86 protein-coding genes, 1 tRNA gene and 2 pseudogenes (1 of these 89 cut by a window edge) are annotated in these 115,343 nt (G+C 68.8%); 61 read left to right on the forward strand and 28 right to left on the reverse strand.

The genetic code is table 11. The features are described 5' to 3' along the window. Positions 1 to 69 precede the first annotated feature (69 nt). Positions 70 to 2,346, reverse strand: a complete 2,277-nt coding sequence (locus F3T56_RS32890) for a transglycosylase domain-containing protein (protein WP_172639250.1) — start codon at positions 2,344 to 2,346, stop codon at positions 70 to 72. A gap of 523 nt (positions 2,347 to 2,869) precedes the next feature. On the opposite strand from F3T56_RS32890, the gene wblA reads away from it, so the two are divergent. Next, positions 2,870 to 3,208 carry a transcriptional regulator WblA gene (gene wblA, locus F3T56_RS32900; RefSeq protein ID WP_033524587.1) on the forward strand — a complete coding sequence of 113 codons (339 nt, stop codon included), beginning with the start codon at positions 2,870 to 2,872 and terminating at the stop codon, positions 3,206 to 3,208. A 126-nt stretch (positions 3,209 to 3,334) separates the two neighbouring features. Here the strand turns inward: wblA and bagB are convergent, their stop codons facing one another. After that, positions 3,335 to 4,723 carry an ATPase BagB gene (gene bagB, locus F3T56_RS32905; RefSeq protein ID WP_149829004.1) on the reverse strand — a complete coding sequence of 463 codons (1,389 nt, stop codon included), beginning with the start codon at positions 4,721 to 4,723 and terminating at the stop codon, positions 3,335 to 3,337. Further along, on the reverse strand, positions 4,720 to 5,697 hold the full coding sequence (gene bagA / locus F3T56_RS32910) for an ATPase BagA (protein WP_149829005.1): 978 nt from the start codon (positions 5,695 to 5,697) through the stop codon (positions 4,720 to 4,722). Before bagA ends, bagB begins: the two co-directional genes overlap by 4 nt. Before the next feature lie 162 nt (positions 5,698 to 5,859). Between bagA and sp36 the strand changes: the two genes are divergently transcribed. The 4 genes from sp36 (at position 5,860) to F3T56_RS32930 (ending at position 8,322) form a co-directional block, all read left to right on the forward strand. Continuing rightward, positions 5,860 to 6,021 carry a Sp36 family protein gene (gene sp36 / locus F3T56_RS32915; protein WP_075033571.1) on the forward strand — a complete coding sequence of 54 codons (162 nt, stop codon included), beginning with the start codon at positions 5,860 to 5,862 and terminating at the stop codon, positions 6,019 to 6,021. Next, entirely contained in the window at positions 6,018 to 6,485 is a 468-nt protein-coding gene (locus F3T56_RS32920) for a RidA family protein (RefSeq protein WP_149829006.1), read from the forward strand. The genes sp36 and F3T56_RS32920 overlap by 4 nt, the downstream gene beginning before the upstream one ends. Before the next feature lie 128 nt (positions 6,486 to 6,613). After that, positions 6,614 to 7,495, forward strand: coding sequence for an NUDIX hydrolase (locus tag F3T56_RS32925; RefSeq protein WP_149829007.1), 882 nt, complete (start codon positions 6,614 to 6,616; stop codon positions 7,493 to 7,495). After that, entirely contained in the window at positions 7,492 to 8,322 is an 831-nt protein-coding gene (locus F3T56_RS32930) for an MBL fold metallo-hydrolase (protein WP_149829008.1), read from the forward strand. Before F3T56_RS32925 ends, F3T56_RS32930 begins: the two co-directional genes overlap by 4 nt. Positions 8,323 to 8,334: 12 nt before the next feature. Here the strand turns inward: F3T56_RS32930 and F3T56_RS32935 are convergent, their stop codons facing one another. Both F3T56_RS32935 and F3T56_RS32940 read right to left on the reverse strand, forming a co-directional pair. Next, complete coding sequence (locus F3T56_RS32935) at positions 8,335 to 9,168, reverse strand: nucleotidyltransferase domain-containing protein (protein WP_172639251.1); 834 nt, start codon at positions 9,166 to 9,168, stop codon at positions 8,335 to 8,337. Between the two features lie 218 nt (positions 9,169 to 9,386). After that, on the reverse strand, positions 9,387 to 10,061 hold the full coding sequence (locus F3T56_RS32940; RefSeq protein ID WP_005476003.1) for a Crp/Fnr family transcriptional regulator: 675 nt from the start codon (positions 10,059 to 10,061) through the stop codon (positions 9,387 to 9,389). 383 nt (positions 10,062 to 10,444) lie between these two features. Here F3T56_RS32940 and nth point away from each other — a divergent pair, with 383 nt between their 5' ends. From nth to F3T56_RS32955, 3 genes are all read left to right on the forward strand, one after another. Further along, positions 10,445 to 11,356 (forward strand): endonuclease III, encoded by a 912-nt coding sequence (gene nth, locus F3T56_RS32945; protein ID WP_425473688.1) that lies wholly within the window; start codon positions 10,445 to 10,447, stop codon positions 11,354 to 11,356. Between the two features lie 133 nt (positions 11,357 to 11,489). Then, positions 11,490 to 12,272, forward strand: coding sequence for an NUDIX hydrolase (locus tag F3T56_RS32950; RefSeq protein ID WP_246204120.1), 783 nt, complete (start codon positions 11,490 to 11,492; stop codon positions 12,270 to 12,272). Positions 12,273 to 12,391: 119 nt separating this feature from the next. Then, the gene (locus F3T56_RS32955; protein ID WP_149829009.1) at positions 12,392 to 13,591 is read left to right on the forward strand and encodes a MarP family serine protease; all 1,200 of its coding nucleotides are present in this window, start codon (positions 12,392 to 12,394) and stop codon (positions 13,589 to 13,591) included. A gap of 11 nt (positions 13,592 to 13,602) precedes the next feature. On the opposite strand, the gene F3T56_RS48455 is transcribed toward F3T56_RS32955, so the two are convergent. The 6 genes from F3T56_RS48455 to F3T56_RS32985 all read right to left on the reverse strand — a co-directional run bounded on the left by F3T56_RS48455 (position 13,603) and on the right by F3T56_RS32985 (position 21,540). After that, positions 13,603 to 13,788: a hypothetical protein gene (locus tag F3T56_RS48455; protein ID WP_149829010.1), complete on the reverse strand. Its 186-nt coding sequence runs from the start codon at positions 13,786 to 13,788 to the stop codon at positions 13,603 to 13,605. Positions 13,789 to 13,928: 140 nt separating this feature from the next. Further along, on the reverse strand, positions 13,929 to 14,897 hold the full coding sequence (locus F3T56_RS32965) for an alpha/beta fold hydrolase (RefSeq protein WP_149829011.1): 969 nt from the start codon (positions 14,895 to 14,897) through the stop codon (positions 13,929 to 13,931). Continuing rightward, positions 14,894 to 15,373, reverse strand: coding sequence for a phage holin family protein (locus F3T56_RS32970; RefSeq protein WP_149829012.1), 480 nt, complete (start codon positions 15,371 to 15,373; stop codon positions 14,894 to 14,896). The genes F3T56_RS32965 and F3T56_RS32970 overlap by 4 nt, the downstream gene beginning before the upstream one ends. Before the next feature lie 121 nt (positions 15,374 to 15,494). Next, a complete protein-coding gene (nhaA, locus tag F3T56_RS32975) occupies positions 15,495 to 16,898 on the reverse strand; it encodes a Na+/H+ antiporter NhaA (RefSeq protein WP_149829013.1) in 1,404 nt (467 codons plus the stop codon). A gap of 152 nt (positions 16,899 to 17,050) precedes the next feature. Further along, the gene (gene acs / locus F3T56_RS32980; protein ID WP_149829014.1) at positions 17,051 to 19,006 is read right to left on the reverse strand and encodes an acetate--CoA ligase; all 1,956 of its coding nucleotides are present in this window, start codon (positions 19,004 to 19,006) and stop codon (positions 17,051 to 17,053) included. A gap of 161 nt (positions 19,007 to 19,167) precedes the next feature. Further along, positions 19,168 to 21,540 carry a SulP family inorganic anion transporter gene (locus F3T56_RS32985; protein WP_149829015.1) on the reverse strand — a complete coding sequence of 791 codons (2,373 nt, stop codon included), beginning with the start codon at positions 21,538 to 21,540 and terminating at the stop codon, positions 19,168 to 19,170. Positions 21,541 to 21,803: 263 nt separating this feature from the next. Here F3T56_RS32985 and F3T56_RS32990 point away from each other — a divergent pair, with 263 nt between their 5' ends. Further along, the gene (locus tag F3T56_RS32990) at positions 21,804 to 23,102 is read left to right on the forward strand and encodes a polysaccharide deacetylase family protein (RefSeq protein WP_149829016.1); all 1,299 of its coding nucleotides are present in this window, start codon (positions 21,804 to 21,806) and stop codon (positions 23,100 to 23,102) included. Between the two features lie 23 nt (positions 23,103 to 23,125). On the opposite strand, the gene F3T56_RS32995 is transcribed toward F3T56_RS32990, so the two are convergent. Then, the gene (locus F3T56_RS32995) at positions 23,126 to 24,106 is read right to left on the reverse strand and encodes an ATP-binding protein (protein ID WP_149829017.1); all 981 of its coding nucleotides are present in this window, start codon (positions 24,104 to 24,106) and stop codon (positions 23,126 to 23,128) included. A gap of 99 nt (positions 24,107 to 24,205) precedes the next feature. On the opposite strand from F3T56_RS32995, the gene F3T56_RS33000 reads away from it, so the two are divergent. Next, positions 24,206 to 25,036, forward strand: a complete 831-nt coding sequence (locus F3T56_RS33000) for a Fic family protein (RefSeq protein ID WP_149829018.1) — start codon at positions 24,206 to 24,208, stop codon at positions 25,034 to 25,036. A gap of 366 nt (positions 25,037 to 25,402) precedes the next feature. Here the strand turns inward: F3T56_RS33000 and F3T56_RS33005 are convergent, their stop codons facing one another. Continuing rightward, positions 25,403 to 26,227: an HAD family hydrolase gene (locus tag F3T56_RS33005; protein WP_149829019.1), complete on the reverse strand. Its 825-nt coding sequence runs from the start codon at positions 26,225 to 26,227 to the stop codon at positions 25,403 to 25,405. A gap of 634 nt (positions 26,228 to 26,861) precedes the next feature. Here F3T56_RS33005 and ssd point away from each other — a divergent pair. The 7 genes and pseudogenes from ssd to F3T56_RS33040 all read left to right on the forward strand — a co-directional run. After that, positions 26,862 to 27,956 carry a septum site-determining protein Ssd gene (ssd, locus tag F3T56_RS33010; RefSeq protein ID WP_149829020.1) on the forward strand — a complete coding sequence of 365 codons (1,095 nt, stop codon included), beginning with the start codon at positions 26,862 to 26,864 and terminating at the stop codon, positions 27,954 to 27,956. 38 nt (positions 27,957 to 27,994) lie between these two features. After that, positions 27,995 to 29,188, forward strand: a complete 1,194-nt coding sequence (locus F3T56_RS33015) for a TadA family conjugal transfer-associated ATPase (protein ID WP_149829021.1) — start codon at positions 27,995 to 27,997, stop codon at positions 29,186 to 29,188. 59 nt (positions 29,189 to 29,247) lie between these two features. Continuing rightward, complete coding sequence (locus F3T56_RS33020; protein WP_425473689.1) at positions 29,248 to 30,039, forward strand: type II secretion system F family protein; 792 nt, start codon at positions 29,248 to 29,250, stop codon at positions 30,037 to 30,039. Then, positions 30,036 to 30,827, forward strand: coding sequence for a type II secretion system F family protein (locus F3T56_RS33025; RefSeq protein WP_149829023.1), 792 nt, complete (start codon positions 30,036 to 30,038; stop codon positions 30,825 to 30,827). Before F3T56_RS33020 ends, F3T56_RS33025 begins: the two co-directional genes overlap by 4 nt. A 123-nt stretch (positions 30,828 to 30,950) precedes the next feature. Then, positions 30,951 to 31,175, forward strand: coding sequence for a DUF4244 domain-containing protein (locus tag F3T56_RS33030; protein ID WP_149829024.1), 225 nt, complete (start codon positions 30,951 to 30,953; stop codon positions 31,173 to 31,175). A 43-nt stretch (positions 31,176 to 31,218) separates the two neighbouring features. Next, positions 31,219 to 31,551, forward strand: coding sequence for a TadE family type IV pilus minor pilin (locus F3T56_RS33035; protein WP_425473679.1), 333 nt, complete (start codon positions 31,219 to 31,221; stop codon positions 31,549 to 31,551). Then, a pseudogene (locus F3T56_RS33040) lies at positions 31,548 to 31,862 on the forward strand (Rv3654c family TadE-like protein); the annotation flags it as partial. The gene F3T56_RS33035 and the pseudogene F3T56_RS33040, both read left to right, overlap by 4 nt. Positions 31,863 to 31,996: 134 nt before the next feature. Here the strand turns inward: F3T56_RS33040 and F3T56_RS33045 are convergent. Beyond that, positions 31,997 to 34,456, reverse strand: coding sequence for a DEAD/DEAH box helicase (locus F3T56_RS33045; protein WP_172639253.1), 2,460 nt, complete (start codon positions 34,454 to 34,456; stop codon positions 31,997 to 31,999). A gap of 82 nt (positions 34,457 to 34,538) precedes the next feature. Here F3T56_RS33045 and bldG point away from each other — a divergent pair, with 82 nt between their 5' ends. From bldG to F3T56_RS33135, 18 genes and pseudogenes are all read left to right on the forward strand, one after another. Then, complete coding sequence (gene bldG, locus F3T56_RS33050) at positions 34,539 to 34,880, forward strand: anti-sigma factor antagonist BldG (protein WP_005475923.1); 342 nt, start codon at positions 34,539 to 34,541, stop codon at positions 34,878 to 34,880. Between the two features lie 106 nt (positions 34,881 to 34,986). Continuing rightward, a complete protein-coding gene (locus F3T56_RS33055; RefSeq protein WP_149829027.1) occupies positions 34,987 to 35,421 on the forward strand; it encodes an ATP-binding protein in 435 nt (144 codons plus the stop codon). A gap of 315 nt (positions 35,422 to 35,736) precedes the next feature. Further along, positions 35,737 to 38,142 (forward strand): sodium-translocating pyrophosphatase, encoded by a 2,406-nt coding sequence (locus F3T56_RS33060; protein ID WP_149829028.1) that lies wholly within the window; start codon positions 35,737 to 35,739, stop codon positions 38,140 to 38,142. Positions 38,143 to 38,365: 223 nt separating this feature from the next. Then, a complete protein-coding gene (locus F3T56_RS33065; protein WP_172639254.1) occupies positions 38,366 to 38,956 on the forward strand; it encodes a small secreted protein in 591 nt (196 codons plus the stop codon). Between the two features lie 205 nt (positions 38,957 to 39,161). Further along, on the forward strand, positions 39,162 to 40,688 hold the full coding sequence (locus F3T56_RS33070; protein ID WP_149829030.1) for a DUF7059 domain-containing protein: 1,527 nt from the start codon (positions 39,162 to 39,164) through the stop codon (positions 40,686 to 40,688). A gap of 201 nt (positions 40,689 to 40,889) precedes the next feature. Continuing rightward, positions 40,890 to 43,246: pseudogene (locus tag F3T56_RS33075) on the forward strand (serine/threonine-protein kinase). 109 nt (positions 43,247 to 43,355) lie between these two features. After that, a complete protein-coding gene (locus tag F3T56_RS33080) occupies positions 43,356 to 43,553 on the forward strand; it encodes a hypothetical protein (RefSeq protein WP_149829031.1) in 198 nt (65 codons plus the stop codon). A gap of 329 nt (positions 43,554 to 43,882) precedes the next feature. Further along, positions 43,883 to 46,708 (forward strand): type I DNA topoisomerase, encoded by a 2,826-nt coding sequence (topA, locus tag F3T56_RS33085; protein WP_149829032.1) that lies wholly within the window; start codon positions 43,883 to 43,885, stop codon positions 46,706 to 46,708. A gap of 190 nt (positions 46,709 to 46,898) precedes the next feature. Continuing rightward, the gene (gene tmk / locus F3T56_RS33090; RefSeq protein WP_149829033.1) at positions 46,899 to 50,189 is read left to right on the forward strand and encodes a dTMP kinase; all 3,291 of its coding nucleotides are present in this window, start codon (positions 46,899 to 46,901) and stop codon (positions 50,187 to 50,189) included. Between the two features lie 246 nt (positions 50,190 to 50,435). Then, positions 50,436 to 51,641 carry a DNA polymerase III subunit delta' gene (locus tag F3T56_RS33095; protein WP_149829034.1) on the forward strand — a complete coding sequence of 402 codons (1,206 nt, stop codon included), beginning with the start codon at positions 50,436 to 50,438 and terminating at the stop codon, positions 51,639 to 51,641. A gap of 133 nt (positions 51,642 to 51,774) precedes the next feature. Next, positions 51,775 to 53,370, forward strand: coding sequence for an alpha/beta hydrolase (locus tag F3T56_RS33100; RefSeq protein ID WP_149829035.1), 1,596 nt, complete (start codon positions 51,775 to 51,777; stop codon positions 53,368 to 53,370). A gap of 123 nt (positions 53,371 to 53,493) precedes the next feature. Further along, positions 53,494 to 53,570, forward strand: a tRNA-Thr gene (locus F3T56_RS33105). 262 nt (positions 53,571 to 53,832) lie between these two features. After that, positions 53,833 to 54,471 (forward strand): hypothetical protein, encoded by a 639-nt coding sequence (locus F3T56_RS33110; RefSeq protein ID WP_149829036.1) that lies wholly within the window; start codon positions 53,833 to 53,835, stop codon positions 54,469 to 54,471. A 379-nt stretch (positions 54,472 to 54,850) separates the two neighbouring features. Next, the gene (locus F3T56_RS33115; protein ID WP_425473691.1) at positions 54,851 to 55,600 is read left to right on the forward strand and encodes a pentapeptide repeat-containing protein; all 750 of its coding nucleotides are present in this window, start codon (positions 54,851 to 54,853) and stop codon (positions 55,598 to 55,600) included. Between the two features lie 117 nt (positions 55,601 to 55,717). Continuing rightward, positions 55,718 to 56,164 carry a hypothetical protein gene (locus tag F3T56_RS33120; protein WP_149829038.1) on the forward strand — a complete coding sequence of 149 codons (447 nt, stop codon included), beginning with the start codon at positions 55,718 to 55,720 and terminating at the stop codon, positions 56,162 to 56,164. Positions 56,165 to 56,228: 64 nt separating this feature from the next. Further along, positions 56,229 to 57,068: a transposase family protein gene (locus F3T56_RS33125; protein ID WP_149829039.1), complete on the forward strand. Its 840-nt coding sequence runs from the start codon at positions 56,229 to 56,231 to the stop codon at positions 57,066 to 57,068. Between the two features lie 418 nt (positions 57,069 to 57,486). Next, positions 57,487 to 58,080, forward strand: coding sequence for a hypothetical protein (locus tag F3T56_RS33130; protein ID WP_342787015.1), 594 nt, complete (start codon positions 57,487 to 57,489; stop codon positions 58,078 to 58,080). Between the two features lie 265 nt (positions 58,081 to 58,345). Next, positions 58,346 to 59,161 (forward strand): sulfite exporter TauE/SafE family protein, encoded by an 816-nt coding sequence (locus tag F3T56_RS33135; RefSeq protein ID WP_149829041.1) that lies wholly within the window; start codon positions 58,346 to 58,348, stop codon positions 59,159 to 59,161. Positions 59,162 to 60,413: 1,252 nt separating this feature from the next. Here the strand turns inward: F3T56_RS33135 and F3T56_RS33145 are convergent. From F3T56_RS33145 to F3T56_RS33155, 3 genes are all read right to left on the reverse strand, one after another. After that, positions 60,414 to 61,190, reverse strand: a complete 777-nt coding sequence (locus F3T56_RS33145; protein ID WP_149829043.1) for a hypothetical protein — start codon at positions 61,188 to 61,190, stop codon at positions 60,414 to 60,416. Positions 61,191 to 61,414: 224 nt separating this feature from the next. Further along, on the reverse strand, positions 61,415 to 62,956 hold the full coding sequence (locus F3T56_RS33150; RefSeq protein ID WP_149829044.1) for a tyrosine-type recombinase/integrase: 1,542 nt from the start codon (positions 62,954 to 62,956) through the stop codon (positions 61,415 to 61,417). Continuing rightward, positions 62,953 to 63,603: a helix-turn-helix domain-containing protein gene (locus F3T56_RS33155; protein WP_149829045.1), complete on the reverse strand. Its 651-nt coding sequence runs from the start codon at positions 63,601 to 63,603 to the stop codon at positions 62,953 to 62,955. The genes F3T56_RS33150 and F3T56_RS33155 overlap by 4 nt, the downstream gene beginning before the upstream one ends. A gap of 90 nt (positions 63,604 to 63,693) precedes the next feature. On the opposite strand from F3T56_RS33155, the gene F3T56_RS33160 reads away from it, so the two are divergent. Continuing rightward, a complete protein-coding gene (locus F3T56_RS33160; RefSeq protein ID WP_425473681.1) occupies positions 63,694 to 63,957 on the forward strand; it encodes an integrase in 264 nt (87 codons plus the stop codon). A 73-nt stretch (positions 63,958 to 64,030) separates the two neighbouring features. Here F3T56_RS33160 and F3T56_RS33165 read toward each other — a convergent pair whose 3' ends face one another. Then, the gene (locus tag F3T56_RS33165; protein WP_149829046.1) at positions 64,031 to 64,924 is read right to left on the reverse strand and encodes an IS982 family transposase; all 894 of its coding nucleotides are present in this window, start codon (positions 64,922 to 64,924) and stop codon (positions 64,031 to 64,033) included. Between the two features lie 343 nt (positions 64,925 to 65,267). Here F3T56_RS33165 and F3T56_RS33170 point away from each other — a divergent pair, with 343 nt between their 5' ends. From F3T56_RS33170 to F3T56_RS50245, 11 genes are all read left to right on the forward strand, one after another. Next, positions 65,268 to 66,335, forward strand: coding sequence for a serine/threonine-protein kinase (locus tag F3T56_RS33170; RefSeq protein ID WP_149829047.1), 1,068 nt, complete (start codon positions 65,268 to 65,270; stop codon positions 66,333 to 66,335). A 62-nt stretch (positions 66,336 to 66,397) separates the two neighbouring features. Continuing rightward, positions 66,398 to 69,337 carry a DEAD/DEAH box helicase gene (locus F3T56_RS33175; RefSeq protein ID WP_149829048.1) on the forward strand — a complete coding sequence of 980 codons (2,940 nt, stop codon included), beginning with the start codon at positions 66,398 to 66,400 and terminating at the stop codon, positions 69,335 to 69,337. Then, the gene (locus F3T56_RS33180; protein ID WP_246204128.1) at positions 69,334 to 74,268 is read left to right on the forward strand and encodes an Eco57I restriction-modification methylase domain-containing protein; all 4,935 of its coding nucleotides are present in this window, start codon (positions 69,334 to 69,336) and stop codon (positions 74,266 to 74,268) included. The genes F3T56_RS33175 and F3T56_RS33180 overlap by 4 nt, the downstream gene beginning before the upstream one ends. Before the next feature lie 9 nt (positions 74,269 to 74,277). Beyond that, a complete protein-coding gene (locus tag F3T56_RS33185) occupies positions 74,278 to 80,886 on the forward strand; it encodes a DEAD/DEAH box helicase (protein ID WP_149829049.1) in 6,609 nt (2,202 codons plus the stop codon). Beyond that, positions 80,886 to 83,045, forward strand: coding sequence for a UvrD-helicase domain-containing protein (locus F3T56_RS33190; protein ID WP_149829050.1), 2,160 nt, complete (start codon positions 80,886 to 80,888; stop codon positions 83,043 to 83,045). The genes F3T56_RS33185 and F3T56_RS33190 overlap by 1 nt, the downstream gene beginning before the upstream one ends. A 424-nt stretch (positions 83,046 to 83,469) precedes the next feature. Next, positions 83,470 to 83,844, forward strand: a complete 375-nt coding sequence (locus F3T56_RS33195; RefSeq protein WP_149829051.1) for a DUF6507 family protein — start codon at positions 83,470 to 83,472, stop codon at positions 83,842 to 83,844. Next, on the forward strand, positions 83,844 to 86,315 hold the full coding sequence (locus F3T56_RS33200; RefSeq protein WP_149829052.1) for a hypothetical protein: 2,472 nt from the start codon (positions 83,844 to 83,846) through the stop codon (positions 86,313 to 86,315). Before F3T56_RS33195 ends, F3T56_RS33200 begins: the two co-directional genes overlap by 1 nt. A gap of 12 nt (positions 86,316 to 86,327) precedes the next feature. Beyond that, complete coding sequence (locus F3T56_RS33205; protein WP_149829053.1) at positions 86,328 to 87,188, forward strand: immunity 49 family protein; 861 nt, start codon at positions 86,328 to 86,330, stop codon at positions 87,186 to 87,188. Continuing rightward, entirely contained in the window at positions 87,185 to 88,609 is a 1,425-nt protein-coding gene (locus tag F3T56_RS33210; RefSeq protein WP_149829054.1) for a DUF6177 family protein, read from the forward strand. Before F3T56_RS33205 ends, F3T56_RS33210 begins: the two co-directional genes overlap by 4 nt. A gap of 3 nt (positions 88,610 to 88,612) precedes the next feature. Beyond that, complete coding sequence (locus F3T56_RS33215; RefSeq protein WP_281291933.1) at positions 88,613 to 88,846, forward strand: asparaginase domain-containing protein; 234 nt, start codon at positions 88,613 to 88,615, stop codon at positions 88,844 to 88,846. 203 nt (positions 88,847 to 89,049) lie between these two features. Continuing rightward, positions 89,050 to 89,616 carry an ATP-binding protein gene (locus tag F3T56_RS50245; RefSeq protein WP_149829056.1) on the forward strand — a complete coding sequence of 189 codons (567 nt, stop codon included), beginning with the start codon at positions 89,050 to 89,052 and terminating at the stop codon, positions 89,614 to 89,616. 142 nt (positions 89,617 to 89,758) lie between these two features. Here F3T56_RS50245 and F3T56_RS33225 read toward each other — a convergent pair whose 3' ends face one another. The 9 genes from F3T56_RS33225 to F3T56_RS33260 form a co-directional block, all read right to left on the reverse strand. Next, positions 89,759 to 91,156 (reverse strand): serine hydrolase domain-containing protein, encoded by a 1,398-nt coding sequence (locus F3T56_RS33225; protein ID WP_149829057.1) that lies wholly within the window; start codon positions 91,154 to 91,156, stop codon positions 89,759 to 89,761. Next, positions 91,117 to 92,037: an aKG-HExxH-type peptide beta-hydroxylase gene (locus F3T56_RS33230; protein WP_172639257.1), complete on the reverse strand. Its 921-nt coding sequence runs from the start codon at positions 92,035 to 92,037 to the stop codon at positions 91,117 to 91,119. Before F3T56_RS33230 ends, F3T56_RS33225 begins: the two co-directional genes overlap by 40 nt. Before the next feature lie 104 nt (positions 92,038 to 92,141). After that, a complete protein-coding gene (locus F3T56_RS46520; RefSeq protein WP_172639258.1) occupies positions 92,142 to 92,291 on the reverse strand; it encodes a hypothetical protein in 150 nt (49 codons plus the stop codon). Between the two features lie 112 nt (positions 92,292 to 92,403). Further along, entirely contained in the window at positions 92,404 to 93,300 is an 897-nt protein-coding gene (locus F3T56_RS33235) for a protein kinase domain-containing protein (RefSeq protein WP_149829059.1), read from the reverse strand. Between the two features lie 11 nt (positions 93,301 to 93,311). Beyond that, positions 93,312 to 93,956: a nucleoside/nucleotide kinase family protein gene (locus tag F3T56_RS33240; protein ID WP_149829060.1), complete on the reverse strand. Its 645-nt coding sequence runs from the start codon at positions 93,954 to 93,956 to the stop codon at positions 93,312 to 93,314. Further along, positions 93,953 to 94,681, reverse strand: coding sequence for a hypothetical protein (locus tag F3T56_RS33245; protein ID WP_149829061.1), 729 nt, complete (start codon positions 94,679 to 94,681; stop codon positions 93,953 to 93,955). The genes F3T56_RS33240 and F3T56_RS33245 overlap by 4 nt, the downstream gene beginning before the upstream one ends. Further along, complete coding sequence (locus F3T56_RS33250) at positions 94,678 to 95,319, reverse strand: hypothetical protein (protein ID WP_149829062.1); 642 nt, start codon at positions 95,317 to 95,319, stop codon at positions 94,678 to 94,680. Before F3T56_RS33250 ends, F3T56_RS33245 begins: the two co-directional genes overlap by 4 nt. Next, entirely contained in the window at positions 95,316 to 97,205 is a 1,890-nt protein-coding gene (locus F3T56_RS33255; protein WP_149829063.1) for a radical SAM/SPASM domain-containing protein, read from the reverse strand. The genes F3T56_RS33250 and F3T56_RS33255 overlap by 4 nt, the downstream gene beginning before the upstream one ends. Before the next feature lie 34 nt (positions 97,206 to 97,239). Continuing rightward, the gene (locus F3T56_RS33260) at positions 97,240 to 97,674 is read right to left on the reverse strand and encodes an NUDIX hydrolase (protein WP_141583828.1); all 435 of its coding nucleotides are present in this window, start codon (positions 97,672 to 97,674) and stop codon (positions 97,240 to 97,242) included. A gap of 724 nt (positions 97,675 to 98,398) precedes the next feature. Here F3T56_RS33260 and F3T56_RS33265 point away from each other — a divergent pair. The 14 genes from F3T56_RS33265 to F3T56_RS33335 all read left to right on the forward strand — a co-directional run bounded on the left by F3T56_RS33265 (position 98,399) and on the right by F3T56_RS33335 (position 113,588). Then, the gene (locus F3T56_RS33265; RefSeq protein WP_149829064.1) at positions 98,399 to 99,637 is read left to right on the forward strand and encodes a helix-turn-helix domain-containing protein; all 1,239 of its coding nucleotides are present in this window, start codon (positions 98,399 to 98,401) and stop codon (positions 99,635 to 99,637) included. Between the two features lie 109 nt (positions 99,638 to 99,746). Then, the gene (locus F3T56_RS33270) at positions 99,747 to 100,187 is read left to right on the forward strand and encodes a hypothetical protein (protein WP_149829065.1); all 441 of its coding nucleotides are present in this window, start codon (positions 99,747 to 99,749) and stop codon (positions 100,185 to 100,187) included. Continuing rightward, complete coding sequence (locus F3T56_RS33275; protein WP_149829066.1) at positions 100,187 to 100,381, forward strand: hypothetical protein; 195 nt, start codon at positions 100,187 to 100,189, stop codon at positions 100,379 to 100,381. Before F3T56_RS33270 ends, F3T56_RS33275 begins: the two co-directional genes overlap by 1 nt. 214 nt (positions 100,382 to 100,595) lie before the next feature. Then, positions 100,596 to 101,600 carry a hypothetical protein gene (locus F3T56_RS33280; protein WP_149829067.1) on the forward strand — a complete coding sequence of 335 codons (1,005 nt, stop codon included), beginning with the start codon at positions 100,596 to 100,598 and terminating at the stop codon, positions 101,598 to 101,600. 100 nt (positions 101,601 to 101,700) lie between these two features. Then, complete coding sequence (locus tag F3T56_RS33285) at positions 101,701 to 103,203, forward strand: amino acid permease (RefSeq protein ID WP_149829068.1); 1,503 nt, start codon at positions 101,701 to 101,703, stop codon at positions 103,201 to 103,203. Next, positions 103,203 to 104,627, forward strand: a complete 1,425-nt coding sequence (locus F3T56_RS33290; RefSeq protein ID WP_149829069.1) for a glutamine synthetase family protein — start codon at positions 103,203 to 103,205, stop codon at positions 104,625 to 104,627. Before F3T56_RS33285 ends, F3T56_RS33290 begins: the two co-directional genes overlap by 1 nt. 44 nt (positions 104,628 to 104,671) lie before the next feature. Further along, positions 104,672 to 105,289: a helix-turn-helix domain-containing protein gene (locus tag F3T56_RS33295; protein WP_172639259.1), complete on the forward strand. Its 618-nt coding sequence runs from the start codon at positions 104,672 to 104,674 to the stop codon at positions 105,287 to 105,289. Further along, positions 105,286 to 106,179 carry an aminoglycoside phosphotransferase family protein gene (locus tag F3T56_RS33300; RefSeq protein WP_149829071.1) on the forward strand — a complete coding sequence of 298 codons (894 nt, stop codon included), beginning with the start codon at positions 105,286 to 105,288 and terminating at the stop codon, positions 106,177 to 106,179. Before F3T56_RS33295 ends, F3T56_RS33300 begins: the two co-directional genes overlap by 4 nt. Next, positions 106,176 to 106,985 (forward strand): class I SAM-dependent methyltransferase, encoded by an 810-nt coding sequence (locus tag F3T56_RS33305; protein ID WP_149829072.1) that lies wholly within the window; start codon positions 106,176 to 106,178, stop codon positions 106,983 to 106,985. The genes F3T56_RS33300 and F3T56_RS33305 overlap by 4 nt, the downstream gene beginning before the upstream one ends. Beyond that, the gene (locus F3T56_RS33310) at positions 106,982 to 108,028 is read left to right on the forward strand and encodes a phosphotransferase enzyme family protein (protein ID WP_246204130.1); all 1,047 of its coding nucleotides are present in this window, start codon (positions 106,982 to 106,984) and stop codon (positions 108,026 to 108,028) included. The genes F3T56_RS33305 and F3T56_RS33310 overlap by 4 nt, the downstream gene beginning before the upstream one ends. Before the next feature lie 82 nt (positions 108,029 to 108,110). Continuing rightward, the gene (locus F3T56_RS33315; protein WP_246204132.1) at positions 108,111 to 109,025 is read left to right on the forward strand and encodes an NUDIX domain-containing protein; all 915 of its coding nucleotides are present in this window, start codon (positions 108,111 to 108,113) and stop codon (positions 109,023 to 109,025) included. Positions 109,026 to 109,059: 34 nt separating this feature from the next. Continuing rightward, on the forward strand, positions 109,060 to 110,349 hold the full coding sequence (locus F3T56_RS33320) for a protein-L-isoaspartate O-methyltransferase family protein (RefSeq protein WP_149829075.1): 1,290 nt from the start codon (positions 109,060 to 109,062) through the stop codon (positions 110,347 to 110,349). 46 nt (positions 110,350 to 110,395) lie between these two features. After that, entirely contained in the window at positions 110,396 to 112,702 is a 2,307-nt protein-coding gene (gene fxlM, locus F3T56_RS48465) for a methyltransferase, FxLD system (protein ID WP_246204136.1), read from the forward strand. 46 nt (positions 112,703 to 112,748) lie between these two features. Next, on the forward strand, positions 112,749 to 113,588 hold the full coding sequence (locus F3T56_RS33335; protein ID WP_149829076.1) for an endonuclease/exonuclease/phosphatase family protein: 840 nt from the start codon (positions 112,749 to 112,751) through the stop codon (positions 113,586 to 113,588). An 868-nt stretch (positions 113,589 to 114,456) separates the two neighbouring features. Here the strand turns inward: F3T56_RS33335 and F3T56_RS33340 are convergent. Further along, positions 114,457 to 115,343, reverse strand: partial view of a cytochrome c biogenesis CcdA family protein gene (locus F3T56_RS33340; RefSeq protein WP_149829077.1) — the 3' portion only. Its footprint extends 43 nt past the window's final position; 887 of the gene's 930 nt are visible here — the last part of the coding sequence; its start codon lies beyond the right edge, outside the window; its stop codon occupies positions 114,457 to 114,459.

A 115,343-nucleotide genomic window follows, 5' to 3' on the forward strand; every position in this document is an offset into this window, starting at 1 on the left:
GGGGCGCCCCTCGTAACAGAGGGGCGCCCCACCGCCGTATGCGCTCAGGGAGTCAACGGGTCTCAGCCGTCACCCGAAGCCCCCGTTGCCGTTCCCGTTGTTCCCGCCGTTGCCCTGCCCCTGGATGAAGCCCTCGGGGATCGTGAACTCCGGCGTCGGGAACGTGCCGCCGTCGGTGCCGCCGATCAGGCCGCCCTCGTCGTCACCGTTGCCGTTGTCGTTGCCGCCGTTGTCATTGTCGTTGTCCCCGCGACCGCGGTCCGGCCGCTCTTCGGGGATGTTGACGAGGGTGAAGTCGGGGGCGGGCTCGCCCTCCAGCGCGCCGGACATCATGTCGCGCCAGATCGGGCCGGGGACCTCACCACCGAAGACCTTGGCGTACGTACGGCCGCCGATGGTGATGTTCACCATGCGGCGCTCGTGCGCGGGGTCGCCGACCCAGACGGCGCCGGCCATGTTCGGGGTGTAGCCCACGAACCAGGCCGCGTAGCGGAAGTCCGTCGTACCGGTCTTACCGGCGCTGGGGCGGCTGCCGAGGCCCGCCTGCGTACCCGTACCGTCCTCGACCACGCCCCTGAGCAGGGTGTTGATGGTGTCGGCGGTGTTCTCGGACATCGCGCGCGAGCAGGTCGACTTCGGGACCTCCAGCGACTTCGACTCCCCGCCGACCCGCTGGGTGATCGACTCGATGGCGATCGGGGTGCAGTACATACCGCGCGCGGCGAAGGTCGCGTACGCGTTCGCCATGGTCAGCGGGGACATCTCCTGGGTGCCGAGGGCGATCGACGGGGCCTGGTCCATGTTGCGGCCGTCGGCCCGCTCGACGCCCATCTTCTCGGCCATCTCCGTCACCGGGCAGATGCCGATGTCCGCGATCATCTGCACGAAGTAGGTGTTGACGGACAGCGCGGTCGCCCGCTTCATCGAGTACGGGCCGACCTCGGTCTCGTTCTCGTTGGTGAGCGTGGAGCGGGGGCTGGCGTTGTTCACCCAGTTCTTGCCGCCGCAGACCGAGATCGGGCTCGGGTACTCCATCTTGTACGGCGCGGAGTACGACTTCGTCGCGGGCATGCCGCCCTCCAGGGCGGCCGCGGCGACGATCGGCTTGAACGTCGAACCGGGCTGGTAGCCGGCGCCGCCGCCCATGGACTGGTCGACCGAGAGATTGATCGTCGTCTCGTTCTGCTTGACGTCCATGCCGTATGGCCGGGACTGGCCCATCCCGAGGATCTTGCCGGTGCCGGGCTCCACGATGGTGGCGGCCGTGGCCACCTCGTCCTTCTGGTTGACGTGGTCCTTGATGGAGGCCTGGACCGACTTCTGGGCCTTCGGGTCCATCGTCGTCTGGATCGTCAGGCCGCCCTGGTTCCAGATCTTGGCCCGCTCCTCCGCGGTCTTGCCGAAGACCGGGTCGTTCAGGAACACCTCGCGGACGTAGTCACAGAAGAAGCCCGCGCCCATGACGGCCGTGATGCAGCCGTTCTTGGGCTTGCTGATGTCCAGGCCGAGCGGCTTCTCCTTGGCCTCGTCGGCCTCCGCCTGTGCGATGTCGCCGACGTCCGCCATGCGCTGCAGCACGGTGTTGCGGCGCTTGGTGGCCTCCTGAGGGTCGTTCACCGGGTCGTACCGGCTCGGCGACTGCACGATGCCGGCGAGCAGCGCGGCCTCCTCGACCTTCAGGTCCTTGGCCGACTTGGAGAAGTAGCGGCGGGAGGCGGCCTCGACACCGTAGGCCTGCTGGCCGAAGAACGTGATGTTCAGGTAGTTCTCGAGGATCTTCTTCTTGCCGAGCTCTTCCTCGAGCTGGATCGCCTGCTTCAGCTCCTTGATCTTGCGACCGAGGGTCTGCTGGGTGGCCTGGGCGACCAGCGTCGGGTCGTCACCGGCCTCCTCCACCGCGACGTTCTTCACCAACTGCTGCGTCAGCGTGGAGGCGCCCTGTGTGACACCGCCGCTCTGCGCGTTCCGGTTGAGCGCGCGGAGCACGCCCTTCAGGTCGATCGCGCCGTGCTGGTAGAAGCGGGCGTCCTCGATGGCGATGATCGCCTGCTGCATGTACGGCGAGATCTCCTTGAGATCGACCACCGTACGGTCGCGCGAGTAGACAGTGGCGATCTGGTCGCCCTTGCTGTCCAGGATCGTGGTGCGCTGGCTCAGCGGTGGCTGCTTGAGGTTGGCGGGGAGTTCGTCGAACCCCTCGACCGAACCCTTGGCCGCGAGCCCCAGGGCGCCGACCGCTGGCAGCGCGATGCCCGCCATGACGGCACCGGCGAGGACGCTGACACCTAGGAACTTGGCGGCCTGCTGTGTGGGGGACAGACCACCACCCGAGCGCTTGTTTGGCATGAGGGCAGCCTAATCCGTCGGTATGACCGTTCCGAAGGAGCGGGTGCCTCCGGAGGGGCACAAGTGCCGGATCGTGACATCCGCTGCGGCCCGCGCGGCGGCGTTAAGGGACCTTAACGCCGGCCTACGTTCTCATTTCCCGGACAGGCACACAGGCGTTGGCCTAAGCTGCTCCCAACTGTCACGGCAGTAGGCCCTTGTATCAAGTACGTCCGCCGAGCCCGAATCGTTCTGACGTTCTTCCGATTTTTTTCCGGGGTCATGTCCGAATCTACCTCGTGTGTCATTCGGTGTCCGTTGTGACGCATGTCAACTGTCCCGTTCTGTCGGGATAGTCACGTATGCCCTCGGGTCACTCCCACGGGTGATCTGCCGCTTACGCATAGTCCGTTCGGGCCATTCAAGATTGGGCCCGAAGGGGGTGTTGCGCTGTGCCCACCTTCCGTAACGTCCTCAACTGGCGGCGGTGAATATGCCGCTGCCGCCGTGGGGGAGCCTCGATTCGGGAGAGGACGGCGCCGGTATGGGCTGGGTAACCGACTGGAGTGCGCAGGCTGCCTGCCGCACTACCGATCCGGATGAACTGTTCGTTCAAGGAGCAGCGCAGAACAGGGCCAAGGCGGTGTGCACCGGATGCCCGGTGCGGACGGAGTGCCTGGCGGACGCGTTGGACAACCGCGTCGAGTTCGGCGTGTGGGGAGGAATGACGGAGCGCGAGCGCCGCGCACTGCTGCGCAGGCGTCCGACCGTCACGTCATGGCGCAGGTTGCTGGAGACCGCGCGCACGGAGTACGAGCGTGGCGCGGGCATTCTGCCGCTCGACGATGACGAGATGTACGAGAACTACGCGGCGGTGAGCTGAGGACGAGGCCCCTTCCGGGTCCTTTCCGGGCCACGTCGGTCGAGGGCGCCCTTGAGGTGTCGGCGCGTCGGGCAGGTGTGCCGGCTCTCGGGTGCCCCGAGGCGTGACTCGTTGGTACTCCGTCGGTCAGTCGTCGGAGGTGGGCAACTCCGGCCGTACGGTCGCGAGTCGGCCCCCGATGTCCCGCAGACCCGCCAGGTCGTGGACATCGCCGGGCAGCGCGGCCACCTCGGCCACGGCCACCTCGGGATGAAGCGCGGTGAAGCGGTCACGCGTGCGCTGCTCGCGGGAGAGCAGCCGCATCCGCTCGGCGTGCAGCCTGAGCAGGCCTGCCGTGAGCTGTTCGACGGTCCGGTCCGGGGCGGGGGAGCCGTCCTGGGTACCGGCGGAGTCAGCCTCAGCACCGGGGGGGTCGGCCTGGGCGTCGATGGTGGCGGGAGATTCTGAACTTCCGTACGTTTCGGGAGAGTTACGAACTGCTTTCCCGTTCATCTGATCCACAATGCGGGGCTCGTCAAGATTTTCCGCGGCGGCGAGCGCGCGCTCGGCGGACAGCTGGGCCGCGCCGCTGCCGTGGACGCGGTTGAGCACCAGACCGGCCAGCGGCATGTCCTCGGCCGCCAGCCGCTCCACGAAGTACGCCGCCTCCCGCAGCGCGTCCCGCTCGGGCGCCGCCACCACGAGAAACGCCGTACCGGGCGCCTGGAGCAGCTTGTACGTGGCGTCCGCGCGCGTACGGAAGCCGCCGAACATGGAGTCCATGGCGGCCACGAACGTCTGTACGTCCTTCAGCAGTTGGCCGCCGAGCAGCTTGCCCAGGGCGCCCGTCATCATCGACATGCCGACATTCAGGAACTTCATCCCGGCCCGCCCGCCGACCTTCGCGGGCGCCAGCAGCACACGGATCAGCTTGCCGTCGAGGAACGAGCCCAGCCGCTTCGGGGCGTCCAGGAAATCCAGTGCCGAGCGCGACGGCGGGGTGTCGACGACGATCAGGTCCCACTCGTCCCGGGCCCGCAGCTGGCCCAGTTTCTCCATCGCCATGTACTCCTGCGTGCCCGCGAAGCCCGCCGAAAGCGACTGGTAGAAGGGGTTGTTCAGGATCGCGGACGCCCGGTCGGGGTCCGCGTGCGCCTCGACGATCTCGTCGAACGTGCGCTTCATGTCGAGCATCATGGCGTGCAGTTCGCCGTCGCCCTCGATGCCCTTGACGCGCCGCGGGGTGTTGTCCAGCGAGTCGATGCCCATGGACTGGGCGAGCCGCCGGGCCGGGTCGATGGTGAGCACGACCACCTTGCGACCACGCTCCGCGGCGCGCAGGCCGAGGGCCGCCGCCGTGGTCGTCTTGCCGACGCCGCCCGCGCCGCAGCACACGACGATACGGGTCTCGGGGTCGTCGATCAGCGGGTCGAGCGCGAGAGGCCGGGGCGCGATGATCGCGCGATGTGCGTCATGGGCGTCGTGCGCGTCGTGCGCGTCGTGTGCGTCATGGGTGTGGGCCGGGTCCGGAGTCATGAGATCCCTTGCTGACGCAGTTCCGTGGCGAGTTCGTACAGGCCCGCCAGATCCAATCCCTCGGCGAGCAGCGGCAGTTCGTGCAGCGGCAGGCTCAGCTCGCCCAGTGCGCCGCGCTGTTCGTGCTCCAGGGCGTATCGCTCGGCGTACTCCTCCGCCTGCGTGAGCAGCGGCGCCACCAGGCGCTCGGCGTTGCCGCCGCGCCGGGCACCGCCGAGGCCGGCCGTGGACAGCGAGCGGGCTACGGCCGTACGTGGCACCGCGCGCGCGAACTCCAGCTCGTCGGCGTCCAGCACCTCGGGCCGGACCATGTTGACGATGATCCGCCCCACCGGCAGCCGCGTGGCCCGCAGCTCGGCGATACCGTCCGCCGTCTCCTGGACGGGCATCTCCTCCAGGAGCGTCACCAGATGCACTTCCGTCTCGGGCGACTTCAGCACGCGCATGACCGCCTGGGCCTGATTGTGTATCGGGCCGATCTTGGCGAGCCCCGCCACCTCGTCGTTGACGTTCAGGAAGCGGGTGATGCGCCCGGTGGGCGGCGCGTCCATCACCACGTAGTCGTACGCGAACCGGCCGCTTTTCTCCTTGCGGCGCACCGCCTCGCAGGCCTTGCCGGTCAGGAGGACATCCCTGAGACCGGGTGCGATGGTGGTGGCGAAGTCGATGGCGCCGAGCTTCTTCAGGGCCCGGCCCGCCCCGCCGAGCTTGTAGAACATCTGGAGGTAGTCCAGCAGGGCCAGTTCGGGGTCGATGGCCAGGGCGTACACCTCCCCGCCCCCGGGTGCCACCGCGATCTTCCGCTCTTCGTACGGCAATGCCTCCGTCTCGAAAAGCTGTGCGATGCCCTGTCTGCCCTCGACCTCGACCAGGAGGGTGCGCTTCCCCTCGGTCGCGAGGGCGAGCGCGAGTGCGGCGGCGACCGTGGTCTTTCCGGTCCCGCCCTTGCCGCTGACGACCTGGAGCCTGCTCACGTATTCGAGACTAACCAGTCCGCGCGCGGCGTACGCGGGAGGCTGTGGATAACTTGGCCCTTCCTCGCGGTCCCGGCCTGTCTGTGGTCCGTCCGCGGTCCCGGCCGAAGCCGTGCGGAGCCCGTGCCGGGCGGCGGCCGGACAGCGGATAAAGTCGGCCACATGACCAAGTGGGAATACGCAACCGTGCCGCTGCTCGTCCATGCCACGAAGCAGATTCTGGACACCTGGGGCGAGGACGGCTGGGAGCTCGTCCAGGTCGTGCCCGGGCCGAACAACCCCGAGCAATTGGTGGCCTACCTGAAGCGCGAGAAGTCCGCGTGAGCGCCATCGAGGCCAAGCTCGCCGAACTCGGGCTGACCCTGCCCGAGGTGGTCCCGCCGCTCGCCGCGTACCAGCCGGCCGTCCAGACCGGCGTGTACGTCTACACCGCCGGGCAGCTCCCCATGGTGGACGGCAAGCTGCCCGTCACCGGCAAGGTCGGCGCCGAGGTCACCCCCGAGGAGGCCAAGGAACTCGCCCGCACCTGCGCGCTGAACGCACTCGCCGCCGTCAAGTCGGTGGCCGGTGACCTCGACCGCGTCGCGCGCGTGGTGAAGGTCGTCGGCTTCGTCGCCTCGGCCTCGGACTTCACGGGCCAGCCGGCTGTGCTGAACGGCGCCAGCGAGCTCCTGGGCGCCGTCTTCGGCGACAAGGGTGTGCACGCGCGCAGCGCGGTGGGTGTGGCGGTACTGCCGCTGGACGCGCCGGTGGAGGTCGAGATCCAGGTGGAGCTGACGGGGGCGTGATCGCGGGCGGCACGGGTGGGCGCAGCGGCACCTCGTAGCGCCGAGTTCCGCACCCCGCCCCCACCTCCGGTTGCCAAGATCGCGCAGGCTCACTCGAACATGCGCCACGAACGGGTTAGCCTCCGCCCATGGCAAACGGGCAGTGGTACCCAGCCGAGTGGCCGGACCGTATCCGCGCACTCGCGGCCGGCACGCTGACACCGGTGACCCCCAGGCGGGCCGCCACCGTCATGCTGCTCAAGGACACGGCCGACACCCCTGTTGTTCACATGCTGCGCAGACGCGCCTCCATGGCCTTCGCCGGAGGCGCGTACGCGTATCCGGGCGGCGGCGTGGACCCCCGCGACGACGACCACCAGATCCGCTGGGCGGGCCCCACGCGCGCGTGGTGGGCGTCCAGGCTCGGCGTCGACGAGACCGACGCCCAGGCGATCGTCTGCGCGGCCGTACGCGAGACGTACGAGGAGGCGGGCATCCTCCTCGCCGGCCCCACCCCTGACACGGTGGTCGGCGACACCACCGGCGACGACTGGGAGGCGGACCGCGCGGCGGTGGCCGCCCGGGAGCTGTCCTTCGCGGAGTTCCTGGAGCGCAGGGGCCTGGTCCTGCGGTCCGACCTGCTCGGTGCGTGGGCCCGCTGGATCACCCCCGAGTTCGAGACCCGCCGCTACGACACCTGGTTCTTCGTGGCCGCCCTCCCCGAGGGCCAGCGCACGCGCAACGCCTCCACGGAGGCGGACCGCACCGTGTGGATCCGCCCGGGGGACGCCGCCGCCGGCTACGACAAGGGCGAACTGCTGATGATGCCGCCCACCATCGCCACCCTGCGCCGACTCGCCACGTACGCCACGGCCGCCGAGGCCCTCGCCGCCGCCCCCGCCCGCGATCTGGCCCCCGTCCTCGCCGAGGCACGCCTGGAGGACGACGAGGTGATCCTCACCTGGCCGGGCCACGACGAGTTCACCCAACGCATACAGGCGGGCGGCGGCCCCGGTGGAGGTCCCGCATGACGGAAGCAGCAGCTCTCCCCGGCCAGCCGAGAGGCGGGGTCCTGTCGGGCCCCGCGACCGCGCGCGCGGTCAACGTCCTCGCGCCGAACGCGTCGGTGATGACCCTGGACGGCACCAACACCTGGATCGTCTCCGAGCCGGACTCCGCACTGGCCGTCGTGATCGACCCGGGCCCACTGGACGACGGCCATCTCCGCCACGTCGTCGCTACGGCGGAGCAGGCCGGCAAACGGGTCGCGCTGACCCTGCTCACACACGGCCACCCGGACCACGCGGAGGGCGCCGCGCGCTTCGCCGAGCTGACGGGGACGAAGGTACGGGCCCTCGACCCGGCGTTGCGGCTCGGCGGTGAGGGGCTGGGCGCGGGTGACGTGATCTCGGTCGGCGGCCTGGAACTCCGTGTCGTGCCCACGCCCGGCCACACCGCAGACTCACTGTGCTTCCATCTCCCGGCCGATCGGGCCGTCCTGACGGGCGACACCGTCCTCGGGCGCGGTACGACGGTCGTGGCCCACCCTGACGGCCGTCTCGGGGACTATCTGGACTCCCTGCGGCGCCTGAGGTTCCTCACGGTCGACGACGGCGTCCACACCGTGCTCCCCGGCCACGGCCCCGTCCTCGAAGACGCCCAGGGCGCCGTCGAGTTCTACCTCGCCCACCGCGCCCACCGGCTCGCCCAGGTCGAGACGGCGGTCGAGAACGGCTACCGGACCCCCGGCGAGGTCGTCGCCCACGTGTACGCGGACGTCGACCGGTCACTCTGGCCGGCGGCGGAACTCTCGGTGCGGGCCCAACTCGAGTACCTGACGGAGCATGGCCTGATCTGACCGCCTCCTCCCCTAGGGCCCTGGACGCCGGGCTTTGAGGCCGTGCACGCGCGCGTACTCCTCGGCCAGCCAGGGCCCCAGGTCGTCCACGTACGACCGCAGGACGGCGGCATGGCTCCAGGGGTCGGCCCCCGGTTCGTACGCGGCGACGGCCGCGGCCCGCATCTGGGCGGCCCGCTCGGGGTAGTACCGGCCGAACACCTCCGCCATCTCGTGCAGATCGCTGGTCCAGCCGTTCCAGCGGGGCATGACGAGGGTGAAGCCGGTGCGGACGAGGCGCCGGGAGAAGCCGCGGACCAGGGAGCGGCGGGCATCCTGGGAGTCGGCTTCCGCGATCCGCTCGCGCCAGCGGGGCAGGAGCAGCGCGAGGTCGCCGTTCGTCTCGCGCGCGAGGAGGGAGTCCGGCCGATACCGGGGCAGGTCCTCGGCCAGATCCTCGCCGAGCAGCGGCGTACACAGACAGGCCACGAACCATCCCAGGTCGTACCGTTCGAGGTCGCTGAGCACCTGCCCCCGGCTGACCAGCAGCGTCCCCGCCCCGTCGATCCGCGGGAACTCCTTGTCGAGCGCCTCGTCCAGCGCGCGGGCCTCCGTGCGGTCCGCCTCCGTGGGTTCCTCGCGCAGGGCCAGCAGCAGGTCGAGGTCGCTGTGCGCGGGGCGGGCCGTGCCCCTTGGGATCGACCCGTAGAGGTACGCGCTGTGCAGCCGCTTCCCGAACATGTGCAGCACCTGGTCGCGGGCCGCCGCCACGACCGGCCGGAACACGTGGGACACCCGCCCGAGCGACCCCTCCCGCTCGATGTACCCCCGACTGTCCAGCCCTCTCCGGGACCCCGTTTCAGCCATACGACCACTGTGCCCCGAGCCGCCCCGGCCGAGCAGGCTTTTTTCCTCGCCCCCGCCGCCCCTACCCGTCCCGTCCCGTCCCCAGGGGCTACCCCCGCGGGACTTGTCGCGCACAAACTCACCGTAGCCACCCCATGACCCCCAGCGGGGTCGAAGGGGCGGCAGTCCCTGGGGACGGGACGGGTAGGGGCGGCGGGGGCGAGAAACGAAACCGCAGGTCAGCGTGACCGCTTCGCCAGGCGCTCCACGTCCAGCAGGATCACCGCGCGGGCCTCCAGCCGCAGCCACCCCCGCTGCGCGAAGTCGGCGAGCGCCTTGTTGACGGTCTCGCGGGACGCGCCGACCAGCTGCGCCAGCTCCTCCTGCGTGAGGTCGTGCACCACGTGGATGCCCTCCTCCGACTGCACACCGAAGCGCCGGGAGAGGTCCAGCAGCGCACGGGCGACCCGGCCGGGCACGTCCGAGAACACGAGGTCGGACATCTGGTCGTTGGTCTTGCGCAGACGCCGGGCGACGGCACGCAGCAGCGCCGCGGCCACCTCGGGCCGCGCGTTCAGCCACGGCTGGAGGTCGCCGTGGCCGAGGCCGAGCAGCTTGACCTCGGTCAGCGCGGTGGCCGTGGCCGTCCGCGGACCGGGGTCGAACAGCGACAGCTCGCCAATGAGCTCACCGGGGCCGAGCACGGCCAGCATGTTCTCGCGGCCGTCGGGCGACGCGCGGTGCAGCTTGACCTTGCCTTCCGTGACCACGTAGAGGCGGTCACCGGGGTCGCCCTCGTGGAAGAGAGCGTCACCGCGCGCGAGGGTCACCTCACTCATGGAGGCGCGGAGCTCCGCGGCCTGCTCGTCATCGAGCGCCGCGAAGAGCGGGGCGCGCCGCAGAACGTCGTCCACGAGTTCTCTCCTTGTCGACCTGCTCAGGGGATCTTGCTCCCCGTGGTACCAGGGGACCGTGTTCCCCATTTTGCCGGACGGTCCAAACAGTGTGATCTGTCACAAGGATGCCGCACACGTGTCCCGAGGTAAGCGTCAGGGGTCCAATTGGGGGCCGATCTTCTGGGCTCGGGGCGGATGTCGGTGCCGGGCTTTAGGCTGGCCGGGTGTCCAAATCGCCGGTGAGAGCACAGGCCAAGGGGGCTGGGCGAGTGGCTGTACGTCGCGATTCCGCTGTGGGCGAACAGGGCCCCGCGGGAGCGAAGAAAACGGCAAAGGCGACGAAGGTGTCCGAGCCGTCGGGGGTGGAGAAACCCACCGAGACGACGCCGACGCCCGCGGAAATGCCCGTGCCGGCGGAGAAGGCTGTCCCGGTGAAGAAGCCCACGCCCGCGAGGAAGGCGGCCGCGGCGAAGACAGCCGCAGCGAAGACGGCCGCGATGAAGACCGCCCCTGTCGCCCCCGAGAAGCCCGCCAAGCCCGAGTCCCACACCGCTCTCGTCCGCCGCGCCCGCCGTATCAACCGTGAACTCGCCGAGGTGTACCCGTACGCCCACCCGGAGTTGGATTTCGAGAACTCCTTCGAGCTGATCGTCGCCACGGTCCTCTCCGCCCAGACGACCGACCTGAGGGTCAACCAGACGACACCGGCGCTCTTCGCGAAGTACCCCACCCCCGAGGACTTGGCCGCGGCGAACCCGGAGGAGGTCGAGGAGATCCTGCGGCCGTGCGGGTTCTTCCGGGCCAAGACGAAATCGGTGATAGGGCTGTCGAAAGCCCTGGTGGAGAACCACGACGGCGAGGTCCCCGGCCGCCTCGAAGACCTCGTCAAGCTGCCCGGCGTCGGCCGCAAGACCGCCTTCGTCGTCCTCGGGAATGCGTTCGGCCGGCCAGGAATAACCGTGGACACGCACTTCCAGCGGCTCGTACGACGCTGGCGGTGGACCGAGGAGACCGACCCGGACAAGATCGAGGCGGCCGTCGGCGCGCTCTTCCCGAAGAGCGAGTGGACGATGCTGTCGCACCACGTGATCTTCCACGGCCGCCGCATCTGCCACGCCCGGAAGCCGGCCTGCGGCGCCTGCCCCATCGCCCCGCTCTGCCCGGCGTTCGGCGAGGGGGAGACGGACCCGGAGAAGGCCAAGAAGCTCCTGAAGTACGAGAAGGGCGGCTTCCCCGGCCAACGCCTGAAGCCCCCGCAGTCGTACCTGGACGCTGGCGGCATCCCGGCCCCGCCGCTGGGAGCCACCGGATGACGGGCCCGACGGCCGAACTCGCCGCGCCCCGCCCCCTCCCCACCGTGAGCCACCCACAAGAGGGACTCGCGGGACGAATGGAACGATCAGCGGACCCCCGAGCGTTGGGACCGGAGGAACGACGGGGGTGGCAATGACACGCACGAGCCGGACGGACGACGACACACACACCGACGACGGCATGCACATCGACAACAGACACGGACACGGACCCCACACACGGCCCGGGTGCGACTCGCGGGACGGGCGACGCCTGCGCCTCGACAAGACCGGTCTGCCCGCCTGGCTGGATCCGGTGGTCCGCGCCGTCGAGACGGTCGAACCGTTGCAGCTGAGCCGCTTCCTGCCGCCGAAGAACGGCTCGGGGCGGCAGTCCGCGGTCCTGATCCTGTTCGGCGAGGGCGACAGCGGGCCCGAGCTGCTGCTCATGGAGCGCGCCGGCTCCCTCAGATCGCACGCCGGCCAGCCGTCCTTCCCGGGCGGCGCCCTCGACCCCGAGGACGGCGATCCGGCCACCGACGGGCCGCTGCGTGCCGCCCTGCGCGAGGCGGAGGAGGAGACCGGCCTCGACCCCGACGGCGTCCAGCTCTTCGGCGCGCTGCCCAAGCTGTACATCCCGGTCAGCGGCTTCGTCGTCTCGCCCGTGCTGGGCTGGTGGCGCGAGCCGAGCCCGGTCCGGGTCGTGGATGCGAACGAGACGGCACGCGTCTTCACGGTCCCCGTGGCGGATCTCACGGATCCGGCCAACCGCGCGACCACCGTTCACCCCAGCGGCCACCGAGGTCCGGCATTTCTGGTCGAATCGGCCCTGGTGTGGGGTTTCACGGCCGGGGTGATCGACCGTCTGCTGCACTACTCGGGCTGGGAGCGGCCGTGGGACCGCGACAAGCAGGTCCCGCTCGACTGGCGCTCATGACAGGGTGGCTGCCGTGCTGCGTCTTTTGGGGAGCGTTGTGATGCCCTGTCGCCGCGCGGCGGGCCGGACCCCTGGCCGACCTGGAGTGAACGCGAAGTGACGAGGCGAGGCTTGAAGCGGTGAACGTGCTGGACATCCTGTTGCTGGTCGCCGCCGTCTGGTTCGCGATCGTCGGCTTCCGACAGGGCTTCGTCGTCGGCATCCTGTCGGTGATCGGCTTCCTCGGCGGCGGCCTCGTCGCCGTCTACACCCTGCCCGTCATCTGGGACTGGATGACGGACAACTCGGAGGTGAGCACGGCCGCCGCCGTCGTCGCGGTCGTCATCGTCATCGTCTGCGCCTCCGTCGGCCAGGCCTTGACCACCCACCTCGGCAACAAGCTGCGCCGGTACATCAGCTGGGCCCCGGCCCGCGCCCTGGACGCCACCGGCGGCGCCCTCGTCAACGTCGTGGCGATGCTGCTGGTGGCCTGGCTGATCGGTTCCGCGCTCGCGGGGACGACCCTGCCGACACTCGGCAAGGAGGTGCGCAACTCCAAGGTGCTGCACGGCGTGTCCCAGGCGTTGCCCGCCCAGGCGGACACCTGGTTCGCTGACTTCTCCTCGGTCCTCGCGCAGAACGGTTTCCCGCAGGTCTTCAGCCCGTTCTCGAACGAGCAGATCACCGACGTCGCGCCCCCCGACCCCGCCCTCGCGGCCAGCCCGGTCGCCCAGCGCGCCCAGCGGTCCATCGTCAAGGTCATGGGCACCGCCCAGAGCTGTGGCAAGGTCCTGGAGGGCACCGGCTTCGTCTTCGACGAGCGCCGCGTGATGACCAACGCCCACGTGGTCGGCGGAGTTGACGAACCCACCGTCCAGATAGGGGGCCAGGGCCGCAAGTACGACGCCACGGTCGTCCTCTACGACTGGCAGCGTGACATCGCCGTACTGGACGTGCCGGACCTGAACGCGCCCGTGCTGCGGTTCACCACCGAGGACGCCGCCAGCAGCGACGACGCGATCGTCGCGGGCTTCCCGGAGAACGGCGCGTACGACGTCCGCCCCGCGCGTGTGCGCGGCCGCATCATGGCCAAGGGCCCGGACATCTACCACCGCGGCACGGTCCGCCGCGATGTCTACTCGCTCTACGCGACCGTCCGCCAGGGCAACTCCGGCGGCCCGCTGCTCACGCCCGACGGCAAGGTCTACGGCGTGGTCTTCGCGAAGTCCCTCGACGACCCGAACACGGGCTACGCGCTCACCGCGGACGAGATCCGGGAGGACATCACCCAGGGCCGCGCGGCCAACCAGCGGGTGGACAGCGACAGCTGCGCGCTCTGATCGCTACAGCGTCAAGGGCGAGGGTGGCGCAGCCGGGCCGAGACCCAGCGCGCCCGGCGGCGCAGGATGCGTGGAATGCCCAGCCGGGGATCCGTGTCCGTGCCCGGGAACTGCGGGGTGCCCCTCTGGTGGGAGCCCAGGCCCGCGGCCGAGCGGCGGTTGCGTGCTGCGTCACTGTAGTCGTGCGTCCAGCCCATACCCCGACGTGTGCCCCCGCCCGAAGGTCGATAACCGCCCCCACGCCCCCCAATTGGCCTATGCGCCGGGCAAGTGGCTGTCCATGGAACAGCTGTTCACGTCGGCCGGTGATCGGACGGTGAAACGACCCGCCGGGACCTCACCGGTCGGGCTCGGGATCCTTGAGCCAGTTGATGAGTTCGGCGGAGAAAGCCACCGGGTCCTCCTCATGCGGAAAGTGCCCGAGCCCGTCGAACAGCCGCCAGCGGTACGGCGCTTCGACGTACTCCCCGGACCCCGCCGCGCTGCGCGTGCGCATCACCGGGTCGAGTGAACCGTGCAGATGGAGCGTGGGCACGCGCACGGGCCGCTTCATGCGCCGGTTGAACTGGATGCCGTCCGGGCGGGCCATGGACCGCACCATCCACCGGTACGGCTCGATCGAGCAGTGCGCCGTCGAGGGGATGCACATCGCCCGCTGATACGCCTCGACGGCCTCGTCGTCGGGCAGCCGCGGCCCCGACCAGTCCCGGATCAGACGGCCCACCAGGGCGCCGTCGTCGGCGGTGAGTTGCCGCTCGGGGATCCAGGGCCGCTGGAACCCCCAGATGTACGACCCGGCGGCCGTCTGCTTCACGTCCGACAGCATCGCCGAGCGCCAGCGCCGCGGATGCGGCATCGAGGAGACCGCGAGCCGGCGTACGAGCTTGGGGCGCATCACGGCCGCCGTCCACGCCAGATAGCCGCCCAGGTCGTGGCCGACCAGCGCGGCGTCGTGCTCGCCGAGGGACCGTACGACGCCGGTGATGTCGAGGGCGAGGTTGGCCGGGTCGTAACCCCGGGGCGTACGGTCGCTGCCGCCGACCCCGCGCAGGTCCATGGCCACGGCACGGAAGCCCGCGTCGGCGAGGGCGACCAGCTGGTGCCGCCAGGTCCACCAGAACTGCGGGAAGCCGTGCAGAAGCAGCACCAGCGGCCCGTCACCGGTCTCGGCGATGTGGAAGCGCGCGCCGTTGGCCGCCACGTCCCGGTGGATCACCTCTTTCGCGCCGGGCACGTCGAGTCGTACGACCGAGGCGGGCTGGCCGGAAACAGGTCCAGAGACAGGCGAGGTGGCGGGATCCGTCATGAGGTCGAGCGTGCCACAGCCTCGACGCCGCCGTCGGTCCGGGCGGGCTGACGGGGGTGCGGCTTGGCGTTCTGCAGCACGCCCGCCGTCTGCTTCATGGAGGCGGCGACCTTCTGCGGGCCCTTCCCCTTCTTGGCCTTCTTCGAGAAGGCGACGCCGATGAGCGCGAGGACGACGGCGACCAGCACGTTCGCCGCGAACGACAGCAGGAAGCAGATCGCCAGGTTCCAGTCGCTCCAGGTGCGGATGCCGTACGCCAGGGCGAAGCTCAGCATCGGCAGGGAGAAGATCAGCACCGCGCCGGCCGCCGCGAACGCCCCGCCGCCGACCACACCGCGCTTGACGTCCTGCCTGAGCTGGGCTTTCGCCAGTGCGATCTCGTCGTGCACCAGCGCCGACATCTCGGCCGTCGCCGAGGCGAACAGCTCACCGACACTGCGTTCGGCACCGACCGGGCTGCCGTCGGGTGCGGTCATCGGGGTCTCCCTCATATGCGTCCGGAAGCGCCCCACGCCCGTACGGTCCCTGAACTCAGCGAACTCAGCGGTCCTCATACGGTGTCGCGGGGCGCCCTGCGTTTTGTACGGTCCTGTCAGATCATGCCGGACCGTCGCCCCTGCCGCCTGCCCCGCCCGCCACTTCGGCAAGCCTGCGGTGCTCGGCGGCCTTGCGCTCGTACAACTCGGCCATGCGCAGGTGGTACGCCGGGTTGTCCTGTTCGTAGATGTCGGGGATGCCGTCGTGGTCGTCGTCGCGCTCCTCGGCGGCCCACAGCGCCTGGTACTTTGCGTTGCGCAGCTTCAACAGGACGGTCGCCAGGACCGCTGCTATGAGCGAGCCGGTGAGGACGGCGGCCTTGACGCCGTCGGTGAGGGCCGGGTCGTCCTCGAAGGCCAGTTCGCCGATGAGCAGCGACACGGTGAAGCCGATCCCGGCGAGCGAGGCGACCGCGAAGACGTCCGGCCACACCAGGTCCTCGGAGAGCGAGGCCCGGGTGAAGCGGGCGGCCAGCCAGGTCCCGCCGAAGATCCCGAGCGCCTTGCCGACGACCAGGCCGAGCACCACGCCGAGCGTCTCCGGCTGGGTGAACACCTCGCCCAGCGAGTCGCCCGACACCGCGACTCCCGCGCTGAACAGGGCGAACAGCGGTACCGCGAGACCCGCCGACAGCGGTCGTACGAGGTGCTCGATGTGCTCGCCGGGGGAGTGCGCCTCCCCTTCGTGCCGGGTGCAGCGCAGCATCAGGCCCATCGCGACACCGGCGATGGTGGCGTGGACGCCGCTGTTGTACATCAGCCCCCAGATGACCAGCGCGAGCGGCACATACACGTACCACCCGCGTACGCCCTTGCTGAGCAGCAGCCAGAAGACGGCGAGGCCGACGAACGCGCCGCCGAGCGCGGCGAAGTCGAGGTCGGAGGTGAAGAAGACGGCGATGATCAGGATCGCGAACAGGTCGTCGACGACGGCGAGGGTGAGCAGGAACGCACGGAGCGCCGACGGCAGCGAGGTCCCGATGACGGCCAGTACGGCGAGCGCGAACGCGATGTCGGTCGCCGTGGGCACCGCCCAGCCGGTCAGGGAACCGCCGCCGGTGACGTTGGTGAGGATGTAGACGAGCGCCGGTACGGCCATGCCGCACAGGGCGGCCACGACAGGCAGTGCGGCCGCTTTGGGGTCCTTGAGGTCACCGGCGACCAGCTCGCGTTTGAGTTCGATCCCGGCGACGAAGAAGAAGATCGCGAGGAGTCCGTCGGCGGCCCAGTGGGCGACGGACAGATGGAGGCCGAGGGTTTCGGGGCCGAAGTGGAAGTGGCTGACGCTCTCGTAGCTGTCGTGCAGCGCGGGAACGTTCGCCCAGATCAGCGCGGTGACGGCGGCCGCGAGCAGAAGCACCCCGCCGACGGTCTCGGTGCGCAGCGCGTCCGTCACGAAGGTCCGCTCGGGGAGCGAGAGCCGTCCTAGGACCTTGCGGGTGGGGGTGGTGCGGGGCGCGGGCACGGCGGAGACCTCCGGTCGGTGGGCAGGATGGAACACCTGCCGACCAGACTTCCCGGCGCACCTTTTTACTTAGCTTACCTAAAGGGCGCCCGGCGCGCTAAAGGGCACCCGGCGTGCTCATCACCGGGTGCCCTTCATGCTCGTACGTACGCTCAGTCCTCGCTGGGCGCCGCGGGCAGCTTGGCCTGGATCAGGTCCATCACCGCGGAGTCGGTCAGCGTGGTGACGTCACCGAGCTGCCGGTTCTCCGCCACGTCACGCAGCAGGCGCCGCATGATCTTCCCGGAGCGGGTCTTGGGCAGCTCCGCCACCGGCAGGATCCGCTTGGGCTTGGCGATGGGGCCGAGCGTGGCGCCCACATGGCCTCGCAGCTCGCTGACCAGGTCCTCGGTCTCGGCCGCCGTACCGCGCAGGATCACGAACGCCACGATCGCCTGACCGGTGGTCTCGTCGGCGGCACCGACGACGGCCGCCTCGGCGACCGACGGGTGCGAGACGAGCGCCGACTCCACCTCGGTGGTCGAGATGTTGTGGCCCGACACGAGCATCACGTCGTCGACGCGCCCGAGGAGCCAGATGTCGCCGTCGTCGTCCTTCTTCGCCCCGTCACCGGCGAAGTACTTGCCCTCGAACCGCGACCAGTACGTGTCCAGGAACCGCTGGTCGTCGCCCCAGATCGTGCGCAGCATCGACGGCCACGGCTCGGTGAGGACCAGGTAACCGCCACCGCCGTTCGGGACTTCCCGGGCCTCGTCGTCCACCACTGTGGCCGAGATGCCCGGCAGCGGCGTCTGCGCGGAACCCGGCTTGGTCTCCGTCACGCCCGGCAGTGGCGAGATCATCATCGCGCCGGTCTCGGTCTGCCACCAGGTGTCCACGATCGGCGTCGCGTCGGCCCCGATGTGCTTGCGATACCAGATCCAGGCCTCGGGGTTGATGGGTTCGCCGACCGAGCCCAGGATGCGCAGGCTGCCGAGGTCGAACTTCGCGGGGATGTCGTCGCCCCACTTCATGAACGTACGGATCGCCGTGGGCGCCGTGTAGAGGATCGTCACCCCGTACTTCTGCACGATCTCCCAGAAGCGCCCCTGGTGCGGGGTGTCCGGCGTGCCCTCGTACATGACCTGCGTCGCGCCGTTGGCCAGCGGTCCGTACACGAGGTACGAGTGCCCGGTGACCCAGCCGACGTCGGCCGTGCACCAGTACACGTCCGTCTCGGGCTTGAGGTCGAAGACGGCGTGGTGGGTGTACGACGCCTGGGTGAGGTAGCCGCCGGAGGTGTGCAGGATGCCCTTCGGCTTACCCGTGGTGCCCGACGTGTAGAGGATGAACAGGGGGTGCTCGGCCCCGAACGCCTCCGGGGCGTGCTCGGCGGACTGCCGGTCGACGATGTCGTGCCACCACACGTCACGGCCCTCGGTGAACGCGACCTCCTGGCCGGTACGCCGTACGACGAGCACATGCTCGACGTTGTCCACCTTGCCGATCGCCTCGTCCACGGCCGGCTTCAGCGCGGAGGGTTTCCCACGCCGGTAACCGCCGTCGGAGGTGATGACCACCTTGGCGTCGGCGTCCTGGATCCGCGTCGCGAGCGCGTCGGCGGAGAAGCCGCCGAAGACGACGGAGTGCGCGGCGCCGATACGGGCGCACGCGAGCATCGCCACGGCCGTCTCCGGGATCATCGGCATATAGACGGCGACCCGGTCGCCGGCCTGAACCCCCAGCTCCAGCAGGGCGTTGGCGGCCTTGCTCACCTCGTCCTTGAGATCGGCGTAGGTGATGGCCCGGCTGTCCCCGGGCTCGCCCTCGAAGTGGATGGCGACCCGGTCACCGTTGCCCGCCTCGACATGCCGGTCGACGCAGTTGTACGCGACGTTGAGCTCGCCGTCCTTGAACCACTTGGCGAACGGCGGGTTCGACCAGTCCAGCGTCTCGGTCGGCTCCTTGGCCCAGGTCAGCCGCCGGGCCTGCTCCGCCCAGAAACCGAGCCTGTCAGCCTTGGCCTGCTCGTACGCCGCTGCCGTGACGTTGGCGTTCGCGGCCAGGTCAGCGGGCGGCGCGAAGCGTCGCTCCTCCTTCAAGAGGTTGGCCAGGCTTTCGTTGCTCACGACATCTCCCTTTCCCAGGGTGTCCGTTGTGTCCCAGGCCACAGCTCATCAGACGCGGACCCTCGATGACAAGGGCCTTCCCGGGAATGGTTTAGACCTGTGGACGGGTGGCCCCGCAGGCGGGGGGCCACCCGTTGTCACGGACCGGGCAGGCAATCGGTTCACGCGTGCGTGTCGTGCAGAAGCGTCCCGGTCGGCCCGGCCGTACCGGCGACCCGGTCGAAGACCCCGCCGTCGGGTGCCTCTTCCGTCAGCAGATACGCCTGGGCCTCGCCCACGTGGAAGTACATCCCGTGCAGTTCGAGCACGCCCTCGCGCAGGGCGCGGGCCACGGACTCGTGCGAGCGCAGATGCTCCAATTGCTGGATGACGTTGGTCACACAGAGCTGCTCGACCACGTCGGCCGGTTCGCGCCCGGAGAGCCGGACCCAGGGCCGGTTCTCGTCGGTCGCACGCTCCAGGCTGGGCAGCCCGTGGCGCAGCCACCGCTTGAGGGGGGTCCAGGTGCCGCCGGGATCGCTGTTGAGCAGGGCCTGCATCGCGCCGCAGCCGGAATGCCCGCAGACCGTGATGGACCGCACCTTCAGCACGTCGACCGCATACTCGATGGCCGCCGCCACCGAGTCGTCACCGCTCTCCTCGCCGGGCAGCGGCACCAGGTTGCCGACATTACGGACGACGAAGAGGTCGCCGGGGCCGCTGGAGGTGATCATCGAGGTGACGAGCCGGGAGTCGGCGCAGGTCAGAAAGAGCTGCGAGGGCTGCTGTCCCTCACGCGCCAGCCGGGCCAGCTCGCCGCGCACCAGGGGGGCGGTGTTGCTCTGGAACGCGCTGATGCCACGCGCCAGTTGATGACCGCTCGGGCCCTCGCCCGTCTCCTCCGGCACGTTGCCGGTGGCCGTGGGTGCCGGGGCCTCGCACTGGTGGTTGCGCCACGGCGTCCATGGCCGGCAACGGCAGCCGGCCGCCGAGACACGGGCGGGCTCGGCGATACGGGTACCGGCCCGGCCGGTGATCTCCACGGAGCCGCCGAGCGTCCGGTGCGCGTGCCGCCAGTCCTGCAGCGACTCGTACGCCGCGTGGTCCATGAACGACCCGTCCAGCTCCACCACGGCGTCGGCCCCTTGGGGGACCTGGTGCAGGGCACGGCTGAGGCGGGGCACGGCGAGGAACGTCAACTGCCCTCGTACGTGGACGTGGTGGACTCCTTCCTTCTCCTCGTGGGTGATACGGGTGCGGGTGAGGCGGTGCAGGGCGACGCCGACGGCCACGGCGATGCCGAGCGCGACGCCTTCCAGGACGCCGAGGAAGACGACACCGAGCGTGGTGACGGCGTAGACCAGCACCTCACGGTGGCGGGTGACCGTGCGGATGTGGTGCAGGGACACCATCTGGACCCCGACGGCCATCACCAGGGCGGCGAGTGAGGCGAGGGGGATCAGCTCCAGGACGGGGATCAGGAGCAGTGCGGCCGCTACTACCCAAACGCCGTGCAGCATCGTGGAGTTCCGGCTGGTGGCACCGGAGGCCACATTGGCCGCGCTGCGTACGGCGACGCCGGTGATCGGAAGGCCGCCGAGGGCGCCGGAGACCACGTTGGCGGTGCCCTGGCCGCGCAGTTCCCGGTCGAGGTCGGCGCGCGGGACGCGCGGTTCGCCGCGGGTGGTGACGAGCTTGTCGACGGCCACGGCGGAGAGCAGGGACTCGACGCTGCCGACCAGGGTGATGGTGAGGACGGCCGCCGCGAGGCCCAGGACGGGACCCTCGGGCAGCTGCGGAAGGGCGTGGCTGGACCAGGAGGGCAGGTCCACCCGGGCCAGGCGCAGTCCGGCGAGCGAGGCCACCGCGGTGGCCGCGGCCACGGCGACCAGGGCCGCGGGGAGTCGTCGTACGGCCCGGCCGACGCGACCGGGGATGCGGGGCCAGGCCAGCAGGACGGCGAGGGTGAGCGCGCTCAGCGACAGGGCGCCGGGGTGCAGGTCGGCCAACTGGGCGGGCAGGGCTCCGACGTTGGCGACGACCGAGCTCTGCGGGGTGCCCCCGAGCACGATGTGGAGCTGGGCGACGGCGATGGTGACGCCGATGCCGGCGAGCATGCCGTGCACGATCGCGGGGCTGACGGCGAGCGCGGAACGGGCCACGCGCAGGTAGGCCAGGCTCAGTTGGGAGAGTCCGGCGAGGACGGTGATGGCGCAGGTGGTGCGCCAGCCGTACTGGTGGATGAGGTCGGCGGTGACGACGGTGAGGCCGGCCGCCGGGCCGCTGACCTGGAGCGGCGAGCCGCCCAGGCGCCCGGCGACGAGACCGCCGACGGCGGCGGCGACGAGGCCGGCCTGGAGCGGGGCGTCGGTGGCGAGGGCGATGCCCAGCGACAGGGGCAGGGCGATCAGGAAGACCGCGATCGAGGCCGACAGGTCGGCCCCCGCGATGCGGAACCGCCGACGCGGTTCCTTCGGGGGGCTGTGGGGCTGGTGGTCACGCTCCGCTCGATTCGGTTCCGAGTCGGTGGCATGGGTGGGGACGCAGGCGGTCATGTTCTCCCGTCTCCTCCGGGGCTGCGCGGTCGCATCGATTCGCGGCCGTGGGTCACGGCATACATCGGCGGGAATTCTCAACAGTCAGTAAACGAACCGTAATGCAGAGTAAAGGGAGTGCAAGGATATTCGTGGCAAATGGGTGATGAGATCGCTCAGGAGGGTGAATAAAGCTTTTTGTCGGCTTGTCATATTAATTTGGCCGAAGCTCCGTGTGATCTTGGCCTCTCTGCCCCTGAGCAAAGGAAGAGGGTGGGCGGAAGATGGCCGTTACCCAGAGGATCGCCGTCGGTGTCACGCTCGCCGCGACCTGCGCCGTGGCGCTCGCCGGCTGCGGGTTCGGCGAGAAGAGGGAGGCCGGCCGGCAGGAGGTGCCTGATGCGACGAAGGGCGCCCCGGCCCCGCCCAAGGCCGCGGTCCGGCTGATCGGGGACGGTTCCACCGCGTACACCGGTGTGCAGCCACATCTGCGGAGACCGGAACGGATGAAGCCCGGTCAGCGGCCACCGCAGTTCGTGATCTTCTCCTGGGACGGCGCGGGTGAGGACAGCCAGCGGCTCTTCTCCCACTTCCGCGAGGTGGCCCGGGCCAACGGCGCGACGATGACGTACTTCCTCAGCGGCGTGTACCTGCTGCCGGACGAGAAGCGGGACCTCTACCGGCCCCCACAGCACTCACCCGGGCGCTCGGACATCGGATTCAACGACCTCCGGGGAATCGAGGACACCGTGGAACAGTTGCGCGGCGCGTGGCTGGAGGGCAACGAGATCGGCACACACTTCAACGGCCACTTCTGCGGCAAGGGCGGCGGCGTCGGCGAGTGGACGGTGGAGGAGTGGAAGAGCGAGATCGCCCAGGCCAAGGCGTTCGTGCAGGCATGGAAGACCAACACCGGCACCAAGGAGGCAGAACCGCTGCCCTTCGACTACGACAAGGAGCTGATCGGCGGCCGCACACCGTGCCTCGAAGGCCGGAAGAACTTCATGCGGGCCGCCCGCGAACTGGACTTCCGCTACGACACCAGCGGCGTCAACAACCAGGTCTGGCCCGACAAGGAGGACGGCCTGTGGGACCTGTCGATGCAGCTCGTCCCCGTCCCCGGCCACGCCTACGAGACGCTGACCATGGACTACAACTTCTACATGAACCAGTCCGGGGCCCGCAGCGGCAACCCGGCGAAGCAGGAGCGCTGGGGCGACCAGTTCCGTGACGGACTGCTCGCGGGCTTCGAACGCGCCTACAAGGGCAACCGCGCGCCCCTGATCATCGGCAACCACTTCGAGTCCTGGAACGGCGGCGTCTATATGCGCGCCGTCGAGGAGACCATCAAGACGGTCTGCGGCAAGCCCGAGGTGCGCTGCGTCTCCTTCCGGCAACTCGCCGACTGGCTCGACGCCCAGGACCCGAAGGTCCTGGACAGGCTGCGCACACTCGACGTCGGTGAATCCCCCGAGCAGGGCTGGAAGACCTTCCTGTCCACCGACCCGGCACCGGCCCCGAGGGGCGTCCCCGGCGCTCCGGCGGCCAGACCGAAGGGGCGGGAAGCGGAGCCGAGAAAGTAGGGCGTGCGGGGCGGGTGACAGGGTCAGACCGTGGCCATGAGGCCCTCGTCGAGGACGAAGTCGGGGTCGATCTGCGCGGCCAGGTCGGCTCCGGTCCGCTCATTGCCCCAACTGTCCGCGTTCTTCAGGTGGAAGTACACCATTTGGCGGGTGTACCGCTCCCAGTCGCGCAGTTCGTACGTGGCGTCCGCGGCCTCGTGAAGGGCGCGCAGGGTGCGGCGGTTGGGCTCCTCCAGGTGCTCGAAGCGGGGCGGGCGGCCCTTCTCCAGGGCACGCACCCAGTCCGAGTGGCCGACGGTGACCAGCAGGTCGTCCCCGACCTCGGCGCGGAGGAAGTCGAGGTCGTCCTGCCCGTGCACCTTGTTGCCCACGACCCTCAGGGCCACGCCGTAGTCACTGGCGTACTCCTTGTACTGCCGGTAGACGGAAATGCCCCTGCGAGTCGGCTCGGCGACGAGGAACGTCATGTCGAAGCGGGTGAACATGCCGGACGCGAAGGAGTCCGAACCGGCCGTCATGTCGACCACCACGTACTCGTCGCGGCCGTCCACCAGGTGGTTCAGGTACAGCTCCACCGCTCCCGTCTTGGAGTGGTAGCAAGCGACCCCCAGGTCGGCGTCGGTGAAGGGGCCGGTGACCATCAAACGGATGGCCCCGCCGTCGAGTTCCACCGGGCGCGCGCAGGCGTCGTAGACCGGATTGGGGTCGCAGATCCGCAGCAGGCGGGAGCCCTCGCCGGGCGGGGTCGTCTTGATCATCGTCTCGGCGGAGGCGATGCGCGGGTTGGAGCCGCGCAGATGGTTCTTGATCAGCGACAGCCGGTCACCCATCGCGGGCAGCTCGGCGGCCTCCGACTCGTCGAGGCCGAGGGCGGCGCCCAGGTGCTGGTTGATGTCGGCATCGACGGCGACGACCGGAGCTCCGGAGGCGGCGAGATGGCGAATGAACAGGGAGGACAGCGTGGTCTTGCCACTCCCGCCCTTGCCGACGAAAGCAATTTTCATGTTCACCAAGGGTAGTGGGATGACGCCAAGGGTGCTCATGTGGCTGTGGAAGACCACTCCTTCGAGGGGTGGCCGTCAAGTGCGCGTAGGGTCGTACTCATGAGTACGACAGGTGCGACCGCAGATCCGCTCGCGGCCCTGGGTGAGCTTCCCGGTGTGGCGGAGTCCGTGGAATCCGTGCGGAAGTCCGTGGACCGGGTCTATGGCCACCGCGTGATGAGGCGACGCAGCAACGCGGTCACCTCCGAGGCGGCCCTGCGTGGCGCGCGTGGCTCCGCGGCGCTGTCCGGCGCCGACTGGGCCCTCGAAGAGGTGCGCCGTCGTACGGACTTCAGCGGCCAGGACGACGGCGAGGCGCGCACCATGGGCGCCGCTCTGCGGCTGACCGCCGAGGCGGGCCAGTTGCTGTCCATCTGGCGGCAGTCGCCCCTTCGGGTACTGGCCCGGCTGCATCTGGTGGCGGCGGGTGAGGACCACGCGCGCGTGGGGCGGCCCCGGCAGGAGGGTGAGCCGGTCGACGAGCCCCTCGTCGAGCTGCCGCTGCCGAGTGCCGCCGAGGTATCCGGCCGGCTGGACGGCCTCGCCGAACTGATCATCAAGGGCAGTTCGGCCCCCGCCCTGGTGACCGCGGCCGTCGTCCACGGCGAGCTGCTCGCGCTGCGGCCCTTCGGCTTCGACAACGGACTCGTCGCGCGCGCGGCCGAGCGGATCGTGCTGATCGGCAGCGGTCTCGACCCCAAGTCCGTCTGCCCCGCGGAGGTCGGCCACGCGGAACTCGGCCGGGCCGCCTACCTCGCCGCCCTGGACGGCTATGTCTCCGGCACTCCGGAGGGCATGGCCGCCTGGATCGGCCACTGCGGCAGGGCGATCGAGCTGGGCGCGCGTGAATCGACGGCCGTGTGCGAGGCGCTGCAGCGCGGGGCGGCGTAACCGTCGCGGAAAGTTCCGGAAAGTCCCTGAAAAGGGTTGCGGCGGTACGAGAATTCGTACCGCCGCTGGCATGTCCACCCGGTTACCAAGCGTCCTCGATATGTGCCCATCAGGCCGGGAACTTTGCCCGTCACCTGGTGCGGCTGGCCCGTAATCGACGGGTCGACGTCGCGTGGGTGCCCGGTGTTCATGCTGGGTCCGTGGGGCCAAAATGAGTAATTAAAGGTGATCCTTTCGGATGTCCTTTGGTCTCGCGGGCCTTGACTCCTTTCTACTCCAGGACCAGAGCAACCGGAACCCCTGGTTGTGCTTCTTTACTTTTGCCTTCAAAGAGGGTGAATCGGTCCGGGGCGTGGTGCCCACGGGTCAGGCGGTCGCCACACGGCGCCGGCTCGCGTACCAGACGAGCCCCGCGGTGGCCGCCGCGGCTCCTATGGCGGCGGCAGCGAGCAGCGCGGGTCGCGGCCGCACGGCCAGCCGCTGCTTCAGACGCACCGGCCGATGGAAGTCCAGAATCGGCCACCCGCGCGCGAGGGCCTCCTTGCGGAGCGTCCGGTCCGGGTTCACCGCGTGCGGGTGCCCCACGGCCTCCAGCATCGGCAGATCGGTCGCCGAGTCGCTGTACGCGTAGCAGTGCGCCAGGTCGTACTCCTCGGACTCGGCCAGTTCCCGGATCGCCTCGGCCTTGGTCGGGCCGTAGGCGTAGTACTCCACCTCGCCGGTGAAGCAGCCGTCGTCGCCGACGACCATCCGGGTCGCCACCACGCGGTCCGCCCCGAGGAGTTCGCCGATCGGCTCGACCACCTCGGCGCCGGAGGTGGAGACGATCACGACGTCCCGCCCCGCGATGTGGTGCTCCTCGATGAGGGAGGCGGCCTCGTCGTAGATGATCGGGTCGATCAGATCGTGAAGGGTCTCGGCGACGATGTCCTTCACTTGTTGGACGTTCCAGCCCCGGCACAGCGCGGACAGATACTTCCGCATCCGCTCCATCTGGTCGTGGTCGGCGCCGCCCGCGAGGAAGACGAACTGGGTGTATGCCGTCCGCAGGGCGGCCCTGCGGTTGATCAGGCCGCCTTGGTAGAACGACTTGCTGAACGTGAGCGTGCTCGACTTCGCAATGACCGTCTTGTCCAGGTCAAAGAAGGCCGCTGTGCGAGGCAGGGAGTGGTTTTCCACGACGCCGAGCATAGGCGCCCGCCATTCGGGCTAGTGTGGGGCGCGTGGGTTTGCCTGGGAAGCCTCTCGGGTACACCATGGAAGTCACGGATCGTTCGCGACCGTGCTAACCCGGCCCGACTCCTCCCCCCCCGAGTCGGCCGTGGAGACGACCCCCACTCTCCCCCCCCGGTGGGGGTCGTCGCATGTCCGGGTGCGTTTTCCCCTCCTCTCTCCCGCCCACGAGGCCGTTCCGTGCCCTTGTGGGCATTTCTCTGCCCTTCCATAGGATCCGTCACTGTGCGTAGCTGTCGGGCTGCGCTGTGGAAGTCGCACGCGGGTCGCCTGTTCGGGTGACGGCGATATTCACAAGCGTCGAGTTGTCCACAGTTATCGACCAAGATCCACACGATTTCCGAGATCGCTGCACCGTGATTCCAGCGCGTCCCAACGGCGGCGAGTTCATGGCCGGTTCGGTTTCTCGGACGCGTTCGGCCGGTTTCGTCGGCCGCCCCTGTGGCGGCCGATCGCCGGCTCTTCACACAGGACTTGAACACGGGCGCCCGACACCCGGGCGCCCTTGCACGGGCGAACGGGCGGGAACCGCGGATGCGCCGAGAGGGCGCCGCGCATCCCGCGCGGGGTGCAGCGAAGGGGGCTGGAAATCGTGGCGGGAGCCATCGCCGACGACCGGACGTCCGCCGCCGAGGGGCGGCAGGGCAGGCCGTTGATCGTCACCGAGGACATGGAACTGCTGGACGACCTGCTGCGCCTGTGCGCGGCCGCCGGCGCCAGAGCGGAGGTCCACCACGGGGTGCCGGAGGGACGGGGCAGGTGGGAGGCGGCGCCGCTCGTGCTCGTCGGCGACGACGCGGCGCGCCGACTGCGCGGGGCCGTGCGCAGACGCGGAGTGGTGCTCGTCGGCAAGGACCAGGACGACTCCGGGATCTGGCAGCGGGCCGTGGAGATCGGTGCGGACCACGTCCTGATGCTGCCGGACGGCGAACAGTGGCTCGTCGACCGCATCGCCGACGTGGCCGAAGGGGTGGGCAGACCCGCGCTCACCGTCGGCGTGATCGGCGGCCGCGGCGGCGCCGGGGCGTCCACGCTGGCCTGCGCGCTCGCCGTCACCTCCGCGCGACAGGGCAGGCGCACGCTGCTCGTCGACGCCGACCCGCTGGGCGGCGGCCTGGACGTCCTCCTGGGCGGCGAGAGCGCCGAAGGGCTGCGCTGGCCGGCGTTCGCCGCCTCACGCGGCCGGGTCGGCGGCGGCGCCCTGGAGGAGTCGCTGCCCGAACTGCACTCCCTGCGCGTCCTGAGCTGGGACCGCGGCGACACCGTCGCCATCCCGCCCCAGGCCGTACGAGCGGTCCTCGCCGCCGGCCGACGGCGCAGCGGAGCGGTCGTCGTCGACCTGCCGCGCCGCATCGACGACGGCGTCGCCGAGGCCCTCGCCCAACTCGACCTCGGCCTGCTCGTGGTCCCCGCCGAACTGCGCGCCGTCGCGGCCGCCTCCCGGGTCGCCTCCGCCTTCGGCATGGTCCTGCGCGACCTCCGCGTGGCCGTCCGCGGGCCGTACGCCCCGGGCCTCGACGACCACGAGGTGGCCCGCCTGCTCGGGCTGCCACTCGCGGGCGAGGTGCCGGTCGAGCCCGGGCTGCCGGACGGCGGCAGACCACCGGGAGGCATCCCACGCGGCCCGCTCGGGCGGTTCTGCGAAGGCTTCTGGGAGCGGGTGTCGGCCGGGGGTGAGGGCGGATGAGCGTGACGCGTGGCTTGTCTCCGGGAGGGAGCGGGGCGGTGAACGGAGTGCCTGACGAGGGGTTGTTGGACGGCGTTCGGCAGTGGCTCGTCGAGAGTGGTGCCGAGCCGACGCCCGCGCGGGTGGCGCAGGCGTTGCGGGAACGGGGGCGGGTGCTCGGGGACGCCGAGGTGCTCGGTGCCGCCGAGCGGCTGCGGTCGGAGCTGGTGGGGAGCGGGCCGCTGGAGCCGCTGCTCGCCGACCCGTCGGTCACCGATGTGCTGGTGTCGGCGCCGGACCGGGTGTGGGTGGACCGCGGCGGTGGCCTGGAGCTGACCGGGGTCTCCTTCCCGGACGCGGCGGCCGTACGGCGGCTCGCGCAACGCCTGGCCGCCGTCGCCGGACGCCGGCTCGACGACGCCCGGCCGTGGGTCGACGCACGACTCCCGGACGGCACCCGGCTGCACGCGGTGCTGCCACCGGTGGTGGTGGGTTCGACCTGCCTCTCCCTGCGGGTCGTACGACCACGGGCGTTCACGCTCGACGAGCTGGCGGCGGCGGGCACGGTGCCGCCGGGCGGCGACCGGGTGCTGCGGGCGCTGATCCGAGCCCGGCTGTCGTACGTCATCAGCGGTGGGACCGGGACCGGCAAGACCACGCTCCTGAGCGCCCTGCTCGGCCTGGTCGACCCGGGCGAGCGGATCGTGCTCGCCGAGGACTCCGCGGAGCTGCGGCCCGACCATCCGCATGTGGTGCGGCTGGAGGGCAGACCCGCCAACCAGGAGGGCGTGGGGCTCGTCGAGCTCCAGGACCTCGTACGGCAGGCGCTGCGGATGCGCCCGGACCGGTTGGTGGTCGGCGAGGTACGAGGGCCCGAGGTCGTGTCCCTGCTGGCCGCTTTGAACACGGGACACGAGGGTGGCTCAGGAACGTTGCACGCCAACGCGGCGGGGCAGGTACCGGCCCGCCTGGAGGCCCTCGGCACGGCCGCCGGGCTCGACCGGGCCGCCCTGCACAGCCAGTTGGCGGCCGCGCTCTCGGTGGTCCTCCATCTCGTACGGGACCGGGACGGGCGGCGGCGGATCGCCGAGGTGCATGTGCTGGAACGGGACGCGTCGGGGCTGGTGGTGACCGTGCCCGCGCTGCGCTGGGGCGCGGAGGCGTTCGTGTACGAGCGGGGGTGGGGGCGGCTGCGGGGGCTGCTTCGGGGTGACCTGCGGGACGGGACCGGGCAAGGGAGTGGGGCGTTGTGACGGGGGTCGGGGAGGTGTCGGCCGGGGTTGCTGCGGCGTGTGCCGGGGCGGCGGCCTGGATGTGGGGCGGCGGGTGGGAGAGCGGGGCTCGGCGGGCTCGGTTGCTGCTGGCCGGTGGCGGGGCGGTGGGGCCGCCGCGCTGGGAGCGGGCGGTCGGCCGGGTGCGACGGCTGGGGGCCGAGTGGTGGGCGCCGGTGGCCGGGGCGGTGATCGCGGTGCTGGGGGCCTCGGTGCTGCCGGTGCTCGCGGGCGCGGCCGGGGTGCCGTTGCTGAGGCGGGTGCGGCGGGCGGCTCAGGAGCGCCGGGATGGGGAGCGGCGGGGCGATGCCGTGGTCGCGCTGTGCGCGGCGCTCGCCGGGGAGGTGGGGGCCGGGCGCCAGCCGGGTGAGGCGTTGACCCGGGCCGCACGGGACTCGGGCGGGCTCGGCGAGGGGCAGGCGGTGGTGCTGGCGGCGGCGAGATTCGGCGGCGATGTGCCGGGGGCGCTCGCGGGCGCGGCACGGCAGCCGGGCGCCGGCGGGCTGCTGGGGCTCTCCGCGTGCTGGCGGGTGGCCGTGGACCGGGGCGCGGGCCTCGCCGCGGGGCTCGACCGTCTGGAAGGCGCCCTGCGCGCCGAGCGGGACCAACGGGCCGACCTGCGGGCTCAGTTGGCGGGTGCCCGGTCGACGGCGGTGATGCTCGCCGGGCTTCCGGTGCTGGGGCTGCTGCTGGGCACCGCGCTCGGCGCCGACCCGCTGCACGTGGTGCTGCACAGCACCGCCGGGCTGGGCTGTCTGCTGGTCGGCGCGGCACTGGAGGGCGCCGGCCTGTGGTGGGCGCTGCGGATCGTACGGGGAGCGGAGGCGGCGTGAGCGGGGAAGTTTTCCACAGGCTGGGGGTGATCGTGTGCGTGGTCCTGGGACTGTGGTGGCTCGCCCGGTCGCTCGGCACGGCACGACGCGAACGACGGCTGCGCGCCCGCCTGCGTACGGTGCTCGTCCTCGACGCCGAGCCACCCCGGCGGAACCTCGTCCCAAGGGATGCCGTGCGGCCGTGGCTGCCGGTCGCCGGAGCGGTGTGCGCCGGTTGGGTGCTGATCGGTGGCTTCTGGGGGCTGGTGCTGGGGTCGGCCGCCGGCGGCGGGGCGTGGTGGTGGCTCCGGCGAACGCGGAGCAGGGGCGGCGACCCGGCAGACGCGTACGACGTGGCGGTGGCCGCCCGCCAACTGCCTCTCGCCGCCGATCTCCTGGCGGCCTGCATCACGGCCGGGGCGAGCCCTGTCGTGGCCGCACAGGCCGTCGGAGAGGCCCTGGGCGGGCCCGTGGGCGAGCGGCTGGCCAGGGGTGCGGCCGAGGCCCGGCTCGGGGGTGAACCGGCCGAGGCGTGGCGGGCGCTGGCCGCGCTGCCCGGCGCCGGGGCACTGGCACGGCTTCTGGAACGCGCCGACCGGTCGGGCGTACCGGCGGCCGCTCCAGTCGCCCGTCTCGCCGCCGAGGCCCGCGCCGAGTGGGGACGCGCGGCGACGGAACGGGCCCGCCGCGCCGCCGTGATGGTCACCGCACCGGTGGGGTTGTGCTTCCTGCCCGCGTTCATCGCGATCGGGGTGCTGCCGGTGGTGATCGGGCTGGCGGACGGCCTGTTGGGAGGGGGCGGGGGATGACGGTACGGGCTTGAACCAGCGGTGAACGGAAACGACCGGCCATGAGCGAGGCCGGCCTCAGTAGTCAGACGAACGATGACCAGCCATCGGCGGTCAACGGAACAGAGCCTCACGGGGGTTGAGATGTACAAGGCAGTACGAGAAGCGGTACGGGTTCGGGTGATGCGGGCCCTGATGCGCCGGATGCGGGCGGCACGGAGGGACGCCGGAATGGTGACTTCCGAATACGCCGTCGGAATCATCGCGGCGGTGGCCTTCGCCGCGGTGCTCTACAAGGTGGTGACCAGCGGGCAGGTCCAGGCGGAGCTGCAGCAGATCGTCGGGCGGGCACTCAGTGGCGGGGCGTAGGCCACGACGGCGCGGCAGGGCCCTGGGCGGCGATCACGGCTTCGTGACGGCCGAGGCGGCCATGGCCCTGCCCGTGCTGGTCCTCTTCGCGATGGCGCTGGTGTGGGCCCTGCTCACCGCCTGTGCGCAGATCCAGTGCGTGGACGCGGCGCGGGCCGGCGCCCGGGCCGCCGCCCGACAGGACCCGCCGGGCGCGGTCGCGGCGGCGGCCCGGCAGCTGGCGCCGGACGGGGCGCGGGTCACCGTGGGGCGTAAGGGCGACTTCGTGCACGTGGCGGTCTCGGCCCGGTCGCCGGGCCCGGACGGCCTCGGCCTCGGCCTCAGCCATGAGGCCGTGGCGTTGGCGGAGGAGACGGTGGGGGTGGAAATCGGATGAGAGGGGTGAGGGGGACGAGGTTTTCGTGGTCCAACCGGCTGACCAAGGCCACCCGGGCGGACAGAGGCTCCGCCACCGTCTGGGTCCTCGGCGCGATCGCCGTGCTGTGCGTCGTGTTCGGCGCCGTCCTGGGCATGGGCCAGTCCGTCGTGATCCGCCACCGGGCGGCCGGCGCGGCCGACCTCGCGGCCCTCGCCGCGGCCGACCACTGGATGAAGGGCGGGGAGGCCGCCTGCGAGACCGCGGAACGGGTGGCGAGGGCCCAGGGAAGCCGACTGGTGCGCTGCGAGGTCGAGGGAGAGATCTCGGACGTGACGGCGGCGTCGGGCACCGGACTGCTCACCGCCGAGATGAGGGCGAGGGCCGGCCCACCGGGGCCGGCTGTTCCACCGCCGGGTCCACCGACGGGTTGGGGCGCCCGGGCCCGCTCCGAGGCGCCGCCGCCCTATCGCGAAGCCGGGGGCGCTCCCTTCAGCAACTCGGCCAGCAGTCGCACGGCGCCCCGCTTGTGCAACGGCTCGTTGCCGTTGCCGCACTTGGGGGACTGCACACAGGACGGGCACCCGGCGTCGCACTCGCAGGAGGCGATGGCCTGGCGGGTGGCGGTGAGCCACTCGCGGGCCGTGTGGAAGGCACGTTCCGCGAAGCCCGCGCCGCCGGGGTGGCCGTCGTAGACGAAGACGGTCGGGAGCAGTGTGTCGGGGTGGAGCGGGACGGAGACCCCGCCGATGTCCCAGCGGTCGCACGTCGCGAACAGCGGCAGCATGCCGATGGACGCGTGCTCGGCGGCGTGCAGGGCGCCGCCGAGGATCTCCGGGTTGATCCGGGCCGCGTCCAGCTGGTCCTCGGTGACCGTCCACCACACGGCACGGGTGCGCAGCGTACGAGGAGGGAGGTCGAGTTTGGTCTCGCCCAGCACTTCACCGGTGATGACACGTCGACGGAGGAAGGAGACGACCTGGTTGGTGACTTCGACTGAGCCGTAGCACAACCGGCCGTCGCCCCAGGGGATTTCGGTGTCCGTCTCCAGGACGGAGATGGCGGTCGTGTCGCGGGCGACCGTCGAATACGGCGGGTCGGCCTGTTCGACGAGGGCGACGGAGTCCTCCAGGTCCAGTTCGCGCACCAGGTACGTACGGCCCTGGTGCAGATGGACCGCGCCCTCGTGGACGGAGGCGTGGGCGGCGCCCGCGTCTACCGTGCCGAGGAGCCGGCCCGTGCCGGTCTCGACGACCTGGACGGGGCGGCCGCCCTGGCCCCGGATGTCGGTCAGGTCGGCGGCCCGTTCGCGGCGCGTCCAGTGCCAGGCCTTGGCGCGGCGGCGGAGCAGTTTCGCGGCCTCCAGCTGCGGCAGCAACTCCTCGCACGCCGGGCCGAACAGCCCGAGGTCCTCCTCAGTCAGAGGCAGCTCCGCGGCGGCCGCGCACAGGTGAGGGGCGAGGACGTAGGGGTTGTCGGGGTCGAGGACGGTCGACTCCACCGGCTGGTCGAACAGGGCCTCCGGATGGTGGACCAGGAAAGTGTCCAGCGGGTCGTCGCGGGCGACGAGGACGGCCAGGGCGCCCTGGCCCGAGCGTCCGGCGCGGCCCGCCTGCTGCCACAGGGAGGCGCGGGTGCCCGGGTAGCCGGCGATGAGGACGGCGTCCAGGCCTGAGACGTCGACGCCGAGTTCCAGGGCGGTCGTCGCGGCGAGGCCGAGGAGTTCGCCGGAGTGCAGGGCGCGTTCGAGGGCGCGGCGTTCCTCGGGGAGGTAGCCGCCCCGGTAGGCGGCCACGCGGCGGGCCAGGGAGCGATCTACCTCCGCCAGGCGTTCCTGGGCGATGACCGAGATCAGCTCGGCGCCGCGCCGGGAGCGTACGAAGGCGACCGAGCGGACGCCCTGGACGGTCAGATCGGTGAGGAGGTCGGCGGTCTCGGCGGTCGCCGTACGCCGTACCGGTGCGCCCTTCTCGCCGTGCAGCTCGGTGAGCGGGGGCTCCCAAAGGGCGAACAACAGTTCACCTCGGGGTGAGGCGTCGTCGGCGACCTCGGTGACCGTGACGCCGGTGAGGCGGCCGGCGGCCACGGAGGGCTCGGCGGCGGTCGCGGAGGCCAGCAGGAAGACGGGCTCGGCGCCGTACCTGGCGCACAGGCGGCGCAGGCGGCGCAGGACCTGGGCGACGTGGGAGCCGAAGACGCCGCGGTAGGTGTGGCACTCGTCGATGACGACGTACTTGAGGGCGCGCAGGAAGGAGGACCAGCGGGGATGGGAGGGGAGGACGCCCCGGTGCAGCATGTCGGGGTTGGTGAGGACGTAGTTGGCGTACTGGCGGATCCACTCGCGTTCCTCGACGGGGGTGTCGCCGTCGTACACGGCCGGACGGACCGCATTGCCGAGAGGTTGTGAAAATTCCTTCACGGATCGGCACTGATCCGCCGCGAGCGCCTTCGTGGGGGCGAGGTAGAGCGCGGTCGCCCCGCGGCCGTTCGGGGCCTCGGCGCCGTCCAGCAACCGCGACAGCACCGGTACGAGATAGGCCAGCGACTTGCCGGAGGCGGTGCCGGTGGCGACTACGACCGAGTCGCCGTCCAGGGCGTGCTCGGCGACGAGTGCCTGGTGGGCCCAGGGGTGTTCGATTCCCGCGGCCTGGACGGCGGCGACGACCTCCGAGCGGATCCGGTCGGGCCAGACGGCATGACGGCCCGCACGCGGGGGCACATGCTCCGTATGAGTGATGCGCGAAGCCCGGCTCGGCCCCGAGGCGAGCCGGTCCAGGACCGTGCCCGGCGAGGGGCTGGGAGCGGTGTCCGTCGAGGATCGATCGGATCGGTGATTCTTGGCCATCGGCACCGAGTGTGTCACCGGCGTGACGGACAATGGACCCAAGGCGTCGTGCACGCCTGCCGGTAAGTGATTGAATGCCATCGCGGCTGGCGAACCGTCCCGGGGGCTTCAAGCCGAGGTGTCCTGAGGGGCGAACGCTCGATAGCAAGGTGCTGGAGGATCCGTGGACCTGTCCCTGTCGACCCGTACCGTCGGCGATCGTACGGTCGTCGAGGTCGGTGGCGAAATCGACGTTTATACCGCGCCCAAGCTGCGTGAGCAGCTGGTCGAGCTGGTCAACGACGGGAGTTTCCACCTCGTCGTCGACATGGAGGGCGTCGACTTCCTCGACTCCACCGGGCTCGGCGTGTTGGTGGGCGGCCTGAAGCGAGTACGGGCCCACGAGGGCTCGCTGCGCCTGGTGTGCAACCAGGAGCGGATTTTGAAGATCTTCCGCATCACCGGTCTGACCAAGGTGTTCCCGATTCACACCTCGGTCGACGAAGCGGTGGCGGCCACCGACTGACCCCGCCCTTCCGGGCCCGTGCCCGGAACGGCCTGAGACAAATGAGGGGGGACCGGGCCCGAGTGGCCCGGTCCTCCAACAGCACGCCCAGTTCCGAGGGGGATGCATGGCCACCGTTGAACTCCGCTTCAGCGCGCTGCCCGAGCACGTCAGGACCGCCCGACTGGTGGCGGCAGCGGTGGCGCGCAGGGCCGGAGTGGACGAGGCCGTCCTCGACGAGGTCAGGCTGGCCGTCGGCGAGGCGTGCACCCGTGCCGTCGGACTGCATCAGAACAGCGGTGTCCTGGCACCGGTGCGGGTATCGCTGATCGAAGAGGAGAAACAGTTCTCCATCGAGGTCGGCGACGAGGCGCCGCACGCCGTCCCCGGCGACAAGGCGTCGGGTGCCGGTGGCGACGCGGACGTGGACATCGAGGAGGACGACATGGGCCTCGCCGTCATCAGCGGTCTCGTCGACGACGTGGAGGTCTCCACCGGGGCGAACGGCGGGCTGATCCGTATGAGCTGGCCGACGACACCGCCCACCGCGGTGCTGCCGTAACTCCTCACAACATCACGTAGTACCGCGAGGGCCCTGCTGAGCAGGGCCCTTTGCTTTTGATGAGATCATTAATTGCGATCAACGTTCATCGGAACTCCGGAATTCGTGAAGGAATTCACGATCAATCGCACGATTATTTGATCAAGTGTCAATGCCTTTGAGGCGTTACCTCTTTCGAGTAATGTGGCTGTGCGCGGATCGTTTGCTGAAGGGCATCTGAAGGCTAATTCCGTTTGCCGTGCACTGTTTTGATCAGGTTCCGCTCCCTAGAATCCGTCCACATCTTGAGCTCAGCCCAAGCGTCAAGGAGGACGAATGGCGGGGCTTTCTACCCCTCAACGGTTTGACCACCCCACGAACTTCGCAGCCGCAGTGCTGACCGACGACAACCGGATCATCGTCATGGTGATCGGAGTCGTGGCGCTGGCCGCGCTCGCCGTGGCGGGTGTCCTGGTGCGCCAGGTGCTCGCGGCGGGCGAGGGCACCGACAGCATGAAGAAGATCGCGACGGCGATCCAGGAAGGCGCGAACGCCTATCTGGCACGGCAGTTGCGCACGCTCGGCGTATTCGCCGTCGTCGTGTTCTTCCTGCTCATGCTGCTGCCCGCGGACGACTGGAATCAGCGTGCCGGACGGTCGGTGTTCTTCTTGATCGGCGCGGCGTTCTCGGCGGCCACCGGATATATCGGTATGTGGCTCGCCGTGCGCAGCAATGTGCGCGTCGCCGCGGCGGCCCGGGAAGCGACACCGGCGGAAGGCGAGCCGGAAAAAGATCTCACCACCGTCTCGCACACAGCAATGAAGATCGCTTTTCGTACGGGCGGCGTCGTCGGCATGTTCACGGTGGGGCTCGGTCTGCTGGGCGCCTCCTGCGTGGTGCTTGTGTATGCCGCCGACGCGCCGAAGGTGCTCGAGGGCTTCGGCCTCGGGGCCGCGCTCATCGCCATGTTCATGCGTGTCGGTGGCGGCATCTTCACCAAGGCCGCCGACGTCGGCGCCGACCTGGTCGGCAAGGTCGAGCAGGGCATTCCGGAGGACGATCCGCGCAATGCCGCGACCATCGCCGACAACGTGGGCGACAACGTCGGCGACTGCGCGGGCATGGCGGCCGACCTCTTCGAGTCGTACGCCGTGACGCTGGTCGCCGCGCTGATCCTCGGCAAGGCGGCCTTCGGCGACTCCGGGCTCGCCTTCCCGCTGATCGTGCCCGCGATCGGCGTGCTCACCGCGATGATCGGCATCTTCGCGGTCGCGCCACGCCGCAGCGACCGCAGCGGGATGAGCGCCATCAACCGCGGGTTCTTCATCTCCGCGGTGATCTCGCTGGTGCTCGTCGCCATCGCCGTCTACGCCTATCTGCCGTCGTCGTACGCCGACCTCGAAGGGGTCACGGACACGGCGATTGCGGGCCACGGCGGAGACCCGCGGGTCCTCGCGGTCGTCGCGGTGGCGATCGGCATCGTCTTGGCCGCGCTGATCCAGCAGCTGACCGGCTACTTCACCGAGACCACCCGGCGTCCCGTGCGGGACATCGGCAAGAGTTCGCTCACCGGCGCGGCCACCGTCGTCCTCGCCGGTATCTCCATCGGTCTCGAATCGGCCGTCTACACCGCCCTGCTGATCGGCCTCGGCGTGTACGGCGCGTTCCTGCTCGGCGGTACGTCGATCATGCTCGCCCTGTTCGCGGTGGCGCTGGCCGGCACCGGCCTGCTCACCACGGTCGGTGTGATCGTCGCCATGGACACCTTCGGGCCCGTCTCCGACAACGCGCAGGGCATCGCCGAGATGTCCGGCGACGTCGAGGGCGCGGGCGCGCAGGTGCTCACCGACCTGGACGCCGTCGGCAACACCACCAAGGCCATCACCAAGGGCATCGCCATCGCCACCGCCGTACTCGCGGCGGCGGCGCTCTTCGGCTCGTACCGCGACGCGATCCTCACGGCCGCGACCGACGTCGGAGAGAAGGTCTCCGGCGAAGGCGCGCCCATGAACCTGATGATGGACATCTCGCAGCCCAACAACCTCGTCGGGCTCGTCGCGGGCGCCGCGGTCGTCTTCCTCTTCTCGGGGCTGGCGATCAACGCGGTCTCGCGGTCCGCCGGTTCGGTGGTCTACGAGGTGCGGCGGCAGTTCCGAGAGCGGCCCGGGATCATGGACTACACCGAGCAGCCGGAGTACGGCAGGGTCGTCGACATCTGCACGAAGGACGCCCTGCGGGAGCTGGCCACACCAGGTCTGCTCGCCGTCATGGCACCCATCGCGATCGGGTTCACGCTCGGGGTCGGCGCACTGGGCGCGTATCTCGCGGGGGCGATCGGCACCGGCACCCTGATGGCGGTGTTCCTCGCCAACTCCGGCGGCGCCTGGGACAACGCCAAGAAGCTCGTCGAGGACGGCCATCACGGCGGCAAGGGCAGCGAGGCCCATGCCGCGACCGTCATCGGCGACACGGTGGGCGACCCGTTCAAGGACACCGCGGGTCCCGCCATCAACCCGCTGCTGAAGGTGATGAACCTCGTCGCGCTGCTCATCGCGCCCGCGGTCGTCCAGTTCAGCTACGGCGCGGACAAGAGCGTCGGGCTGCGCGTCGCCATCGCCGCAGTCGCGATCGCCGTGATCGTCGGGGCGGTGTACGTGTCCAAGCGGCGCGGAATCGCCGTGGGTGACGAAGGCAACTCCGAGCGGATGACCAAGTCGGCGGACCCAGCGGTGGTTTCGTAGACGGTCTTACGAACGGTCCTGCGAGGCCCCAGCTCAAAGGGTGGGCGGACGACGCGTGTTGACGCGTCGGCCGCCCGCCCGCTGTGTGCGGCGACGGCTCGGTGAGCCTTCTCTCGCTTGGTGCAAAGGGGTACAAAAGATACTTAGAGGGTGCTCGGCGCACAGGTGTCGCCCATTCGGCGTGTATGTTCCGGGGCCGAGAGCCACGGAAGGGACCAATCCGGTGAACAAGAAGCTCGCGGCCGCACTGTCCGGCGGTGCGGTACTGGTACTGGCGCTGTCCGGCTGCAGCAGCGACGACACGAATGATCAGCTGAACTCCTGGGCCAAGGAGGTCTGCGACTCCGTGCAGCCGCAGATCAGGAAGATCGCGGCGGCCAACGCCTCGATCCAGAAGGAGACCTCGGACGACAGCGCACCGGCGGACGTGCAGAAGGCCGACTCCCAGGGCTTCCAGGACATCTCCGACGCCTACAAGGCGATGGCCGCGGCCATCCAGAAGGCGGGGGCACCGGATGTCGAGGACGGTGCGACGAAGCAGAAGAACGCGGTGACCGAGCTGAATCAGCTGTCGGCCGCGTATGCCGAGCTGAAGAAGAAGTCGGACGCGCTGAACACGAAGGACCAGGCGAAGTTCGCGGACGGGCTCGAAGGGGTCGCGACCGAACTGGAGAAGTTGAGCCAGACCGGGAGTGACGCGCTGAAGGAGCTGGAGAAGGGGGAGGTGGGGCAGGCGATGGCCGAGCAGCAGAGCTGCAAGTCGGCGACCGCGTCCGGGACCGCCTCGGCGCCGGCTTCCGCGACGAAGAGCTGAGCGGGGGCTTACTGGGCCGGGGGCTTCTGGGTGCCCTTTGCCGGGGCTGGGCGGGGGTAGGGCGCGCTTGCCGGCGCTGACAGGGTGCCGCCTGCGCCCACCCTCCCCCACTCTCGGCTTCGCTCGAGCGGGAGGTGCCCCCATCGCCCCAGCGGCACGACTGCCCGCAGTCAGGGACAGCGTGCTCGCGGTTACGCTGAGCGGTGTGAGTGACTCCAAGTTGTCCCCGTTGCCCTCCACTGACCGGCTCGATGTCGCCGCGCGGCTTCGGGGGGCCTTTCTCGGGGCTGATTTCACTGCCGACGGGCTTCTCGAACTGCTCGGGGCGTCCGCGTATGCGGCGTTGGCGCGAAGTGAGGTCGTGCCGGCGCTCAGGGCTACGCGGGGGGAGACGCCGCTGGAGGTGCTCGTGCGGCTGTTTCTGTTGCAGCAGCCGGTGGCACGCGCGCGTGTGGAGGGTGTGCTGCCCGTCGACGCGTGCGTGGAGTGCGGGTGGCTGGATCCGGTCGGTGACGGCGAGGTCGTCGCCACCGTGGATGTGCGGCCGTACGGCGGGCCCGGGGGCGAGGACTGGTTCATCGTGTCCGATCTCGGGTGTGCCGTCGGCGGGGCCGGGGGGATCGGGAGCCGGAACGAAGGGGTTGTGCTGGGGGTGGGCGGGGCGTCCACCACGCTCGCCGGGATCACCGTGCGGACACCTGTCGAGGCCGCCCTCGACCTCGGGACGGGCTCCGGGATCCAGGCACTGCACGCCGCGCAGCACGCCACCCGGGTGACGGCGACCGACCTCAACCCGCGCGCGCTGCACATCACGGCGCTCACGCTGGCACTCTCCGGCACGCCCGCCGCCGATCTGCGCCAGGGCTCGCTCTTCGCGCCGGTGGAGGAGGACGAGACGTACGACCTCATCGTGTCGAATCCGCCGTTCGTCATTTCTCCTGGTACCCGGCTGACCTATCGCGACGGCGGGATGGGCGGGGACGATCTGTGCCGGACGCTCGTTCAAGGGGCTGGGGAGCGGTTGAACGAGGGCGGGTTCGCGCAGTTCCTGGCCAACTGGCAGCACGTTGAGGGCGAGGACTGGCAGGAGCGGCTCAGGTCATGGGTGCCGCGTGGGTGCGACGCGTGGATCGTGCAGCGCGAGGTCCAGGACGTCACGCAGTACGTGGAGTTGTGGCTGCGGGACGCGGGCGACCACCGCGGTGACGTGGCCGAGTACCAGGCGCGGTACGACGCCTGGCTCGACGAGTTCGAGGCGCGGAAGGTGCAGGCCGTCGGGTTCGGCTGGATCACACTGCGGAAGTCGGCCGCCGCGGACGCCGCTCCGTCGATCACCGTCGAGGAATGGCCGCATCCGGTCGAACAGCCGCTCGGCGAGACCGTGCGGGCGCACTTCGCACGCGTCGACTACCTGCGGGCCAACGACGACGCGGCGCTGCTCGCCGCGCACTTCAGGCTCACCTCCGAGGTCGTCCAGGAGCAGGTCGGGCTGCCTGGCGCCGAGGATCCCGAGCATGTGGTGCTGCGTCAGAACCGTGGCATGCGCCGGGCCACGAAGGTGGACACGGTCGGTGCCGGATTCGCCGGTGTGTGCGACGGCACGCTCAGCGCGGGACGGATTCTGGACGCCATCGCCCAGCTCGTCGGCGAGGACCCGGTGGCGCTGCGCGACCGGACGCCGGCCCAGATCCGACTGCTGGTGGAACAGGGGTTCCTCGAACCGGCTCGGTGAGCAGGCCTGTACGGCTTCCGGCGCCCCGTCCTCGTAGCGGAAGGGGCGTATCCGTACCCTTGGGGCGCATGTGCCCGGTCTGACTGGATTGGTCCGCAAAAGGACTCCTGTCAGTGGCACGTGCGAAGCTATTTTCAAGAGACGGATTCGACGTGTCCTCGGGGGAGGCACGCGCTGTCTCTGGGGGAGTGGGGGATCGCGATGGGGGATACGCCGGAGCAGGGCCAGGGAAGGGTCATCAACGGCCGGTACCGACTGCTGCGCACACTCGGCGCGGGCGGCATGGGCCGGGTCTGGCTCGCGTACGACGAGGAGTTGGCCTGCGAGGTCTCCATGAAGGAGATCTCCCTGCCCGACGTCCCGAGGGACGCGACCGAGTCCGCGATGGGGGTGCCCCCGCTCGAGCGAAGCCGAGAGTGGGGGAGCATCGCCCGGGCCCGCAGCGAGGCCCGGCACGCCGCGCGCCTGCGTGGTCATCCGCATGTGGCCACGGTCCACGACGTGGTGCTGCACTCGGGCCTGCCGTGGATCGTCATGGAGTACGTGCCGGACGCGATCGACCTCCAGGCGGTCGTACGGCAGCGGGGGCCGCTCTCGCCCGAGCAGGTCGCGCGGATCGGGCTCGCCGTCCTCGACGCGCTCACCGCCGGCCACCGGATCGGCATCCTCCACCGCGATGTGAAACCGGCCAACATCCTCCTCGCGGCTGACGCCTCGGGCGACCCCTACGCGCGCGTGCTGCTCACCGACTACGGCATCGCGCTCCAGCCGGAGTCCCGCGAACCCCGGCTCACCGCCACCGCCGGCATCCTCGGCACGCCCGGGTACCTGGCGCCCGAGCGGGCGCGGGGCGAGCCGCCGACCCCGGCCGCCGACCTGTTCTCGCTCGGCGCCACGTTGTACGCGGCGGTCGAGGGCCGCGGCCCCTTCGACCGGCACGGCGAGTACGCGACGCTCACGGCCCTGCTCGGCGAGGAGCCCACGCCGCCCGTCCGCGCCGGTGAACTGGCGCCCGTCCTGCACGGGTTGCTCATCAAGGATCCGGTGCGGCGGCTGTCGCCGGAGGCGGTGGCGCGCGGCCTGGAGCGGGTCGCGGACGCGGGCGGCGCCGCGACACCACCGGGCTGGGGAGCCACCCCGGCGTCGGCACCTGAGGGCTTCGGACCCGCTCCCGCCACCCCCGGCGGCCATGCGACCGCCGGCCCGCCCCAGGGCTACGCGGCGGGCGCACCGCCCGGCTATGCGGCCGCCGCGCAGGCAGGTAACGGGGGAACGCCGAACACGCCGGGCGCACCCCACACGCCGTACACACCGGGCGCCGGGCACGGGCCGTACACCCCGGGGACGCCGCACACGCCCGGGGCGCCACCGACGCCGAACACCCCGGCGGGAGGTCCGCCCACGCCGGGCGGCGGCCCGTCGCCGTACGGCTCTTGGCAGCAGGCTCAGCCCCAGGGCCCGTACGACGGCTACAACCCGTACGGGGGCGGCCAGTCCGGGCCGTACGGGAGTGTTGCCGGTAACCAGCCGGGGCCGTACGGCGGCACTGTGGGCAACCAGTCGCTGCCCTACTCGGCCAACCCGTCGACGCCCTACGGCGGTGGCGGCGCCGCTTCGCCGGGCAGCGCGGGGTTCCCGACCATGACGGCCGGTGCTCCGCCGCCCAGTGGGCCGAAGCGGAAGGTGCCCGCGGCCGGGACTGTCGCGATCGTCGTGGCCGTCCTGCTGGTGGCGGCGGCGGGACCTGGCTGGCGGTCAACATGACCGGGGACGACGGCTCGCCGGGTACCTCGCCCACCGAATCCGGGCAACCAGTCGCCTCGCCGCCGTCGGAGTACCCCTACGGCGAGAACGCGGCCCTCAAGAAACCGCTGGAGGTGGGGGACTGCGTCAAGGCGGTCTGGACGGGGACGACGTTCACGTCGGTGCCCGACCTGGGCGTGGTGGACTGCGACGAGGACTGGCCGGACGGCCAGGTCGTGGCGATCGAGACGGCCTCCGACCACGCGGAGGCCCGCACCAGCGGCGCGCAGCGCTGCGCCAGCCAGGCCGGCCCGATGGCCGAGGCCCTGCCCGACGCGGACGTCTACGCACTCGTCCCGACGAAGGAGGGCTTCGCCACGGCCAAAGGAGGTACGGCATGTCTCGTACTCGGCAAGCACGTCCCGATCGGCGGCGAGGTGGGCCGACTCCGTGACGTGGGCATGTACCTGTGGCCCACTCAGATGGCCATAGGCGACTGCTGGGACTACACCACCAGGGACGACGAGGGATACGACGCACCGCTGACCGACTGTGCCGAAGCGCACACCGACCAGGTCGTGGGATCGGTGCAGGCGCCCGACAGCATGACCTTCCAGGGCGCCCTCGACGAAGGCGGAAAGCTGTGCACCAACAGGTTCGAGTCGACTTGGGCGCCCGGTGCTGACCTGATCGTGTCGGGATGGGTGTCCGACAAGAACGAATGGGAGAAGGGCTTCAACAAGGTGGTGTGCACGGTGCGCAACGCCGACGCCTCCAAGACGACCGGGAAGATATCCACGCCGGGCTCGGTCTGAGAGCCGGACCGGGAGCCCGGACGCCTTACGTTCACCTCGGGTTCGCGTGCCCGCTTCCCGTGCGTGCCAGCCTCCCGTCGCTGGGTGGCGAGGGGTGGGAGGACGGGACATGGAGAGCGGACCGGCGATCTTCGCGGGAGTGGTGTTCGCCCTGTTCGGGGGCGGGCTGCTGCTGTGGACGACGATCCGGGTGCGCCAGGGCGAACCGGTTGCCCAGGGGGTGCGTCCTGTGATGTCGGCGACGCTCGCGAGCGTCGTGGCGGTCGCCGCCCTCACGCTCGGCGCGTGGTGCTTCACGCGGCTCTGAGCGAGCGCCGGAATCCTGGGCCGGGGAGCCCGGGGAGCCCGGGGAGCCCGTGAGGTAACCGGGGGGTGGCGCTCCGTATCGATCCGGAAAGGGCCGATGCACAAGCCGGGCGGCAGGAATGGCGGTAGTCGGGTTACCGTTCGAGTGGCCGTTGTGGGCTTTTCCCGTTTGACACGGGGGCGGGATGTACCGTCACACTCCGCAGCGTCAGCATGACCCAACCCCCGGGCATCGGGCTGAGCCTCGTGTGAGGCTCACGCCACTGGGGGTGCCCGACCCCGGGACGTAGCCTGGGGAAGACCCAGCGTCGACCGGAGAGAAGAGCGAAGTTGTCCCCGACCAGCGAGACCGCGAAGGGCGGCCGCCGACTCGTCATCGTCGAGTCGCCTGCCAAGGCGAAGACGATCAAGGGCTATCTCGGCCCCGGCTACATCGTCGAGGCGAGCGTGGGGCACATCCGCGACCTTCCCAACGGCGCCGCGGAGGTGCCCGAGCAGTACACCGGCGAGGTGCGCCGCCTCGGCGTGGACGTCGAGCACGACTTCCAGCCCGTCTATGTGGTCAACGCCGACAAGAGGGCGCAGGTCAAGAAGCTCAAGGACCTGCTGAAGGAGTCCGACGAGCTCTTCCTCGCCACCGATGAGGACCGCGAGGGCGAGGCCATCGCCTGGCACCTCCAGGAGGTCCTCAAGCCCAAGGTCCCGGTCAAGCGGATGGTCTTCCACGAGATCACCAAGGCCGCGATCCAGGCCGCCGTCGCCAACCCGCGCGAGCTGAACCAGAAGCTGGTCGACGCCCAGGAGACCCGCCGCATCCTTGACCGCCTCTACGGCTACGAGGTCTCGCCGGTCCTGTGGAAGAAGGTCATGCCGCGGCTGTCGGCGGGCCGTGTCCAGTCCGTCGCGACCCGGCTCGTGGTGGAGCGGGAGCGCGAGCGGATCGCGTTCCGTTCCGCCGAGTACTGGGACCTGACCGGTACCTTCGCGACCGGCCGCGCCGGTGACGCCTCCGACCCGTCGTCCCTGGTCGCGCGCCTGCAGTCCGTCGACGGCCGCCGCGTCGCCCAGGGCCGTGACTTCGACTCGCTCGGGCAGCTCAAGGGCGCGAACGTCCTGCACCTGGACGAGGGAGACGCCCGCGCGCTGGCCGCCGCGCTGGAGAACACGCGCTTCTCCGTCCGGTCCGTCGAGTCCAAGCCGTACCGCCGCTCGCCGTACGCCCCGTTCCGTACGACGACGCTCCAGCAGGAGGCCTCGCGCAAGCTGGGCTTCGGGGCCAAGGCGACGATGCAGGTGGCGCAGAAGCTGTACGAGAACGGCTTCATCACCTATATGCGTACGGACTCCACGACGCTCAGCGACACCGCCGTGGCCGCCGCCCGCGCCCAGGTCACGCAGCTGTACGGCGCCGACTATCTGCCGGCGCAGCCGCGTACGTACGCCGGGAAGGTCAAGAACGCGCAGGAGGCGCACGAGGCGATCCGCCCGTCGGGTGACCGTTTCCGTACGCCCGCCGAGACCGGCCTGACCGGCGACCAGTTCAAGCTCTACGAGCTGATCTGGAAGCGGACCGTCGCCTCCCAGATGAAGGACGCGACGGGTAACTCCGTCACGGTGAAGATCGGTGGCACGGCCGCCGACGGCCGGGACGCCGAGTTCAGCGCCTCCGGCAAGACGATCACCTTCCACGGCTTCCTCAAGGCCTACGTCGAGGGCGCCGACGACCCGAACGCCGAGCTGGACGACCGCGAGCGCCGGTTGCCGCAGGTCAACGAGGGTGACGCGCTCTCCGCCGAGGAAATCACCGTCGACGGGCACGCCACGAAGCCGCCCGCCCGCTACACCGAGGCGTCGCTGGTCAAGGAGCTGGAGGAGCGGGAGATCGGCCGTCCGTCGACGTACGCGTCGATCATCGGGACGATCCTCGACCGCGGCTATGTGTTCAAGAAGGGCACCGCTCTGGTGCCGTCCTTCCTGAGCTTCGCCGTGGTCAACCTGCTGGAGAAGCACTTCGGGCGGCTCGTCGATTACGACTTCACCGCCAAGATGGAGGACGACCTCGACCGCATCGCACGCGGCGAGGCCCAGGCGGTGCCGTGGCTGCGGCGGTTCTACTTCGGTGAAAGCACCGGTGCCAACGGGACCGCCGCTGAGGCGGGCAACGGTGACGGGGACCACCTCGGTGGTCTGAAGGAGCTGGTGACCGACCTGGGCGCGATCGACGCGCGCGAGGTCTCGTCGTTCCCCGTCGGCAACGACATCGTGCTGCGCGTCGGGCGCTACGGCCCCTACATCGAGCGCGGCGAGAAGGACACCGAGCAGCACCAGCGCGCGGACGTCCAGGACGACCTCGCGCCGGACGAGCTGTCCGTCGAGCTGGCGGAGGAGCTGCTGGCGAAGCCGAGCGGTGACTTCGAGCTGGGCGCCGACCCGGTCACCGGCAACCAGATCGTCGCCAAGGACGGGCGCTACGGGCCGTACGTCACGGAGATCCTGCCCGAGGGCACGCCGAAGACCGGCAAGAACGCGGTCAAGCCGCGTACGGCCTCGCTGTTCAAGTCGATGTCCCTGGACACGGTGACGCTCGAGGACGCCCTCAAGCTGATGTCGCTGCCGCGGGTCGTCGGCGCGGACGCCGAGGGGCAGGAGATCACCGCGCAGAACGGGCGGTACGGGCCGTATCTGAAGAAGGGCACGGACTCGCGTTCGCTGCAGTCCGAGGACCAGCTCTTCACGATCACCCTCGAAGAGGCGCTGGAGATCTACTCCCAGCCCAAGCAGCGGGGGCGGGCCGCGGCCAAGCCGCCGCTCAAGGAACTGGGCGCCGACCCGGTCAGCGGGAAGCCGGTCGTGGTGAAGGACGGGCGCTTCGGGCCGTACGTCACCGACGGCGAGACCAATGCGACGCTGCGGTCCGGGGACAGCGTGGAGACGATCACGCCGGAGCGTGGGTTCGAGCTGCTCGCGGAAAAGCGGGCGAAGGCGCCGGCCAAGAAGACCGCGAAGAAGGCTCCGGTGAAGAAGACGGCGACGAAGAAGGCGGCGCCGGCTAAAAAGGTTGCCGCGAAGAAGACGGCGACTTCGAAGACTGCTGCGGCGAAGAAGGCGGCGCCGGCCAAGAAGGTGGCTGCTAAGAAGGCTGTGCCGGACGCCTAGTAGCTCGAGGGGTGCGGGTTGTTGGCGGCTGCGGGTTGTTTTCGGCTGGTCGCGCAGTTCCCCGCGCCCCTACAGGGCGGCTGCCACTGACCTTGGCCTGAATCTTCACCTCGGCTTCGCTCAACCTGCGTGTTGTGTGTGCGTTTGGGCGTCGGTTCGGTGTGTCGGTGCGTGCCGATAGGCTGAAAGCATGATGCGAGGCGAGCAGCCGATGGCCCAGACTCCGGCCCCCGATGACGCCCTGGCCGCCGACTCCAGGGAGCGTGCGGTACGGGCGCTATTGCGTCAGCCGCAGCTCAAACGGCTGTGGAGCGCACAGCTCGTGGGCGGTGTCGGGGATGTCCTCGCGCTGTTCGTGCTGGTTCTTCTTACTTTTCAGACGGCGATCGCCGAGGGGTCCTTCGGTGGTGGGTACCGGGGCGTCGCCCTCACCGTGGCGGCCGTGTTCGGTACGCGGGTGCTCGCGACGCTGCTCTTCGGCGCCGTACTCCTCGGGCCGCTCACCTCGCTGACGTCCCAGGAGGGGCCGCTCGACCGGCGCTGGACCATGGTCGGTGCCGACGGGCTGCGGGTGCTGCTGCTGATCGTGGCGCCGCTGTGGATCGACTGGATGCCGGAGAACGCGCTCGCGGTGCTGCTGGTGACCGTGTTCGTGACCGGGGTCGCCGAGCGGTTCTGGACGGTCTGCCGGGAGAGCGCGGCGCCAGCGCTGTTGCCCGCGCCGCCGCTGGAGGGCGCGACCGTACGTCCGCTGCCGGACCACATGGACGCGCTGCGGCGTCTGTCCCTGCGTACCGGATTCGTGGCGGTGCCCCTCGCGGCCGCCGTGCTCGTCGTCGCGTCGCTGCTGAACAATCTGCTGGGCGCGGGCATCGACTGGTTCGGTCAGCATCAGGCGGCGCTCGCGTCGTACGTCGCCGCCGGGTTCTTCGCCGCCTCCCTGTCCGTGGTGACCCTCCTCGAACTGCCCAAGACGCGTACACCGCGCGCGCGGTCGCCGCTGGAGGGGTTGCGTCGGCCCAAGACCGGTACCGGTGTCGACAAGGGTCGTACGGGTGCGATTCCGATCCTGGTGCCGGCGTGCGGGGCTGTCGCCGGTGCGGTCGCCGCCGCTGTCGCCGTCGCCGTGCTGCACGCCAAGGACCTGGGCGGCGGGCCGGTGACGTACGGGCTGCTCGTCGCCGCGCTGACCGGTGGGGTCGTTCTCGGGATCCGTCGAGCGTCGGCTGTTCTGCCCTCGCTGTCGCGGCGTCGGCTGCTCGCGCTGGCGATCGCCTTCACGGGGGTCGCGCTGCTCGCCGCCGGGCTCGTTCCGGATGTCACCAGCGTGGTGCTGATCTTCGGGCTGGCGGGTGTGGGCGCGGGCATCGCCGCGAACACCGGGCACACGCTGCTCGACCAGGAGGCCGAGGACTTCCGGCGGGCCCGGACCACGGAGCACCTCCAGGCTGTCGTACGGGTGTTCGTGGCGTTGGCGGTTCTGGTAGCACCGCTCTTCGCCGCCCTGATCGGGCCGCATCGGCTGGAAAGCGGCAAGTTCGTGTTCGCGCACGGAGGCGCGGCGTTCACGTTGATGCTGGTGGGGGCGTTGCTGCTGCCGGTGGCCGCGCTGGTGCTCGCCAAGGTCGACGACCGGTCCGGGGTGCCGCTGCGTCATGACCTGCGGGACGCGCTGCTGGGCGGGGACGATCCGGTGCAGGCACCGGCCACGTCCGGGTTCTTCATCGCCGTGGAGGGCGGTGACGGTGCCGGGAAGTCCACCCAGGTCGAGGCGCTCGCCGAGTGGATCCGGGCCAAGGGGCACGAGGTCGTGGTCACGCGGGAGCCGGGAGCGACTCCGGTGGGGAAGCGGCTGCGGTCGATTCTGCTGGACGTCTCGAGTGCCGGGTTGTCGCATCGGGCCGAGGCGCTGCTCTACGCGGCTGACCGTGCCGAGCATGTGGACACCGTGGTGCGGCCTGCTTTGGAGCGGGGCGCTGTTGTTGTTTCGGATCGGTACATCGATTCGTCTGTTGCCTATCAAGGGGCCGGGCGGGATCTTTCGCCCACGGAGATCGCTCGGATCTCGCGGTGGGCCACCGATGGGCTCGTGCCACATCTGACGGTGCTGCTGGATGTGTCGCCGGAGACCGCGAGGGAGCGGTTCACCGAGGCGCCGGATCGGTTGGAGTCGGAGCCGGCCGAGTTCCATGAGCGGGTGCGGGCCGGATTCCTGACCCTGGCGGCGGCGGATGCCGGGCGGTATCTGGTCGTGGACGCCGGGCAGGATCCGGAGGCCGTGACGACCGTTGTCCGGGCTCGGCTGGATGTGATGCTGCCGCTGTCCGAGGCCGAGGTGAAGGCGCAGGAGGAGGCGCGGCGCAAGGCCGAGGAGGAAGCGCGGCGGAAGGCCGAGGAAGAGGCCGCGCGCAAGGCCGAGGAAGAGCGGCTGGAGCGTGAGCGCCAGGAGGAGCTCGCGCGGCTCCGTGCCGAGGAAGAGGAGCGCAAGCGGCGCGAGCTTGAGGAGGCTCAGCGGCGCGAGGCGGAGCGGCAGGCCGAGGAGGCCCGGCTGCGGGCGGAGGAGGCCCGTCGTCGTGCCGAGGAGGAGCAGGCGCGGCTCCTCGCGGAGGAGAAGGCCCGGGCCGAGGAGGAAGAGCGGCGGCGGGTCGAGGAGGAGCGTCGCCGTCAGCAGGCCGCGGAGGAGCAGCGGCTGAGGGAGGAGGCGGAGGCGCTGCGCCTCGAGAAGCAGCGGAAGGCCGAGGAGGCGTTGCTTCGGGCCGAGGAGGCTCGGAGGGTTGCGGCTGAGCGGGCCGCTGAGGCTGAGGCTGAGCGGGTGGCTGAGGCTGAGCGGGTGGCTCGGGCTGCGAGGGAGGCTCAGGCTGAGCGGGACGCTGCGGCGGCGGCTTCGGTTGAGGCCGAGAGGGTGGCTGCGGCTGAACGGGCGGCTGAGGCTGAGCGGGCTTCGGGGGCCGGTGGGGCTGGCGAGGCCCGCGGGGCTGATGAGCAGGTGACTGTGCCTACGCCGGTGGTGAGGCCGACGAACGCGTCCGGTGGGCCGGTGGATGAGACCGCTGTGTTGCCGCCGGTGCGGCCGGGTGGGGCAGAGGGGGCGGATTCGGAGACCACGGCGAAGTTGCCGCGGCCGCCGGCGCCGCCTGCGGGGGCGGAGGAGGAGACCGCGGTGTTGCCGCCTGTGCCTCCGGGAGCGGCTGACGAGACCGCTGTGCTTCCTCCTGTACGGGACGATCGGGTGCCGCCGGGGTACTTCCGGGACGAGCGGCCGGAGGCGGGGCCGGAGCCGCGGCCTGATGGGGCGGAGGATCGGACTCGGGAGATGCCTCAGGTCGACGCGGAGGGGGCTCCTCGGCGTCGGCAGCGGTCCGACTGGGCCGAGGAGACGCCGCTGGACGATCTGCCGACGCTGGCGGATGAACTGCTGGGACCGCATGGGGACGACGATGCGGGTGAGGGGCGGCGCGGCTGGGGGCGGCGCCGGGGCTGAGCCGCCGGGGCCGCCGTCTTACGTAGCTGCGGGCCGTTGTGCCGCTGGGGCGATGGGGGAGGGTGGGCGCAGCGGCACCTCGTAGTAGCGCCGAGTAGCGCAGCCCACCCCCGCCCAGCCCCAGCCGCCGGGTGCCCAGTGGCTGCCGGTGGTGGAGCTCGTCCATGTCAACCGTGCCGTTCGTTGTCAGTGGGGTCGCGCACAATGGGGCTCGGAGTGGTGACGTGGGACTGAGGGCGGTGGGGCATGGGCGTGTGGGACGACCTGGTGGGGCAGGAGCGGCTGAGTGCGCAGTTGAACGCGGCGGCTCGCGACGCGGATGCCATCGTCACCGCGGCCGAGACCGGAGGGGAGCCTCCCGAGGCGTCGAAGATGACGCATGCGTGGCTGTTCACGGGGCCGCCGGGCGCGGGGCGGACGACGGCGGCGCGGGCGTTCGCGGCGGCGTTGCAGTGTGTGAGCCCGGACCGGGCGCTCGGCGGTAGCCCGGGGTGCGGGTTCTGTGACGGGTGTCATACGGCGTTGGTGGGGACGCACGCCGATGTCACGACCGTGGCGGCCGTGGGTACGCAGATCCTCGCCGAGGACATGCGGGACACGGTGCGGAAGTCGTTCACGTCGCCGGCGAACGGGCGGTGGCAGGTGATCCTCGTCGAGGACGCCGAGCGGTTGAACGAGAAGTCGGCCAACGCGGTGCTGAAGGCGGTCGAGGAGCCCGCTCCGCGGACGGTGTGGTTGCTGTGCGCGCCTTCGCTGGAGGACGTGCTGCCCACGATTCGGTCGCGGTGTCGGCACGTCGGGCTGCTCACACCCTCGGTGGACGCGGTGGCGGACATGCTCGTACGGCGGGAAGGGATCGAGCCGGAGGCCGCCGCCGTGGCGGCGCGGGCCACTCAGGGGCATATCGAGCGGGCTCGGCGGCTGGCCACCGATCCGCGGGCGCGGGAGCGGCGGGCCGCCGTGCTGAAGCTGCCGTTGCGGGTCGGGGACATCGGCGGGTGTCTGAAGGCCGCGCAGGAGCTGGTGGACGCGGCCTCCGAGGAGTCCAAACAACTGGCGGAAGAGGTCGACACCAAGGAGACCGAGGAACTGAAGGCGGCGCTGGGCGCGGTGCAGGGCGGGCGTATGCCGCGCGGTACGGCGGGAGTGATGAAGGATCTGGAGGACAAGCAGAAGCGGCGGCGGACCAGGTCGCAGCGGGACAGTCTGGATCTGGCGCTCACCGAGCTCACCGGGTTCTACCGCGACGTACTCGCTCTGCAGCTGGGGTCGCGGGTCGCGCTCGCCAACGTCGAGGTTCAGGACACCCTGGAGCGGATGGCGCGAGGCGGGACGCCGGAGTCGACGCTGCGGCGCATCGACGCGATCACGGCGTGCCGGGAGGCCTTGGACCGGAATGTGGCGCCGTTGTTGGCCGTGGAGGCGATGACGATGGCGTTGCGGGCCGGGTGATGTGAGGTGGTGTGGACGACGGTGGGTGGCGTTCGGCCGAGAGGGCGGGTGCGTTCGGTTGACCGTGTCACTCGTACGAGGAGCATTCGTCGCCGATCGTGATCGTCATGTCGCGTGTGGTTACGCTCGCCAGATGCACACCAGGCGTACTTCCCGGCCGAATCGGTCCCTGCGCACCGGCGGCGCGTTGCTCGCCGCCGCCGCGCTGCTCGTCTCGGCCTGTTCCTCCGGCGGTTCGAGTACGGCGGCTACGGCAGCCACAGCAGCGGACGGGGCGTCCGCCCTCGACGCGCTGCCCCAAGCGACCCCCGCGGCGCTGGCCCCGTTCTACGAGCAGAAGCTGACCTGGCGCAACTGCGACATCCCGGGCTTCCAGTGCGCCACGATGAAGGCCCCCCTCGACTACGCGAAGCCGACCGAGGGCGACGTCAGACTGGCGGTCTCGCGAAAGAAGGCCACCGGGCCGGGGAAACGGCTCGGCTCGCTGCTGGTCAACCCAGGCGGCCCGGGTGGCTCGGCGGTCGGCTACGTCCAAGGGTACGCGGGGATCGAATACCCGGCCCAGGTGCGCGCCCGGTACGACATGGTCGCCGTCGACCCGCGCGGCGTGGCCGGCAGCGAGCCGATCCGATGTCTCACCGGGCGCCAGATGGACACGTACACGCAGACAGACCTCACCCCGGACGACCAGGGGGAGGAGACCAGGCTGGTCGCGGCGTACAAGCGGTTCGCGGAGGGGTGCGGGGCGCGGTCGCCGAAGCTGCTGCGGCATGTGTCCACGGTCGAGGCGGCCCGCGACATGGACATCCTGCGCGCGGTGCTGGGCGACGAGAAACTGACGTATGTGGGTGCCTCGTACGGGACGTTCCTCGGCGCGACGTACGCGGGGCTGTTCCCGGAACGGGTCGGGCGACTGGTCCTGGACGGTGCGCTGGACCCGTCGCTGCCCGCCGACCGGCTCAACCAGGAACAGACGGCGGGTTTCGAGACGGCGTTCGAGGCCTTCGCGAAGGACTGCGCACGCCGGAAAGACTGCCCTCTGGGGCGCACGCCCGCGCAGGTGCGGAAGAATCTGCGCGCCTTGTTCGAGCGCCTGGACGCGAAGCCGATCCCGGCCGGTGACGCCGGTGGACGCAAGCTCGGCGAGTCCCTGGCCACGACGGGCGTGATCGCGGCGATGTACGACGAGGGGGCGTGGCCCCAACTGCGCCAGGCCCTCACCGAGGCCCTCCGGCGCAACGACGGCGCCGGCCTGCTCGCCCTCTCGGACAGCTACTACGAGCGCGCCCCCGACGGCAGCTACTCCAACCTGATGTACGCCAACGCGGCCGTGAACTGCCTCGACCTCCCGCCCGCCTACACCACCCCTGGCCAGGTCGAACAAGCCCTCCCCGCCTTCGAGAAGGCCTCGCCCGTCTTCGGCCGGGCCCTCGCCTGGGCCTCTCTCAACTGCGCCTACTGGCCGGTCAGGCCGACGGGCGGCCCGCATCGCATCGAGGCGAAGGGTGCCGCCCCGATCGTCGTCGTCGGCACCACCCGCGACCCCGCCACCCCTTATCGCTGGGCCCGCGGCCTCGCCTCCCAGCTCTCCTCCGCCCGCCTCCTCACCTACGACGGCGACGGCCACACCGCCTACGGCCGCGGCAGCACCTGCATCGACTCCACGATCAACACCTACCTCCTCCACGGCACACCCCCCACCAACGGAAAGCGCTGCTCACAGCCCTGACCACCACCCCCGCCGAGCACCCTTCTCGCAGGGCTCCGGGTGCTCCGACCCTTGGTACGGAGCACCCCCGGAAACTGTGTAGACTTACCGAAGTTGCTGATCGCACCATGGTGCGGACAGCGCGCCGCCTTAGCTCAGATGGCCAGAGCAACGCACTCGTAATGCGTAGGTCTCGGGTTCGAATCCCGAAGGCGGCTCCACAAGGGCCCAGGTCAGATAGCCGTCGACCTGGGCCTTTTGCTTGTCCTTGACCTTGTGGGCCGGAGGCTGTGAGAGCTGCTTTCGTCCGGTTACGGCGAGGGGAGGCCAAGGGGAGGCCATTGGCGCAACGACGGTGCAGCGGTGATCGGGCGACGGTTTGATCACAGCTTCGCGGGACGGCGCACGGAGCGCGATGGTTACTGCCCTTTGCTTGGACGGCTTTGTCGCAATCCAACAAAGCGCCCCTCTACGCTGGTCCTCATGGCGGACATCAAGAGCGGCACGGGGTTCAAGGCCCTGGTGGCCCAGACCACGGCAGTGCTACTGACACGCGGCCTTGAGGTCGAACCGGTAGCGGTTCGAGATGTGGTGGCCTACGTGGTCAACACGGCCGCAGAGAAGGTCAGGCTGGACCCCGAGGAAGCAGTCCATCTGGTCTCGCCGGAGATGGTCGCGGACGCGATCGCGGCTGCGGCGGACGACTCCAACGAGGATGCCTCCGCTGTCCACGCTGTGCGTCCGGTCCGTCTGGACGCGCGCACCGTGGACGTACCCACCATGGCTCTGGGGCGCCTGGTGATGGCCGGCGCACAGGCCGGAAAGTACGCGGCGGCCAACCGCGACGGCCGGGCGGCAGCTCACGCGATGGACCTGGTGACAGAACTCGGCTCCGCCACGGTGTCGGCGAGCGGCGGCGAACTCGTCGAGGTGCCGGTGGGGGTACTTGACGAGCTTGCTGACCTTGTCCAGCGGGTTGTCGGACGGGTCGACTCTGGTGAGTGGAGCATCTGTCCGTGCGGGGAGCCGCACGAGCAGGAGGAAGTGGACCGCCAGGTCGTCGTTGCCATGAGCCAGGACGTTGCTATCGCCCGAGAACTGCAGGCCAAGGCAGGCCAGTAGTCGGCACCGTGACGGTACCTGCCTGGCGGCAAGCGGCGCCGGACGCAATCCACCGATGTCGGCAACCTGTCAAACCCACTTCCACGTCCCTCCGATCATGACCGTCAGAACTTCCGATGCATCCACCTCGGGAAGCCCCGCATGGCCGACGTGTGGGCAGGGGGCAACCTCCGATCACGTGGCGGGCTGCCTCGGTCAACAGGTCGAGCCGTACACCGAGTGTCTAGCCCACCTGAGCGATGACGACCGGTCCACATACCTAGCCGACCTGCAGCCCGGCGCGGACATCAGCCACTGCGGCACGCGATTCAGCAAGCAACTACTGGATGAGCTGCTCTCTGCGCTCACGGACCCTGCTACCAGGCGGCCCCACTTGGGCATGGCCTGGTTCAATCAGGCAGAGTTCGAAGAGGGTGCTGCGTTTCGGGAGGCAGAATTCAGCGGTGATGCCGCCTTCTATGACGCCAGATTCAACGGCGAGGTGGTGTTCGCGGACTCAAATTTCGCGGCTGGCGCCTTCTTCACTGGTGCTGTGTTCGGCGGCATCGCGTTCTTCACCAGGGCCGTTTTCAACGGAGACGCCGGGTTCGTCAATGCCAAGTTCGACAGCGACGTCCACATCGGCGCAACATTTTGCGGCCGGGCGTGGTTCGACGGGGTCCAGGTCAACGGCGATGCCCTGTTCATCGTGGCGGTCTTCGAGCGAGCTGCCTCATTCACACCGTTCGTGTGCCGGGGAACGCTAGATCTCACGATGGCCACGTTCACGGCCAGCCTGACTATTGAGGCCGCCTCATCCGCTGTTCGTTGCCACAGGACGCACTGGGCCTCGACTGCCTCGCTGCGCCTGCGTTATGCGACTGTCGATCTGAGTGACGCTGTCTTGGAGTCTCCCGTCAGCATTGCCGCCAGCGCCCGACCATTCCTACCGCCGCGAGGGAACAAAGGAATACCCGAACCAGCACTGAGCGGTGTGCATCGTAAAGCCGCAGGTCACGGGTCTGGTGTGAATGGCGAGTTGGATACTCGTGCCNTGAGCGGTGTGCATCGTAAAGCCGCAGGTCACGGGTCTGGTGTGAATGGCGAGTTGGATACTCGTGCCGGTCGGCGGCCGATGACCATGGCGTAGATCATCGGGCGGGTCTGGCTCCGGTGGGATGCCGGGTTCGGCTGCGCCCACGACCGGCTCCCGCCTACGATCCGTCAGCAGGTCGGCACGCCGTGAGAACGCGGGAGGGCGCGGGTGATGCAGGAGCGGCAGTGGATCACCGCCCGCCGGAGCGAACTGGACGCCCTCGCCGAGGAGTTGGCCAAGCAACTCCAGGAGGTCCAGGCCGAGCGGGACGAGCTGGCGATCGCGGAGCGGGTGTTGAACCGCCTGGCCGAGCAGGCCCGGGCCGACGCCGGGGCTGTCGCTCCGCCATCGGCGAAGGTGGCCGGGCGGGCAGTCCTGCTCATCCCGCACCGCAGCGACGCGGCGGACGAGGGCGCGCTGCCCGGCGACTACCGCAAGATCCTGGCGATCGTGCGGGAGGCCGACGGCCCGGTGCAGGTCAGGGCGGTCGGCGAGGAGCTGGGCCTTGAGGTGACGGTGCGCGGGAAGCTGGAACCGTTGCGGGCGAAGATGACCAAGCTCGCCGACCGCGGCTGGCTGCACAAGCGTCCCGACGGCAGGTTCACCGCACGCTCGTAGGCGTAGGGAAGGAGGGCGCCGACGGAGCGTAACCGGCGGGCCCCCGGCGGCAGTTGAGTTTGGTGTGAAGAAAAACAACCATCCCGTCGAGGGCCCTGACGGCCTTGTCTACACTGCCCGCCTGCCGCTGTCGAGTGCCACCCTGAACTGGCTCGCCGACCTGATACGCGGCCACCTGAAGAAGATCGGGTCACGGTGGCGGACTCTGCCCGCGGGGAAGATCGCCACCATCGTGCTCGCGGTACTGCGCTGTGACCAGCGGCCGGGCGACCTGGCCGGCGGCAACGGGATACACCGCACCACCGTGACCCGGTGGGTCAGGGAAGTCGTCGGCCTGTTGGCTGCCCGCGCCCCACGCCTGGACCGCGCCCTCAAAAAGATCGCCCGCAAGGGTGGCGGGGTGGTGCTGCTGGACGGCACGCTGATCCGCACCCGGCGGCGCACCGGCAAAGACAACCGGAAGAACTACTCCGGCAAGAGCAAATGCCATGGCCTGCTCGTAATCGCGCTCACCGACGACCGCGGCCAGCTGCTGTGGGTCTCGGCGGCCCGGCCCGGACGGACCTCGGAGATCACCGCTTGCCGACACGACCAGCTCACCGCCAAGCTGCGGGCAGCCGGCCTCGGAGCCATCGCCGACCTGGGCTTCGTCGGCCTCGACGACGGCGGCCCCAACGCCGGCCCGACGGTGATCACCGGCTACAAGGCCGCCCGGAACCGGCCCCTGACGCGAGGCCAGAAGCTGTCCAACACGGCACTGGCGGCCGTCCGAGCACCCGTCGAGCACGGCTTCGCCCACCTCAAGAACTGGCGCGTCCTCGGCAAGGTACGTACTGACCCCGCCTGGGCGACCGCCCTGGTCCGGGCCTTGCTCGTCCTCACGAACCGCGAAGTCGCCCGATGACCGACGATCTTCACCAAAGTCTCCTGGCAGCGACCAGCATGAGCATCCCGATGCCCACGCACACCAGCCCCGTGACCAGCGACTTCACGATGCACAGTGCTCANAGCATGAGCATCCCGATGCCCACGCACACCAGCCCCGTGACCAGCGACTTCACGATGCACAGTGCTCACTGGGCGATCCTCGCGTGCGGGTCGTATCGCTGCGTGGCGTAGACGCGGCCCACCTGGTGCTTGCCGACGTAGATCTCACCGACTGCCGGTTCGCTGGGACCATCCATCTTGACCAATTGCGGTTGGAGGGTCTCTACCTCCTGGCGTCAACCCCCTCTGGCATGCGTTGGCGCGGAGTGCGCCCAGCCCGGTGGACGCCGCGCAGGGCACTTGCCGAAGAGCACCACTGGCGTGCCAGTCGCTCCGTGGGCGCAGAGGGATGGACGCCCGCGCCGGACGGGGAAGAGGCACTGAAACCGGCCGCGCTAGCGCCGCTGTACAGGCAACTGCGCAAAACCTTCGAGGACGCCAAGCACGAGCCCGGCGCCGCCGATTTCTACTACGGTGAAATGGAGATGCGCCGCCATGCCCACGACATCCCCTGGGGCGAGCGGGCCCTGCTTGCCGCGTACTGGGCGCTCTCCGGCTACGGGCTGCGTGCCTCCCGAGCTGTGGGGTGGCTTGGGCTGGCCATGGCTTCCACCGTTGTCGCGATGATGCTGTGGGGCCTACCCGAAAACAACCCGAAACCGCAGAGCACCGGCACCTTCACCGGCCGCAGCATCACACTGACCACCGACATACGCGACCCTGTCAATCCCAATGGGCCATGGCGGGATCGGCTGACGGCCGAACGGTTCGAGAAGTCCCTGCGGGTGGTCATCAACTCGGTGGTATTCCGTTCCTCCGGACAGGAGCTGACCACCGCCGGTACCTACACCGAGATGGCCGCACGCATTGGTGAGCCAGTTCTTCTCGGCCTCGCGGTCCTTGCGATCCGAAGCCGCGTCAAACGGTAGTCCCTGCCGATCCCACCGATGTTGGATCGGCACCTCCAAGCGCCAAAGCGGCCAACTGGCGCACTCAATGGCCAACCGAGGCGCTCACTCACAACAGTTGTGCCTGAGTGCTCCAGTTGGCCACGCTGAGCGTCGCAGTTGGCCAAGGTAGCTCACCAGGTGCTTCAGAGGACCGGACGAATCTTGGGGCAGCGCCCGGTGCCTTTCCCTAAAGGCGGGCCCGTGCCGTAGCGGACAGGACCCGCGACCGGCGAGGATGCCCGCCATGACCACCGACCAGAACCTCGCCCCGCTTCGGTCGACGCACTCGGCACCCGTGGTGTTCGGTGCGGGAGCGGCCATCGGTGTTCTGGGCGGGATGATCGGGCTGGGCGGCGCGGAGTTCCGACTGCCGTTGCTGATCAGCCTGTTCGGGTTCGCCGCGCTCTCCGCGGTCATCCTGAACAAGGCGATGAGCCTGGTGGTGGTCCTGGTCGCGCTGCCCGCCCGCCTGGCAGCGGTGTCGGTCTCCGAAGTGGCCGCGCACTGGCCTGTTGCAGTCAACCTGCTAGCCGGGAGCCTGGCGGGTGCCTGGGCCGGAGCATCCTGGGCGGTGCGGATGCGCGGCTCCACTCTCTACAAGGTGCTCGCAGGGTTGATGGTGCTCATGGCCGTGGCCCTGCTGGTCACGCACACCACCGCCCTGGGAACACTCACGCTGCCACTGTGGGCGGAGGTGCCCAGCGGGGTCGTGGCTGGGTTCGGCATCGGGGTGGTCGCGGCGATCATGGGCGTGGCGGGGGGCGAGCTGTTGATCCCGACGATCGTGCTGCTGTTCGGCGTGGACATCAAGACGGCGGGAAGCCTGTCGCTGCTGGTGTCACTACCGACCATGCTGGTGGCCTTCGCCCGTTACAGCCGTGACGGCAGCTTCGCGGTGCTGCGTGCCAACCGCCGCTTCACCCTGGTGATGGCCGCAGGTTCGATCGCTGGCGCGATGCTGGGCGGGCTGCTCCTCGGTGTGTTCCCGGACCTGGTGCTCATCCCCGTGCTGGCCGTGATCCTGCTCGTCTCCTCGGCCAAGCTCGCGCGTCACGACTGACTCCGCCGGGCCGACTCGACCCCAGTGGCCAACTGCGACGCTCAGAGTGGCCAGCTGGAGTCCTCAGTCACAACAGTCACCTCGCTGACCTGGGGACTTGGCGCTAGCAAAAGTTAGCGTTACAGTCCTGCCAGCAGTACACGTGTGTCCAGAATCGGGTCGAGTTCAGCCTCTCGTACCGGCGCACTCTCAAAGTCATCGCGGGGGACTGCTGTTGGCGCCATGTCAGGTGCCCAGTGATTGAGAAGGACTCCTGACTCGTGCCGCTGCCGTTGTCAGTCAGCGGCGGGTCGCCTTATCTGCAGTCGAGTGGGAAGGTCCTGGCGGTGGTGGACGCGTCCCCCCACACCCGCGCGGACCACGCGGGATGGCGGGTGGGTCTTGCCGCTACTACCCGGCTCCAGTCGCCAGCTTCAGCATCGTGTCCTCAGCGCATCACAAGCTGTGATAGGGCATACTCGGTGGCACGTCCGGCGTGCCCAGACGGCAAGCAGGGCCGGCATCCAGCACAAGGAAAGCGGTGTAGGTAGAGGCTAAATGAATCGACTCAAGGGTCTTCTAGGCATTCGTTTTATTTACGAAATGTAATACCGACCCCTGCCCAAAAAGTCGATCCAGACCTCCCTCGCCAGGTCAGCGGCCTAAGTCCTCTGAGGACTTCCTCACTTCCTGGGCGCTTAATCAAGATTCTCTGAAAGGCCACCGGGCCGCCCTTTGGCGGCACCGGCTTTCGGCGTGCCCGCACGCCCCGGCGCTCCTGCGCCGCCTCCCACCCGCTCGCCGTCGGCCAAGGCCCGGCTTGTCAGGCACGAGGCGGCGGGGCCGCTGTGTGCCAGAAGGGCACACCTCGTGAACCCTCCCCCTCACATCTCCTCGGCAAGCATCCTGGCGGGGGTACCTGCGGCTCTCGCGGGCCTGGGTGGCGCCCCGTGGTGGGCCGTCGGAGTCATTCTCCTCTTGGCGTACCTGGTTGTTCCCATGACCGCAATGGTCTTGGACCACGTACGGCAGCGGAAAGGAGATGCGGTCGACGAGAAATTCACGGCGACTCTGGAAGAGATAACCGATCCTGAAAGAAGAATCCAAGCAATCATCAATTACCGGCAGGCCACCGGGGCGGCATCGCTACCCCCGCCACCACCCGAGCCCCCACCAGGATCACTGCCGCCCGAAGCATCCCCCGGCAGCACCGAGGGGACTTCCTGATAGGCGTCAAGCGAGACTTTCGCCCGAGACAGGAGGCAGTGTCGTCCTACGGCGTGCTGCGGGCTTCGTACCGCCGAGCGGCGTGTTCTAGGAACTTCAGGCATGCCTTGGCCAGAGTTTCAAGCTGTGCGTCGTCGACCACGAAGCCGATCAGGTAGCCGTCGGCTGTGCGGGTGGCGCTGCGGGGTTCGGAAGCGCGAAGGCTGGGCCAGATGCGGCCGTGGGCGAAGCCGGAGGCTACCCGCCACGATGCCCGGGTTCGCTCAGGATTGAGCCCGGCAGTCGAGGCCGCAGCGAAGATGATGTCTCCAGCGCTCGGCCTGGGCAGCTTGGGGAGACCCAGGCTGTCAGCGAGCTGCTTGATCTCCTCATGACGCTGCCAGCCGGTTTTCTCCTTGGGGCCCGTGACGACGTGCTTCACGTCAGCCTCATGCTGGGCGCGGTTCCGAAAGTCTTCGGCCCGCAAGGTGAGCGCGCGGTGTTGGCGCTCGGCTCGGTCCTTACCGTCCAGCAGCCACACAGCCGTGGCGAAGTTCTCCTGGGCACCACGCAGCAGGGTCCACGGGCTGTACGGATCGATCTGCTTCGCGACGACCACCAGCTTGGTCATGGCCTCGACATGCATCAGACCGGCCGCGAAGGAGGAACGGACGAACTTGGCGGCGCCCCACGGCCTCAACGGTCGGTCGTCCGCTGCCAGGCTGCTGCGAGCCGCGGGCTCGGGCAACAGCACGGAATGGACCTCGGCCCGATACGCTGCCGCCGCATTGAAGAGCGGGGCCAGGTAGGAGATATCCTCTGCCCCCTTCTCAGACCTCGTCATAGTCCGAGAGGCTACGACGCGCCTGAGGTGCTGTGCCTGTCATTATCAGCTGGGGAGGCATCCCGTCGGCTCAAGGCCGTCGTCAGGGAGCTGTCGGCTCGGGCATCGTTCCGGGACGCATCCTGGCGTGACCTTACGCTGGTGAAACATCAACCACGACTACCAAGCGAGGCGGGCCTCCGGTCAGATACCCGCTGACCGGAGGCCCGTAAAGAGGTTGCAGGCTAGGCCGTACGCTCGTCGGAGGTGCCCTTGCTACGTCGGCGTCGTGCGCGGGGGACCAACTTGACGACCGCCTCTGCAGCGGCGCGTGCGAGGTCGTCGAGGACGGCCTGGTAGATGTCCCGCGTTATCCGTGTATCGCTGTGACCGAGCGTGTCGGATACGACCTTGATGTCGATCCCGGCCGCCAGCATGAGAGTTGCTGCGCCGTGACGGAGATCGTGCAGTCGGACGGGTGGCAGGCCGGCGGCCGTGACCAGCCGCTCGAAGAGATCGCTCACCTTGCCAGGGTGGAGCCAGGAACCGTCTTCTTGAGTGAAGATCCGCCCGGTCAGTTTCCAGGCGGTTCCCCACTCACGCCGCTCCTTGTCCTGCTGACGTTTGTGGTCGCGCAGATACTCGACAGACTCGCCGTCCAGCGCGATGAGCCGGATGCCGCTATCGGTTTTCGGGGCGCCCTCGATGATCTCCCAGCCGTCCTGGACGAGTTGGGTGGCGACGGCGAGTGATTCGCCTGCGAAATCGAGGTCCATCCACCGCAGGCCGCAGGCTTCACCGCGCCGCAGTCCCCGGAACGCGATCAGATGCCACAGGCCGTACAGCCGGTCCTCGGCGATGAAGTCCAGGAAGCGCCCGGTCTGCTCCGGTGTCCAGACCATCACAGGAGACGGCTTCTCGCCGGTGGCTTCCCAGTGGGCCACCCGCTCGTCGGTCCACACAAGAGCCTTGGGTTTCGCCCCGGGCTCCAACTCGACATGCTCCGCCGGGTTGAAGTTGGACATGACCTGCTGAGCGATCGCGACGTTCAGCGCCGCGCGCAAGGTGGCCTTGATGTGCTGCTGAGTGCTGGCGCCAGTAACGCGTCGGAACGGCGGCATGGCGTCGATCGACTCCTGCACCGCCTTACGGCGGGCTCGGTTCTCCGCACCCTTCCACGGGATCGTCTTGAGCAGATCGAGCGCGGCTCGCCGCTGGGCATTCTGCTCAACGATCTCGATGTTGGCCTCGTTGATCGCGTCGAACATCTTGTCCAGATGATGAACACGCAGCTTGTCGAGACGGACGTCGCCCAGGTGTGGCTTCAGATGAACGCGGATGTCGCACTCGTAGCGCTTGAGGCCGGTGACGCGCAGCCGCTTGCGTCCGGAGAGCCAGAGGTCGAGCCATTCACCGACGGTCATCTTGGAGTTGAGGCTCTGGCCGGTCGCGAATCGGCGGCGAGTCTCGTCGTAGTCGGGAAGTGGCTCCTTGTTCCTCGCGCAGGCTTCCAGGAGGTCACTGATGGCCATCTGGCCGATCGGATCATCCTCATCGGGCAGCGCCAGCAGCGCGCGGGCTTTGTTCAGCTCCTCCGTGGCCTTGGTGGCGCTCTCCAGCCCGTACCGACGGAACCGGCGGCGGGTGCCGTCCTGCCGGGGGAGCAGCTCCTGCACAACGACCCACGTACCGTGGCGTTTGTTGGAGAATTTCGGGCATGACTTCCCGTAGTTCTTGCCCGTCTGCGGGTCGCGGCACGAGCAGCGCCGGGTGATTGTTCCGTTCACTCAGTGTCCTTGGAACTGGCTTTGGACTGGTCCACGAAGGCGAGATCGGCGGGCAGCTCGGGGGGAACGAGCCCGCGCTCGCGCATCGAGTCGCGGAACGCTCCGAGTGCTCTGCAGTCGTCGAAGGCGAACTGCTCGTAACCGGTGGCGGCGTCCAGCAGCTCGGTCCGGCGAGCAGGGTCGAGTGTGGTGTTGGCCATCCGGCGTCGTTCTTTGGCCAGGGACGTTGAGGCCCGAGCGGCGGCCACAGCGTCGCCGTGAGCGCGGAAGAGGTCCAGCAGCTCGCGCGGACTGCCTTTGGGAGCGGCCTCTGTGGAGGCAGTCTCGCCGGTGAACCATGCGAGGCCGTTCCAGGTCGAGACCGGCTGACCCGGGAGCACATCCACCGTGGGCGCGGTATCGAGGGGAAAGAGCAAGGTGATCGGCGGCACTCCAAGGACGTCGGCCAAGACGAGGAACTCGGCGAGGTCGACAGAGCTGCGGCGTCCGGTCTCCAGGTTGGTGATCGTCGTCTTTGGTACGGGGAGGCCGCGGGCCGTGCAGGCGTCTGCCGTTTCCGCCACGGTGAGGCCGGCAGCCTTGCGGTGGCGGCGGATCTGCTCCGCCACGCGGGTGGTGAGCTGGGCACCCCAGCCGTATGTTGTCATGATTGCAACTTACAGCATAGAAAAATGCTGCTGCAACATCCGTGGTACACATTCCGCTGTCGGAGGACCCCTGCAGGATCGGAGTGCGTCGTGGTGACATCTGAGAGCGCCCGTGGAGTGCAGGGCTTGACGCGAGCAGAGCTGCTGGCGCTGCCCGTAGCGGTCGACCTCGACACTGCCAACCGGGCCCTGTCCATAGGGCGCAGTACCGGATATGCCCTGGCCAAACGTGGTCAGTACCCGTGCCGAGTCCTCCGTCTGGGCAACACCTACCGTGTGGTGACCGCGGAACTGCATCAACTCCTCGGCGTAGACCCGGCTGAGGTGACCGAACGCAGTGACCTCTACGCATAGTCGCCGAGCCGTGAGGGCGGTCGAGGCCATGATCAGTCGGCCCTGCTGACCTAGACGAGTCATTTCGATGTGATCAGTGGTCATAGGCGATGAGGGAGCGTGTGACCGGCTGGCCGGTCTTGTGGTTGTGCCAGATCGCGGCGGCCATCGCGAGGACGCGCTGGGCGACGCGGACTGCGACGCCTTCGAAGCTCCGGCCGCCGTGCTGTTCCAGGTCGAGCTGGCCTTTGAGGGTGTCGTTGACCGACTCGATCAGCTGTCGCACCGACTTCAGAAGGCTCTCGCCCTTGCGTTTCTTCTCGCGCTTGAACGACGGCCGCAGCAGCTCGGCGCCCCTCAAGGCCAGGTCGGCCTCGAACTCCTTGGAGGCGAAGCCCTTGTCGGAGATCACCAGCAGCCCCGGCCGGTTCGTGACCGTCTCGGGTTCGCGGTCGAGCATCGCGGTCAGTACCTCGCGCTCGTCCATCTTCGGGTTCGCCAGAGCCCACAGGATCGGCATCCCGGTCGGGGTGCACACCAGGAACAGGCGCAGGCCCCAGAAGAACCGGCTGTGGCTGGCGCAGTACCCGTATCCGGCCCAGCCGGCCATGTCCGACCGCTTCACCGTCGGCCGCGAGCGGCCGCACTCCACCGGCGTGGAGTCGACGATCCAGTGGTTGTCGAACCAGAAGTCCGTGTCGACGGCGAGCAGCCGTATTGCCTTCTTGACCAGTGGCAACGCGGCCCTCAGCCGCTTGTTCCAGCCCGGCTGCCTGGGCACGTACGGGAACATCCCGCCCAAGCGGGAGTCCACGAACCGCAGCCACCGCGACTCTGAAGTGAAGCCCAGCAGCGCCTGCGCGACAGCGAGGCAGACAAGCTCGGAATCCGTCAGCTGCGGCGGTCGGCCCAGCCACCGGGTGCCCCCGATCTCGTCGTCGATCTTCACGTACAGTGCGGTCAGCAGGGCGTCCAGGTTGTTCGTCACACAACGATCTTGGACGCCCTGTCTGCGTTCCCGGACACACCGTCAGCATTCGGAATGACTCGTCTAGACGCTGGCGCCCTGGTTGAGTGGGCAGGCCCGGTGATCAGTAGCGTGGCGGGGTCTCTGAGGGGGGCCGCCGGGTCGATGTGGATCTTCTTGACTGCGTCGCTCAGAGGTTCGACGCGATACCGCGCGTGATCTCTGCCGAGGGGCCCTCGGCAGAGTTCCCGACGGGGCACGAACACCAGCCCGCCCCGCTGATAACCTCACCTTTGTTGACGTGGGTACTTCGCGTCCCGTGCGTCTCGTCTCAGCACGCTCGGACGCGGAACGGGGGGCGAGGGTGTTCGAGCCGCTGAAGGACAGTGACCCCCATGAGATCGCTGGCTTCCGCTTGGCGGGGCGGCTCGGTCAGGGGGCCATGGGCGTCGTCTACCTCGGCTACCGCAGTCCCCGGCCGGTGGCAATCAAGGTCGTGAAGCCGGCGTTGGCCGACGATCCATACTTTCGCCAACGCTTCGCTCAGGAGCTGGAAGCGATCCAGCGTGTAGGGGGATTTCACACCGCCGCGCTTGTGGCTGCTGATCCGGGTGCCGAGCGGCCGTGGATCGCGACCGAGTACATCCATGCGCCGTCACTCGATGCGCTGCTGAATCAGCACGGGCCGGTGAGTGAGCTCGGCGCATGGTGGCTGGCCGCGAGCCTGTCCGAGGCCCTCATCCACATTCACTCTGTCCGGCTGCTGCACCGTGATCTCAAACCGAGCAATGTGCTGGTCACCACGCAGGGCACGCGTGTGATCGATTTCGGGGTCAGCCATGTCGGCGGCGCGACTGGCCTCACTTCCGGCGACTCGCCACTCGGCACGCTTGCGTACATGGCTCCGGAGCAGGCCATGGACTCGCGGAAGGCGAGCGAGGCTGCGGACGTGTTCAGCCTGGCCGCGACTCTGGTGCATGCGGCGACGGGGCACCCTCCCTTTTATGCTCACCTGCCGGCTCAGCGGACACTGCAGAATGTCCAACCGGACCTTTCGGGCTTACCCGAGAGTCTGCGGGATCTCGTTGTCAGTGGCCTGGCCTACTCTCCTGAAGACCGGCCCACGGCCCACACCGTGCTGGAGGCGGCCATGGACCGGCTCCTGGAGCAGGCAGTACCGGTGAATGGGGGCATGTATCCGCCGCTGCCCGACGCGTTCCTCACGGATGTGCTGCAGGTGGCTAATGGGGCGCCTCCCGCGCCGCCGCCACCGGTGGTGGAGCAGGTTCCCGAGGCGGTTGTGGAGGAGCCGGAAGCTCCGGTGCTGCCCCCAGAGCCGGCTGTTGCAGGGGCGTCCAGCGGTGGGGGCGAGCCGTGGGCTGACCGCTGGCGCGGGAAGATCCGCGACCGCCGGTCCGACTTCGGTGGGTGACGCCGTCGACCCGCACGTGAGCACGATGAGGCAGTTCAGTAGTGAGTGAAGGAGAGAGCCTGGTGACCAGTGACGCAGGCACCGCCAAGTTCGCCGCGGGCATGCAGGTCCGCGCGCGGGACGAGGACTGGCTGGTCGTCGAGGCGTCCGACACAGCGCAGGACGGTACGCGACTGGATGTCCGCGGGACCTCTCCGCTCGTGCGCGACCAGCGGGCCGTCTTCTTCGCTCACCCGTCGCTGGACAAGGTCACGCCTCTGCGCCCCGAGGACACCGATCTCGTTGTCGACACCTCTCCGGAGTGCCGGCGCTCTCGTCTGTTCATCGATGCCCTGATCCGCAAAACCCCTCTGCCGCTGTCGGAACAGAGGCTCGCTACCGTCGGTACTCATCTCGTCGATGACCTCGCCTATCAGCGGGAGCCGGCCCGGGCGGCACTGCGCGGCCTGCAGCCGAGGCTGCTCATCGCCGACGCGGTCGGCCTGGGCAAGACGCTGGAAGTCGGTCTGTTGCTCTCGGAACTCATCCGGCGCGGCCGGGGCGAGCGCATCCTCGTGGTGACGCCCAAGGCCATCCTGGAGCAGTTCCAGCACGAGCTGTGGACACGGTTCGCCATCCCTCTCGTACGTCTCGACTCAAGCGGCATCGAACGCATCCGACGGAACATCCCGGCCGGCCGGAACCCCTTCTCGTACTACAAGCGCGCGATCATCTCCATCGACACCCTGCGCTCCGACCGCTGGCGCAGCCACCTCATGCAGGTCAACTGGGATGCCGTCGTCATCGACGAGTCCCACAAGCTGATCAACAAGGGCACGAAGAACAACCGGCTCGCGGGGTTGCTCGCCCCGCGGACCGACGCTTTGATCCTGGCAAGCGCCACGCCGCACAACGGTGAACGGGAGTCGTTCGGAGAGCTGCTGAGCCTGCTGGATCCGACCGCCATCCCCGACACCAGCGACTACGACGAGACTCAGCTCGACCACCTGTACGTCCGTAGGCACAAGATGTCCCCGGACGTGTCCGCGGAGATCGGCCACAAATGGGCCACCCGCAAGAAGCCCGTGGCCTTCGACTGCGTGGCGAGCGATGCCGAGCAGAGGATCTTCGAGGAGCTGTACGACGTCTGGATCAGCCCTGGGGAGGGACGGTCGGCTCCGGTGAGCGGCAAGGGCGCCCGTCTGTTCCCGTACACGCTTCTGAAGGCGTTCCTGTCCTCGCACGAGGCGTTGGCCGAGACAGTGGCCAACCGGATCAAGGCCATCGACAAGGATGCCGAGGAACACCCGGAGAACAAGGAACGGCGTGCCCCTGAGCGGGCGGCACTCGTACGGCTCGGCGAACTGGCTGCCGAGGCCACCGTGCAGGAGGCTGCCAAGTTCCGCCGCCTGGTCGACGAGCTGAAGGCCATCGGGGTCGGCCCGGGGGCCGACAAACGCGTCGTCATCTTCTCCGAGCGCCGGAAAACCTTGAAGATGCTCCACGAGGCCCTGCCCGGCGCGCTCGCCTTCGAGGCAAGCACGGACAACCGGAACGGCGCGATCCGGCAGCTTCACGGCGGGCTGCCCGATGACGAACAGCAGCGCACCGTCAAGGAGTTCAGCCTGGCCGACAGCGAGCTGCGGGTCCTGCTCACGGGTGACATCGCCTCCGAGGGCGTCAACCTGCACCGCCAGTGCCACCACATGATCCACTACGACCTGCCCTGGTCGCTGATCACGATCGAGCAGCGCAACGGCCGTATCGACCGCTACGGCCAGCAGACGCCCCCGGAGATCCGCGCCCTGCTGCTGGTCCGCCAGGACGAAGACCCGGATGTCCCTTCTGCTGACCGGCTGGTCTCCCGCCGCCTGCTGGAGCGCGAGGACGAGGTCCACCGCACTCTGGGCGAGGCCGCCTCCATCCTCGGCCTGCGTGACGAGGACGCGGAGGAGACCGCGATCAAGACCGGGCTCGCGGACGGGAAGGCATTCGACGGGATCGTCCCAGCACAGCCCGTCGACCCCTTCAACCTCTTCATGGCCCACCACACGGTCGACGGATCGGGAGAGCACTACCGCGTCCCCCAACTGTTCGCCTCGACCCGTGCCTTCGTGGAGGAGGCACTGGACGAGGTATACGACAACAATCCCCAGGCGAAGATCGGAAAGCAGTGGGGCGAGGACCATCCCGAGATGCTCTCGTTCGCCCCCGATCGTGAACTGCAGCGGAGGCTCCTTGTCCTCCCGCAGACCTACCTGGACGAACGCGGGGTGCTCGACGAGCTGCGGGTCACGTTCGACCCGGCGTTCGCCCAGCAGCGTCTGGACCGTGCCCGGGAACGGAGTGGTGAACGCCCCAAGGGCGCCATCAACAAGCAGACCCGGCGCGAGACATCTGGGTGGCCTGATGTCAGCTACGTGACCGACCAGCATCCGCTGGTGGAGTGGCTCACGGACAAGGTCCTGGTCCGGCTCACCCGGAACACCGCACCGGTCATCACCGCCAATGTCGACGGACCCAAGTTCCTGATGCAGGGCATGTACTCCAACGCCAAGGGCCACCCGACGGTCCTTGCCTGGTCGTGCGTGAGCGGGCTGGAGCACGGAGCCCCCATATTCGACGACGACCTGGTCAAGGTGCTGAACCGAGCTGGAGTGGAGCCGGGCATGCTCAACCGCCCCTTCACCGGGGACCTCGATGCTCTGCGTGCTCTGGTGCCGGACGCGGTCGAAGCCACCCGCCGGCACCTGGACAAGCTGCGCGCCATCCAGGAAGAACCCCTCATCGAGAGGCTAGTGGAGTACGAAAAGCGCCTGCAGGCCTGGCGCAAGGCGAGCGAAACGGCCTTTGAACAGCTCACCCTGGGCGTCCGGCGCGAGGACGCAGAACAGCGCGTGGAGAACACCGCCATAGAGGTGGAGCAACTGCTCATGGAGCTGGCAACGCAGGGCGAGGCCATGGTCCGGGTGATCGGGGTCCTCGTCCCGTCCACCGGCATCGGCGAGAAGAAGGGCGCGTGACTGCCGTGGCGTTCGAAGCGATCGTCAACCGCAATGAGTACATCTCCGCCCACTACCTTGCCGAGGTCTTCTCCAAGGACCTCGTCGACCTGCGCAAGCGCTGGACGGTGGCTGACCGGGCAGGACAACCCACCTCACGCGCGGGCATGAGGAACCTGGGCCGCGACTACTTCAAGGCCAAGGTCCGCATCACCGAGAAGGGCGACTTCGACGGTTCCGACCTGCGCAGGCTCAACGATGCCCTGCTCGCCGCGCTCGCCTACACCCGCCCCGACGGCGAGCAGCCCCAGCGCGACGACGACACCCATATCAGGATCCAGCGCGGCGTCTTCGAGGTCATGCACGCCGACAAGGTCCGCGAAGTGCCGGTCTCCCTCGCAGTGAAAGGGCCCGGTGGCGTTGAACTCGTTGCCCTGGACGTCACCTGGAACACCAATGCCGACCTTGTCGTCTCCGATGTAGAGGACGACGGATCCGAACTCCTCACCCCTATCGCGCTGGACGGCAAACACCGGATCACCAGCGCGGCGGACGCCGTCACCTTCCTCTTCGGCTGTGACGACGCCTACACGCCGCGGTTCGTACTGCTCCTCGCCGGCGGTGCCGTGCTACTCGCCGACCGCACCGCATGGCACGAGGGCCGGTTCCTCGGCGTCAGCATCGACGCTGCCCTCGACCGTAACCTGGCTGGCGACGGTGGCGAACTCGAAGCCGTGTCCGCCCTGTTCGGCGCCGAGTCCCTACTGACACAGGGCGGCGCTGCCGGGTTCCTCGACGACCTGGTCGACAAGGGCCGCAAGCACGCGGTCGGCGTGTCCAAGCAACTGCGTGAGGGCTTGCGTGAGTCCGTCGAACTGATCGCCAAGGAAATCCTGAGCCGGATCCACGCCCACCCTGCTGACCCCACCGAACTCGGCGACAGCAGCGAACTGGCCACCCGTCTCACTCGCGAATCGCTGCGCTACCTCTACCGGATCCTGTTCCTCCTCTACGCCGAAGCCCGTCCGGAACTGGGCATCCTGCCCACCAAGGACGAGGCCTATCAGGACGGCTACGGCCTCGCCCGGCTCGGTGAGCTGGTCTCCTACGACCTCCCCGAGGAATCCCATGAAGGGTTCCACTTCTACGAGTCACTGGATCTGCTCTTCCGCCTCGTCGACCAAGGTCACCGCACTCTGGAGGACCGTGAGAAGGGCGACCGCGAAAAGCTCGACGCGGACGGCATCCGCTTCGAGTCGCTGCGCAGCGACCTGTTCAAGGCCGACGCCACCCCGCTGATCGGCACGGTGCGCATCGACGGGGAAAAGGTCGACACCCGGCTGCGAAACAAGGTGCTCTGGCAGGTGCTGAACCTGCTCATGCTGAGCCGCGGTAAGAACGGCAAGGGTTTCATCTCCTACGCTCAGCTCGGCATCAACCAGCTCGGCGCGGTGTATGAGGGACTCATGTCGTACACGGGCTTCTTCGCGGCCGAGGACCTGTACGAGGTCGCCAAGCCCGACGCGGACGCACTGGCCGGCACCTGGGTCGTCCCCCAGAGCGAAGCCGACAACTATGACGACGAGGTCTTCGTCAAACGCCGCGACCCCATCACGGGCGCGTGGAGGCGTGTCGAGCACAAGAAGGGCTCGTTCGTCTACCGCCTCTCGGGCCGCGAGCGCCAGCGCTCCGCCTCGTACTACACCCCCGAAGTACTCACCCGCAGCACGGTCAAGCACGCCCTGGCCGAACTCCTCGACCAAGACGGCAAGACCACCGCCGCCAGGGACGTCCTCGACCTGACCGTGTGCGAACCGGCCCTCGGCTCGGGGGCCTTCCTCAACGAGGCTATCAACCAGCTCGCGGCCGAGTACCTCAAGCGCCGCATGGCCGAGCTGTCAGCCGAACGTGACCAGGACGTGCAGTTGCCGCCGGACGAGTACGAGGCAGAGCTGCAGAGGGTCAAGGCGTACCTGGCTCTCCACAACGCCTATGGCGTGGACCTCAACCAGACCGCCGTCGAGCTGGCCGAGGTGTCGCTCTGGCTCAACGCGATGCACGAGGGGCTGAAGGCTCCCTGGTTCGGTCTGCACCTGAGGCGAGGGAACTCGCTCATTGGCGCCCGCCGTGCGGTGTACGACAAGGCCACGCTGAAGCGGAGGGCGTGGCTCACCACAGTGCCGACCGACCGCCCCCTGCGGGAAGACGCGGAAGACGGAGACTTCCGCGCTGGCGAGGAGATCCACCACTTCCTACTGCCTGCGAAAGGCTGGGGAGCGGTAGTGAATGCAAAGCAGGCCAGGGAACTTGTGCCGGAGGAGCGGGACCGACTTGCGGAGTGGCGCAAGAAGGTGATGGGAACTAGCCCCTCTGCGCCGCATACCAGGAGATTGCTGGCGCTTGCGACGCGTGTCGAGAGACTTTGGGAACTGGCCAAGCGGCGACTTGTGGTGTCCGAGGCGGAGGTCCGCCGTGACATCGACGTCTGGGAGGTGGACGAGAAGCACCCCCTGCTGCGGTCCTCGGGTGCGGTCTCACGCGAACAGGTCGAACAGGCACTCCAGCAGCCGGGTGCCCCGCGTGGACGCCTGAAGCTGGTGATGGACGCCTGGTGCGCCTTTTGGTTCTGGCCTGTGGGGCAGCCGAACACCCCGGAGCCGCCCACTTTCGAGGAGTGGCTGGAGTTCTGTGAGGCCGTTCTAGGGGTGCCTCCGGCGAAGGCGAAGGCGAAAGCAGTGTCAAAGAGCGCCGCACGTAAGCGTGGGGTCGCTGCCGGTCTGGAGGACAAGCTCGGCCTGTTCGCCGACGTCGGAGACTTCGACCAGCTTGCGCTGGATGACGACTTCGACCGGGTCATGAGCCAGTGTGCGGACATGCTTACGGTGACGCTTCGCTTCCCTTGGCTCAGCGAGGTCGACGCGATCGCTCGGCGGGAAGGCTTCTTCCACTGGGAGCTTGAATTTGCTCATATCTTCACGCGCGGTGGATTCGATCTGCAGGTGGGAAATCCGCCATGGGTCAAGTTCGAGTGGGACGATGAACTTGCTGTCGCTGAACATGATGCTTGGTTCGGGCTGGCAGAGAATGCGCCCATTCGAACTAAAATTGAGCGCAAGGAAATGGCCCTGAGTGCGCCGTCGGCGATGGAGGCCTACCTCCAAGACCTCACATCCTGGGCGGGAATTAGTGAACACCTCGGTTCGCCAGTAGACCATGTAGTACTGTCCGGAATGAAGGTCAATCTCTACATGAGCTTCATGGAACGCGCGTGGCGGAATCTGAATGGCCGGGGATCCGTCGCACTGATTCACGAGGAGAATCACTTCACCGTGCCGAGCGGAGGAATGTTCCGCGAAGCTACATATGCCAGACTTCGGCGCCACTTTCAGTTCGGTAATAACATCCTCCTGTTCGAAGATGTGGATAACAATAAGAACTTTGGTGTCAGCGTCTATGGTGCAAAAAGAGACATCAGGTTTGTGCAGATCGCACGAGCGATTCACCCTTCGATGGTTGACCAGTCGTTCGATCATGACGGCCATGGTGAGCTGCCGGGAATTCAGTTCCCTGAAGGCGGATGGGACGTGAGGCCGCATAGCGGGCGTCTCGTTCTAGTGACGCGGGAGACTCTTGCTGACTGGGCGGCACTCGTGGACCCTCCAGAAACGCCAGCAGGGCAGGCGCGGACACTTCGGCCAGTGACGGTTGCCGAGAATCAAGTTCTTCGCATCCTCTCGCGTTTCCCGGAGCGGCTCGAAGGGACTAAGTTCTGGTGGTCCCTGGAACTAGATGAAGGGAAGGCAAAGAAGGAACGGTTGATCGAGTGGAGGACTCACAGGCCGACCTCATGGACTGAGGTGGTCTTGCAGGGCCCTCACTTCTCGGTGGCTACCCCGTTTGCCAGGCAGCCCAATCGGGAGTGTAAGTCCAATAAGGACTACTCGGCTTGGGATCTGCAATCTCTCCCGGAGATCGCTATTCCGCGTGTGAACTATGCGAGGTCGTGTACGCCTGAGGAATTTCTTGCAGCGCAACGTTCATGGGAGGGAACTCCTTCACGAGATTACTTCCGGCTAGCGTGGCGGCGTATGATCACTTCGAATACTGAGAGATCATTGAACGCCGCAATCATGCCCCCCGGGCCAACGCATGTTCATGCAGTTCACACCATGGCGTTGGAAAATAATCGAGGCACGGCTGCGATCGCTGGGCTCTGGGCCTCAGTGGTTCTCGACTACCTGGTTAAAGTCTCTGGTGCCACTGCGGTCAACTTTGAATTTGCGCGAAGGTTTCCTGCGCCCTTGGAACATCCTCTTATCACCCCTCTACTCCTTCGCGCCCTCCGCCTCAATTGCCTGACCAGAGACTACGTGCCACTTTGGGAGGAACTCTTTGAGCCTGCCTGGCTGGCCGATCGCTGGACGGACCCTGAGGCGTCTCGTCTGAATATCCAGGACGTTGAGTCGACGTGGTCCATGGCGACGCCGCTGCGTACGGAGTATGACCGGCGGATGGCGCTCGTTGAGATTGACGCGCTCGTCGCGGTAATGCTCGGACTGACCGCCGAGCAGCTCTGTGCTATGTACCGGTCGCAGTTCGCGGTGCTGCGAAAGTACGAGTGGGAGATGTTCTTTGCTGCCGACGGACACAAGATCGGTGCAGCGACCTACAACGTCGGGATCCGGCAGACTCCTGAGGAGACCGCGTTTGTCAAGGCATGGGTGAAAGCCGCCCGCGCCGGAGACCCGAGACCCGAGATGCCCGAGGGATGGGTAAAGCCCAACCGTGAGGCTGAGATGACCCGGGCCCACGCGGACTTCACGGCCCGGCTGCTGGCAGGTGAATACGGCGACTACGCCGCGTACGCCGCCGAGTACGGGGATCACGGAAACCTCCTCGGCAGGGCCGAAGCCGAACAGGCTGCGTCCGATGTCCTGGTAGAAAGCAGGTAAGTCGTCGTCATGCTGCCCTCTCTGGTTGCCGAGGATCTGCGTCGAGCCCTGGCCACCTACCTGACGACGAGCTTCGCGCTTGCCGACGATGACGTGCGCGAGGAACTTGACGCATTCCTGGAGCGCCCGGAGAGCCGACTGTTCCGTGGGCCGTATCTCCGTGTCCGGACGCCCTTCCGCGAAGCCAAGAAGGGATGGGAGGCGGCACTCGACTGGCACCCGGACGAGCTCACGCCGTACACCCACCAGGCCGTAGCCTGGCAACGGCTGTCGTCGAAGGGAGGGCGGCAGCCGGAGCCCACCATCGTCACGACGGGTACCGGGTCGGGTAAGACGGAGTCGTTCCTGGTGCCGATCCTGGATCACTGCGCGCGGGCTCGGGCCGCAGGACAGCGGGGTGTGAAGGCCCTGTTGCTGTACCCAATGAACGCCCTGGCCGACGACCAGGCGCGTCGTATCGATGACTTCCTTGCCACCGAGGAAGCGCTCAAGGACGTCACGGCTGGCATCTACATCGGCGGTGCCTCCGGGCCCCGATCAGCCTCGGACCAGGACGAGAACGAGCCCGGCTCGTACGGTCGTGACACCGGATCGACGTCCCTCGCCGGCGACCCGACGGTCAAGAAGCTGATCACTGATCGGGAGGCGATCCGGGCCGACCCACCGGACATCCTGCTCACGAACTACAAGATGCTCGATCTGCTGCTGCAGCGGATTCCGGATGTTCCGCTGTGGCAGTCCGATTCCTTGGCGTACGTCGTCCTCGATGAGTTCCACACCTATGACGGCGCCCAGGGCACCGACGTGGCCATGCTGCTGCGCCGCCTCGGGGCGGCGACCGGGGCGGCACGTGAAGGGCGTCCGCTCGGTGGCATCACGCCGGTGGCGACGTCGGCGACGCTGGGCGGGAGCGTGCCCGACGGGCCGGTCGCGGAGGGGCCCGAGCGGTCGGACCGTGAACTGCTGCTGGAGTTCGCGGAGAAGGTCTTCGGCACACCGTTCCCGGATGCCGCGCTCGTCGGCGAGGATCGGCTGCTGCCCAAGGAAGTGGTGGATGAACCGGACTTCCTGCTTCCCAGCCCGGCTCCCGCTGCCTTGGTCGCGTTGCCTGATCCGCTGGACGACGAGTCAGCCCTTGTGGAGCTGGCGCGGCTCATGCTCGGCCAGCCGATCACCGATCCGCTGCAGGTCGGGGCCAAGCTGAAGCAGCACATCCTGGTCAAGGCGATCCTTGACGTCGCTGGCAGTACACCGGTGACCGTCCCGGAGATCGCTAGGGAGTTCGCGCAGCGCGGTGGCGGTCCGGCGTGGGACGAAGCGGCCCGAAGCGACCCGGGCGTGCTGGAACTCGCCTTTGCGCGGATCCTTGCGCTGATCTCGCACGCTCGCAGTCCGCATCCCGTCACGGGAAAGCCCGTTCCGTTCCTGCGTGTTGAGGCGCAGCTGTGGGTACGCGAGGTTCGGCGCGTCATTCGGGCGGCGACCGCCGAGCCGCACTTCCGCTGGTACGACGACGACGGCCCGACGGGTGACTCACGCCCGAACCCGGCCAACCTTGCCATCTACCAGCCGACGGAGATCGACAGCGCTGGCGAGATCGGCGATCGGGAGGACGCGTCGCGTCGCCCCGTGGGGCCGCCGTACCGGCGTCACCTTCCGGCGGTCTACTGCCGTCACTGCGGGCGGTCGGGCTGGGCCGCGCTGTCCACCGAACTGGAGTGGCAGCAGCTGAAGACGAACACGCTGGAGATCTACAAGGCTGCCGCGCAGAAGAGGCGGCCCGTGCGCTGGATGCTGCGAGCCCGGCCAGACGAGTACCCGGTGCTGCACCTGCACGCGGAGAACGAATGGTTGTCGACCAACCCGGCGCAGGACACCGTCGCGGTCGTCACCCCGCAAGGGCCGCTGCCCGCCGACAACGATGATGAGTGCCCCTCATGCGGGTTGGACGATGGCATGCGCTTCCTTGGCGCCGGCACGGCCACCCTCGCGTCGGTGGCCACCACGCAGATGTTCTCGGAGCGGGGACTCGCGAAAAACGAGCGGAAGCTGTTGGTGTTCACCGACGCGGTGCAGGACGCGACCCACCGGGCTGCGTTCATCGCCAACCGCAGCTTCGGCTTCACCCTTCGAGGTCTCCTCGCCAAGCACCTCACTCCTGGACAGCCGATCGCGGTGCACCATCTCGCGGCCGATGCCGCCGAGGCCGTTGTCATGGCCGCCGGTGGCGGAAAGCGCGAGGAACTCGCCTCGATCGTTCCCCCAGACCTGCGAGAGAACCCCGACATTCAGACCTTGCTGGATGAGTCGAACGGCTTCAGCGACGCAGGCGCGGAGATGCTCCACAGCCGCCTGGTGTTCCAGACTTTGCTGGAGTTCGGCCTGCGCTCGCGCCTGGGTCGCACGTTGGAGCTGACCCGTACGGCGGCTGTCGAGGTCGAACTCAAGGAAGTGCCGCAGCTGTGTGCGGAGCTGAGAGATCGGCATCAGCGTCTCCCTGGGCAGATTTCCTTGCCGACCGATGACACGGCGTACGAAGTCTTCCTACGGGGCCTGGCCGAACGGCTGCGGTTGCGCGGAGCGTTGTTTCACCCGTGGCTGCTGGAGTACATCCGCCAGGCCGGCGCGCGGCGCTGGCCGATCTGGGGTGGCCGTCCCACTGGCATGCCGGCCTTCCCGCGCGGCCTCGCCGCGCCCGCGTTCCCGGTGTCCGGTGGCATCCGTACAACCGGCTTCGACTCCCTCACCCGGGACAACACCTGGTTCGCGGACTGGGGTCACCGCACACTGGGCTGCGATCGGCGCGAGGCGCGCGCGGTGACCGAGCTGGCCATGAAGCTGCTTGCTCAGCACGATCTATTGGCCACCTACCACGCCGAGGGCGGGGCGCTTGTTTACGGCCTCAAGCCTCGCAACGTCCTCGTCTACCGCATCGACGATGCTGCCTCACCTGACGAGAACGGTGTCAATGGGTGTGGCGTGCGCTGCAACACATGCACTTGGCGGCAGACCGTGCCGCCGGGGCGGCGTGAGCAGTGGCTGGGCACCGCATGCCTGCGGTTCCGATGCTCGGGTCACTTCGTCGAGGACGACCGCGACTACACGGCCGACTACTACCGGCGTCTGTACACCGTCGACCGGCCGGGCGATGTGCTGACCGCCGAACACACCGGTGCGCTGAACCGGGAGCGGCGAGAGCAGGTCGAGGCCGCGTTCAAGAACCGTGCCTCGGCGTTCGACCCGAACGTACTCACCTGCACGCCCACTCTCGAACTCGGCATCGACATCGGTGACCTGTCGGCCGTGTTGCTGGCCTCCATGCCGCCTGGACCCGCCAACTACGCCCAGCGGATCGGCCGAGCGGGACGCAGCACCGGCAACTCCCTGGCAGTGACCTTCGTCCCGCGAGGCAACCGCAACCACTACTACCTGCACACCCCCGAGCACATGCTGGCCGGCCGGATCATCCCGCCGGACTGCTACCTCGACGCCTCCGAGATCCTGCGCCGCCAGTACCTGGCCTTCCTCTTCGACCGCGCCGCCGACCGAACCCTGTGGGAAGGAACGGCGATCCCCGAACGCCCCATGCCACCGCGTATCGGGGAGCTCTTCGGGCCGGGGCTGGCCGAAGACGGGTGGTTCCGCCGTTTCCTCGACGTCGCGACTGCCCGCCATGCCCAGCTGTCCGCCGCGTTCATCAAACTCTTCCCCGCGATGAGCGAGGAGGCCCGCCAGGGCGTGCAGGCTTTCGCGGAGCAGGAGCTGGAGGAGACCGTCGGGGCCGCCGCGAGCGCATGGAACAAGCGAGTGGCGGCGCTACGCGCGAGGATGCGGCAGATCGGCCGAGCCTTCGACGCCCTGGCGTCCGTCTCCGGAGACCCAGAACGTGACAAGGAGCGGCGTCAGCTCTTCGCCGAACAACGCACCGTACGCAAACGCCGGGACGACCTCGTCTCGGAGAACTCGATCAACGCCCTGGTGCGGTTGGGCCTTCTGCCCAACTACACCCTCCACGATGACGCGACCCTGCTGGATGCCACCTTGTGGTGGCGGAACAGCGACGGCGAGTTCGACGAGAGCGCTACCGACTACGGGCGTGGCTCACGCCTCGCGCTGACCGAACTGGCGCCCGGCAACATCTTCCACACCGACGGCTATAAGTTCATCGTCAACGGCGTGGACCTTGGCACCGGCGTCGGCGGCGGCGAGGACCCGTACGCCCTGTGGAGGTTCTGCCCCGAGTGCGGATTCGTAGCCACGGAGGAGACCGGCCTCGACATCACTGCCTGCCCACGCTGCAAAGCCCCGCAGATCGCCGACCCGGGAGCCGTCCACAAGGTGCTGGTGCCCGAGCGGGTGGTGGCACGTGAGCGGCGCGAGGACGCACGCCTTACCGACGAGAGGGATGAGCGGGAGCGCAGGCAGTTCGATGCGATTGCTCTGGTCGACATCGACAAGGACCAGCCCCAGGGGCTGAGGGCCTGGCGCCGCATCAGCAAGAAGAAGGAGGAGAAGGTTCCGCCTTTCGGGGTCGAGTTTGCCCGAGTGGCCACCATCCGCACCATCAACCTGGGGCCATCGGCCGCCCCGGGCTCGACTCATGTGATCCGTGGCGACGAGATACAGGTTCCTGGCTTCGAGACCTGCCTGGAGTGCGGCGCGGTCCGTGGTGTACACCCACAGGCATGGGACCCCTCGGCTCAGCGTGTCGGCACCCGCCATGCGTACTGGTGCACGCACCGCGACGACGGCGTGAACCACGAGCCGACGGAGAAGCTGCTCCTGGCTCATGAGCTGACCACGCAGGCCCTGCGCATCCTGCTGCCCGTATCCACGATGGACCTCGCCGAGCGCCTCGTCTCCTTCAAGGCGGCCCTGCTCCTGGGCATCACCAAACACTTCGGCGGAGCCCCCGACCACATCCGCGTGGTCACCGACAGCATGCCCGGCGACAGCCCGGAGCTACGTAGGCGCTTCCTCGTCCTGCATGACTCCATGCCCGGCGGCACCGGCTACCTGGAACACCTCGCGGACGCCCAGGTGCTGCACCGCGTCCTGAGTCTCGCTCAGACGGCGCTTCGGGAGTGTCCCTGCCAGAAGGAGGACCAGCGCACCCCCTGCCACCGCTGTCTGTTGCCTCACGTCACCAGCAGCGAGCTTCCGCACGTCTCGCTGCGCATCGCCAAGGAGCTCCTGGACGAGATCCTCAAGGACTGGGACGTCGAGAAGGTCGACACGCTCTCCGGGGTCCGCATTGACCAACTCGTCGAGAGCGAGCTGGAGGACCGGTTCGTCCGCACGCTGGTCACCTGGGGCCGCCGCGAAGAGGAGGACGGATCGGTCACCGCCAAGGCCGGCCAGCGCGGCATCGAGCATGAACTGCGCTTCACCTGCGGTGACACCACCACACGCTGGCGCATGCAGGACCACGTGCGGGTGAACACCGCCGTGCCCTCTGAGCCCGACTTCCTCCTGGAACGCACCGACGGCCCTACCGAGCGAGTCGCCGTCTTCCTCGACGGTTTCGCCTTCCATGCCAGCGAACGTGTCAATCGCATCGCCGACGACGCGGCCAAGCGGGCGGCCCTGAGAGCCGAAGGCATCCTGGTCTGGCAGCTGACCTGGGACGACGTCACGAGATGGGCGGCGGCCGTCAGCGGCGCGGTTCAGGGGCAGAAGGTTCGCACGTCCGTGCCACCCCTGCACACCGAGGGGGCACTAGGGCTCGCCCGGCAGATACACCAGAGCCTGGTCGGCGAGGCCCGGCCCGATGACACCCTCGACCCGGCCCTGCGTAATCCGGTGGAGGCCCTGCTGGAGTTCCTCGCCGACCCCGACCGGGCCAAATGGGCGCGGCGGGCAGCTGGCCTGCTGGGCGGCTTCGGAGCGGTGGCACGCCCGCAGCCGGTGGATCGCGAGGAGATCGGACGAGCCCTCCCTGACATTCTGCGCGGCGCAGCCCTGCCCACCGCGCCCCAGGCCACCGAGGCGGTCGCCTTCGACGCCCGAACCCCCGGGCAGACGCGGATCACCGGCCTCCTGGACCGCCGACCCGAACCGCGAATCGGACAGCCGGGCATGCGGGCCTGGTCAGCTCTGGCCGTACTCGACGACCGGCCGGACGCCGTCGCAGACGAGGACCACAGGAACCGCTGGGCGGACTGGCTGCGCTGGTCCAACCTCCTGCAGTTCCTCCAGTCCACCGCCAGCGACGAACTGCCCTGCTCCTTCCACCAGGTCGCAGTCTCCACCAGCGATCAGGTGGACCCGCACACTGTGGCCCTGCTGACCAGCGCGCTACCCACGGAGGGAGGAGCCCCGCCGCCGCTACCGCCCAGATGGGCCGAGGCTCTCGAATGGGCTTCGAGCAAGGTCGAGGACGTCCTGCTCGCGCTCGTCGAGGAAGCCCGCGGGGGCCGCATCGACGTGCCCGAGGTCGGCTTCGAGTACGGAGACCAGGCGCTGCTGGCCGAACTGGCCTGGGAAGACGAGAAGGTCGCGATCTTCATCGGCGCGGACGAGGAACGAGACACCGCATTCGAGCGTGAGGGCTGGTACGTGGCACAGGCCGATGCCGTGAACGTGCCCGAACTCATCAAGAAGTTGGAGGGGAACTGATGTCCGGCGCCAAGGTGATCATGGCGGACGTCTTCGGGAAGTCTTATGACGCGCTGGACGGCTCCGTCCAACCGCTGGTGCTGCAGTTCATCATGAAGATGCAGCGCGACCCGGACTCCAACGGCCTCAATCTCAAGCCCCCGAAGGGCGCCAAGGACAAGAGAGTCCGCACCGCACGCGTTACCGACAACTACCGCGCCGTGCTCATGCACTACGCCGACCGCATCTACTACCTGGTCGCCGTCCTGCCGCACGACGACGCGTACGACTTCGCCGCCAACATCCTCTTCGACATCAACAAGGTCACCGGCGGCATCGAGCTGATCAACCTTGGCAGCCTGTACGGCACCCTGAGCGGGCAGCCGAAGAGCGCGGACGGCACGGCGGACACGAAGAAGCCGTCACTATTCGCCGGCGTCTCCGACGCCGACTTCGAACGCCTTGGCGTCCACTCCTCCATCGTCCCGGCGCTCCGCGAGATCCACAGTGAGGACGCCGTCCTGGGGATCGTCGAGACACTTCCGAAACTGGCCCGCGACGTCATCCTGTGCCTCGCTGACGGTATGTCCGTCGAGCAGGTCTGGGAGCAGGTCAGCTCCGTCGCGGCAACCGAAGACGAGATCGACACCGAGGACTACGAGGCTGCCATCGAGCGCCCAGCCACCAAGGAAGCCTTCGTGGTCACCGGCGACATCGCCGAGTTCGGACGCATCCTGACCGAACCGCTCTCCGCCTGGCGGATCTTCCTCCACCCCGCTCAGCGGGCTCTGGCCGAACGGAAGATCCCGTACAGAGGCCCCGCACGCGTCACCGGAGGCCCTGGCACCGGCAAGACCGTGGTGGCACTCCACCGCGTCAAGGCCCTCGCCGATCGCCTGCCGCCTGGCCAGGCCATATTGCTGACCACCTTCACCACCAACCTCGCCAACCTGCTCAAGTCCCACCTCAAGGACTTCGGCGGGGCTCAGCTACTGGCCAAGGTCGACGTCCGCAACATCGACAAGGTCGCCTATGGCACGGTGAAGGAGAGCTTCGGGCCCGAGGCACCGAGCAGGCTCAAGGACAGCGAAATCCTCAACCGCTGGATCGAACTCGCTCAGGAACAGCCCGGACACCACTTCGACGGCCGGTTCCTCGACACCGAGTGGAAGCAGGTCGTTCTCGCCCAGGACATCCGCAGCCGCGACGCGTACTTCGTAGCCAAGCGCGCAGGTCGTGGCCGACGACTCAACCGCCCTGAGCGCGCCCAAGTCTGGTCCCTCATCGAGGAGTTTGAGCGCCGTCTCGACCGCGAGAAGGCTGCGGGCGTCATCCAGCTCGCCGCCCAGGCAGCCCGGATCGCCTCCGGCTGGTCCGATGAGGAGCGGCCTTACCGGCACATCGTCGTGGACGAGGCACAAGATCTGCATGCCGCTCACTGGAAGCTGCTGCGCGCCCTCGTCCCCGAAGACGACGACGATCTGTTCATCGTCGGTGACGCGCACCAGAGGATCTACGACAACCGGACATCCCTCAGCGCCCACGGCATCAACATCCGCGGTCGTTCCAAGCGACTGACCCTCAACTACCGGACCACCCGGCAAATCCTCGTGGCCTCCCTGAACCTGCTCGGGAAGGTCGAGTTCGACGACCTCGATGGGAACCCGGAGCGACTGCGCGGATACGGATACCGCTCCGTCCTCTCCGGAGCCAGCCCCGAGACACAGGGTTACCGCACGGCCGCTGAAGAGATGACTGCGCTGGGGCAGCGCGTCGAAGGGTGGCAGCAGGAAGGCGTCAAGCCACACGAGATTGCAGTGGTGGCCCGGACCCACGCGCTGGCCAACGCGGCTGTCGAGGGCCTGCGTGACGCCAAACTCGACGCCGTGAAGGTCGAGGACTCCCGTGTCCCTGATCCCGACGAAGGCGTGCAGGTCATGACCATGCACCGCATCAAGGGACTCGAATACCGCGCCGTTGCCATCGTTGGAGCCGGCGCCCAGCACATGCCGTTGCCCACCGCTCTCACGCCGGAGGACGAAGACCGACTTCAGTACGCCGCCGACCTGCGCCGTGAGCAGTCACTGCTCTTTGTCTCCGCAACGCGCGCCCGTGAGCAGCTGTCGATCACTTGGTCGGGGCGGCCCAGCCAGTTCCTGGAGCCTCCCAAGGCCGAGTAAGGACACCAAGCCGATGCCACATGGGACGGCGGGCTGGCCCTCCGCAGGGGGATCCCCGGAAGCGCGGAGGGCCCGAGCCGTTAGTGCTCCAGAGCAGGAAGGCAGTGTCGACGGCGGCGGGCGTTGCTGGCCGCCAGCAACGGTTCTGATTCACTTCTTGAAGGGATCAGAACGTTTCACATCTCCCCGTAGACGGCCAACTGGCAGCGTCCTGGATGCATTCGGTATGCCACCAGCCCACTACCGCGATGGCGACTGCATCCAGCCACCTTGCCGAGGTGAGCCGTTGTGCCCGCAAGGCCAACGCGAGATCATGTTCGGTGATCGACAGGGTGTACGTGCCGTCGGGCATCCAGCGGCGGACGGCAGCGGAATCCACCCTCCATGCGCGTCGAGCAGTACATACGGGGGTTAGGGGAGCGTTGTGACGGGGTGGGACATAGACCCGGTCGGGGTGCGCGGTGTTCTGGAGACGTCGGGTGCGCATGCGGAGAACCTGTCGGGGGCTGGTTCGGCGGCGCAGGGGAATCTGGAGGAGGCCGCTTCGGCGGCGGGGATGATCACCAGTCAGTACGGGCCGTACACGAGCACGGTCGGGGTGGTCGGTTCGGCGCTGGGGGAGTTCCTGCAGCGGTGGAGCCATGACCTGCTCTACATCGCCAAACGCACCTCTAAGTCGCTGAGCGGGGCCGCCGAGGCGACCGGGCACTACGTCGAGGGTGACCTGACCCTGGCGGCCAACGCGCAGCGCGAGGCGGCCAAGGAGCCGAAGGTCGATCTGCCCGGACAGGGGCAGTGATGGCGGACGAGGCGAATCTGATCGACCCGTCCGGCATACCGCAGTTTCTCGGGGACCTGTCCACGTTGGGCATCGATGTGATGCTGCTGTACGCGAACGCGGGCCAGTTCCGCGCCTCGGGCGCGGATGTGCACACCACTTTCCAGGGCTTGTCCGCCTTTTACCAGGCACCGGAGGCGTATGACCTGTTCTCGTCCACCCAGCCGGTGAAGACGAAGACGGATGCGTTCGCGGACGATCTGGAGAAGGTCGCCGCGGCGCTCGACGAGTACAGCGTCACGGTCAAGCCGTTGGTGGAGAAGCTGGCGACGCTCAAGGCGGATGCGCGGGCGTTCGTGGACTCCATCGCCGGGGACGACGAGTGGCGCAAGGACAAGGACAAGGTCGAGACCAACAACGGCCTGTGGAGCGACGTCAACCACACGGTCGCCGCCTTCCAGGCCGCCGAGCGTGCTTGCCACAACAAGATCACCGCGCTGGTCGGCGGTACGAAGCTCACCGTCGACGACGGTTCGCACGGCGAGAACATGTACGGCTACCGCGCCGGCGACCTCGATCACGCCGGGGAGACCCCGTGGGGTGCGGCGGTCGAGCAGGAGTACGAGGGCTGGGACTGGTTCACGCACACGGCCGGGCAGGTGTGGGACGGTTTCTGGACCGACGGTGTGATGGCCACGGTGCACGGCGTGGGCACCCTGTTCGGGGCGGACGGTTCGGACGCGGCGGGCGAGGCGTGGAAGGGCCTGGCCAAGCTCGGCACCGCCTCGTTCCTGACCAGCGCCACACTGGGCACCTGGTGGCTGGTGCCCGACGACAAACTCCCCTCCTGGCTGCGTGATTCGCGCACCACGTACAAGCAGACTGTCAAGGGGTTCGTCGCCTGGGACACCTGGGAGAGCAACCCGGCCCGCGCCGCCGGCACCGTCAGCTTCAACGTCCTTGGCCTGCTGGGCACCGAGGGGGCGGGCGCGGCGGCCACCGGCGCCGGCCGGACCGGTGCGGCGGCCCGTGCCGTGTCGGTGGTGGGCAAGGTGGGCCGGGCCGTCGACCCGTTCACGTATGTCGGCAAGGCGGGCAAGTTCGCCTACGTCAAGGTAGGCGACGCCTTCACCGCGCTGAAGAACCTGAAACCCGGCGCCTACCTGGACGTGGCAGGCAACGGCGGCAGATACACCCTGCCCGACCAGCCGACACCACTCGCCGAACGCGCCGCCGCCATTCCCGAGCACGCCGCCGAATACGTCGACCAGGCGGGCAAACGCGTCTACCTCGACACCAGGACGGGCGACGTCCTCAACGCCGACGGCAGCATCCGCCAGTACGCGGACGAGGCCCCGCACGAACTCTCCGCGAACGACCACACGGAACTGAACACACCCGCCCATGCGGACCGCCCACGCGACTTGGCCGAAGTCGGTGCCCGAACTGAGCACGCCGGTGGCGGCAACGAATCCTGGTATTCCGATGCACATGCGGGTGGAGGCGGCAATGTGCCCGGCCCTCGTGGAGATCACGGGTCGGGTTCGGACGGATGGCAGGCGGGTGCCGGTGATGAACCTCATCCGGTGGGCAAGGATTGGTACGACCGGCTCGAGCCTCATCAGATCAAGGATGTGCAGGTCTACCGCGCGAACCATGAGCCAGGATATTTTGAGAAATACTATCGCGAGAATGGGCGCAGGCTTCGCGTGGCCGTTGCGGACGAGAGTGGTTATCCGCCGCCTCATCTGAAGAAGGATCCGAACAATCCCGGTTCATGGATCGCGGCGACCGACAAGCCGCCTCCGTTTCCTGAGAAGTATGTTCCCGGCTCAAAGGTTGACCGGGCGCCGGATACCGTGCCCACCGACAGAGGGCTCGACACCATCAAGGACGCTGCTCACCAGCGGCACGTATCAGTCCAGGCGGATAACGCGTGGCATGAACCGGTGCGGGCGGCAAAGGGGACATATGAAGCCGCGCCGACCCCCGATAACCTTCGCGCTTACGAGGAGGTGAAGGCAGGACATGCTCCGTTCCATGAAAAGATGAGTGTCGACAGTGAGGCGTTCGGTGAGGCTGTTGCCCGGCACCATGTGATCCCCGAACATTATCAGGGGTATCAATGGGAAAAGCTCTCAGGTCCGAAGAACGGGAACGATCAGTTTGATCAGCTGTGGAGTCATACTGACAAGAATGGGGTCAAGAAGTTCGTTGTCATTGAGGCCAAGGGGAGTAGTGGCCTGGATCTCGGAAAGCGAGAACTTCCCAACGGATTTGATGCCCGCCAGGGTTCGAAAGAGTACTTCCAGGATATCCTGAGAAAAATGCGTGAGCGAGGGCTTGACGGCGACACCAACGAGATGCGCCTCTATCGCGAACTGCGGAAATCCCTCAGGCAGGGCAATGTTGAATATGTCCTGGTCAAGGCAAAGTCGACTGCCTCGGGCGAGTATGCTGGCTACGCGAAGTGGACGTTCGATATCAGCTGACGGGAGTACTACGTGACGGCGCGTGTAGCGCGACACGCCCGGCCGGGGGCACTGGACAAGGCTGCCCTGAAGGACCTGGCGGAGGACCTGGAAGGCAGTGTCGACGACCTCGGCCAGTCGCCCTCCGGGTTCGGTCTGGCCATGGATGAGACGCTGACCTTGTTTCAGGCCCGTGCTGTGCTCGATCCGGATGCGGCGGAGTTGGAGACGTGGGAAGCTGCCGTTTCCGCAATGCAGGTCGGAACAGCTGCTTTCATGGCGGCACAGGCAACGGATGGTGTCGTTGAGCGCCGGATCATGGATGAAGTTCGCACCATTGCAGCGACAGGGCCGCAGTTCTATGCGAATGCGGGTAACTGGCTGACGACTCTTTGGTTTGTCGTCATCTGCCGGGACCAGGAGCGCATGGATGCCATGTGTCAAGTCCCTGTCGGGTTGCTCAGGGCGTCTGGAGCACATGGCGACGAGTACGTCTATCACTGGGTTGACGCGCTTCAAACGTACTGGCTTGAACGTCCCGGACTGGTCGAGAAAATGCAGGCGGCGATCACTGCCTCCTACCCCGAGATTGCCACCATCGCGCCGCGCGATCTTCTTCAGAACGTCCTGTATCAACCCATCAATCTCTTCTCCCACTTCCTGCGTAAGGATCACGAAGGTTTCAACGCCGCGCTGGTCGAGGCATTGGAACTCCATAAGACGTACTGGACCGCCACCGCGGAACGGGTCGCCGACCTCAACGGGGTCATTGCTCTCGGTCCGCTTGCCATCGCCTGTCTCGCCTACGACGCCGGATTCCCGATCGAAGTCGAGTCCGAGTACCTCCCCAAGGAGCTCCTGGAGCGCTCTTGGGTCGGCGAGTTCGAAACATGACCAAAGACGTCATCGCTCTCACCCCCAAGTTGCCGGACACCCGCACCCTGCTCGCCGGCCTCTTCGCAGGCGGCCCCGACCTGGGGCTGACCTCCACCCGTGACGGCGGCGTCCTCCAACTGTGCACCCGCGTCGGCCGTCCCCTGGTCTCCGTCGAGGCACCGCTCCTGATCCACATACCCGGCGAAGCGGAACGCCTCCTCGGCGGTGATGTGTCCGCACCCTCGCCGCCCTACTGGTGGACAGAGGCCCGCGCCTCGACCGCCGTACCCGAGGCAGAACCCCTCGCGGGCTCGGTGTGCGGGCGCCTGACCACGCTGCTCGGCGGGACGGTGTGGCCGCGCGCCGCGGGTACGACAGGCGTGGTGACTATCCCTCAGGAGCAGCCGGCCGGTGACGCACAGGACGTCGTCGCTCCGTCTGCTCCCGACGTTCCCTCGGTCGATGTCCTGACCGAGTCCACCGCCATCGTCATCTCCGACCGTCCCATCCTTGCTTTCACCACCTGGCTCTCCGACGTCCTGCGCACCACGAGCGCCACCAACCGCGCCCTGCACCTGGTCACCCCACCCCAGACCCGTCTCACGCTCCCCCTGCGCATGGCGCTGCGGGGTGCCCCCAATCGGTGGGTGGTCCAGGCTCCGGCCGGCGGTTACTACGACGGCCTGTCCGGGGTCCCCCTCGCTTGGCAGCAGGGAACATTCACCCCGACCAGCACCACGGTCGCCGACGCTTTCACCCGGCAGACCGAGCCCACTCCGGAACGCCAGCTGACCGTCACGTTCCGCACGAGCCACGCCCCCACCGCCGACCTGGTCCTCGGCCGCGGTCTGGAGACCGCCTGGCGCCACCTGACGGGCGCGGCGCCGGTGGGCTGGAGCACGTCGGAGCCGGTCAACCTGCCCTGGTCGCCGCGCCAGCTGACGGACCTGGCCCGAGACCGCTCACCAGCACCGACCCACCTGATCGCGATCGGCGCTCCGGACCATCCGTCCATCGCCACACTCCGAATAGCACGTACGAAGGCCGGCGTCGCCCAGGACATCACGCTCACACTCGGCTACACGTCCGCTGCGGAAGTCCCCCTGGACGCCGTCGAATCCCTCGCCGCCGCGCTGGTCGACGAGCATGGCCTGATGACGATGCTCACCACGCTCCGAGCAGCTCGCGCAGACCTGACCCTGACCCCGCGACTGGAGGCCCCGCCCATACCGGTGTCCTTCACCCTCGGCACCCGAGACGTCAACGCCATCGGCCTCACCCACGCCCGACGACCACCCGTCGCCCTGCGCCCGCGACAACTCGGCACGCCCGCGCACCCTGCCCTGCACTACATCCTGGGTGACGGAACCGACGCCGACGCATGGACCGCGCTCCAACACCTCACCACCCACCTCAAGGCCGCTCCTGGAGCGGGGTGAATCATCCTCGGCCTCCACCATGGTCACGACCAGCCGGTCGTCTTCACCGGTGCCATGCGCGACTCCACCATGGCGGGCCCTGACGGCCCTGCCAACCTGTACGCGGCCGTCATTACCGCAGCGGACTCGCAGCTGCGCGGAGCCGGGACACTGGGCGTCCTGAACCACGAGATCCAAGCGGCATGCCATGCCCGTAAGGCACACACCACCAGTCCCGCCGCCAGCGGGGAGGTCTGATGTGAGGTGCGGAGGGGTACGGTCTACTCGGCGTGTGCCTCCCGGTGTATCCGCGCCTCAACGGAAGCAGACCCGTACCACAACCCGCCGCAGTGGCAATGCGTCTTGCCGGGTGTGCCTACGGACAGACTGTCCTCACACAGACCTTGTCGGGTGGAAGGCTTCCTTTTCACTGAGGCCACTACCAAGGTGAGGTTGTCGTCATGGCGCGTCACAGTTCCGAACGTCCGACGTGCGGATTCACGGTTGCGCCTGTCGTCGACGCTGTCCCGGCCGCACGCCGCCAAGTTGTCTCGCTGGCCCAGGATCTGGGCCTTCCGATATCGGAGCAGACACTGGAGACCGTCGAGTTGCTGGCCAGCGAGGTGATCGCCAACGCTGTCCTGTACACGGATGCTCCGTGCGACGTCTCTGTGACACGGGCCGGTGAATGTCTTCGTGTCGAAGTCACGGACACAGACGCATCGTTGCCGAGCACTGTTGAGGCCGGACCGAACGACGAGAGCGGTCGGGGCCTCCTGCTCGTGAACGCCTTGGCGGATGCCTGGGGGACGCAACCGGAACCGACGGGCAAGACGACGTGGTTCGAGATTGCGTCGGAGCCGTCGACCGACGGCAGGGGCAGCGACTCCGCGGGTGCGCCGCCCTCCCCTCCCGCTTGTGGGCCCGTTGTGCGGCGTACCGAGGGCCAGGCCCGCATGGCGTCGTCCACCGACTCGCGGTCGTCCTTCGGTCCGCCGACCGTGGGGAAGCAGCAGCAAGCCGCTTGAGGCCGTGCGCCGAAGTGGTCGACCCCCGCGGCCCGCTCGGACAACGCCACAGACTGGGCGCGCCTCGCCGCCACCGAGCGGCTTTCGTGCGGTGAGGCGAGCCGTCTTCCCACCGTTGACGTGCCTTCCCTGGATGAGGGAGTCAGTCCGGGCACCTGTGGTAGTGCAGCCCCGGGGCGCGATCGAGGTCGAGGACGAAACCGTCGAAACGTGCCTCGGTGCGGCCCGTCGGCTTCGTTGGCAGCGTCAGCGTGTAGCCGTCCGCCGTGTACGTCGTGGGGCCGGTGGCTGTGAGAAGGTCTCGGGTGCCACGCCGCCACAGGTAGAGGGAGTCCCCACTGTGGGTGAGCCGTACCGTGCCTGGTACCTCCCCGCAGGCGTAGGTACCGATCGGCGCATGTGGCATCTCCCCGTCGCTGCCGCGGTCGTCCGCCGCCGTGGCCCTCGGCGAGGGCTGGTTACGAACGGCACGGGACAGGAGCTGACCCGCGTTGGTGCCAGAGTCGCGGGCGAGGTCGGCCATGACCGATGCGGCGACGTGGTCGGCGGCGATGTCGGAGTGGTTGGACAGGCAGACGATCCGGAGCCCGGTGCTGGTGAGACGGGTGGCAGCGGAGAAGCCCTGCTCGTGGCCGTAGTGGAAGACGGCGGTGCGGCCCGGGCGTGCGTCGGCGTACAAGCCGGCGCCGTACGTGAACGGGGCGTGGTCGCTGGGCCGGTAACTGAGGTGTTGCTCCAACGGGAGCGGGCAGCCAGGCGTCGTTTGCCATTCGTGCCAGAGGTGGCCGAGCCAGCGGTCCAGGTCATCGACGGTGCACCACAGCGAGCCTGGGCCGGGCAGGGTAACGGGGCGCTGAAGGTGGGACCAGCCGGTGGCGGTGGGCTGGTAGCTGGACGCCGCGCCGGCGATGACCTCGCGCGGATCGCTCTTGAAGCGGGCGGAGGACATGCCGAGCGGGGTGAAGACCTGTTGCTCGGCGATCTCCTGTAGCGGGGCGTCGTGGACATGCCTCAGGATTTCCACCAGGAGGAGATAACCGGTGTTGCTGTAGAGGAACCGGCCCGGTTCCACGGCTCGGTCGTTCTGGCGGTAGGCCAGTTGCAGCAGGTCGTCGGCGGTGTAGTGGTCGAGGTCACGGAAGCCGGCGAGGGAGAGCAGAGACTCGGCGTCGCGGATGCCGCCGTGGTGCTGGATGAGTTCGGCGACGGTCACGCCGGGGACCCGAAAGCGGGGCAGGACGCTGTTCACGGCGCGGTCGAGCTGGAGGAGCCCGTCACGAGCGGCGCGCACACACAGGTACGCGGTGATCTGCTTGGCGACGGAGCCGACGTTGAAGGCGGTGTTCTCCACGATGGGCGCGCCTAGTTCGAGACTGGCTGCTCCGTCGTGTGCCTGTACCGCCGGTTCGTCGCCCGGGTGAATGCGCAGGATGAGACCAGGCTTTGTTGTTCCGTCCGCAGGCCTGCTAGCCGCGGACACTCTCAGGTGGGCGGAGTTGTTCACAGGCTGAGGGCCTCTTGGTGGACGGCGCGCAGACATTGCCGCAGGCCGGGGTCGGAGACGAGGGAGAGCGCGTCGGCGTGGTCGTCGGCGGTCGTGGAAAGGAGTCCGCGTTGCTGGTCCAGGTAGGCGGCCAGGAAGCGGTGCAGGTCTCCGGTGGTCTCCTCCAGGACACGGGCGGTGTAGATCATGGTCAGGGGGAAGGCCCAGCAGGCGTGCAGGAAGCCGAAGGCGGGGCGCATCGTCTTCTTCCACGGGGAGTGGAAGCGCGTCTCGTCGCTGATCTTGCAGGCGGTCGCGGACAGGGCGTCGTTGAGCCAGTTGTGGCCCGCTTCGTGGATGAGATCGCGGGCGAGGACGACGGGGTCGCCGACGTGGTCGCAGAAGATGGTGCCGGGCAGACGGGTGATGGTCCAACTGTCGAGGGTGTCGCCGAGCCTCTTGCGGCGCAGCAGACAGATGACTGCGGCGTGGTCTGCCAGCAGGGAGGCGAATCCGCTCCGGGCGCCGGTGGCGCACGCGGTGGCGACCAGTTCTCGTAGGGCCGGCGGGGCGGCGGTGGTGTCGGGGCCCAGCACGTAGTAGGGGGTCTCCGAGATCCCCGAGCGGGGCAGGCGTTCCAGGTCGGGAGCGACGACGACGCGCGGGCCGACGAGGGTGTGTGTGGACAGCGCCGGGGTGCCCGCGTCCGGGTGTGTGCCGTACCAGTCGAAGACAGCGGCGTCGCGGGCTCGGGCGGCGGCTTCGGCACCTTCGAGGACGTGGTGGGCCAGGCAGTAGTCGACGGCGACCGCCGACGGCACCTCTGTCTCGGTCGGATGCTGAGTGGCGGACTGCATGAGGGTGCGGATCTGGCGGGCGCGGTCGCGGTGCAGGGTCCGGATCGGTGCGAACGAGAAGTCGATGGTGGGCGCGTCCACGAGGCGGGTCCTTCCGACGGGGTTGGGCCTGGGGCCGGACCAAGTGGTGGTCCGGCCCCAGGTGGTGCTCACCGGTGCTCTGCTGCCGGTGTGGTGCGTGGAGCTCAGGCCGCGCCGGAGCCCGTGGAGGCCTCGGTGGTCGGCCATCCCTCGGCGGAGACGCTGGAGGTGTGAGCGGTGGTGCGGACGGTCTCGTCCTCGCCGCGCAGGTCGTCCACGGCGGCCAGGAAGGAGCTGATCCGGTCGTTCTCCATGAGAGTGCTCGTCCTTTCCAGACGGAGATGTTGGGGCCGTGCATTGGGTGGCACCGTGTGGTGCGGCGGCGAACGGGCGGTGGGCACCGCGGTCTCCTTCCAGCGGAGTGGGTCAGTGACCGCGCTGGGCCAGCGCGATGGCTGGTGTGGCTGCCCGCCGGAGGGCGTCGCGCAGCTCGCTCATCGTCGGCCGGTCCTCCGGTGCTTGGGCGAGCGCTGCGGCGATCACCGATTGGAGGGTGGCAGGGGCGGTGTCGAGCTGGGAGTGGCCGTGCCGAGGGATGTCAGCACACACAAAGCGGTAGACCAGGACCCCGAGGCTGAAGACGTCGGCGGCGGGGGTGGCGTGGTCGTAGGAGGCCGAGTACTCCGGCGGCCAGTGGACCTCCGGGCTGCGCCTGGCCGGCCCGCGCGGAGTGTCGACGCGGCGGGAGGCTCCGAGGTCGGTGATCAGTCCTTGGCCGTCGTGTACGAGTACGTTCTCCTGGTAGACGTCGCGGTGCACGATCCCACGTTCGTGAAGGGTCCGCAGTCCTTCGGCGACGTCGGCCAGGATGCCCAGGCCTACGGCCACGTTCTCGCCGTGGCCAGCGGTGGCGGCTGCGAGTCTGGGCTGGAAGTTGCCGTCGGCGCAGTAGGGCATCGTGTACCAGTCGAACCGGTCGGTGCTGCCCTCCTCCAGCAGTGGCACGACGTGATCGGCGTTCGTGGCGGCCCGGGCGGCGTCGATCTCGTGGCGGAAGTCCTCCCGGGTCAGAGCACGTTCGGCCTCGGTCATTGCCGCGTACCAGTAGAACCCATAGGCAGCTCTGCGGTCGTCCTCGTCGAGTTCGGCCAGAACGTGATTGCCGCCGAAGCCGGCCTTGAGGACCACCGGAGCCGCACTGCCGTGGCTGACGAGCACCAAGGTGCTGGCTCGGGTGAACGAGATCAGGTCGTGCACGTCCCACTCGTCGGAACGGACCTGGTCGAGAACCCAGGAAGCGGGATGCAGCGGATGAAGTCGCATGGGGTGGCTCCTCACGTTCGGGTCTCTTGCGGGACGGCTGCACGCAGCCGGTCCATGCAGGCGGCGACCAGCAGGTCGAGGTCGGGCTCGGTGGCACACGAATGCCGCAGCACGGGCAGACCTGTCGCTTCGGACCACGAGGTGGCGGCCACCTCGTACAGCTCGGCGAGCCGGGCCGCAGTCGGCAGGTCCTCGCCGAACCGGCGCGGCGTGGACCGGCGGGACAGCCGGGTACGGCAGAGCTCGGGTGGGGTGTTCAGCAGCACGGTCAGCTCGGCCCGGGCCGCCCTCACATCGGCCAACTCCCGTACGAAGTCGGCGACAGGCCGATCGTGCAGGACAGCGAGTAGGCACGCCGTCGACAAGGTGAGTCTGTCGGCGATCAGCGGCCCGACGGACCTGGCCGGGACGAGATTGTGGCGGGCATGGAGCTCCAGATCGTGGCGGACGGCGGCCACCGCACGGTCGCTGTCCTGTGCCGGGTGACCGGCGCGCAGCCCGATGATGGTCCGGGTCGACTCCAGCGACAGCCATGAGAACTGGCCGATATGGCCGACCTTGATGCCCTCGGCCGCGGCCGAGGCCAGGAGCCGGTCACGCAACGTGCTCTTCCCCGCTCCGGCGATGCCTTCCAGGGCGAGTAACACGAGGCTCACTCCTCGGGCTTCTCAGCGATCAGCCAGCTGATGAACTTCGAGACCCGGCCGCGGGTCACCGGCTCGGTTCCGTGAGTGAGCTGGGAGCCGTAGAGCAGCGCGGCACCGGGCGCGGGGCTCACGTTCCACCGGGTGCGAGGCATCGCCGTGAACCAGTCGGCGGAGTGGTCGGCTCCGTCGTGGGCCAGCCACATGCCATCCGCGTAGCCGTCTCTCCCACCCTCCAGGCGGGTGCTCCACAGAAGGTCGCTGGAGCAACTCTCGACGTAGAACGCTCCGCCGGCCTCCGCCTCGCTGATCACGACGCTGATTCCGGCGATCTGCCGCGGCCAGGCAAGTGGGTCGGGGGCGATGCCGTCGAGGTGGCCGGTGATGTGCTGGCCGGGTCCGTATTCGACGTATGTCCAGGGGCGGCAGGTGGTGATCGACGGCATGACACGCGACAGCGCCGGGCGGGCGCGGTCGAAGGCGTGCTGCAGCAGCTTCTCGGCCTCGCCGGGTATCTGGCGGACCTCCACCCGACCGGCCGGTTCGTACACGGCCATCGCCTGCTCGGGGGAGTGGCCGGGGATTTCGTGGATGGAGGTGATCCGCCCCGAGCCGAACTGGGCAGGTCCTTGCTCTGCGAGGAAGCCGCTCATCACCGTGGCGAGGCGCGCTCGCTCGTCGGCGTCGAGGAACCCCTCGACGCTGCCGACCGTGACGGTCTCGGCTATGTGGATCACGTGCTGGTCCTCCTCGTGTCGAGCACACGGCGGACGTCGTCCAGGCCGGTGCAGTGGTTGAGCCAACTGACCACGGGCTGGTGGGTGGTCACGGTCGGGTCGGCCCATAGGGCCAGGAGCTCGCCGGTCAGCGGCAGCTGCTCCGGGCCAGGCAACGCCTCCCGCATGGCCAGGACCTCGGCGAACCCATCCAGCGCGGGGCACGGGGCGTCGTGCTGAGCGGCGAAGACCCGCCCGAGTCTGACGGCCGCCGCGTCCCCACAGACGCGTGGGAGCGTTTCCGTGGCGTCTGTTTGCCGGTATCCACGCCACTCGCTCTGAGCCCATCCGGCTGCCACGGCCGCGGACGCCGAGGCGATGTAGCAGGTGGCGCAGCATGTTCCGGTAGCGCCGGGACAAAGCCGGTGGTGATCCGGGAGCGTGGCGGCGACGTCACCGAGGGCGGCCCAGGCCGAGTCGGGCATCAGCTCGTCGACGGTGCGGCGGAGCCTGAGCGCCGCGACGCCGTGGTTGCAGCACGCCGGACCTGGCTCCGGCGGCGGACCCGGCCGGAGTACGGGCTCGATGAACAGGGCGTGGAAGTACACGATCCGCCCCAGTAACTGGTGAACGGTCTGCGTGTCCGCAGCGCTGATCACGCCAACACCCCCTCGACCGCGCCTGCGGCGGCCTGCGGTACCGGGCAGGAGCATCCGCCTTGTGCCGTGGGCCGCTCGCCGCGCAACGCCTCCGCGACGACCGCGGTGGCCGCGTCCACGGTGTCGAAGTACGCCGACCAGTCGTGGCCGGGAGCCGGCAGCAGCGCCAGGTCCAACACGGGGGTTGTCCGGCCCGTGGACTCGCACGTCAGTTCGGCGCGCCCGATGGTCACGCGCACCGTCGGCGGTAGAACAGTGGCAACCACGGTGACCGCCCGGCACAAAGCGGCGGCGGTCGCGGCGTACTCGGCCGGGGTACGTGGGAGAACGCCGACCCGGCGCTCGGCGGGCCGCAGTTCCAGGCCGGTGTACGAGTGTCCCTCGCAGCTGTCGTACGTGACCAGCTGCCAGTCCCGGGTGACGGCATCGACCAGGGGCCGCACCCCCGGTTCGATCGCCTCGTGCCACTGGGGATGGCCCGGGTCCAGATCGTCCGCCTCGTGGACGCCGGGCAGGCCGACGGTGTTGATGTTGCCGTGCGCGCTGGTGTGGATACGTACTGAGGGCCTGAACGAGTCGGCCTGGTTCCATCGGGCGAGGAAGGCGCTGATGTCGCGCATGCTGTTCGGCGTACGGGGGCGCCAGCGCGCTGTGCGGCACCAGACACCTGTCGGGTGCGCGGGTTGGGCGAGTAGCGCTGCGATGCCGTCGATCATTCGCATCCGGTAGTCGCAGTAGGCTTCCTGATCCCCGGCCAGGTCGTAGCGCCACCGTGTGGCGACGCATCCGCCGCCGCACGTCGACCGGTAGTCGCAGGTGACGCACTTCTCCATCAGGGCCTTGCCCTGGTTCAGCAGGTTCGAGCGCTGCTGGTACCTGACGACGTCGGATTCGACCGAGTTCTCGTCGAGAGAGGTGAGTCGGGCCTGCGGCCACGGAAGTTCGTCGCAACTGCCGAGCCGACCGTCGGGATACAGAGTGAAGACGTGGTCGCACTTCATGTCGGAGAAGTGGCAGAAGCCGGAGCCCAGCCCGCGCAGCCGCCGGATGGTCGAGACTGCCGGTTCCAGCTTCACACGGCCGAAGTGACCGGCGCTGATCCAGTGGGCTGTCGCGGCAAGTACGAACTCCGCGTACTCGTGCGGCTTGATGGCCCAGCCGGGACCGTCTGCGTCGCCCACGGCGGCCTGCTGGAGAAGACGGCTCGTCGGTAGGCGGCGGCCCTTGACAGCGGTCGGTCGTCGCACCGCTGTGTCGAAGCAGGGAACGAAGCTGATCGCGTTCACCGCCTCGAAGCTGACCAGGTGGTCGAGGACGGCCTCGGCGCGACCGATTACGGCGGGCGTGACCGCCGCGATCACGCCCACCTTCCGCCCCCGACTTCCCAGCAGTCGCAGGGCGTCGGCGACGCGCGGGTAGACGGGCTTGCCGTCGTAGCCGACTCGCCAGGCGTTGCCCCGGGCGTCGCCGTCCAGGGAGATGCCGATCTGCAAGCGGGGGTACAGCGCGTCAAAGAGGTCCAGCCATTGCTCGTCCAGCAGCACGCCGTTGGTCTGCATTGAGACGCGGACGATGTTGGGCAGTGCGGCGAGTTCCCGCAGGATGTCGGCGAGGTGGTCGCGGCCGGCGGTCAGCGGTTCCCCGCCGTGCAGTTCGACTGCGAGGGGGCGCCCCCGGAAGAGCTTGGCAAGCCGGTGCACCTGATCGGCGTCGATCCGGGCTCCTCCAGGGGCTTCCTTGCGTTTCTCGTAGCAGTACAGACAGTCGATGTCGCAGGTGTCACCGCGTAACTTCAGGATCACCGATACGGCGCTGGCGGTGTCCTCACTGTCGAGTCCGCGGTACAGCTGGGCGATCGGGTCGTGCTGTTCGGTGGTGTGGCGCATCGGCTGCCTCCTGGGTGGCCGAGACCGGAAGGGATCAGTCGGACAGGCGTCCCAGCAGGGCCCCCTGGCCCGACTGGAGGATGTGGGCGGCCTCGAGCGGGACCCAGAAGCACTCGAAGTGCGTGGGCTCCTGTTCGCCGTCGTGGTCCTCCTGGCTGGCCCACCGCTCCGGTGTCGGCTCGGTGAGCTCCAGGTGGAAGACGTGGCGGCGCTGGATCTCGAACCGGTACGGACTGATGTCGTACTCGGTCTCGCCGAGCTTCCGTACGATCTTGAAGTCCTTCAGGCCGGTCTCCTCGCGGGCCTCGCGCAGGGCCGCCGCTTCCGGCGTCTCGCCCTCACGAATGCTGCCGGCCGGAACCTGGATGCCGACTTCCTCGTAGCTGTAGTCCGTGTGACGGAACACCAACAGCTTGCCGTCGCGTACGACGTAGCAGAGAACCTTGTCCTTGGTGACCTTCTCAGGCATGGGAACACCCTCTTCAACTCGTTGGAACCGGGCGTGATCACGCAACGCCCGAGGTCATGGCACACGGGCGTGTGACCGCCGGGCGGCGGTCACTCGGTACCTCGTGCGCGGACCCTGAGTCTAGATCTTGTGACTGGACGTCACGGCGCTCCCGAACCAGTCGAACTCGCGTGCTCTGTACGGGAGTTGGGGCGCGAACCTGACCGCTCGGGGCGGTGGCTATGAGGAGAGCCTTCCAGCTCCGTACTGGCGCTGCGCGGACAGGTTGTCCGCAGGAATTTTTGGTGAACTCTGCTTATTCAAAACTGAGTTGTGGTATTGGCTCGGCGCATACTGCTGCTGGTTCGTCGTTCAGGAAGGGGTGTATCCGTGGGTGTGGCCTTGGGGGGCGCAGGGGCATGGGAGAGTGTCGAGCAGCCCGCCTGGTGGCCCGCGATGTCATCACGAGTGAGAAGCGGCGCGGACAGTTTGTCCATAGGTTCTTCTTTGTGAGCTCTTGACGGCAGAGCCTCAATGAGGTCCAGATTCTGGCCGGATTATCGTGCATTGCCCGCATTCGCTCCGACCCAAGAGGCTTTGCCGAGGTCCTGGATGTCGTACCAGCAGGCTTCGCCCGCTGATCGCGGCGCTTCCGGCTCTGTTAACACTTGGCGACTGCGGTCGCGGTCCAAGGCCTTTTCCGTACCCTGATCCGAGTGCTCCATCGCGAAGGGATGATCCACCGATGAGTGAAAACCTGACGCTGGGAGACCGTCTCCGTATAGCTCGCAGGACACGGAAGCTGTCTGCCGCCCAACTGGCACAGAAGGTGGCGGTCTCCCCGAGTTACGTGCAGAAGCTGGAGTCGGGCGCGCGCAAGGCCTCACCCTCGCTGGTCCTGGCGCTCGCGAAGGCACTGCGCTTCGGTCCTGAGGTCCTGACCGGCCAGCCGTACTACGGTGAGCCCGAGGCCGAGGACGGTGTGCACGCTGTCATCCCCGAGCTGCGTCGCCTCCTGCTTTGCTATGACAGCCCCGACGACCTCGACATCGCTCCCCGTGCGCTTCCGGTACTCGCGTCGGAGGTCGACCAGGTGGCCGCCCTGCGCCGCGACGCCCGGTACGCGCCCATGGGCCCCCTGCTGCCGCCGATCATCACCGAGCTGACGCATGTGGCCCTCGGCGGCGGCAACGGTGACCGTAGTAAGGCGTTCTGGCACCTGGCGCGCGCCTACCGTGCCGTGAACTCCCTGGCCCACAAGATGGGTCACCATGACCTCTCGAACACGGCGCTGGAGCGCGTCCGCTGGGCGGCCAACCACTCCGGCGACCCCCTGATGCAGTTCACGGCCGGCTACCTCGTCGCAGGAGCGATGCTTCGCCAGGGCGCGTACTCGCCGGCCCGTCGAAAGCTCCTCGCGCTGCGGACCGAGCTGGAGCGGCTCCAGCCGGAACGCTCCTTCACGGAGGACGCGCTGGCGGTCGACGGTGCGCTGCTGCTGAAGCTGGCAGTCCTCGAAGCGCGTGAGAACAACTCCGACCGTGCCGACGCGTACCTGCGGGAGGCCGAGCAGGTCGCGCGTATGGCGGGAAACCGGGACTCCCTGGCGTACGAGATGTCGTTCGGGCCGACAAACATCCGCATCCATGAGGTGCACGCGATGATCGATATGGGCGATAGCGAGCAGGCTCTCGCCCGCCTCACCGAATGGTCGCCGGTCTCCGGTGGCGAGTGGGCGCCGCCCAGTACGACCGTCGGCGAGCGGTCGAGCCACCACTTCATCGACGTGGCCTCCGCGAAGCTCGCCTCGGGTGACCGGGACGGTGCCTTCGCGGATCTCAAGCGCGCTCGGAAGGTCGCGCCCAACCACACGCGGTTCCATCCGTCCGTTCGTGAGACCACCGCTGCGCTGCTCAGGATGGACGCGCACCCGTCCAACGAGCTTTCGGCCTTTGGTAGTTGGACGGGCGTTAGCACAACCTGAGGTTGTGTCAAGGGCTTTGGTGAGCGGAGCCCACGGACAGACTGTCCGCGCAGGACACCTTGCTGAATGGAATGGTCTCTTCACACACAGTGGTGAGGAGGCCATTTCCATGTCCGACGACAATCCCGCAGCTCGCGCGATCCCGCCGCGCTGGATGCCCATCGGCGAGGAGCCGGAGCTGTGCTCGGCAGGCGAGTGGTGGGATGCCGTACGCGCCGTGGAGGCCGTGGGCCGGCGCGCGATCGAGATCCTTGGCGAAGGTGACGAACCGGTCGGCCCGGTGATCCTGGACCACGAGGGTCCGGAGCCCCGGCTGTACTTCCTGGTTCCCGTGGGCACCGCTGCCCGCTGGGAGGAGCCGGGGACCGTTGCGCTGGGACAGAAGTGCCACGTCGTCGTGCCGTCCGCGGAGAGCACGACGCCTCCGGGGATGCACTGGCACGTCTTCCCCCAAGGACCGCGATCGCTGACGCGGCCCGATGCTCTGCGCCGCGCGCTGAGCCAGGCTCGCCGGGAGTGGCGAGGGCCTGCGGAGGAAGCGGCCTCCTGATGGCTCTGAGTATCTCCTTTGTGCTGTTGCTCGGCATCGTCGTGGTCGTTCTCATCCGCAGCAAATCCGTGAATTCCGGACCCGCGATCGTCTGCGTGCTCTTCGGGTTCTTGCTGTCGAGCACGTCCATGGCCCCGAGCATCAACCGGTTCATGACCGGTATCGCCAACATGATTGGCCAGATTCGCTTCTAGGGAGCCCGACTCCGCTTCCGACTTCCCTTTTCCCCGCTCGGCCGACGGTCCGCCCCATTCACTTCGCGGCCCCTTCCCCCCAACCTGCCTGAGGCCCCCCGATGACATTCACGTCCAGCTCTGAGCGCACGTCACCCCGCACAGTCCGCATGCACCGGACGAATGGAACCGATCCCGCTCGTCAGCGGCGCCTCGTCCGCGCCGAGGGGTTCTGATGGGTCCCGTCTATCACCCGGCCGGCCATGACGACGACCTGCGCGTGGCCCTCGTCGAACTGCAGGCGGGGCGTTGGAAGCCGGCGCGGGATCTGCTGCGGAAGACGAGCACACACTGGGCACTGCGAACATCACGCACCCAGTTGATGGCCGTGGCAGCCGCCAGATCGGACGTGGTCGATGTCTGGCTCGCCGAGGAGCCGGGCAGCTACGACGCGCAGCTGATGGGTGTTCGTGTCGCCGTCGAAAGGGCGCTGCGCGGTCACCGTCAACAACACCCTCGGACCTTGGAGTTCGAGGCGAGGGCGCGACGTGCGGTGCTGCTGGCAGCTCGTCGTGCGCCACATGATCCCGTGCCATGGGTGTGTCTCGTGGCGCTGGCACAGATCGACACGCGCCAGCTGCGTCAGGAACACCGAGTGAGGCCCGAGGAGCCCATGCTGCCCAGTGGTCCGTGGGGGTTGCTGTACGAGGTCAACCGGCGTGATCCGTACAACCGCGAGGCTTACCACCGCGTGCTGCAGTTCATGCTCGCCCTTGAGGGGCCGCGGGGCGCTTCCTTGGCCGCGGTCTTCGACTTCGCCCGATCCGTGGCCTCACAGCGGCCCGTCGGATCGCCGTTGCTGCTTCTGCCTGCGTACGCGCAGATCGAGCAGCGTCGGCAGTCGCGGGCCGATCCGCTGTGGCGGCGGCAGTGGGCGCAGGAGTCGACGCTCGACTACACACTGATCGCCTTTCACGACTGGTTCCGCAAGGCGCCCGCCGTGCAGCTCTCGGTTGCCGATCTGAACCTCCTGGCTTATGCGTTGTGGGCAGGCCACCAGTACCTGGAGGCCGCCGAGGTGTTCGAGGCGATGGGCCCGTATGCCGCCCGCGAGCCGTGGGCGTCGGTGCACGACGGGGCTGCAGGGCCTGACCCCGGCGAGGCGCTGCTCCTGCGAGCGTGTGCCGAGTCCCTCTCATACGCCCGTACCCGTAGGCCGCGCGCCGGGCCGCACCCCTGATCGGCATCCGCTCCCAACAAAGCCTATTGGCATGAACCTGTCCATATCCCTGAGTTTTGGAGGCTGACCCGTGTCTCGCTTAAGTCCAAACCACCGTGCCATGTCCCGGAAGTCCGACGACGCGTACCTGCGGGAGCTGGGCTACGAACCCGTGCTGGCCCGGCGCATGGGGCCATTCGGGAACTTCGCGATCTCCTTCAGCGTCATCAGCGTCCTGTCCGGCTGCATGACCCTGTATGGCTTCGGCCTGAACTCCGGCGGGCCGTCGGTGATGCTGTGGGGCTGGCTGGTCGTCGGCGCCATGGTGATGTTCATCGGCGCCGCACTCGCCGAGGTGACTTCCGCCTATCCGACCTCCGGGGCCTTGTACTACCAGGCAGAGCAGCTCGGTGGGCGGAAATGGGGCTGGTACACAGGCTGGCTCAATTTGTTGGGCCTGCTCGGCGCGATCGCCGGCATCGACTATGGGGCCGCGCTGTTCACGGGCGCCTTCCTCAACCTGCAGTGGGGCTTCGAGCCGACACCCGGCAAGATCATGGTGATCTTCCTGTGCATCCTCGCCCTGCACCTCACGCTGAACCTGTTCGGGGTCCGGCTGGTCAGCATCCTCAACAGCATCAGCGTCTGGTGGCACCTCGGCGGTGTCACGGTGATCGTCGGAGCACTGGCGATCGTGCCGTCCCACCACCAGTCCACCGACTTCGTGTTCGGCGAGTTCGTCAACAACACCGGCTGGTCCAGCCCCTTGTACGTGGCGGTGCTCGGTCTGCTGTTGGCCCAGTACACGTTCTGCGGCTACGACGCCTCCGCGCACCTGTCGGAGGAGACCACCGACGCCCAGGTGTCCGCATCCCGCGGGATCATCCACGCGATCGGGTGGTCGTGGTTGGCGGGGTTCGTGCTGCTGGCCGGGCTCACGTTCGCGATCCAGGACTACGCGGGCACCGTGGGCACGGCGACGGGAGTGCCGCCGGCGCAGATCTTCCTGGATGCCCTGGGTATGGCAGGAGCGAAGGCACTGCTCCTGGTGGTGATCATCGCGCAGTTGTGCTGTGGCAACGCCGAGACCGCCGCGGCCAGCCGGGCGGTGTTCGCCTTCTCACGCGACGGGGCGCTGCCGGGCTCGCACCTGTGGCGGCAGGTCGACCGCCGCACCGGTACCCCGCGCCTGGCCGTGCTGCTGGCAGTCGTGTGCGCCGCCGTGCTGGCCCTGCCGAGCCTGTACAGCCCGGTCGCGTACGCGGCGATCACCAGCATCAACGTGGTCGGCATCACCCCGGCCTACGCGATCCCGATCTACCTGCGCATCAAGAACCGCGATCGCTTCCGGCCCGGCCCTTGGAACCTCGGCAACTGGGGCGTGGCTGTCGGCACGATCGCCGTTGTCTGGGTGGCGTTCGTGACCGTGCTGTTCTGTCTGCCGCAGACGCGCCCCGCCGACGGCGGCCTGGTGTCCGTGGAGACCTTCAACTACGCGCCGATCGCTCTGCTCGTCGTCCTGGCCCTCGCCTGGGGCTGGTGGCACAAGCAGGGTGACTCTTACGAGGTCCCCGTTCAGAACTTCGACGGCTCGGCGGCTGCATACGAAAACGAGGTCGTGTGATGACGGGGACCGTCACAGACGGCCTGGGGGCGCACCGTGTTGCAGCGGCGCCGGCCGCAGGCAGCCGCTCGGAGAAAGGGTTCTCGCTGTCCGACCTGCGCAGTCTCGTCAAGACGGGCACGATCGACACGGTGCTGCTGGCCCTTCCCGATCTACAAGGAAGGCTGAAGGGCAAGCGGTACGACGCCGGTCACTTCCTCAAACGCGTCGCGCATCACGGCGCCGAGGTGTGTGCCTACATCCTGGCTACCGACGTCGACATGAGCCCGGCGGACGGCTTTGAACTGACCTCGTGGGAGACCGGCTATCAGGACCTGACGGTGCGGCCGGACCTGGCGACCCTGCGCATAGTGCCGTGGATGCCGCGCACCGTCGTCGTGCTCGGCCACGCCGTACACGAGTGCGGCACCCCCATCGGGATCGCGCCCCGCCAGATCCTGCACCATCAGCTGACTCGGTTGGCCCGGCACGGCCTGCACGCCCAGACAGGGATCGAGACCGAGTTCGTCCTCTACAAGGGCACCTACACGGACGCTGAGCAGGCCGGATCCCAGGCCCTGCAGCCCCTGTCGACGGAGAACTTGGACTACGCCCTCGACCACGATCCAGTCTCCGACCGGTTCTTCCGCCGCCTGCACCGCGCGCTCGCCGGGGCCGGCATGCCCGTCGAGGCGATCAAAACCGAGGCGGGCCCCGGCCAGGTCGAAGTGACCTTCCCCTACGGACCCGCACTGGCCGCCTGCGACCAGCACCTGCTGTTCAAGCACGCCGTACGAACCCTGGGCCAACGGGCCGGACTGACACCGACGTTCATGGCAGCCCCGGAGACCGGCCGGGCCAACGGCATGCATCTGCATGTGTCGCTGTGGTCGAAGAACCTCAGCCAACTCCACGCCCCCGAGGATGAGTTCGAACCTTCCCCGACCGGAAGGTACGCGATCGCCGGCCTGCTGGCCGGCCTGCCGGAGCTGGGCCCGTTCTACGCGCCGAACGTCAACTCCTACAAGCGGTTCACACCTGGCTCGTTCGCCCCGACCACCGTCAGCTGGGGACGGGACAACCGTACGTGCGCCGTCCGCGTCGTCGGCCGCGGTGAAGGACTCCATCTGGAGATCCGGGTACCGGGCGCCGACGCCAACCCGTACCTGGCCCTGGCCGCGGTCCTGGCGGCCATGGACCACGGCATCGAACACCGGCTGCCCCTCGAAGCCGAAGAGATGGGCAACGCCTACCGCGCAGGCGGCGCCCCTCTGCCCACCACCCTCACCGACGCCCTGTCGTCCTTCGAGAACAGTGCCTTCGCGCGCACGGCGTTCGGCGATGACGTCATAGAGCATCGCGCCCGGCTCGCCCGCCTGGAACTTGACCACGACCAGCGGACGGTCACCGATGCCGAGCGGCGGCGATGGCTGACCCGCGCCTGATCACGACAACTACTTCACCGAGAAAAGAAGGGACGTACAACCCCGTGAGTGCACGATCGGCACGCCCGTCGACGACGCTTCTCGATCTGGCGCCCGCCCAGGTGCGGATCGCCAAGAAGATCGCGGAGGGCAAGTCCACCGAAGCGATCGCCTCCGACTTGGCCATCACCCAAGGCACGATCCGTATACAGGTGAGGCACTGCGGTCAGAAGCTCGGTGTGAGCGGTCGGACCGCCGTCGTCCACGCCTGCTACGTGACGGGGAAACTCACGCGCCCCGAGAAAGCCTCCTCGCCCGGCGTATTCTCACCGGAGGAGATCGAGACCTGGCGGGCCGTCGCCGTAGGCGCAACCCCGCAGAGTTACGCCGATCGCGCCCGCATCAGCCGCGCCGAAGCCCTGCGGCGGATCAAAGCGCTGCGCGAGCGCGTCGGGGCGGACAATGACCCGCACCTCGTGACGCTCGGCTGGACATACGGCGTCCTCGACGAGTTTCTCGTCGAGATGGCCTCCGGCACGGTCCTACGTGCCGCGACCTCCGCAGGGCGCACTGTCAGTGGCCCCCGGCAGACTACCCACCCTTGCGTAAGCACTCAGAGCGCCCAACTCCTCACTACTTGTGAATGTGCTGGGCGTCTCGGCCAGAGGAAAGGCGCATCGTGACCGTTTTGCCCAGTGAACTCCACGAGCTCGTGGCATCGGTGACCGACACCTACACCGTGACTGCTGAACATCCCCGGCCCGGCGACATCAGACCCCCGGTATGGGAGATCCACGGACCCGGCGGCCAGCGGTGGTTCGCCAAGCGGCACGCGGGCCCCAGGCTGCACCGCCGCGAAGTCGATGCCTACCGCAACTGGACGGTCCATCTCGGGACCGACCGCGCTCCCGGACTCATCGCCTCGGACGCGGAGACGTACTCCGTCCTCGTCACTGCGGTCCCGGGGCACAGCCTGGAGGCGTCGCGGCTGCCGGTTGAGCAGGAGCGTGCGGTGTACCAGCAAGCCGGTGAACTCCTGGCCCGGCATCACGCCGCAGCAGCCGACGAACCGACGGCGGACGTGACCGAGGAAGAGTGGGAGGCAACGGTCACGAAGCTGCTGGGCCATGCCGCCCGGCATGCGCCGGAACAGGACATCACGCTGGTGCGCGCGCTCGTAAGGGAGTCTCCGCCACGTCTGCCGGCGGTCGCGACTCACGGCGACTACATGCCCAAGAACTGGATGTGGGACGAGACCGAGCAGCGGCTGCGGATCATCGATTTCGAACGGGCGGAACTCCAGCCCGCCGCCCGCCGGGACTTCAGCCGCCTGCGGTACCGCATCCTGTTCAGCCGCCCGGACCTGGGCGCGGCCTTTCACCACGGGTACGGCCGCCGGCTTACTACGGAGGAGCTGGCGGCGTGTCAGTCGTACGGGGCGCTGGACGCCCTCGACTCGCTGTGCTGGGGCATCGAACACCGCGACATCGGCCTCGTTGACGAGGCCCAGACCATGCTGGTGAACCTGCGCCGGGAACAGGGCGCTCGCCTCTGGGGCGGGTGGAGCGTGTGAACGCCCTCGTCACCACCGCCTCCTACTACCGGCGTTATCGCCCCGGCATCCCGGCCGGCCTCGCCGCCATGTTCGCCCTGGAAGCCGCAACGGGTTCTCCCCGGCGACTGCTCGACATCGGCACCGGCCCGGGGACGGTGGCCGACGCGCTGCTGCCGTACTTCGACGAGGTCATCGCGATCGACACCGACCCGCAGATGTGCGCCGCAGCGGAAGACGCGCTGCGCCCGACGGCCCTCGACCTTCAGCGGCTGCAGATCCGGCACGCGCGCGCGGAGGACTTCGTTCCTCCGGCCGAGTGGCATCCGCACCTGGTGACTTGCGGCCGTGTGTTCCACTGGCTTGACCAGCCCCGCTTCCTCGACTGTCTCCACGAGTACGCCGCCCCGGACGCGGCTCTGGTGGTGCTTAGCGACCGCGACCTGTGGACCACTGACGGCACGTGGCAGCAGACCGCACGCTCCGTCGTACAGAGGTTTCTCGGTGAACAGCGGCGCCCAGGTGACGGTGTCTTCGGCCCGTCCGGAACACCGTACGAGCAGGTGCTGAGTGCTTCCGCCTTCAGCGAGGTGACCACTGCGACCATCCCGGTTCACCGCGAGTGGAGCATTCCGGAGGTCATCGGCTACCTGTACTCGACGCCGTTCGCCGCCCCCCACCTGTTCGGTGACAACGGGGACGCCTTTGAGGAGCAACTCACCGCAGCCCTTTCCTCCTTCACGGATGGCGGGCTGCTTGCGGAGGAGAACGCGTTCACCGTCTTCACCGCGCGCCGTCCGGATTCCACGGGCCGGTGGCCGGGATGAACGAGGCCGATTGGGACGCGGCCGTGCTCGCCGACATACTGGACGATCAGTACGGGCTCTCCGTGGACGAGATCGAGCCGTTGCACCATGACACCGTTCCAGCCCACTGGCGGGTCCTGACCGATGACGGATTACGCCTGCTCGTCACGGAGTACTGGTCGTCCACGGAAGCGGAAGTGGCCCTCACGGCATGGGACATGTCGGAATACTGCCGGGCGGCACGGCTCCCCGTCCCTCGCGTGTGGCCGGACAAGGAGGGCGACCTCGTCACCCTCGCCGAAGGCAGTGCCTGGGCGCTGGCCGACGAGGCACCCGGACGCGTGACTGCCTTGCCGATGACGGTCGCCCTGGCCGAACACATCGGCACGGTCATGGGCCGCATGCACCGGGTACTGGCCGCCTACCCCCTGCCCAACCGCGTGCAGCCGACCCGCTGGCAAACGGGCACCGTTCAGGATGCGGTCGCCCAGTGCGACCGTGTGCTGGCCACCACCCTGTGGCGCAGACACCACCGTCCCGGACAACTACGCGACGATCTCGATCAGCGGCGCGAGGACCTGCACGCCCATGTCCACCGGCTGCGCCAAGAGCTCCCGGCCGCACTGGTGGAGCAGGCGCTGCACGCGGAACTCACCCGCACCAGCCTGATCGTCCTCGCCGACGCCGTCACCGGGATCACCAACTTCCGTGGCGCGACCGGGCTGCCGGCATGGGAACTGGGCCGGGCCGCATTCGATCCGCGCACGGTCGCCAACAGCCCGCAGTGGGATGCCTGCGCGCTGGCGATGGTGAGCGCGTACCTCGCGGAGGACCCCAGCCTTCCCCTGGCCGACGTGCGTGCCTGCGCCCGGATCGCGCTGCTCGACATGCTGTTCAGCTTCCACGGTGCCATCCCTGCCGAACCCGGCGTCCGTACGGAAGCGGAAGCCGACCTGAAGCAGACCTGGAGCGAGCAGCAGACCACCATACGGCGCCTACTGAACGGCCTTCCCGCCCTCGATGAGGCGCTCGCCGGACTTACCACGAATCGAGGACGCTCGTGATCTGCCTGGCACAGACACCGGTACCGGGATACACCCGGACCTCGACCCGTGGCCGAGCACCGAATCTTGTCTGGAGAATCCCGTGACTACACCGGCGGTACCCACGACCGTCATGGCGCTTCTCGTCCGCCCCGATGGCCGCTACCTGCTGCACCTGCGGGACGCCAACAAGCACATCCCCAACGCCGGGCAGTGGTCCGTGCCCGAAGGACGTCCCGAACACGGCGAAAGTCTCCACGACGCGATCGCCCGCGAGTTGCGCGAGAAGGCCGGCCTGCGCCTCCCCGGCCTCGCTCCGCTCGCCGTCATCGAGAACACCGACGCCGACGACCGGCCCACCAGCCGGGTCCAGGTGTACATCGGAACCTGGAGCGGCGACTCGGCACTCCTGCCTCTCACCGCGGGGACCACGCTGCGCTGGACCGACCCCGACCAGATCCCGTATCTGACCGTAGGCCCCAGGAGCACGGTCGCCATCCACCACCACGAGGACGGCTCGCACATCCGCCCCTGTGGCGACGGGCAGCTGCCGGTGCTCCGCGTCCGCAGCACCGGCACGAAGACGGTCCGGAACGTCATCGGCGCCCACCTGTACCTCGAGGACGACGGCAAGATCCTGCTCGGGCTGCGGCACCCCGACTCCGCGTACGCGCCGAACGAGCACCACTTCCTGGCCGGGCACTGTGAGCGAGAGTCCGCCATCGCCTGCCTGATCCGGGAGGCGAGGGAAGAGGCCGGTCTGGGGATCAAGGCTGAGGACGTCGAACTCGTCCACGTCGTCCACGTCTTGGACGATCCCGGCGCCGAGCCGAGGATGCAGTTCGTCTTCCGCGCCCGGCACTGGACTGGTGAACCACGGGTCCTGGAGCGGAACAAGTGCGTGAGCTGGGGCTGGTGGCAGCCTGACGCGCTGCCGGAGAGGACCGTCGCCTACACCCGGGCCGCGATCGACGGCATCCGAAAGGGAAGCCACTACACCGAACTCGGCTGGACCTGACCGTCCTTCTGCTTCCTCCGTCATTCCCTGGGAGATGCCTACCGTGCCCGAACCCGCTCCGCCCGCGCCAACTACCTTCACGGCCGGTGACGACGCCGAGGCGGCAGCCGCACGCGCGGCGATGGTCGACCGCCTCCACGAGACCGGTGACCTGTCGCCCGGCCCGGTGGCCGACGCATTACGGGCGCTGCCGCGACAAGCCCTGATGCCACAGGCGTACATGCGCACCAGCGCCCCGGGGGAGACGCCGCCGCGGTGGGAACTGCTGGACTGGTCGGTGCCCGAAGACCGGCCAGCGTTGCTGCGGGTACTGCACAGCGGGGACAGCGTCGCCGTCCAGCACGAGGGCGAGCCGCTGCTCAGCCGCGCCCGCGGTCCCCGCTCGGGCGGGGCGATGACGGCCATGTCGAGCGTGCTGGGGATGACGGCCAGGCTCCTGCAGGAGCTGGATCTTCGGCCTGAGCAGCGGGTGCTGGATGTCGGCACGGGCGCTGGTGTGACCGCCGCGGTCGTCTGCTTCGTCAGCGGTGACAAGGACACCGTGACAATCGACCTCGACAGACACATCACCGATGCCGCCGCCCAGCGCCTGGCCGGCCTCGGCTACCGGCCCACCGCGGCGACGGGGGACGGCGAGGAAGACTGGCCACCGGGAGCGCCGTACGACCGGGTGTTCCTCTCCTTCGCCGTGCCCCGTGTACCTGGGGCGCTCGTGGAACAGCTCGCCCCACGGGGCCGGCTGCTGGCAACGGTGAGCACTCGTTCACCGTCATGGCCGGGTCTAGCCGTGATCACCAAAACGGAGCAAGGGCACGTCCAGGGAGAGCTGAGAGCAGTCGAGTTCGGGCACCGTGCCGGGTGGGGGAGGCAACGCCTCTGCCTGTCCACCGCGTTCCGCGAGCAGATCGCCATCGGCGTGGGCGTGACCGTACGCGGCCAGAGCCCACCCCCACCCGTGCAGGCGCGGGGGATGTGGCTGGCCCTCGATCATCTCCACCCCGGACTGGTCCGCGACTTCGGCGCCGAGCAGCTGCAGATCGGCGCCCCGGAATGCGGCTCCTGGGTCCGCGTGCGCCCGGATGGCGAGGGCACCTGCTCGATCACCCAGTCCGGGCCGCGCGCCATCTGGGAAGAGATCGAGCAGATCGCGGACCGGTGGCTGGCCGCCGGTGAACCGTCCTCATACCGGATCGAGTTCGACGCGGACGGCACTCAGAGAGCCACAGCCGGGCACGGCCGCAGCGAGCTGTGCTGGACGCTCCCCAACCCACCACGACGGCCGACCCCACAGCAACCCGGAACTCGATCGATACGCCCTGCGTAACGGCACACCTTCATCCCACCAACCCAACCAGGAAGGAGCCCTCCAGATGGGACATCTCAACCCCGCCGAGTGGGACGCGTACTACGACGACGGGGGGACCTTCCGGCCTCTCGGTGACGCCGAGCGCCGACTGCTCGCCGAGCACGCCCCGGCTCCCGAGGGCGGGCTCGCCCTGGACGTCGGCTGCGGCTGGGCGAACTCGCGTGCCATCTCGCCGACAGCGGCTACCGGGTGGACGCCGTCGACTTCGCATCGGCCGCCCTCGACCTCGCCGACCAGCACCAGCGATGCAAACGGCTACATCACTTACGAATGCTTCGATATCGAGCAAGACGGTCTGGACCGCCTGCCGAACCCTGCCTACGACCTGATCACCTTCCGCCTCAGCTGGGCCTTCATCCGTGACCGCACCCGGGTGATGAACCGGCTGCGCGAGCGGCTGCGCCCCGGCGGCACCCTCTGCGTCATCACTCCCGTCGCCTCTGAAGTGCCGGAAGACCGGCGGAACATCGCCCTGGACGAGGAGGAGATCGGCTGGCTGTGCGCGGGCTGGAGCGTCGCTGAACGCCACGACGCGGACGGGCTCGCGTTCATCGTCCTGCGCGACCCTGCCCCCGCGCAGGTCGCCTACTCCGGCAAGGGACGTCCCGCGGCGCACGCGCTGACGGGGGCTGGGGTCGTGGTCACCGACCCGGTGGGGCGCATCCTGCTGGGCTGGTCGGCCCGCCGCGAGGTCTGGGAGCTGCCCGGCGGCAAGGACGACGCCGGCGAGGACTTCGTCGACGCGGCCGTGCGCGAGCTTCAAGAAGAGACTGGGCTGAAGGCCGACCGCGCGGACGCGCGGCTGCTGGCCTTCCTGAAGGACTCCACCCACGGCATCTCCCGGATGACGGCCGCAGTCCGCATCACCGCCTACACCGGCGAACCGGCCGTCACCGAAGCACACTTGATCCGCAGGTGGGAGTGGCATGAGGTCACCGACCTGCCCGCCCTCGCCCAGCCGCTGTTCACCCCGAGCGCGCACGTCATCAACACGGTCTGGCCCGGACTGCTGCCCGGCCTGCCGCCCGTCCACCACTACCCGGCCGCCCCCACCGAAGTCATCGAGGACCCCCAACAGGCAGCCGAGGCCGCCCAGTTGCGGCAGGCGATGGCCGACCGGCTGATCAAGGACGGCTATCTGGAGAACGGCAGCAGCATCGAGGCCGCCGTCCGGCGCGTCCCGCGCCATCGGTCCCTCCCCGGACTTCCCCTGGCGGAGGCGTATGACCCGATGCAGGCGCCCGTCACCAAGCGCACCCCCGCCGGGAAGTCCACCAGCAGTGTCTCAGCGCCTTGGTTGCAGGCCGTCATGCTCCGCGACGCGCGCCTGTCCGCCGGCGCTGCTGTGATCGAGGTCGGCTCCGGCGGCTACAACGCCGCCCTGGCCCAGGAACTCGTCGGCCCGCACGGCACCGTGATCAGCGTCGACATCGACCCGTTCGTCACCGACCGGGCCCGCCGCTTCCTTACCGACACCGGCTACCACCAGGTGGACGTCCACCTCGGCGACGGCGACAGCGCTCTGGACGTGCTCGCCGGGCCCGAGGACGTCGACGCGATCATCGTCACGGTCGAAGCCCGTGACATCCCGCCCTCCTGGATCACCCGTCTCGCCGAGGGCGGACGCCTCGTCGTTCCGCTGCGCATCCACGGCTACACCTGGTCGATCCCCTTCACCAAACGCGACGGCGTACTCGTCGCGGACAGCTTCACCGTGTGCGGGTTCGTCCCTCTCCAGGGCCCCGGCTACCGCGAAGACCACACCATCCGGCTGCGCGGCGGTGAGGTCACAGTACGGTTCGCCGACGCAGAACCCGTCGACACCAGCCGCCTCGACGCCGCCCTCGACATGCCCCGCATCGAGCGCTGGACCGGCGTCACCATCCCCGGCTTGGTGCCCTTCGACATGCTGATGCTGTGGCTCGCCACCCACATCGACCGCGGGTTCGCCCGCCTCGCCGTCGACGCCTCCCTCGACACCGGCGTCCTCCACCGCGCCAAGGGCTGGGACGCCGCCACCCTCATCCGCGACGACTCCCTCGCCCGGCTCCTGACCCGCAAACTCCCCACCGACGAATCCGCCCCCGGCTTGTGGGAGTTCGGGATCCACGCTTACGGCCCGCACGCCGACGCACTCGCCGACACCATGGCCGACCTCGTCACCGCCTGGGACCGCAACGCCCGCAACACCAGCCCTCGGCTGACGGTGCACCCGCCCACGAGCGCCGACCGTGATCTGCCCGAGGGACATGTCCTGGACAAGGCATACAGCCGACTCGTCTTCACCTGGACGACCAGCACCACGCCCTGACCCCGGCCGAGACCACCATTTCCCGCAGCAAGTCAAAGGAGCACACGTGAAGTTGACGGTCATGAGCCAGAACGTGCAGTACGGGGCGTTCGAGGACGGCAGGTGGGAGGGCCTGGTTGAGATCATCCGTGACGTAGACCCGCAGCTGCTGTGCCTGCAGGAGGTCGACGCGCTGGCCGATCCCGAGCGGGCCGAGAGCATACGCAAGGCGCTGGGCATGGAGCTGGTGGTGGCGCCCTCGAAGTATCTGCCCACCGCCCTCGCGTGGGATCCGGCCGTTTGGGAATGGGCGGGTACCGAGACGAAGTACAGCCTGACCGAGATGCACCACGGTTACTGCACGCTGCAGCTCAGGCCGCTCGGGCTCGCTACCGACTGGCCGGTGCCGCTGGTCGCGATCAGCACACACCTCAACCCGTATTCGGCGCAGGCCGCCGCGGTCGAGGCCCAGCTTCTGTGTGCCCGCGCCTACCGACACGGCGGCATCGGCTTCATCGCCGGCGACATCAACCACATGCCGCTCGGCGACCCGGAGCCGGACTGGTCCCTTGTCCAGCCCTACAACCGCACCTCGCGCTGCCTGCGCCGCCAGCACCCCGACGACCCATGGCAGGGCAACCGCATCGTCGGCCAGACACTCCGCGACGGCGACTTCACCGATGTCGCCGCCCACCTGGCGGACCTCCACAGGGACCCGGAGCTGCTGCAGTCAACGGGCAGACATGGCCTACTCCGGGTGGACCAAGCCCATGTCACCCAGCCACTGGTCCCCGCGATCAGGGACTACTGCCGCGTGGACCCGAAGGAGTACGCGGATCACTTCGGCGTCGTCTTCACCCTGGACCTAGACCTCGTTGACCTCTCCCACATCCGCGACTTCACCTGACACCCCACCGGGGCCAACGCCCTCGTACGGCCCGAAGGTAGTACAAGGGCGCGTCTCTGGTGCAAACGGCGGCTCAGCGTGATCACCCTGTGGAACCGGTGGCCGCTGGTGGTCTCGTTGGCGTACGTGAGATAGGCGCTGCCCAGTTTGAGGGCGTTGAGGGTTTGGTACATGCGCCGGTAACCGAGCAGGTCCCAGAAATTGCACTCCAATGCCAGGATGTCCGCCTCAAGGCCATTGAGGAACGCGACCTGCCTGGGCCATCGGTCGCCGACGACCCCGAGACCGAGTCGTCATGGCCGCCGAACAGGGTGTTGAACGTGACGACTCGGATCGTGGTCACTTCTGGCCTCCCAGAGGGATCGTGGCCAGCCGTTCCCAGGTCACGGTTTTCGATTGCTCGCCTGTCTGTGCGGTCACATCGACGAGATGGACTGCGTTGATGTGCAGAGGGGCGTGGCTTGGGCGGACGCGGCGCAGAATGCGCTGGGCTGCGTCGGAGTCGGCCTCGGCGTGTGACGGTAGCGTCGGATATTGAATCTCTCGGAATGCCCGGATTTTCGTCATGTTTTGCCCTTCGGATCATCCGTGCTTACCGATTGTCGGGAGACCGCCCGACACCGTTCGTACGCTGCGCCCGCGACGGGCCGGATCGCCCCGGCCGGACCGTACCCAACTCGCCTGCTCTGGAGGCGCGTTCACTCACAGAAGGCTACGAGTAGTCTCGCGTTTCGCGTGTCCCCTTCTTGTCGGCGATGGCCCATACCCGGGCCAAGGGACAGGACGTTGAGGCGAGCGAAAACATTTGATCGTTCGCTCGTAGTAGTGCTGAGCCCTTCTCCCTCTCTACGGCCCTGTTGTCGGGAGGTCAGCAGCAGTGGCCACCGGATGCTTGTTGCGGGTCGGTGGCCTGGACGGCCTGCGGTGCGTCGTCTGGCGCGTTGGCCGTGGGCTGCCTGGTGGCCCCGGAACGACGGTGGTGCCGGAGCATGAGGGCAGCCACGGTGAGAACGGCGGCTGCTGCGAGCAGGGCGATGACGATGGTGTGGGCCTGGACCCAGGTGGAGACGGTGGCGGAGAAGCGGGCCAAGGCGCCCGAACTGCCGGCGGTGGCCGTGGCACCGGTGACGGCCGGGTACCAGTACCAGGCGAGGTAGGCGCCGGTGGCGACGAGGACGGCGGCGGTGATGCGGGGGCCGTATCGGGCGAGCGCCGTGACGCGCCTGGTGAGAGCGGTCCCGGCCACTGCGGTGGTGATGGCGACCAGCAGCAGGACGGTGGCGGAGTCGACGGCGTACGCGGCGAACACGAGGAGCAGTCCGGCGTAGCTGGCGGTGGCTTGGGCCTGGGCGATGACGGCGAGCAGCACACCGAAGGTGCACGACAGGGACGCGGCGGCGTAGCCGATGCCGAAGACGAGCATGCGGCGCGCGGTGGGCGGGGCTTCGGCCGCCCGGACGGGGAGACCGGGCAGCCGAAGGGGCAGGGAGCGGCCGGTGAGCATGACCAGGCCGAGCAGTCCCAGGACGATGCCGGTGGCCAGGCCGAGCCAGGGGGCGGCCTGGATCAGGGTGCGGGCCCCGGCGCTGACGACCAGCCCGGCTGCGGCGAGGGTGCCGGCGAAGCCCAGGGTGAGGGCCGCGCCGGAGCGCAGGGCGCGGGCGAGGCGCACCGGGAGTGGTGAGGTGCCGGCGTCGCCGAGGGTGTAGGTGATCCAGGCGGGCAGCAGGGCGAACCCGCAGGGGTTGACCGGGG

It is taken from the genome of Streptomyces tailanensis, assembly GCF_008386495.1.
GTDB lineage: Bacteria > Actinomycetota > Actinomycetes > Streptomycetales > Streptomycetaceae > Streptomyces > Streptomyces tailanensis.

What these genes read in the sequence shown, in the direction of transcription:
- F3T56_RS33225 (WP_149829057.1), bottom strand. Translation starts at nt 91,156, where the DNA reads ATGTCTGCGCGCCGTCCACCAAGAGGCCCTCAGCCTGTGAACAACTCC.
- F3T56_RS48455 (WP_149829010.1), bottom strand. Translation starts at nt 13,788, where the DNA reads ATGGGCTGGACGCACGACTACAGTGACGCAGCACGCAACCGCCGCTCG.
- F3T56_RS33270 (WP_149829065.1), top strand. Translation starts at nt 99,747, where the DNA reads ATGTCCGACGACAATCCCGCAGCTCGCGCGATCCCGCCGCGCTGGATG.
- F3T56_RS33290 (WP_149829069.1), top strand. Translation starts at nt 103,203, where the DNA reads ATGACGGGGACCGTCACAGACGGCCTGGGGGCGCACCGTGTTGCAGCG.
- tmk (WP_149829033.1), top strand. Translation starts at nt 46,899, where the DNA reads ATGATGCGAGGCGAGCAGCCGATGGCCCAGACTCCGGCCCCCGATGAC.
- F3T56_RS33135 (WP_149829041.1), top strand. Translation starts at nt 58,346, where the DNA reads ATGACCACCGACCAGAACCTCGCCCCGCTTCGGTCGACGCACTCGGCA.
- F3T56_RS33100 (WP_149829035.1), top strand. Translation starts at nt 51,775, where the DNA reads ATGCACACCAGGCGTACTTCCCGGCCGAATCGGTCCCTGCGCACCGGC.
- F3T56_RS33030 (WP_149829024.1), top strand. Translation starts at nt 30,951, where the DNA reads ATGTACAAGGCAGTACGAGAAGCGGTACGGGTTCGGGTGATGCGGGCC.
- fxlM (WP_246204136.1), top strand. Translation starts at nt 110,396, where the DNA reads ATGGGACATCTCAACCCCGCCGAGTGGGACGCGTACTACGACGACGGG.
- F3T56_RS33095 (WP_149829034.1), top strand. Translation starts at nt 50,436, where the DNA reads ATGGGCGTGTGGGACGACCTGGTGGGGCAGGAGCGGCTGAGTGCGCAG.
- F3T56_RS33255 (WP_149829063.1), bottom strand. Translation starts at nt 97,205, where the DNA reads ATGCGCCACACCACCGAACAGCACGACCCGATCGCCCAGCTGTACCGC.
- F3T56_RS33280 (WP_149829067.1), top strand. Translation starts at nt 100,596, where the DNA reads ATGGGTCCCGTCTATCACCCGGCCGGCCATGACGACGACCTGCGCGTG.
- F3T56_RS32990 (WP_149829016.1), top strand. Translation starts at nt 21,804, where the DNA reads ATGGCCGTTACCCAGAGGATCGCCGTCGGTGTCACGCTCGCCGCGACC.
- F3T56_RS32995 (WP_149829017.1), bottom strand. Translation starts at nt 24,106, where the DNA reads ATGAAAATTGCTTTCGTCGGCAAGGGCGGGAGTGGCAAGACCACGCTG.
- F3T56_RS33235 (WP_149829059.1), bottom strand. Translation starts at nt 93,300, where the DNA reads ATGCGACTTCATCCGCTGCATCCCGCTTCCTGGGTTCTCGACCAGGTC.
- F3T56_RS33120 (WP_149829038.1), top strand. Translation starts at nt 55,718, where the DNA reads ATGCAGGAGCGGCAGTGGATCACCGCCCGCCGGAGCGAACTGGACGCC.
- F3T56_RS33320 (WP_149829075.1), top strand. Translation starts at nt 109,060, where the DNA reads ATGCCTACCGTGCCCGAACCCGCTCCGCCCGCGCCAACTACCTTCACG.
- F3T56_RS33045 (WP_172639253.1), bottom strand. Translation starts at nt 34,456, where the DNA reads ATGGCATTCAATCACTTACCGGCAGGCGTGCACGACGCCTTGGGTCCA.
- F3T56_RS33055 (WP_149829027.1), top strand. Translation starts at nt 34,987, where the DNA reads ATGGCCACCGTTGAACTCCGCTTCAGCGCGCTGCCCGAGCACGTCAGG.
- F3T56_RS33020 (WP_425473689.1), top strand. Translation starts at nt 29,248, where the DNA reads ATGTGGGGCGGCGGGTGGGAGAGCGGGGCTCGGCGGGCTCGGTTGCTG.
- F3T56_RS33080 (WP_149829031.1), top strand. Translation starts at nt 43,356, where the DNA reads ATGGAGAGCGGACCGGCGATCTTCGCGGGAGTGGTGTTCGCCCTGTTC.
- F3T56_RS33060 (WP_149829028.1), top strand. Translation starts at nt 35,737, where the DNA reads ATGGCGGGGCTTTCTACCCCTCAACGGTTTGACCACCCCACGAACTTC.
- F3T56_RS33275 (WP_149829066.1), top strand. Translation starts at nt 100,187, where the DNA reads ATGGCTCTGAGTATCTCCTTTGTGCTGTTGCTCGGCATCGTCGTGGTC.
- F3T56_RS33265 (WP_149829064.1), top strand. Translation starts at nt 98,399, where the DNA reads ATGAGTGAAAACCTGACGCTGGGAGACCGTCTCCGTATAGCTCGCAGG.
- F3T56_RS32890 (WP_172639250.1), bottom strand. Translation starts at nt 2,346, where the DNA reads ATGCCAAACAAGCGCTCGGGTGGTGGTCTGTCCCCCACACAGCAGGCC.
- bagB (WP_149829004.1), bottom strand. Translation starts at nt 4,723, where the DNA reads ATGACTCCGGACCCGGCCCACACCCATGACGCACACGACGCGCACGAC.
- wblA (WP_033524587.1), top strand. Translation starts at nt 2,870, where the DNA reads ATGGGCTGGGTAACCGACTGGAGTGCGCAGGCTGCCTGCCGCACTACC.
- F3T56_RS33310 (WP_246204130.1), top strand. Translation starts at nt 106,982, where the DNA reads ATGAACGAGGCCGATTGGGACGCGGCCGTGCTCGCCGACATACTGGAC.
- F3T56_RS32970 (WP_149829012.1), bottom strand. Translation starts at nt 15,373, where the DNA reads ATGACCGCACCCGACGGCAGCCCGGTCGGTGCCGAACGCAGTGTCGGT.
- F3T56_RS33285 (WP_149829068.1), top strand. Translation starts at nt 101,701, where the DNA reads ATGTCCCGGAAGTCCGACGACGCGTACCTGCGGGAGCTGGGCTACGAA.
- F3T56_RS33000 (WP_149829018.1), top strand. Translation starts at nt 24,206, where the DNA reads ATGAGTACGACAGGTGCGACCGCAGATCCGCTCGCGGCCCTGGGTGAG.
- F3T56_RS33185 (WP_149829049.1), top strand. Translation starts at nt 74,278, where the DNA reads ATGCTGCCCTCTCTGGTTGCCGAGGATCTGCGTCGAGCCCTGGCCACC.
- F3T56_RS33260 (WP_141583828.1), bottom strand. Translation starts at nt 97,674, where the DNA reads ATGCCTGAGAAGGTCACCAAGGACAAGGTTCTCTGCTACGTCGTACGC.
- F3T56_RS32985 (WP_149829015.1), bottom strand. Translation starts at nt 21,540, where the DNA reads ATGACCGCCTGCGTCCCCACCCATGCCACCGACTCGGAACCGAATCGA.
- F3T56_RS32930 (WP_149829008.1), top strand. Translation starts at nt 7,492, where the DNA reads ATGACGGAAGCAGCAGCTCTCCCCGGCCAGCCGAGAGGCGGGGTCCTG.
- F3T56_RS33190 (WP_149829050.1), top strand. Translation starts at nt 80,886, where the DNA reads ATGTCCGGCGCCAAGGTGATCATGGCGGACGTCTTCGGGAAGTCTTAT.
- F3T56_RS33155 (WP_149829045.1), bottom strand. Translation starts at nt 63,603, where the DNA reads ATGACAACATACGGCTGGGGTGCCCAGCTCACCACCCGCGTGGCGGAG.
- F3T56_RS46520 (WP_172639258.1), bottom strand. Translation starts at nt 92,291, where the DNA reads ATGGAGAACGACCGGATCAGCTCCTTCCTGGCCGCCGTGGACGACCTG.
- sp36 (WP_075033571.1), top strand. Translation starts at nt 5,860, where the DNA reads ATGACCAAGTGGGAATACGCAACCGTGCCGCTGCTCGTCCATGCCACG.
- nth (WP_425473688.1), top strand. Translation starts at nt 10,445, where the DNA reads ATGCCCGTGCCGGCGGAGAAGGCTGTCCCGGTGAAGAAGCCCACGCCC.
- F3T56_RS32935 (WP_172639251.1), bottom strand. Translation starts at nt 9,168, where the DNA reads ATGGCTGAAACGGGGTCCCGGAGAGGGCTGGACAGTCGGGGGTACATC.
- F3T56_RS33210 (WP_149829054.1), top strand. Translation starts at nt 87,185, where the DNA reads ATGACCAAAGACGTCATCGCTCTCACCCCCAAGTTGCCGGACACCCGC.
- F3T56_RS33200 (WP_149829052.1), top strand. Translation starts at nt 83,844, where the DNA reads ATGGCGGACGAGGCGAATCTGATCGACCCGTCCGGCATACCGCAGTTT.
- F3T56_RS50245 (WP_149829056.1), top strand. Translation starts at nt 89,050, where the DNA reads ATGGCGCGTCACAGTTCCGAACGTCCGACGTGCGGATTCACGGTTGCG.
- F3T56_RS32965 (WP_149829011.1), bottom strand. Translation starts at nt 14,897, where the DNA reads ATGACGGATCCCGCCACCTCGCCTGTCTCTGGACCTGTTTCCGGCCAG.
- F3T56_RS32950 (WP_246204120.1), top strand. Translation starts at nt 11,490, where the DNA reads ATGACACGCACGAGCCGGACGGACGACGACACACACACCGACGACGGC.
- F3T56_RS33005 (WP_149829019.1), bottom strand. Translation starts at nt 26,227, where the DNA reads ATGCTCGGCGTCGTGGAAAACCACTCCCTGCCTCGCACAGCGGCCTTC.
- F3T56_RS33110 (WP_149829036.1), top strand. Translation starts at nt 53,833, where the DNA reads ATGGCGGACATCAAGAGCGGCACGGGGTTCAAGGCCCTGGTGGCCCAG.
- F3T56_RS33145 (WP_149829043.1), bottom strand. Translation starts at nt 61,190, where the DNA reads ATGACGAGGTCTGAGAAGGGGGCAGAGGATATCTCCTACCTGGCCCCG.
- F3T56_RS32925 (WP_149829007.1), top strand. Translation starts at nt 6,614, where the DNA reads ATGGCAAACGGGCAGTGGTACCCAGCCGAGTGGCCGGACCGTATCCGC.